The sequence below is a fragment of the Streptomyces sp. NPDC052396 genome, from assembly GCF_044593195.1.
Classification (GTDB): domain Bacteria; phylum Actinomycetota; class Actinomycetes; order Streptomycetales; family Streptomycetaceae; genus Streptomyces.
In genome coordinates this window covers 665980-779973 of sequence record NZ_JBIUAW010000001.1, presented here as the reverse complement: position 1 = coordinate 779973, position 113994 = coordinate 665980, and the positions used below count along the sequence as shown (strand labels likewise).

104 protein-coding genes, 1 tRNA gene, 1 pseudogene and 2 riboswitches (2 of these 108 cut by a window edge) are annotated in these 113994 nt (G+C 71.7%); of the genes and pseudogenes, 38 read left to right on the top strand and 68 right to left on the bottom strand.

The genetic code is table 11. The features are described 5' to 3' along the window. The 3 genes in view from ACIHFE_RS03825 to ACIHFE_RS03815 are tightly spaced (at most 47 nt apart) and all read right to left on the bottom strand, a layout consistent with a single transcriptional unit that may run on beyond the window. Positions 1-587, bottom strand: the 5' end (the start) of a protein-coding gene (locus ACIHFE_RS03825) for a MupA/Atu3671 family FMN-dependent luciferase-like monooxygenase (protein WP_400104404.1). The gene continues 6619 nt to the left of window position 1, outside the view; the window shows 587 of its 7206 coding nt (coding positions 1-587); the start codon lies at positions 585-587; its stop codon lies beyond the left edge, outside the window. A 47-nt stretch (positions 588-634) separates the two neighbouring features. Further along, the gene (locus ACIHFE_RS03820; protein ID WP_400104147.1) at positions 635-4009 is read right to left on the bottom strand and encodes a type I polyketide synthase; all 3375 of its coding nucleotides are present in this window, start codon (positions 4007-4009) and stop codon (positions 635-637) included. Then, entirely contained in the window at positions 4006-5256 is a 1251-nt protein-coding gene (locus ACIHFE_RS03815; RefSeq protein ID WP_400104146.1) for an MFS transporter, read from the bottom strand. Before ACIHFE_RS03815 ends, ACIHFE_RS03820 begins: the two co-directional genes overlap by 4 nt. 231 nt (positions 5257-5487) lie before the next feature. Between ACIHFE_RS03815 and ACIHFE_RS03810 the strand changes: the two genes are divergently transcribed. Continuing rightward, a complete protein-coding gene (locus ACIHFE_RS03810) occupies positions 5488-5703 on the top strand; it encodes a response regulator transcription factor (protein ID WP_400104145.1) in 216 nt (71 codons plus the stop codon). Between the two features lie 140 nt (positions 5704-5843). Here ACIHFE_RS03810 and ACIHFE_RS03805 read toward each other — a convergent pair whose 3' ends face one another. The 4 genes from ACIHFE_RS03805 to ACIHFE_RS03790 all read right to left on the bottom strand — a co-directional run bounded on the left by ACIHFE_RS03805 (position 5844) and on the right by ACIHFE_RS03790 (position 9628). Then, positions 5844-6443 (bottom strand): ABC transporter permease, encoded by a 600-nt coding sequence (locus tag ACIHFE_RS03805; protein ID WP_400104144.1) that lies wholly within the window; start codon positions 6441-6443, stop codon positions 5844-5846. A 17-nt stretch (positions 6444-6460) separates the two neighbouring features. After that, the gene (locus ACIHFE_RS03800; protein WP_400104143.1) at positions 6461-7321 is read right to left on the bottom strand and encodes an ABC transporter permease; all 861 of its coding nucleotides are present in this window, start codon (positions 7319-7321) and stop codon (positions 6461-6463) included. Then, entirely contained in the window at positions 7318-8292 is a 975-nt protein-coding gene (locus tag ACIHFE_RS03795) for an ABC transporter ATP-binding protein (protein ID WP_400104403.1), read from the bottom strand. Before ACIHFE_RS03795 ends, ACIHFE_RS03800 begins: the two co-directional genes overlap by 4 nt. A gap of 85 nt (positions 8293-8377) precedes the next feature. Then, positions 8378-9628 (bottom strand): NYN domain-containing protein, encoded by a 1251-nt coding sequence (locus tag ACIHFE_RS03790; RefSeq protein WP_400104142.1) that lies wholly within the window; start codon positions 9626-9628, stop codon positions 8378-8380. 264 nt (positions 9629-9892) lie between these two features. On the opposite strand from ACIHFE_RS03790, the gene ACIHFE_RS03785 reads away from it, so the two are divergent. Next, positions 9893-10051: a hypothetical protein gene (locus ACIHFE_RS03785; protein ID WP_400104141.1), complete on the top strand. Its 159-nt coding sequence runs from the start codon at positions 9893-9895 to the stop codon at positions 10049-10051. 70 nt (positions 10052-10121) lie between these two features. On the opposite strand, the gene dnaE is transcribed toward ACIHFE_RS03785, so the two are convergent. Next, complete coding sequence (gene dnaE / locus ACIHFE_RS03780; protein WP_400104140.1) at positions 10122-13664, bottom strand: DNA polymerase III subunit alpha; 3543 nt, start codon at positions 13662-13664, stop codon at positions 10122-10124. 189 nt (positions 13665-13853) lie between these two features. On the opposite strand from dnaE, the gene ACIHFE_RS03775 reads away from it, so the two are divergent. From ACIHFE_RS03775 to ACIHFE_RS03760, 4 genes are all read left to right on the top strand, one after another. Continuing rightward, the gene (locus ACIHFE_RS03775) at positions 13854-14483 is read left to right on the top strand and encodes a hypothetical protein (protein WP_400104139.1); all 630 of its coding nucleotides are present in this window, start codon (positions 13854-13856) and stop codon (positions 14481-14483) included. Positions 14484-14520: 37 nt separating this feature from the next. After that, the gene (locus ACIHFE_RS03770) at positions 14521-15351 is read left to right on the top strand and encodes a thioredoxin domain-containing protein (RefSeq protein WP_400104138.1); all 831 of its coding nucleotides are present in this window, start codon (positions 14521-14523) and stop codon (positions 15349-15351) included. A gap of 79 nt (positions 15352-15430) precedes the next feature. Beyond that, positions 15431-16102, top strand: coding sequence for a hypothetical protein (locus ACIHFE_RS03765; protein WP_400104137.1), 672 nt, complete (start codon positions 15431-15433; stop codon positions 16100-16102). A gap of 41 nt (positions 16103-16143) precedes the next feature. After that, a complete protein-coding gene (locus tag ACIHFE_RS03760; RefSeq protein WP_400104136.1) occupies positions 16144-16980 on the top strand; it encodes a thioredoxin domain-containing protein in 837 nt (278 codons plus the stop codon). Between the two features lie 650 nt (positions 16981-17630). Here the strand turns inward: ACIHFE_RS03760 and ACIHFE_RS03755 are convergent. Both ACIHFE_RS03755 and ACIHFE_RS03750 read right to left on the bottom strand, forming a co-directional pair. Further along, positions 17631-18152 (bottom strand): GNAT family N-acetyltransferase, encoded by a 522-nt coding sequence (locus ACIHFE_RS03755; protein ID WP_400104135.1) that lies wholly within the window; start codon positions 18150-18152, stop codon positions 17631-17633. Positions 18153-18251: 99 nt separating this feature from the next. Beyond that, positions 18252-19442 (bottom strand): helix-turn-helix domain-containing protein, encoded by a 1191-nt coding sequence (locus ACIHFE_RS03750; protein WP_400104134.1) that lies wholly within the window; start codon positions 19440-19442, stop codon positions 18252-18254. A 294-nt stretch (positions 19443-19736) separates the two neighbouring features. Here ACIHFE_RS03750 and ACIHFE_RS03745 point away from each other — a divergent pair, with 294 nt between their 5' ends. The 3 genes and pseudogenes from ACIHFE_RS03745 to ACIHFE_RS03735 all read left to right on the top strand — a co-directional run bounded on the left by ACIHFE_RS03745 (position 19737) and on the right by ACIHFE_RS03735 (position 21582). Continuing rightward, on the top strand, positions 19737-19970 hold the full coding sequence (locus tag ACIHFE_RS03745) for a hypothetical protein (protein ID WP_400104133.1): 234 nt from the start codon (positions 19737-19739) through the stop codon (positions 19968-19970). A 212-nt stretch (positions 19971-20182) separates the two neighbouring features. Beyond that, a pseudogene (locus ACIHFE_RS03740) lies at positions 20183-20929 on the top strand (ATP-binding cassette domain-containing protein); the annotation flags it as partial. Beyond that, complete coding sequence (locus ACIHFE_RS03735) at positions 20926-21582, top strand: hypothetical protein (protein ID WP_400104132.1); 657 nt, start codon at positions 20926-20928, stop codon at positions 21580-21582. The pseudogene ACIHFE_RS03740 and the gene ACIHFE_RS03735, both read left to right, overlap by 4 nt. 60 nt (positions 21583-21642) lie before the next feature. Here the strand turns inward: ACIHFE_RS03735 and ACIHFE_RS03730 are convergent, their stop codons facing one another. Then, positions 21643-22041, bottom strand: coding sequence for a VOC family protein (locus ACIHFE_RS03730; protein ID WP_400104131.1), 399 nt, complete (start codon positions 22039-22041; stop codon positions 21643-21645). 116 nt (positions 22042-22157) lie between these two features. On the opposite strand from ACIHFE_RS03730, the gene ACIHFE_RS03725 reads away from it, so the two are divergent. After that, the gene (locus ACIHFE_RS03725) at positions 22158-23147 is read left to right on the top strand and encodes a helix-turn-helix transcriptional regulator (protein WP_400104130.1); all 990 of its coding nucleotides are present in this window, start codon (positions 22158-22160) and stop codon (positions 23145-23147) included. Positions 23148-23369: 222 nt separating this feature from the next. Continuing rightward, positions 23370-25046 (top strand): alkaline phosphatase D family protein, encoded by a 1677-nt coding sequence (locus ACIHFE_RS03720; RefSeq protein WP_400104129.1) that lies wholly within the window; start codon positions 23370-23372, stop codon positions 25044-25046. Here the strand turns inward: ACIHFE_RS03720 and ACIHFE_RS03715 are convergent. Together ACIHFE_RS03715 and ACIHFE_RS03710 are read right to left on the bottom strand one after the other, a co-directional pair. Next, complete coding sequence (locus ACIHFE_RS03715) at positions 25027-26331, bottom strand: MFS transporter (protein WP_400104128.1); 1305 nt, start codon at positions 26329-26331, stop codon at positions 25027-25029. The genes ACIHFE_RS03720 and ACIHFE_RS03715 overlap by 20 nt on opposite strands. 115 nt (positions 26332-26446) lie before the next feature. Next, positions 26447-27028, bottom strand: a complete 582-nt coding sequence (locus ACIHFE_RS03710) for a dienelactone hydrolase family protein (RefSeq protein ID WP_400104127.1) — start codon at positions 27026-27028, stop codon at positions 26447-26449. A 95-nt stretch (positions 27029-27123) separates the two neighbouring features. Here ACIHFE_RS03710 and ACIHFE_RS03705 point away from each other — a divergent pair, with 95 nt between their 5' ends. Continuing rightward, complete coding sequence (locus ACIHFE_RS03705; protein ID WP_400104126.1) at positions 27124-28230, top strand: mechanosensitive ion channel family protein; 1107 nt, start codon at positions 27124-27126, stop codon at positions 28228-28230. 24 nt (positions 28231-28254) lie between these two features. On the opposite strand, the gene ACIHFE_RS03700 is transcribed toward ACIHFE_RS03705, so the two are convergent. The 5 genes from ACIHFE_RS03700 to ACIHFE_RS03680 all read right to left on the bottom strand — a co-directional run bounded on the left by ACIHFE_RS03700 (position 28255) and on the right by ACIHFE_RS03680 (position 32486). Continuing rightward, entirely contained in the window at positions 28255-29847 is a 1593-nt protein-coding gene (locus ACIHFE_RS03700) for a Na+/H+ antiporter (RefSeq protein WP_400104125.1), read from the bottom strand. Positions 29848-29920: 73 nt separating this feature from the next. After that, a complete protein-coding gene (locus tag ACIHFE_RS03695) occupies positions 29921-30388 on the bottom strand; it encodes a GNAT family N-acetyltransferase (RefSeq protein ID WP_400104124.1) in 468 nt (155 codons plus the stop codon). Then, entirely contained in the window at positions 30385-31326 is a 942-nt protein-coding gene (locus ACIHFE_RS03690) for an RluA family pseudouridine synthase (RefSeq protein ID WP_400104123.1), read from the bottom strand. Before ACIHFE_RS03690 ends, ACIHFE_RS03695 begins: the two co-directional genes overlap by 4 nt. A gap of 67 nt (positions 31327-31393) precedes the next feature. Further along, the gene (gene lspA, locus ACIHFE_RS03685) at positions 31394-31963 is read right to left on the bottom strand and encodes a signal peptidase II (RefSeq protein ID WP_400104122.1); all 570 of its coding nucleotides are present in this window, start codon (positions 31961-31963) and stop codon (positions 31394-31396) included. A 91-nt stretch (positions 31964-32054) separates the two neighbouring features. Next, positions 32055-32486: a TraR/DksA family transcriptional regulator gene (locus ACIHFE_RS03680; RefSeq protein WP_400104121.1), complete on the bottom strand. Its 432-nt coding sequence runs from the start codon at positions 32484-32486 to the stop codon at positions 32055-32057. Positions 32487-32742: 256 nt separating this feature from the next. Here ACIHFE_RS03680 and ACIHFE_RS03675 point away from each other — a divergent pair, with 256 nt between their 5' ends. After that, on the top strand, positions 32743-33456 hold the full coding sequence (locus tag ACIHFE_RS03675; protein WP_400104120.1) for a hypothetical protein: 714 nt from the start codon (positions 32743-32745) through the stop codon (positions 33454-33456). Positions 33457-33763: 307 nt separating this feature from the next. Further along, positions 33764-36898, top strand: a complete 3135-nt coding sequence (gene ileS / locus ACIHFE_RS03670) for an isoleucine--tRNA ligase (protein ID WP_400104119.1) — start codon at positions 33764-33766, stop codon at positions 36896-36898. Between the two features lie 73 nt (positions 36899-36971). Here ileS and ACIHFE_RS03665 read toward each other — a convergent pair. The 17 genes from ACIHFE_RS03665 to rsmH form a co-directional block, all read right to left on the bottom strand. Next, positions 36972-37045, bottom strand: a tRNA-OTHER gene (locus ACIHFE_RS03665). Between the two features lie 107 nt (positions 37046-37152). Next, the gene (locus tag ACIHFE_RS03660) at positions 37153-38340 is read right to left on the bottom strand and encodes a DivIVA domain-containing protein (RefSeq protein ID WP_400104118.1); all 1188 of its coding nucleotides are present in this window, start codon (positions 38338-38340) and stop codon (positions 37153-37155) included. Between the two features lie 61 nt (positions 38341-38401). Continuing rightward, a complete protein-coding gene (locus ACIHFE_RS03655; RefSeq protein WP_400104117.1) occupies positions 38402-38686 on the bottom strand; it encodes a YggT family protein in 285 nt (94 codons plus the stop codon). Positions 38687-38771: 85 nt separating this feature from the next. Next, complete coding sequence (locus ACIHFE_RS03650) at positions 38772-39377, bottom strand: cell division protein SepF (RefSeq protein WP_400104116.1); 606 nt, start codon at positions 39375-39377, stop codon at positions 38772-38774. Positions 39378-39496: 119 nt separating this feature from the next. Then, positions 39497-40216, bottom strand: a complete 720-nt coding sequence (locus tag ACIHFE_RS03645; RefSeq protein ID WP_400104115.1) for a YggS family pyridoxal phosphate-dependent enzyme — start codon at positions 40214-40216, stop codon at positions 39497-39499. A 3-nt stretch (positions 40217-40219) separates the two neighbouring features. Continuing rightward, entirely contained in the window at positions 40220-40978 is a 759-nt protein-coding gene (gene pgeF / locus ACIHFE_RS03640; RefSeq protein WP_400104114.1) for a peptidoglycan editing factor PgeF, read from the bottom strand. Between the two features lie 11 nt (positions 40979-40989). Continuing rightward, positions 40990-42222, bottom strand: a complete 1233-nt coding sequence (ftsZ, locus tag ACIHFE_RS03635; protein ID WP_400104113.1) for a cell division protein FtsZ — start codon at positions 42220-42222, stop codon at positions 40990-40992. 240 nt (positions 42223-42462) lie between these two features. Further along, complete coding sequence (locus ACIHFE_RS03630) at positions 42463-43344, bottom strand: cell division protein FtsQ/DivIB (protein WP_400104112.1); 882 nt, start codon at positions 43342-43344, stop codon at positions 42463-42465. A gap of 25 nt (positions 43345-43369) precedes the next feature. Further along, positions 43370-44461: an undecaprenyldiphospho-muramoylpentapeptide beta-N-acetylglucosaminyltransferase gene (gene murG, locus ACIHFE_RS03625; RefSeq protein ID WP_400104111.1), complete on the bottom strand. Its 1092-nt coding sequence runs from the start codon at positions 44459-44461 to the stop codon at positions 43370-43372. A 6-nt stretch (positions 44462-44467) separates the two neighbouring features. Next, a complete protein-coding gene (gene ftsW / locus ACIHFE_RS03620; RefSeq protein ID WP_400104110.1) occupies positions 44468-45835 on the bottom strand; it encodes a putative lipid II flippase FtsW in 1368 nt (455 codons plus the stop codon). 54 nt (positions 45836-45889) lie between these two features. Beyond that, entirely contained in the window at positions 45890-47332 is a 1443-nt protein-coding gene (gene murD, locus ACIHFE_RS03615) for a UDP-N-acetylmuramoyl-L-alanine--D-glutamate ligase (RefSeq protein WP_400104109.1), read from the bottom strand. Continuing rightward, positions 47314-48378: a phospho-N-acetylmuramoyl-pentapeptide-transferase gene (mraY, locus tag ACIHFE_RS03610; protein WP_400104108.1), complete on the bottom strand. Its 1065-nt coding sequence runs from the start codon at positions 48376-48378 to the stop codon at positions 47314-47316. The genes murD and mraY overlap by 19 nt, the downstream gene beginning before the upstream one ends. Then, positions 48375-49784 carry a UDP-N-acetylmuramoyl-tripeptide--D-alanyl-D-alanine ligase gene (gene murF, locus ACIHFE_RS03605; protein WP_400104107.1) on the bottom strand — a complete coding sequence of 470 codons (1410 nt, stop codon included), beginning with the start codon at positions 49782-49784 and terminating at the stop codon, positions 48375-48377. The genes mraY and murF overlap by 4 nt, the downstream gene beginning before the upstream one ends. Positions 49785-49790: 6 nt before the next feature. Further along, positions 49791-51470 (bottom strand): UDP-N-acetylmuramoyl-L-alanyl-D-glutamate--2,6-diaminopimelate ligase, encoded by a 1680-nt coding sequence (locus tag ACIHFE_RS03600; RefSeq protein WP_400104106.1) that lies wholly within the window; start codon positions 51468-51470, stop codon positions 49791-49793. Positions 51471-51493: 23 nt separating this feature from the next. Continuing rightward, positions 51494-53434, bottom strand: coding sequence for a peptidoglycan D,D-transpeptidase FtsI family protein (locus ACIHFE_RS03595; RefSeq protein WP_400104105.1), 1941 nt, complete (start codon positions 53432-53434; stop codon positions 51494-51496). Positions 53435-53438: 4 nt separating this feature from the next. Then, a complete protein-coding gene (locus ACIHFE_RS03590; RefSeq protein WP_400104104.1) occupies positions 53439-53951 on the bottom strand; it encodes a septum formation initiator family protein in 513 nt (170 codons plus the stop codon). After that, positions 53948-54907, bottom strand: a complete 960-nt coding sequence (gene rsmH, locus ACIHFE_RS03585) for a 16S rRNA (cytosine(1402)-N(4))-methyltransferase RsmH (protein WP_400104103.1) — start codon at positions 54905-54907, stop codon at positions 53948-53950. The genes ACIHFE_RS03590 and rsmH overlap by 4 nt, the downstream gene beginning before the upstream one ends. A gap of 387 nt (positions 54908-55294) precedes the next feature. Here rsmH and ACIHFE_RS03580 point away from each other — a divergent pair, with 387 nt between their 5' ends. From ACIHFE_RS03580 to ACIHFE_RS03565, 4 genes are all read left to right on the top strand, one after another. Beyond that, positions 55295-55840 carry a beta-class carbonic anhydrase gene (locus ACIHFE_RS03580; RefSeq protein ID WP_400104102.1) on the top strand — a complete coding sequence of 182 codons (546 nt, stop codon included), beginning with the start codon at positions 55295-55297 and terminating at the stop codon, positions 55838-55840. Positions 55841-55989: 149 nt separating this feature from the next. After that, the gene (locus ACIHFE_RS03575; protein ID WP_400104101.1) at positions 55990-56988 is read left to right on the top strand and encodes an AAA family ATPase; all 999 of its coding nucleotides are present in this window, start codon (positions 55990-55992) and stop codon (positions 56986-56988) included. Further along, positions 56988-58268 (top strand): DUF58 domain-containing protein, encoded by a 1281-nt coding sequence (locus ACIHFE_RS03570; RefSeq protein ID WP_400104100.1) that lies wholly within the window; start codon positions 56988-56990, stop codon positions 58266-58268. Before ACIHFE_RS03575 ends, ACIHFE_RS03570 begins: the two co-directional genes overlap by 1 nt. After that, a complete protein-coding gene (locus tag ACIHFE_RS03565) occupies positions 58265-60607 on the top strand; it encodes a DUF3488 and DUF4129 domain-containing transglutaminase family protein (RefSeq protein WP_400104099.1) in 2343 nt (780 codons plus the stop codon). Before ACIHFE_RS03570 ends, ACIHFE_RS03565 begins: the two co-directional genes overlap by 4 nt. A 111-nt stretch (positions 60608-60718) precedes the next feature. On the opposite strand, the gene ACIHFE_RS03560 is transcribed toward ACIHFE_RS03565, so the two are convergent. Then, positions 60719-61111, bottom strand: coding sequence for a DUF3040 domain-containing protein (locus ACIHFE_RS03560; RefSeq protein WP_400104098.1), 393 nt, complete (start codon positions 61109-61111; stop codon positions 60719-60721). Between the two features lie 234 nt (positions 61112-61345). Further along, complete coding sequence (locus ACIHFE_RS03555; protein WP_400104097.1) at positions 61346-62131, bottom strand: methyltransferase; 786 nt, start codon at positions 62129-62131, stop codon at positions 61346-61348. A 207-nt stretch (positions 62132-62338) separates the two neighbouring features. On the opposite strand from ACIHFE_RS03555, the gene ACIHFE_RS03550 reads away from it, so the two are divergent. From ACIHFE_RS03550 to ACIHFE_RS03530, 5 genes are read left to right on the top strand one after another with little or no spacing between them, the layout of a single operon-like run. Then, positions 62339-63070, top strand: coding sequence for an ATP-binding cassette domain-containing protein (locus ACIHFE_RS03550; protein ID WP_400104096.1), 732 nt, complete (start codon positions 62339-62341; stop codon positions 63068-63070). Continuing rightward, positions 63057-65192, top strand: coding sequence for a YhgE/Pip family protein (locus ACIHFE_RS03545; protein WP_400104095.1), 2136 nt, complete (start codon positions 63057-63059; stop codon positions 65190-65192). Before ACIHFE_RS03550 ends, ACIHFE_RS03545 begins: the two co-directional genes overlap by 14 nt. Positions 65193-65227: 35 nt before the next feature. After that, positions 65228-65836 (top strand): TetR/AcrR family transcriptional regulator, encoded by a 609-nt coding sequence (locus tag ACIHFE_RS03540; protein ID WP_400104094.1) that lies wholly within the window; start codon positions 65228-65230, stop codon positions 65834-65836. 28 nt (positions 65837-65864) lie between these two features. Next, positions 65865-66476, top strand: a complete 612-nt coding sequence (locus ACIHFE_RS03535) for a DUF4126 domain-containing protein (protein WP_400104093.1) — start codon at positions 65865-65867, stop codon at positions 66474-66476. Positions 66477-66486: 10 nt separating this feature from the next. Then, complete coding sequence (locus tag ACIHFE_RS03530; RefSeq protein ID WP_400104092.1) at positions 66487-67980, top strand: phytoene desaturase family protein; 1494 nt, start codon at positions 66487-66489, stop codon at positions 67978-67980. 72 nt (positions 67981-68052) lie between these two features. On the opposite strand, the gene ACIHFE_RS03525 is transcribed toward ACIHFE_RS03530, so the two are convergent. The 5 genes from ACIHFE_RS03525 to ACIHFE_RS03505 all read right to left on the bottom strand — a co-directional run bounded on the left by ACIHFE_RS03525 (position 68053) and on the right by ACIHFE_RS03505 (position 72476). Further along, positions 68053-68982, bottom strand: coding sequence for a hypothetical protein (locus tag ACIHFE_RS03525; RefSeq protein WP_400104091.1), 930 nt, complete (start codon positions 68980-68982; stop codon positions 68053-68055). 39 nt (positions 68983-69021) lie between these two features. Then, positions 69022-69939, bottom strand: a complete 918-nt coding sequence (gene metF / locus ACIHFE_RS03520) for a methylenetetrahydrofolate reductase [NAD(P)H] (RefSeq protein ID WP_400104090.1) — start codon at positions 69937-69939, stop codon at positions 69022-69024. 93 nt (positions 69940-70032) lie between these two features. Further along, positions 70033-70683 (bottom strand): thiamine phosphate synthase, encoded by a 651-nt coding sequence (thiE, locus tag ACIHFE_RS03515; RefSeq protein ID WP_400104089.1) that lies wholly within the window; start codon positions 70681-70683, stop codon positions 70033-70035. Between the two features lie 95 nt (positions 70684-70778). After that, positions 70779-71144: an Rv2175c family DNA-binding protein gene (locus ACIHFE_RS03510; protein WP_400104088.1), complete on the bottom strand. Its 366-nt coding sequence runs from the start codon at positions 71142-71144 to the stop codon at positions 70779-70781. Between the two features lie 102 nt (positions 71145-71246). Then, complete coding sequence (locus ACIHFE_RS03505; RefSeq protein WP_400104087.1) at positions 71247-72476, bottom strand: NAD(P)/FAD-dependent oxidoreductase; 1230 nt, start codon at positions 72474-72476, stop codon at positions 71247-71249. Positions 72477-72619: 143 nt separating this feature from the next. Further along, positions 72620-72731, top strand: a riboswitch (TPP riboswitch). Here ACIHFE_RS03505 and thiO point away from each other — a divergent pair. The 5 genes from thiO to ACIHFE_RS03480 all read left to right on the top strand — a co-directional run bounded on the left by thiO (position 72729) and on the right by ACIHFE_RS03480 (position 78027). Beyond that, on the top strand, positions 72729-73919 hold the full coding sequence (gene thiO, locus ACIHFE_RS03500) for a glycine oxidase ThiO (RefSeq protein ID WP_400104402.1): 1191 nt from the start codon (positions 72729-72731) through the stop codon (positions 73917-73919). Its footprint overlaps the riboswitch before it by 3 nt. Then, a complete protein-coding gene (gene thiS, locus ACIHFE_RS03495; RefSeq protein ID WP_400104086.1) occupies positions 73916-74137 on the top strand; it encodes a sulfur carrier protein ThiS in 222 nt (73 codons plus the stop codon). The genes thiO and thiS overlap by 4 nt, the downstream gene beginning before the upstream one ends. 9 nt (positions 74138-74146) lie before the next feature. Beyond that, positions 74147-74950, top strand: a complete 804-nt coding sequence (locus tag ACIHFE_RS03490) for a thiazole synthase (RefSeq protein WP_400104085.1) — start codon at positions 74147-74149, stop codon at positions 74948-74950. 199 nt (positions 74951-75149) lie between these two features. Beyond that, positions 75150-77129, top strand: a complete 1980-nt coding sequence (gene pknB, locus ACIHFE_RS03485; protein ID WP_400104084.1) for a Stk1 family PASTA domain-containing Ser/Thr kinase — start codon at positions 75150-75152, stop codon at positions 77127-77129. Positions 77130-77145: 16 nt separating this feature from the next. Next, positions 77146-78027 carry a deoxyribonuclease IV gene (locus tag ACIHFE_RS03480; RefSeq protein ID WP_400104401.1) on the top strand — a complete coding sequence of 294 codons (882 nt, stop codon included), beginning with the start codon at positions 77146-77148 and terminating at the stop codon, positions 78025-78027. On the opposite strand, the gene ACIHFE_RS03475 is transcribed toward ACIHFE_RS03480, so the two are convergent. After that, on the bottom strand, positions 78024-78656 hold the full coding sequence (locus tag ACIHFE_RS03475; RefSeq protein WP_400104083.1) for a sulfite oxidase-like oxidoreductase: 633 nt from the start codon (positions 78654-78656) through the stop codon (positions 78024-78026). The two genes, ACIHFE_RS03480 and ACIHFE_RS03475, sit on opposite strands and share 4 nt — an antisense overlap. Positions 78657-78817: 161 nt before the next feature. Between ACIHFE_RS03475 and bfr the strand changes: the two genes are divergently transcribed. Continuing rightward, on the top strand, positions 78818-79306 hold the full coding sequence (gene bfr / locus ACIHFE_RS03470; RefSeq protein WP_400104082.1) for a bacterioferritin: 489 nt from the start codon (positions 78818-78820) through the stop codon (positions 79304-79306). A gap of 22 nt (positions 79307-79328) precedes the next feature. Here bfr and ACIHFE_RS03465 read toward each other — a convergent pair whose 3' ends face one another. Both ACIHFE_RS03465 and ACIHFE_RS03460 read right to left on the bottom strand, forming a co-directional pair. Continuing rightward, positions 79329-79580 (bottom strand): bacterioferritin-associated ferredoxin, encoded by a 252-nt coding sequence (locus tag ACIHFE_RS03465; RefSeq protein WP_400104081.1) that lies wholly within the window; start codon positions 79578-79580, stop codon positions 79329-79331. Positions 79581-79714: 134 nt separating this feature from the next. Next, positions 79715-81064, bottom strand: a complete 1350-nt coding sequence (locus tag ACIHFE_RS03460) for a class II 3-deoxy-7-phosphoheptulonate synthase (RefSeq protein ID WP_400104080.1) — start codon at positions 81062-81064, stop codon at positions 79715-79717. A gap of 69 nt (positions 81065-81133) precedes the next feature. On the opposite strand from ACIHFE_RS03460, the gene ACIHFE_RS03455 reads away from it, so the two are divergent. Further along, positions 81134-81232 (top strand): trp operon leader peptide, encoded by a 99-nt coding sequence (locus tag ACIHFE_RS03455; RefSeq protein ID WP_400104079.1) that lies wholly within the window; start codon positions 81134-81136, stop codon positions 81230-81232. Positions 81233-81329: 97 nt separating this feature from the next. Beyond that, on the top strand, positions 81330-83261 hold the full coding sequence (locus tag ACIHFE_RS03450; RefSeq protein WP_400104078.1) for an anthranilate synthase family protein: 1932 nt from the start codon (positions 81330-81332) through the stop codon (positions 83259-83261). Between the two features lie 100 nt (positions 83262-83361). Here ACIHFE_RS03450 and ACIHFE_RS03445 read toward each other — a convergent pair whose 3' ends face one another. Genes ACIHFE_RS03445 through ACIHFE_RS03430 form a run of 4 tightly spaced genes read right to left on the bottom strand, consistent with a single transcriptional unit; the run spans position 83362 to position 87095 of the window. After that, positions 83362-84393, bottom strand: coding sequence for a 6-phosphofructokinase (locus ACIHFE_RS03445; protein WP_400104077.1), 1032 nt, complete (start codon positions 84391-84393; stop codon positions 83362-83364). Positions 84394-84437: 44 nt separating this feature from the next. Then, positions 84438-85103, bottom strand: coding sequence for a response regulator (locus tag ACIHFE_RS03440; RefSeq protein WP_400104076.1), 666 nt, complete (start codon positions 85101-85103; stop codon positions 84438-84440). A gap of 14 nt (positions 85104-85117) precedes the next feature. After that, positions 85118-86314, bottom strand: coding sequence for a MacS family sensor histidine kinase (macS, locus tag ACIHFE_RS03435; protein ID WP_400104075.1), 1197 nt, complete (start codon positions 86312-86314; stop codon positions 85118-85120). Between the two features lie 22 nt (positions 86315-86336). Continuing rightward, positions 86337-87095 carry a lysophospholipid acyltransferase family protein gene (locus ACIHFE_RS03430; RefSeq protein WP_400104074.1) on the bottom strand — a complete coding sequence of 253 codons (759 nt, stop codon included), beginning with the start codon at positions 87093-87095 and terminating at the stop codon, positions 86337-86339. Between the two features lie 125 nt (positions 87096-87220). Here ACIHFE_RS03430 and ACIHFE_RS03425 point away from each other — a divergent pair, with 125 nt between their 5' ends. Together ACIHFE_RS03425 and ACIHFE_RS03420 are read left to right on the top strand one after the other, a co-directional pair. Continuing rightward, entirely contained in the window at positions 87221-87988 is a 768-nt protein-coding gene (locus tag ACIHFE_RS03425; protein ID WP_400104073.1) for an alpha/beta hydrolase, read from the top strand. Further along, positions 87981-88484 (top strand): hypothetical protein, encoded by a 504-nt coding sequence (locus tag ACIHFE_RS03420; RefSeq protein WP_400104072.1) that lies wholly within the window; start codon positions 87981-87983, stop codon positions 88482-88484. Before ACIHFE_RS03425 ends, ACIHFE_RS03420 begins: the two co-directional genes overlap by 8 nt. 45 nt (positions 88485-88529) lie before the next feature. Here the strand turns inward: ACIHFE_RS03420 and ACIHFE_RS03415 are convergent, their stop codons facing one another. The 6 genes from ACIHFE_RS03415 to ACIHFE_RS03390 form a co-directional block, all read right to left on the bottom strand. Further along, complete coding sequence (locus ACIHFE_RS03415; RefSeq protein ID WP_400104071.1) at positions 88530-89297, bottom strand: endonuclease/exonuclease/phosphatase family protein; 768 nt, start codon at positions 89295-89297, stop codon at positions 88530-88532. 6 nt (positions 89298-89303) lie between these two features. Beyond that, a complete protein-coding gene (locus tag ACIHFE_RS03410) occupies positions 89304-90245 on the bottom strand; it encodes an ROK family glucokinase (protein WP_400104070.1) in 942 nt (313 codons plus the stop codon). 56 nt (positions 90246-90301) lie between these two features. Next, positions 90302-90724 (bottom strand): DUF5304 family protein, encoded by a 423-nt coding sequence (locus ACIHFE_RS03405; RefSeq protein ID WP_400104069.1) that lies wholly within the window; start codon positions 90722-90724, stop codon positions 90302-90304. A gap of 74 nt (positions 90725-90798) precedes the next feature. Beyond that, positions 90799-92016 (bottom strand): ArsA family ATPase, encoded by a 1218-nt coding sequence (locus ACIHFE_RS03400; protein WP_400104068.1) that lies wholly within the window; start codon positions 92014-92016, stop codon positions 90799-90801. Between the two features lie 50 nt (positions 92017-92066). Beyond that, on the bottom strand, positions 92067-92516 hold the full coding sequence (locus ACIHFE_RS03395; RefSeq protein WP_400104067.1) for an SRPBCC family protein: 450 nt from the start codon (positions 92514-92516) through the stop codon (positions 92067-92069). 78 nt (positions 92517-92594) lie between these two features. Continuing rightward, complete coding sequence (locus ACIHFE_RS03390) at positions 92595-93356, bottom strand: metallophosphoesterase (protein ID WP_400104066.1); 762 nt, start codon at positions 93354-93356, stop codon at positions 92595-92597. Positions 93357-93623: 267 nt separating this feature from the next. On the opposite strand from ACIHFE_RS03390, the gene ACIHFE_RS03385 reads away from it, so the two are divergent. Beyond that, on the top strand, positions 93624-95420 hold the full coding sequence (locus ACIHFE_RS03385) for an AMP-dependent synthetase/ligase (RefSeq protein ID WP_400104065.1): 1797 nt from the start codon (positions 93624-93626) through the stop codon (positions 95418-95420). 138 nt (positions 95421-95558) lie between these two features. On the opposite strand, the gene ACIHFE_RS03380 is transcribed toward ACIHFE_RS03385, so the two are convergent. Beyond that, positions 95559-96701, bottom strand: coding sequence for a glycosyltransferase family 4 protein (locus tag ACIHFE_RS03380; RefSeq protein WP_400104064.1), 1143 nt, complete (start codon positions 96699-96701; stop codon positions 95559-95561). 136 nt (positions 96702-96837) lie between these two features. Between ACIHFE_RS03380 and ACIHFE_RS03375 the strand changes: the two genes are divergently transcribed. Then, positions 96838-98088, top strand: coding sequence for a glycosyltransferase 87 family protein (locus ACIHFE_RS03375; RefSeq protein WP_400104063.1), 1251 nt, complete (start codon positions 96838-96840; stop codon positions 98086-98088). 27 nt (positions 98089-98115) lie between these two features. Here ACIHFE_RS03375 and ACIHFE_RS03370 read toward each other — a convergent pair whose 3' ends face one another. From ACIHFE_RS03370 to ACIHFE_RS03350, 5 genes are all read right to left on the bottom strand, one after another. Then, complete coding sequence (locus ACIHFE_RS03370; RefSeq protein WP_400104062.1) at positions 98116-98595, bottom strand: DUF2690 domain-containing protein; 480 nt, start codon at positions 98593-98595, stop codon at positions 98116-98118. 79 nt (positions 98596-98674) lie between these two features. After that, entirely contained in the window at positions 98675-99907 is a 1233-nt protein-coding gene (locus ACIHFE_RS03365) for a hypothetical protein (RefSeq protein WP_400104061.1), read from the bottom strand. A 42-nt stretch (positions 99908-99949) separates the two neighbouring features. Next, a complete protein-coding gene (locus ACIHFE_RS03360; protein ID WP_400104060.1) occupies positions 99950-101008 on the bottom strand; it encodes an NlpC/P60 family protein in 1059 nt (352 codons plus the stop codon). A 265-nt stretch (positions 101009-101273) separates the two neighbouring features. Next, complete coding sequence (locus tag ACIHFE_RS03355) at positions 101274-102317, bottom strand: NlpC/P60 family protein (protein WP_400104059.1); 1044 nt, start codon at positions 102315-102317, stop codon at positions 101274-101276. Between the two features lie 188 nt (positions 102318-102505). Next, complete coding sequence (locus tag ACIHFE_RS03350; RefSeq protein WP_400104058.1) at positions 102506-103891, bottom strand: NYN domain-containing protein; 1386 nt, start codon at positions 103889-103891, stop codon at positions 102506-102508. 126 nt (positions 103892-104017) lie between these two features. Between ACIHFE_RS03350 and ACIHFE_RS03345 the strand changes: the two genes are divergently transcribed. Together ACIHFE_RS03345 and ACIHFE_RS03340 are read left to right on the top strand one after the other, a co-directional pair. Then, positions 104018-104749 carry a rhomboid family intramembrane serine protease gene (locus ACIHFE_RS03345; protein WP_400104057.1) on the top strand — a complete coding sequence of 244 codons (732 nt, stop codon included), beginning with the start codon at positions 104018-104020 and terminating at the stop codon, positions 104747-104749. Further along, positions 104746-105027: an Lrp/AsnC family transcriptional regulator gene (locus tag ACIHFE_RS03340; protein WP_400104056.1), complete on the top strand. Its 282-nt coding sequence runs from the start codon at positions 104746-104748 to the stop codon at positions 105025-105027. Before ACIHFE_RS03345 ends, ACIHFE_RS03340 begins: the two co-directional genes overlap by 4 nt. A 40-nt stretch (positions 105028-105067) precedes the next feature. On the opposite strand, the gene ACIHFE_RS03335 is transcribed toward ACIHFE_RS03340, so the two are convergent. The 6 genes from ACIHFE_RS03335 to ACIHFE_RS03310 form a co-directional block, all read right to left on the bottom strand. Then, on the bottom strand, positions 105068-106336 hold the full coding sequence (locus ACIHFE_RS03335) for an aminotransferase class V-fold PLP-dependent enzyme (RefSeq protein ID WP_400104055.1): 1269 nt from the start codon (positions 106334-106336) through the stop codon (positions 105068-105070). A gap of 127 nt (positions 106337-106463) precedes the next feature. Then, positions 106464-106581: riboswitch (SAM riboswitch) on the bottom strand. Between the two features lie 182 nt (positions 106582-106763). Next, entirely contained in the window at positions 106764-107828 is a 1065-nt protein-coding gene (gene trpD, locus ACIHFE_RS03330) for an anthranilate phosphoribosyltransferase (RefSeq protein WP_400104054.1), read from the bottom strand. Between the two features lie 140 nt (positions 107829-107968). Then, positions 107969-109591 carry a cytochrome bc complex cytochrome b subunit gene (locus ACIHFE_RS03325; RefSeq protein WP_400104053.1) on the bottom strand — a complete coding sequence of 541 codons (1623 nt, stop codon included), beginning with the start codon at positions 109589-109591 and terminating at the stop codon, positions 107969-107971. Beyond that, the gene (locus ACIHFE_RS03320) at positions 109588-110643 is read right to left on the bottom strand and encodes a Rieske 2Fe-2S domain-containing protein (protein ID WP_400104052.1); all 1056 of its coding nucleotides are present in this window, start codon (positions 110641-110643) and stop codon (positions 109588-109590) included. Before ACIHFE_RS03320 ends, ACIHFE_RS03325 begins: the two co-directional genes overlap by 4 nt. Then, positions 110640-111449 (bottom strand): c-type cytochrome, encoded by an 810-nt coding sequence (locus ACIHFE_RS03315; protein ID WP_400104051.1) that lies wholly within the window; start codon positions 111447-111449, stop codon positions 110640-110642. Before ACIHFE_RS03315 ends, ACIHFE_RS03320 begins: the two co-directional genes overlap by 4 nt. A 65-nt stretch (positions 111450-111514) precedes the next feature. Beyond that, positions 111515-112135 (bottom strand): heme-copper oxidase subunit III, encoded by a 621-nt coding sequence (locus ACIHFE_RS03310; protein WP_400104050.1) that lies wholly within the window; start codon positions 112133-112135, stop codon positions 111515-111517. A gap of 250 nt (positions 112136-112385) precedes the next feature. Here ACIHFE_RS03310 and ACIHFE_RS03305 point away from each other — a divergent pair, with 250 nt between their 5' ends. Next, positions 112386-112781, top strand: a complete 396-nt coding sequence (locus tag ACIHFE_RS03305; RefSeq protein ID WP_400104049.1) for a hypothetical protein — start codon at positions 112386-112388, stop codon at positions 112779-112781. Between the two features lie 23 nt (positions 112782-112804). On the opposite strand, the gene ACIHFE_RS03300 is transcribed toward ACIHFE_RS03305, so the two are convergent. Continuing rightward, positions 112805-113994, bottom strand: partial view of an Ig-like domain-containing protein gene (locus ACIHFE_RS03300; protein ID WP_400104048.1) — the 3' portion only. Its footprint extends 55 nt past the window's final position; only the last 1190 of its 1245 coding nucleotides appear in the window; the start codon falls outside the window, past its right edge; the stop codon is at positions 112805-112807.

Below are 113994 nucleotides of genomic sequence, written 5' to 3'. Positions count from 1 at the left end.
TCGCGGCCGGTGGCCGCGCGGGCCAGCCGGATCGCCGCCGAGTTGGCCTCGGTACCGGAGTTGGCGAAGGCCACCCGCTCCAGCCCGGTCAGTTCCGCCAGCAGTTCGGCGGCCTCTCCGGTGGCCTCGGCGCGCGGCCCCAGCTGGATGCCGCGCGAGAGGTGTTCGCGGACCGCCTCGGTGACGAAGTCCGGTTCATGGCCGAAGAGCAGGACGCCGAAGCCCATGGTGATGTCGACATACTCATTGCCGTCGACGTCCTCCAGCCGCGCCCCCTGGGCCCGGCGCCCGGCCAGCGGGTAGAGCATCTCCTTGGTGGCGCTGCGGAATCCGACCACGGCCCGGCTGTCGGCGAGCACCCGGCGGTGGCGCTGGGCGATCCGCTTGGAGGTGGGGGTCTTGGCGGTGTAGCGCCGGATGAGGTCGTCGAGGTGTTCCCGCTGGGTGTGCGGGGAGGCGCCGTCCACCATCCCGGAGGAGCGGGCGACGGTCACCCGGGGGCCGTGCACCTGGGGTGCGGGGGCGGGTGCGGGGGCGGGCGTGCCGGCCTCCAGCTGCCCGGCGATGCGGCGGGCGAGCTCGTTCATGGCCGCCAGGTCCTGCTCCAGGGCCGCCGAGGCGGCGCTCAGGGCGGTCACCGGGTCACCGTGCCATGGAGGCGCTCAGTCGCCGAAGCGGCCTGAAGGGAGAGCAGTTGGGACAGCTGGGACATCATCTGCAGCTGTATCCGGGAGATCTGCCGGAGCTTCTCGGCGAGGTCCGCCAGCTCCTCACGGGTCGCGTACGCGGTCGTGTCCACGGGGTCCGCCGGCGGTCTCGCGGCGGCCGGGGGCTGGGGTGCCACCGGGTGCCCGGTCAGGGGCGGCGGCCCGGGCGCGGCGGGGGCCGCCACCGGTCCGCCGGGCAGCCTCGCCGGTCCGGCCCCGAGCCCCGACGGTGCGCCCAACAGCCCGGCGGGTCCGGTGAGTTGGGCGTCGGGTTCACCAGGCGGCGCCACCGGAACCGGCGACCCGGCGCCGCCATCCGCATCCCCCGGCACTCGGTCGGCGATCAGCTCCGCCAGCTGTCGCGGGGTGCCCGTCTCCTCGAAGAGCTCCCGCATCGAGATCTTCACCCGGTGCCGCTCCTCCAGCTCCCGCAGCACATTGATCATTTGCAGGGAGTCGGCCCCGAGGTCGAAGAAGGACATACCGCCGGTGATCGCCCGTGGGTCATGGCCCAGGTGCCGGGCGGTGGACTCCACGATGCTGTGCAGGATGTGCTCGACGGTCGCCTCGCGTCGTTCCACGACAGTCCCCTCTCTCGCTGGTGTCACGGTTCGCGGGGCCATCGGCCGCGGCCCCGTCCAGTGGTCCTTGTGCTGGAACCGGTAGCCCGGCAGCGCGATCCGCCGGCCGCCGCTGCCCGCCAGCAGCGGCCGCCAGTCGAGGTCCGCTCCCACGCGGTGCAGGGCCGCCGCCGCGGCCCACAGGGCGTCCAGCCCGGTGCCGCGCCGGAGTGACGGCAGGGCGGGCGGCTCCCCCAGGGTTTCGCCCGGGTTTTCGCCCAGGGCCTGGCGGGCCAGGCCGCTGAGGGTGTGATGCGGCCCGATCTCCACCAGGGCCGTCGGACGCCGGGCGCCGACGGCGGCCAGCGCCAGGTCGAAGCGGACCGGCCGGCGGGTGTGCCGGAGCAGATGGCCGGTGTCCGGGATCCAGCCCGGCTCCCGGAGCAGGCCGTCCATGCCGCTGACCAAGGGCAGGACGGCCGGCCGCCAGCTGATCTCATCGAGCACGGTCCGGAATTCGGCCAGCATCGGCTCCATCAGGGCGGTGTGGAAGGCCCGGGTCACCGGCAACGGCCGTGCGGGGATGCCGCGTCGGTCCAGCAGGGCGCGGAGCCGGTCGAGGGCGGCGGGCGGTCCGGCCAGGACCTGGGCCCGGGTTCCATTGGTCACCGCCGGTTCCAGGCCCGGCACCTCCTCGGCCAGCCGGAGCGCGGTCCGCCGGTCGGCCGCCACCGCCACCATGCCGCCGGGGGCGCAGCGCCGCTGCATCAGCCGGCCCCGTTCGGTGGTCAGCCGCAGCCCGTCGGCCAGCGACAGTGCCCCGGCCGCGTACAGGGCGGCGTACTCGCCGACGCTGTGCGCGGTGACCATGTCCGGGGTGAGGCCGGCCTCCCGCCACAGTTCGGTCAGGGCACACTGCAGGGCGTAGAGGGCGGGCTGGGCGAGGTCGGTGTCCCAGCACGGGTCCGCGCCGGGCCCGGGCTCGGTCAGCAGTGCGGGGAGCAGGGTGGTGGTGCCGGTGAGGTCATGGAAGAGGTGGGCGCAGCGGTCCAGTACCTCGCGCACCACCGGGAAGCGCTCATGGAGGGCCCGGGCCATCCCGGGATGGGGCCCGGCCTGGCCGGAGTAGAGGAAGGCGGTCCGGGGCGGTCCGTCCGGGGGCGGGGTCCCGGGTGTCCCGCCGGCGAGCCAGGTGTCCAGGGCCCGGGCGAGCGCGGTGGGGCCGGCGCCCCGGACGGCCAGCCGGTGCCGGCCATGGGTGCGGCCCAGGGCGGCGGTGGTGACCAGGTCGGCGGGGTGGGTGCCGGGCCGCTGCCGTAACCGGTCCCGGAACGCGGTGGCGTTGGCGGTCAGCGCGGCCGGGCTGCTGCCGGAGACCAGCAGGACGTCCGGCGGGGGGAGCGCGGCGGCCCGGGGTGCGGGTTCGGGGGCCTGTTCCAGGACCAGGTGGACATTGGTGCCGCCGACGCCCAGGGAGGTCAGCCCGGCCCGGCGCGGGGTGTCGCCCTCGGGCCAGGGCCGGGCGGCGGTGGGGATGTAGAAGGGGCTGGTGTCCAGCTCCAGCAGGGGGTTGGGGGTGCGGAAGTTGGCCAGTGGCGGGATCACCCCGTGCCGGAGCACCAGCAGGGTCTTGACCAGTCCGGCCAGGCCGGAGGCGGCGTCGAGGTGGCCGATGTTGGCCTTGACGGAGCCCAGGGCGCAGTAGCCGGTCCGGTCGGTGTCCTGGCGGTAGGCGCGGGTGGCGCCGTCGAATTCGATGGGGTCGCCCTTGAGCGTGCCGGTGCCATGGGTCTCCAGGTAGCCGATGCTCTCCGCGCCGGCCCCGGCCCGCCGCAGGGCCTGCCGGATGGCGTGGTGCTGGCCCTGGGCGGTGGGCGCGGTGAACGCCTGTTTGCCGGCGCCGTCGTTGCCGATGCCCCAGCCGAGGATGACGCCATGCACGGTGTCGCCGTCGGCGAGGGCCCTGGTCAGCCGTTTGAGGACCACGGCCACCACGCCGGTGCCGCCCACCGTGCCGTCGGCGCCGGCGTCGAAGGCCCGCAGCCGGCCGGACTTGGAGAGGATCGATCCCTTGACGTACCGGTAGCCCAGCACCTGGGGCACATGGACGGCCGTGGCGCCGGCCAGGGCGAGGTCGCAGTCGCCGGACAGCACGGACTGGGCGGCGAGCTGCACCGCCACCAGCGAGCTGGAGCAGGCGCTCTGCACACCGACGGCCGGTCCGGTCAGGCCCAGCCGGTAGGCCGCCCGGCTGGCCGTGAAGTCGGGGTGGTTGCCGACCATGGCCTGCATCCGGGACAGCCAGTCCTCGCCGGTGCCGGCCGGCAGGACGTTGTTGAGCAGATAGGTGTGCAGGGAGTACAGCTGGTAGCCGGTGCTGGCCCAGACGCCCACCCGGGTGCCGTCGCGCTCGTCCGGGTAGCCGGCGTCCTCCAGTGCGTGCTGGGCGCACTCCAGGAACAACCGGTGCTGGGGGTCGGTGAGCTGGGCCTCGCGGGCGCTCATCCGGAAGTGTTCGGCGTCGAAGCCGGCGATGCCGTCCAGGAGTCCGGAGGCGCCGACGAAGTCGGGGGCGCGGTACTGCTCGGCGGGTATGCCGGCCGCGGCCAGTTCCCCGGGGGTGAAGCGGGTGACGCAGTCCCGGCCGTCCCGGATGACGCGCCAGAACTCCTCCCGGGTGTCCGCGCCGGGGAACCGGAAGGCCAGGCCGATGACGGCGAGTCGCCGGTCGTCGTGGGTCATGCGCCACCGCCCGGGGTGCCGGGCAGCTCACGGCCCATGGCGGCCGCCGGGTCCGGGCCGGGGGCCGGGCCGCGTCGGTACAGCAGGGTGAACAGGGCGATACACAGCACCATGGCCAGGCCATGGAAGCCGGCCACCACGGTCAGCGGGGAGAAGCGTTCCAGCAGTGCGCCGCTGATCAGCATGCCCAGCCCGAAGCCGGCGTTCTCGGTGGAGGCGGCCAGGCCGAACAGCCGGCCGCGCTGCTCATCGGGGGCGGACTGCAGCCGGGAGACATAGACGATCTCGGTGAATCCATCGGCGGCCCCGGCGATCAGGGCGGCGATGACGGCCGGTGCCGTGGGCAGTCCGCTGAACACGGCGATAAAGCCCGCCGACATCACACAGGCCCCCAGCGCGAAGCCCCGCTCCCCGGGGATGCCGTCGGCGCCCTTCTTCGCCGGCCGCCCGATCACCTGCTGGGCGAGGATGTTGCCGATGGCCCAGGTGGCCCAGAACTGGCTGATGAACGTGGCCGGATGGTGGGGGTCCAGGTCGCTGGAGTAGATGGGCAGGGCGACATTGTGCGAGGAGGAGCCCAGGCCGTCCACCGCCCGGACCGCGATCATCGCCGCCGGCAGCGGGGCGGTGCGCAGCAGGACGCGGACGGTCAGCGGTACGGGCGGCGCCTGGTCCGCGGCCTGCGGGGCGGCCGCCCGGGTGCGCAGCGGCAGGACGGACAGAATGCCCGCAGAGATCACAAAGCTGATGGCGTCCAGGACAAAGGCGGCCCGGTAGCCGAGCTGGGCCACCACCACACCGGAGGAGGCGAAGCCGGCGATCATCGCCAGGGCGCGTCCGGTCACCAGCAGGCTGTTGGCGCGGGCGCGCTGCCCGGCGCCGACGATCTCGGGGATGCTGCTGCGCAGCGCCACCTGGGAGAGGGTGGCGCAGCCGCCGCCGGCCACCGCCAGCGCGAAGACCAGCGCCACCCGGGCCGTACCGGGGGCCAGCAGCAGGGCCAGCAGCGCCCCGGCCTGGGTGAGGTCGGCGCCCACCATCAGGCGTTTGCGGTCGTACCGGGAGACCAGCCGGCCGCTCAGCCAGCCCGAGGCCACGCTGGTGGCCAGGCGTACGGCCATATAGAGGCCGGCGGTCAGGGCGCTTCCGGTGGCGTGGTAGACGAAGACGTTCAACGCCACCATGTTCAGGTAACTGCCGTACGCCGAGATCCCGTTGCCCGCGAGGAGCAGACGGAAGTGCCTCATGCGCGTTCCTTCCGGTGTGGGGTCCGGTGCCACGTTGATCACGGACCCTCACCCTTGCCGGGTTCGGAGACGGTTTGGAGTCACGCGCATTGGGGACTTGACAGCCGACTGACCGGCGGGGAAGCGGAGTTGGCAAACGGAATCATTGCCAAACCTTGAAGTCGGCCGAGTTCATGGGTTCAATCCGCAGGAGTCCCTCACGGAGCGGAGAAGACCTTGTCCAGTCTCGGTGTGCGAAGCACCAAGTCCTGCCTGTCCCCCCGTGAGCGTGAAGTGCTGGCGTATATCGGCGCGGGACTCACCTACCACCAGACGGCCAGGAAACTGGGTATCAGCGTCCACACGGTCGGCACCTATTTACGGCGCATACGCACCAAGCACTTCGCCCCCACGCTGGCCGACCTGGTGCGGCTGAGCATCGCCGAGGACGTCCGCCCGTTCCGCTGACGGCGGTCCGCCGTACCCCTCGACAGACCCCGGTCCGCGCGCTACGACCCTTATATGTCCAAGCGAACCCGCAAACGCAAATGGCGCCTGCGCAAGAACCGTGCCAACCACGGCCGCAGGCCGGCGTAAGGGAGCGACCCTCAGGCCGCGGGATCCGTCATGGGATCCGCGAGGAGCTCCTCCGGGTCCCGCGGTCCCCAGAGCGCGGTGAGCAGCAGATGCACCGCCATGGCCGCGACCGGCCAGGCCAGCAGCATGCCCTTGGCGCCCAGCCGCAGCGGCGCGTCGAAGACCACGCCCTTGCCCACCGCCCGGGCGTGCGCCGCCACATCGGAGGTGGGGCCCAGCCACATGCCCAGCCGCCAGGCGAGCAGCGAGGCCAGTACGGAGCCCACCGCCAGTCCGGCCACCAGCGGGATCCCGCCCGTCCGGCGCCACCAGAACACCACCGCGGCGCTCAGCGCGCCGAAGCCCAGGCTCAGCAGGGCGAAGACACCGTCCGCGCCGATGGCCTGCTCCCCCTCGGTGTTCCTGAGGTAGACCGCCTTGCCGTCCGAGATCAGCGGCACCCGGGGTGCCAGCCATACCCACAGCAGCCCCAGCAGCACTCCGGCCACGGTGACCGCCACCGCCACCAGCACGGCGGGGAGCAGTTCGGCGCGCAGCGCGGCCGGCTCCCGGCCGGGACGGACGTCATCGTCGGTGGCGGGAGAGGGCGGCGGGGTCTGCGGTGCGCTCACCCCGCCATCGTGCCATGTCACCGCACCGCCGCCCGACGGTAGGCCCAGGTGGCGAGAGCCAGCGAGAGGACGCCCACGGCCGCGCACACCCCCAGGTCGGCGGTGACCAGCGGCCAGTCGGGGCGGGCGTCGAAGCTGTGGGCCAGGGCCTCCACGCCATAGGTGGAGGGCAGCAGGTCGCGTGCCCAGCCGATCGGCCCCGGCAGATGGGAGGCGGGCAGCACGCCCAGCAGCAGCGCCGCCGACATGCCCAACTGGCCGCCCAGGGTGGCCAGTTCCGGCCGGGGGGCGAGCAGGCCCAGGGCCGCGCCCAGCCCGGACAGCGCCGCTCCCGCCAGCGGAACCACCCCGGCCAGCACCCAGAGGTGGGCCAGCGGCAGTTTGAACAGCACACTGCCGGCCACCGCCGTCACCGCGGCGCCGGGCACGGTGAAGGAGGCGTACGCGCCGGCGGCGCCCAGCACCACCGCGGCCGGCGGCACCGGAAGGGTGGCGTAGTGGTCCAGGCCGCCAGTGGCCCGGAGCTGTCCGAAGTACTGGGCAAGCAGGTTGAGCGCGACAAAGGCGACCACCAGCACACTGGAGCCGGCCACCACGGCGCGGGCGTCCTCGCCGCCGGAGACCACCCCGCGCATCAGGATCATGATGCCGATGGACTGGAAGGTCGCCACGAACAGCAGCGGTATCCGCGCCACCCGGGCCCGGGACAGCTGCGCCCGGTAGACCGCCGAGAGCGCGGGCAGCAGCCGCGCCCCGGGCGCCAGCGGGGCCGGCTCCGGCTCCTCGCCCGCGTCCCGGCGGGCGCCGGGCAGTCTGCCGGCCGTGGCCTGTGCGGTTACGGCGCTACCGGACGCGGCGCTACCGGACAACGTGGTCATCCCTTCACCAGTCCCTTGGCCTGACCGCCGCCGAGCGCCAGATAGACGTCCTCCAGACTCGGGGTGGCCAGGGTGAAGTCGTCCAGTGCGGCGAAGGCGGGCCCGCCGGTCACCGCGGCCACCGCGGCGCGCGCCTCGGCCGGGGCGAGCCGCAGCGACCAGCGCCGTCCCGCCTCCTGGGCGCCGCGCCGCAGGGCGGCCACCGCGGGCACGTCCAGCGGGGGTTCGTCCCGCCAGACCAGCTCCACCCGCACCTCGTCGCCCACCAGGGCCTTGAGTCCGGCCGGGGTGTCACAGGCGATGATCCGGCCCGCGTCCAGCACCGCGACCCGGTCCAGCACCGTCTCGGCCTCGATGACGTTATGGGTGACCAGCAGCACCGTGGTGCCCCGCTCGGCGCGGCGGCGGTCGACGGCGGCCCAGACGGCGCGGCGGGCCACCGGGTCCATGCCGGTGGTGGGCTCGTCCAGGATGAGCAGCGGACGGTCGCCCACCAGGGCGGCCGCGAAGCAGGCCAACCGGCGCTGACCGCCGGAAAGTTTCTTCAGGGGCCGGGCGGCGATCGCGGTCAGCCCGAGCTCCTCCAGTACGGCGTCCCGCTCGGCGCGGGCGGTGCGCAGGTCCAGCCCGCGCAGCCGGCCGGTGGTCTCGGCGGCCAGGGCGACGGTCAGCTCGTCCAGGGCGCTGGACTCCTGGCCGAGGTAGCCGATCAGCCGGGCCGCGCGCTCGGGGTGGCGCACCAGGTCATGGCCGAGCAGGCTGATCCGGCCGGCGTCGGGCCGCAGCAGTCCGGTGAGCTGACGGACCAGGGTGGTCTTGCCGGCCCCGTTGGGGCCCAGCAGGCCGAAGATCTCGCCGCGCCGGATGTCCAGGTCGATCTCGTCGGTGGCGCGCACCGCGGGCGTGCCGGGCGTACCCCGGCGGGCCCTCCCGGCCGGATACTCCTTGACCAGGCCGCGCACGCTGCACATCATCGCGTCCTGCCCCAAGCCCGTACTCACGAGCTATGAGGGTACGCGCCCGCCGCCGCGCGGCTTGCCGTGGGGCCCCCGAAACCTAGTCCCCGGCCGGCGCATGCTCCGCCGCCGTCCGCGCGTCGATCTCCCGCCAGAACCCGGCCCGGATCGCATACCGGTCGTGCTCGTCGATCTGGTCGTCCTTGTGTGCCAGCAGCCCGAACCGGGCCGCGTACCGCAGCAGCTCCCCGTCGATCCGGTGCGGGATCCGCGGATACTCCGTGGACAGATGCTGCAACTGTGCCTGGTCGGTGATCCGCTCCGTCCACCGCCGGGCGAACACCTGCCCGACCTCGAAGGGGTCGCCGCTGACCGTGGTGATGTCCTCCTCCCGGTCCGCCCACCGCTGCTCCGCGCTGGTGAGCTGGGCCAGGGTTGGCAGGGCGGCGATCTCCGGGGACTCGCCCAGACCGTTGCCGGGCCCCCGGTCCACCCAGCCCTTGTCCGAGGACCACCGCAGGGTGGCGTTGGTGGCGGGCACCGGGCCGGGGGCGGCGGGCCGGCCCAGCCCGGCCAGGTCCTTGGGGGTGGGTACGGACCGCGCGCCGGCGCCGTCGGCCCGTTCCCCCGCCAGCGCGGCGGGAACGGCGGGCCGTACCCCGTTGCGCCCGGCGGGCCGGGCCTCGGCGGCGGGCGCGGCGGCCCCGGCGGCGGCCGCGGCCGGCTCCGGCAGCGGCGCGGAGAGGATCGCGGCGATCTCCGGCTCCGGCGCGGGCTGCGGGGCGCAGGCGCCGGTGAGCTCCTTGGCCCGTACCGCGCGGGTGATCCAGGTGCGGTCCAGCACCCGGCGTTCGTCCGCCTCGGCGACCAGGTCCTCGGACTGGTTGTAGTCGCCGTCCGCGGCCTGCACCGCCCACAGGTGCACCGCGACGCCGTGTTCCTTGGCGGACATCAGGCCCGGCAGCAGGTCGCCGTCGCCGGTGACCAGCACCACGTCGGAGCAGGCCCGGTTGCGGGCCAGTTCGGTGAGCTCGGCGTGCATGGCCGCGTCCACGCCCTTCTGGCCCCAGCGGCCGTCGCTGCTGCGGGTCAGCGCGCCCAGCCGCACGGTCACCCGGGGCATCACCCGCAGCCTGCGGTGCTCCGGCTGGGGGACCCGGTCGGGGGCGCCGTCGAACCAGTAGATCCGCAGCAGCGGCTGTCGCGTCTCGTCCTCGGCCCGCTCGCGCAGGCCCTGGATGAGGGTCGCATGGTCGACGGTGATGCGGGACCGGGCCGAGTCCCCGGCCAGCAGGCTCGCGGCGGCGCCCAGCAGATACCCGGCGTCCACCAGGACGACGCAGCGGTCCACGTTCCACCCTCTTTCCCTTGTCGTTCCCTGTACTTCGTCAAGGCGGTCGCCCCGGCACGGCGGTGCCCCGGTTGGGTGTCGGCTTTCCCTGGAGTCTGCCCGACCATGCGGGGGTTATCAGTCCGAACTGGATCATCGGCGTGGCGGATACGGCCTGTGGCCGATAAGTCTCGCTGTCACACAGGGTTATGGACCGAAATGCGTGAAGTATCGGCATGTGCCAGGGTGCTGTGCGGGGGTATCAGAGTGGAGGCAAGCACAGTCATGGCCAAGAACAAGAAGCAGGATCGCAGCCAGCAGAAGTCCGCGCCGCAGAAATCGCAGAAGTCGTCGGCGGAGCACCAGGTCGAGCAGCGGATCACCCAGGCCACCCCCGCGGATGTGGCCCGTAAGGACAAGCAGCGCCGTTTCGGCCACAACTGACCGGCGCTCGGACGCACTTCGGGGGCGCGCCCACGGTCCGTAGGCGCGCCCCCGATGCGGGTACCCGGGCTCAGCCCGCCAGGCAGGACGGTCCGAGCAGCACCTTGAGGTCGCCGAAGAGGGCCGGGTCGGGCGTCACCCGGTGCCGGTCCAGCCGCAGCACGGTGGTCTTGCGGGCACCCTGGAGCTTGATGCGCACCTCGGTGGAGCCCTTGTGGTGGGTGAGCACCTGGCCCAGCTTCTCCACCAGCGGCGGGGTGACCTTGACGGTGGGGATGGTGATGACCACCGGGGCGTTGCTGCCCGCGTTGGACAGGTCGGGGACCATCAGCTCCATGGCGACCAGGCGCGGGATGTCCTCCCGCTTGTCCAGGCGGCCCTTGACGAACACCACGGCGTCCTCCACCAGTTGGGTGGAGACCAGCTGGTAGGTGGCCGGGAAGAACATGCAGTCGATGGAGCCGGCCAGGTCCTCCACGGTGGCGATGGCCCAGGCGTTGCCCTGCTTGGTCATCTTGCGCTGGAGGCCGGAGATGATGCCGCCGATGGTGACGATCGCCCCGTCCGCGTGCTCACCGCCGGTGAGCTGGGAGATGGCCGCGTCCGCCTTGTCGTTGAGGACATGCTCGATGCCGAACAGCGGGTGGTCGGAGACATAGAGGCCGAGCATCTCCCGCTCCTGGGCGAGCAGATAGGACTTCTCCCACTCCACATCGGAGAACTCCACGTCCAGCCCGAAGCCGGGGCCCTCGTCGGCGGTCTCGTCGCCCATGCCGCCGAAGAGGTCGAACTGCCCTTCCGCCTCCTTGCGCTTGACGGCCACCACGTTGTCGATCATCGGCTCGTAGTGCGCGGTGAGGCCCTTGCGGGTGTGCCCCATCTCGTCGAAGGCACCGGCCTTGATCAGCGATTCCACGGTGCGCTTGTTGCACACCACCGCCTCGACCTTGTCCAGGAAGTCGGGGAACGAGGTGTACTTCCCCTTGGACTTGCGGCACCGGATGATCGAATCCACCACGTTGGCACCGACGTTGCGCACCGCGGTCAGGCCGAAGAGGATCACATCATCGCCCTGGGCGGCGAAGTTGGCCTCGGACTCATTGACATTGGGCGGCAGGACCTTGATGCCCATCCGGCGGCATTCATTGAGGTAGGTCGCCGACTTGTCCTTGTCGTCCTTGACCGAGGTGAGCAGCGCGGCCATGTACTCGGCCGGGTGGTTGGCCTTGAGGTAGGCGGTCCAGTAGGAGACCAGGCCGTACGCGGCGGAGTGGGCCTTGTTGAAGGCGTAGCCGGCGAAGGGCACCAGCACATCCCACAGCGCCTGGATGGCCTCGTCCTTGTAGCCGTTCTTCCGGGCGCCCTCCTGGAAGATGGTGAAGTTCTTGGCCAGTTCCTCGGGCTTCTTCTTGCCCATGACGCGGCGGAGGATGTCGGCCTCGCCCAGCGAGTAACCGGCGATGATCTGGGCGGCCTTCTGCACCTGCTCCTGGTAGACGATCAGGCCGTAGGTGACGGCCAGGACCTCTTCCAGCGGCTTCTCCAGATCCGGGTGGATCGGGGTGATCTCCTGCTGCTTGTTCTTGCGCAGGGCGTAGTTGGTGTGCGAGTTCATGCCCATCGGGCCCGGCCGGTAGAGCGCGGACACGGCGGAGATGTCTTCGAAGTTGTCGGGCTTCATCAGCCGCAGCAGCGAGCGCATGGGGCCGCCGTCGAACTGGAACACGCCCAGGGTGTCGCCGCGCTGGAGCAGGTCGAAGGTGGTGGGGTCGTCCAGCGGCAGTTCCAGCAGGTCGATGTCGATGCCCTTGTTGGCCTTCACCATCTTCACGGCGTCATCCATGATGGTGAGGTTGCGCAGGCCCAGGAAGTCCATCTTCAGCAGGCCCAGCGACTCACAACTGGGGTAGTCCCACTGCGTGATGGTCACACCGTCGCTGTGCCGGACCCAGACCGGGACATGGTCGGTGATGGTCTCACTGGACATGATCACGCCGGCCGCGTGCACACCCATCTGCCGCACCAGGCCCTCCACACCGCGCGCGGTGTCGATGACCTTCTTCACATCTGGCTCGTTCTCGTACATCCCACGCACCTCGCCCGCCTCGCTGTAGCGCGGGTGGCTGGGGTCGGTGATGCCGGAGAGCGGGATGCCCTTGCCCAGGACGTCGGCGGGCATGGCCTTGGTGATGCGGTCGCCCATGGCGTAGGGGTAACCCAGCACCCGGGCCGAGTCCTTGATGGCGTTCTTGGCCTTGATGGTGCCGTAGGTGCCGATCATGGCGACCTTGTCGGCGCCGTACTTCTCGGTGACATACCGGATCACCTCACCGCGCCGGCGCTCGTCGAAGTCGATGTCGACATCGGGCATGGAGACGCGCTCGGGGTTGAGGAACCGCTCGAAGATCAGGCCGTGCGGGATCGGGTCGAGGTCGGTGATGCCCATCGCGTAGGCGACGATCGAACCGGCCGCGGAACCACGCCCCGGGCCCACCGCGATGCCGTTCTTCTTGGCCCACATGATGAAGTCGGCCACCACCAGGAAGTAGCCCGGGAACCCCATCTGGATGATGACGTCCATCTCGTACTCGGCCTGCTTCTGCCGGTCCTCGGGGACGCCGCCGGGGAAGCGGCGGGCCATGCCCCGCTTGACCTCCTCCTGGAACCAGGTGACCTCGGTGTAGCCGTCCGGCACATCGAACTTGGGCATCAGGTCGCGCTTCTCGAACCAGCCGGTGGTGTCGACCTGCTCGGCGACCAGCAGGGTGTTGCGGCAGCCCTCCTGCCAGGCGTCGGAGGAGTCGACCGCGTACATCTCGTCCGTCGACTTCAGGTAGTAGCCGGAGCCGTCGAACTTGAAGCGGTCCGGGTCGGAGAGGTTCTTGCCGGTCTGGATGCACAGCAGGGCGTCGTGCGCGCCCGACTCATGGGCGTAGGTGTAGTGCGAGTCATTGGTGACCAGCGGCGGGATGCCCAGCTTCTTGCCGATCTCCAGCAGCCCGTCGCGGACCCGGCGCTCGATCTCGATGCCGTGGTCCATCAGCTCCAGGAAGTAGCGGTCCTTGCCGAAGATCTCCTGGTACTCGGCGGCCGCCTTGTACGCCTCCTCGTACTGGCCCAGGCGAAGCCGGGTCTGCAGCTCGCCGGAGGGGCAGCCGGTGGAGGCGATCAGACCCTCGGACCACTGGGCCAGGGTCTCCTTGTCCATCCGGGGCCACTTGGTCAGCCAGCCCTCGGCGTAGGCGTCCGAGGAGAGCCGGAAGAGGTTGTGCAGGCCGGTCCGGTTGGCCGCCCAGATGGTCTTGTGGGTGTAACCGCCGGAGCCGGAGACATCATCGCGCTTCTGGTGCGGCTGGCCCCACTGGATGCGCCGCTTGTTGCGCCGGGACTCGGGGGCCACATAGGCCTCGATGCCGATGATCGGCGTGACGCCGGCCTTCTTGGCCTGGTGGAAGAAGTCATAGGCGCCGTGCAGGTTGCCATGGTCGGTCATGGCGATATGCGTCATGCCCATCTCATTGCAGGCATTGAACATGTCCTTGAGCCGCGCGGCACCGTCCAGCAGCGAGTACTGGGTGTGAACGTGCAGGTGCGTGAAGGGCGGCTTGCTCACGACGGGAGACCTCCGGCGGCGGACGGGTGACGGCAGGCAATGAAGGTTACCGGCCGCGCCTCAGGGGGCCGGGCCGCACCGACAGCCGCACGCTTCAAGGCGACCATACGAATGCATATTCGAGTAGCGGATGCCCCGGAGCCGCCCTTTAGGCGCGGCTTACCGCAAGCCATGACAGACTCGATTCCTATGGACATATCGGCGGCACGATGGCGCGCCCTGCGCGCGGCGCTGTTCACGGCGCTGTGCGTGCTGCTGTCCACCGCCTGCCAGGTCCTGCTCTCCGGCCGCCCGCTGCCCCTGCCCCCGGTGGCCGCCGCCGGCGCCGGCATCTTCGCCCTGGCCTACGCCCTGGCGGGCCGCGAGCGCGGCTACTGGCGGATAGCCGCCCTGCTCATCCCGCTGGAGCTGGCGGCCGGCGCGGCGCTCAGCACCGGCCAGGACACCTGTTACGACCGGGCGGGCCATCCGCTCCCCGGCGCCCTCACCCTGATCTGCGGCGGCCGGCTGGGCACCCCGCTGGCGCACTCCATGGCCGCCATCCCCTGGCTGCTGCCGGCCGCCCATCTGGCGGTGGCCCTGCTGGCCGCCGCCTGGCTGCGCCGCGGCGAGGCCGCCCTGGCCGGGCTGCTGCGCACCGCGGCCGCCGCGGCCTTCCGCCCGCTGCGGCTGGTGACCTCACCCCTGGCCCCTGACGAGCGGGTGCGCGCCCGGCCCGTCCACCGCTCCCGCACCCCGCTCCCCCGCCCGCTCCTGCTCCACTCCGTCGTACGGCGCGGACCTCCGCCGGCCCCGGCAGCCTCGGCTGCCCTCGGCTGACCGGAAACCCGCCTCAACACGGAGATCAAGAGACACCATGAGCAAGCGCAACAACTGGGACAACAAGCAGTCCGCCCGCGACCGGCTGCGCGCCGAGCGCGAACGCCAGGCCAAGAAGGACAAGACCAGGCGGCAGCTGCTGGTCGGCGGCGGAGTGGTGGCCGTGCTGGCCATCGCGGCCGGCATAGGCGTGGCCGTCAGCCAGCTGGGCGGTGGCGGCGGCAGCGCCCACTGGACCGCGGCCGCGGACAAGACCCTGGTCAAGCCCGCCAACACGGCCGGCGACCAGGGCACCCAGGTGGTCATCGGCGACAAGAACGCCAAGCACACCCTGGAGATCTACCAGGACATGCGCTGCCCGATCTGCTCGGTCTTCGAGCAGAACGTCGGTGACACCATCGGCAAGGACATCAAGGACGGCAAGTTCAAGGTCCAGTACACGATCGGCACCTTCCTGGACAAGGGCTTCGGCGGCACCGGTTCCAAGGCCGCGCTCAGCGCCCTGGGCGCCGCCCTCAATGTCAGCCCGCAGGCGTTCTCCGACTACAACAAGGCGCTCTACGCCAAGGACAACCACCCCGAGGAGACCAAGGACTCCTACTCCAGCACGGACACCCTGCTGAAGGTCGCCGACCAGGTGCCGGCGTTGAAGGACAACGCGCAGTTCCAGAAGAACGTCAAGGACGGCACCTTCGACAAGTGGGCCCTGGAGATGTCCGCCACCTTCGACAAGGCCAAGGACGTCTCCGGCACCCCCACCATCAAGCTGGACGGCAAGAAGATCGAGGTGGACTCCCCCAACGGCAAGGGTGCGCCGATGACCCCGGAACAGTTCAACCAGGCCATCGACCCCCTCCTGAAGTCCTGACCCGGTAGCTCCCCCGTCCCCTCCACGATGCCGAACCGTGACACGACAATTGCGGCGTGTCGTGGCACACTTCCGCATCATGAAGGGGACGGGAGTTCGGTTGCGGGCGCTGCGCGCCACGCTCTTCACCGCGCTCTGCGTCACCCTCTCCGCGGCCTCCCACATCCTGCTCTCCCGGATGCCGCTCCCCCTGACCACGGTGGCGGCGCTCTCCGGCCTCTACTTCTGCATATCCTTCGCCCTCGCCGGCCGTGAGCGCGGCTACTGGCCGATAGCCGCCCTGCTCATCCCGCTGGAACTGGCCGCCGACACCGTCTTCACCACCGGCCAGCAGGCGTGTTACGGCCCCGGCGGCGGCCCGGTCTCCGGCCCCCTGCACTCCCTGGGCATCGACCTGGTCTGCCATGGCGGCCCCGTGGGCACCCCGCTGGCCCGGATGGCCGCCGCCCCGGACAGCCCGGCCCAGATCATCGGCTCCGCCGGCCCCTGGCTGCTGCTGGCCGTCCATATCGCCGTAGGCCTGCTGGCCGCCGGCTGGCTGCGCCGCGGCGAGGTCGCCCTGGCCCGGCTGATGCGAGCGGTCGCCGCCTCCGCCTTCCGCCCCCTGCGGCTGGCCGTCGCCTTGCGCGCCCCGGTACGCCCCGCGAACCCGGGCATCCGCCCAGCCCGCGATACCTTCCGCCTTCGCGCGCTCCCCCTGCTCATCCACTCCGTGGTACGGCGCGGACCTCCGGTGGCTCTTGCCGCCTGAGCGTCCCAACACCCGTATATCCACCCGGAGAAGACATCACCATGAGCACCCGCAACAACTCCCAGAACAAGCAGGCCGCCCGCGAGCGGCTGCGCGCCGAGCGCGAACGCCAGGCCAAGAAGGACAAGACCAGGCGGCAGCTGCTGGTCGCCGGCGGCGTGCTGGTCGTCCTCGCGGTCGCGGGCGGCATCGGCGTGGCGGTCACCCAGATGAACAACGGCGGCGACAGCCACTGGAAGGCCGCGGCCAGCAAGACGCTCGTCAAGCCGGCCAACACCACGGGCGACAACGGTGACGAGATCATCATCGGCGACAAGAACGCCAAGGAGACCCTGACCATCTTCGAGGACCCGCGCTGCCCGGTGTGCTCGGGCTTCGAGCAGAGCGTGGGTCCGCTGGTCCGCCAGGACATGAAGAGCGGCCGCTTCAAGGTCCGTTACATCCTGGCCAACTTCATCGACGACAACCTCCCGGGCACCGGCTCCAAGAACGCGGTCAGCGCCCTCGGTGCCGCGCTCAACGTCAGCCCCGAGGCCTTCCTCGACTACAAGGAAGCCCTCTACTCCAAGAAGAACCACCCCGACGAGCAGGACGACGCCTTCTCCGACGACCAGAAGCTGCTCGACATCGCCCAGCAGGTCCCGGCGCTGAAGGGCAACGCAGGCTTCGAGAAGAACGTCAAGGACCATGTCTACGACCGCTGGGGCCTGGAGATGGGCAAGCTCTTCGGCAAGGACGGCGTCAACGGCACCCCCGCCCTGCTGCACGGCAAAAAGCAACTGACTGTGCCCGGTCCCGACGGCCACCCCGTACCGCCGATGACCCCGGACATCTACAACTCTGTAATGAACAAGGAGTTCGGCCCGCAGAAGAAGTAGCGAATAATGCAACTGGGCGGACAACCCAAGCATAGATTGTCCGCCCAGTTCTGTTACGCAAACTCAGGCGGTCGGCAATTAACGGCTACCTCACGCCCGGCAAGGACCCGAAGAAGAGCAAATTGCCCCGCAGAGGGCATCACCCTCTCCAACGAACCCGCAGATACCTCATCAAGCCACTTCACGCGAGATCATTCGCAAGGGCCACTCTCAAAGAAGTAATCGACACCCTGGTCCTTATTCGACATGCGCCAGAGAGCAACCTTGTGGCCAGCCCTCTGAACCCACTTCTGCCAGGAGTAAATAGTCCCGTCTGAATCCACGAACGACCAGGGTGCGCACCAGTTGTGGCTTACCTCGGCCTTACTGGGGCTAGCACTGGCCGTGGAAGCCGAAGCTATCCCAAGCCCTGCCGCAAGAAGCCCCGCAGTTACTCCACCAGTCACCCAACGACCTACACGATTACGCAATTTCTACCCCTTCCTTTCCCGTCCTCACTCGCCGCCGATTTGCGGCAACCGAAAAGTAGCAACACCCCTGCGATCTGGGCGACCGGTTTCCGGCCAATGTGAACTTTCGATCCAGCCACGCTGCACCCTTTATAGCTAGCCACACAAAATATCAAGGTTGATTTCGGACACCACAGATCCTCAGCCGAGATCGAGCAGCATCACGTCATGGACAACCGCGCCCTCCCAGGGCCGCGCCTCACCAACCTTGCGGTACCCCCAAGCCCGGTAAGCGGCCAACGCCGCCTCGCTGTCCTGACGGACATTGAGCAGCACCCGTTCCGTCCCGGCATCCTGGAGCAGGGATTCATGCAGGCGGCGCGCCACACCCCGCCGGCGCCATGACGCGCGCACGGCGAGTTCCATAAGCCCGAAGGTACGGTGCCCGTCCTCGTGCCTCATCTCCTCGGGCACGGGCGCGAGGAGTTGGTCCCACCAGCCCGTGTTGGCGCCGAGCGGGTAGCCGTATGCCATGCCGATGGGCTCACCCTCGGCGGTGCGGGCCAGAGTGGCCCGGAAGGTGCGTTTGCGGGTCTGGGAGCGGAAGCGCCGGAAGGTGGCCGCGACTTCGTTCTCGGTCTCGTTGTAGGGCGGCTCGGCGAATACTTCGGCGTAGACGAGCCGGATGGCATCCTCGGCTTGCATGGCGGCGTCCCTGTCCATGCGTTCAACCTTGAATGGGCCCTGCTGTGTCATGAAGAGTTCCCCCGGAGAGTCACCACCAACACCCTGCCCGACGCACCGGTCTGCCGAGGTCGCCCATCAGATTTCGTATGGATCTTCATCCATGCCAATGCTGATGCGATGCAGTACATCCCGAAGACCTGAGGGCGCCTTGGTCAATTCCCGCCCCCTACTGGCCACCTTTTCCAGCAAGTTGAGGGTCACCACTGAAGACATCTCAGCGAGAACCGGTAAAAGCTTTCCCGCCTCTTCCTCTGCCTCGCGCCAGGAACTGGCCTCCAGAAGGCAGTCCAGGAGTCGCACGGATGCGACGTTTCCATACCCCACATGCGCCTCCGACCAGAACTCCATCGCACGCACAAGAACGGGAATGGCTTCGCGCCACCGCCCGGTGACATGGAGTGCCCGGCCTTGCTGCCGGTCTATTTCCCTTTCGGTTACCCACCACGCCCAGTAGGGCTCATCATCCGGCCCGCTGTCCTGCAGCAAGGACCGCGCGCGATCGAAAGAGCGAGCCGCCTCGGAGGGTTGTCCCGATGCCGCCAGACCTTGCGCCTCTCTGGCCCGAAACATCGCCTCTACTCTAGGGGTCAGAGCGTGCCGCTCGATAACGGAGCGCGCAATGGCCAACTCCTCCCGCGAGCGCCCGGTCCACCCGGCCAGCATCCCCATGTTCTGAAGCGTGATGAGCTCCACGGACCGGTCACGGGAAAGCTGCGCGAGGAATAGTGCCTCCTGATTGAATCTGCGCGACGCCGTGAACTTCCCTTCATTGAACAACGCCCACCCGGCAATCTCCGCCAACTCGGCCGCTGCCGACTGGACATCGCGCTCACACTTGGCCGTTACACAGGAGCCGTCACCCAGGCGCCGGTGCACGGTCTTGAACGAGCGAGCGGCCATTTCGGCGATCGGAAGGCCGTGCATCTCGTTGTCGAGAGCGACCAGGCGCGCCGACATTCGGCGAATGCCATGCGCGAATTCGTCGCCCCTCGCCACACTCAGACCAGGTGGGCGGTCGCGCTTCGCCAACTCCACGGCCGCACAGGGCACCTTGAGATCGGCGATCGTCACACCCAACGCCTGAGCGATGAAAGGCAGCCACTCCCGTGGTGTGCGCCTGCCCAGTTCATACCGGCTGATCTCCTTGCGGCCGATCGAGTCCGCACTGAGGCCCGCTATACGGCACGTCTCGCGTCCCAGGCGTGCCTGACTCCACCCTCGCTCATCGCGGAGACGTCGGATGTTGGCCCCGATGACACTCCCCATGCCCCCATTCTGGCCGACAGTAGGCCGACGGCGGGCGGACATTGGGCGGCTGGACGGTCAACCCGTGGGACGGAAGGTTGAGCGCCAACAAGCACGTACCCCCGCGACGGGTGAGCGTCCGGGGGCGTGGCCAACGCTAACGAGGAGCGCTGACATGCTCGACCCTATCCGCCGCCGGCTCTGCAAAGCCAGGCCGTCCCGCAGGGCTGCCATCGGGCTCGCCCTGGTCCCTATGGGCACCTCCGTCGTCGGCCACCACGGCATCAACCTGCTCTCCTCCCAAGGAGGGGAACGATGAGCCGCCTTGTCGCCGGGTTCGCACGATGGCGCATCATCACGCACAAGATCCCCGGCAACCCACTTGCCGCCCACGAGCTGGAATGCCTGGGCTGCGCCGAACGCTCCGGCCCCGGCGCCGACTTCAACAGCTGTCGCAGCTGGGCCTTCGAGCACACGGGCCGCAACTCCGGCCATGACACCTACCGCGAGATCGTCCACAGGTACTGGCAAACGCAGCTCATGGAGTGAGGGGCTACCAGCGAAACGGGCCCGCAACTGCGGGCCCTCACGCCGCCATTAGCCCCGCCCCCGTACCGTAACCGCCTGCCCGCGATCTCAGTGGATCCAGGCAGTTCAAAGAAACCGGGGGGGGCGGGATGATGCGCCTTGAAGCCGCCGGCAAGCGCTATGGCAGAGGCGGTTGGGTGCTGCGTGGCGTCAACGCGGAACTCGCCCCCGGCGAAGTCATAGCCTTCACCGGCGGCAACGGCTCCGGCAAGTCGACCCTCCTGCGGATGCTGGCCGGGCTCACCCGCCCCACCAGCGGAACGGTCACCGGCCGCCCGGCAACCATCGGCTATGTACCGGACCGCTTTGCGCCGGTGGAACGCCTCACCGCCACCGCCTACTTGACACATATGGGGCGCATACGGGGGCTGCCCACCCACCTCGCCACCACCCGCGCCGGCGAGCTGCTGGAGCGGCTGGCGCTCGCGGGCGGGGCGGATGCCCCGCTGCGCACCCTGTCCAAGGGGAACGCCCAGAAGGTGGCGCTGGCCCAGGCGCTGCTGGTGCGGCCGGAGTTGCTGGTGCTGGACGAGCCCTGGTCGGGGCTGGACGCCTCGGCGCACCAGGTGCTCGCCGAGATCATCACCGAGGTGGCGGACGCCGGGGGCACCGTGGTGTTCACCGATCACCGGGAGGCGGTCACCCGCGCAAGGGCGTCGCGTGCCTACGCGGTCGGCGGCGGGCGGGTCACGCTCCAAGAGGCCGCGGAACGACGGCCGGTGGCCGAGGTCGTACTGGCCGAGCCCGGCACCGGTGCCCGCGCGCTGGACTGGCGAGCAGTTGAGGGAGTGCTTGCCGTGCGCGCCGAGGATGCGCGCATCACCCTCACCGTGGACGACGTGCACGCCGACGCCCTGCTCCACCTCGCCCTGCGGCACGGCTGGTCCGTGGTGGGTGTGACCCGGGAGACGGACCGTTGATCGCGCTGATTCGCTACACCTTCGCCACCACCCTCCATACCCAGCGCTATCTGCCCCCGGTGTTCCTGTTCCTGGGGCTGCTGGCGGTGCTGACCGTCAGCGGCGGCGGGGCGCTGCCGGCCGCCTACGCCTCGGCCGCCGGGGCGCTGTTCGTCTGCTCGGCCTGGCTGACCACGGCCGTGCTGGGCGTGGACGACCCGGCGCAGCGCGCCATCGTCGTGGTCAGCGCGGGGCGTTCGCTGAGAGTGATGCTCGCCTCGGTGGCCACGGTGCTGCTGGGCTGTCTGGTGCTGATGGCGGTCGGGCTGGTCTTTCCGCTGGCGGTGGGGAGTTACCGCCTCACCCCGGCGGATCTGCTGCTGGGCGTGGCGGCTCAGCTCACCGGTGCGTGCACCGGTATCGCCATCGGGCTGCCCTGCTCGCGCCTGCTCTTCCGGCGGCAGGGGTATGCGCTGCTGACGGCCGTCACGCTGGTGATGGGCACCCTCTTCACCCGGGGCCTGCCGCCGGTGAACCGGCTGCTGGAGCTGATGGCGACATCCAACGACGCCACGAGGCTGCTGGCGCCCGGGGCGGCGATGCTGCTGATCGCCGCCGCGGTGCTGGCGGCGGCGACGGCGGTCACCCATGTGCTGGTGGTGCGGAAACCCTAAGCAATGGGGCGCTGCGGGGAGGGTTTCCCCACCCCTGTTGGCTCCGCACTGTGCGGGGCGTCAGCGTGCGAACTTTTCGATCGCCGCTGGGGTGACGGGGGTGAAGAAGTTGACCAGGTTGCCGTCGGGGTCACGGAACAGCAGCGACCGGTTGCCCCAGGGCATCGTGGTGGGCTCGCTGACGAAGTCGGTGACAAAGCCGGTCAGGTTCCGGTGAACGCGGTCCACGTCATCGACGAGGAACTCGGTGATCACGCTGTGGTTGGCCGCCGGGCGGGCGGAGCCCGGGGCGAACAGCGGGACGGTGCGGGTGCCGGCGATCGCGAGGGTGGCGCCCGTGGTCCTGAGTTCGGCGAAGTCCTCGGTGGCCCATGCCGCCCGCACCCCGGTGGCTCGCTCGTAGAACTCGACGAGGCGCGCTACATCGCCGGTGATGATGCGGATCGAGACAAAGTCCATGGGAATCTCCTTGGCTGTGCTGAAGCTGTGCTGGAGCTGTGCTGGAGGCGTGCACAGCGCAGGCTAGGAGAAATAGCGGACAGAATCGGTCCTGTATTCGCGTTAGGTTGATGCCCATGCCTCGACCCACCGGCCGCGTGCTGACGCTCCTGGAACTGCTGCAGTCGGGCGGCACCCGGACGGTGGCCGAGCTGGCCGACCGGCTCGGCGTCGAAGGGCGCACCGTGCGGCGGTATGTGGACCAGCTGATCGACCTGGACGTGCCCGTGGAATCGGTGCGCGGTCGCTACGGCGGGTACCGGCTCGCCCCCGGCTACCGCCTGCCTCCGCTCATGCTCAGCGATGACGAGGCGCTGGCCGTGCTGCTCGGCCTGGTCGCCGGCCGGCGGGCAGGGCTGACGACCACGGAGCAGACGGCAAGCGAGACGGCCTCGGCGAAGATCCGGCGGGTGCTGCCCAAGCACATCGCCCGCCGGCTCGACACACTCCTGGCAGCTCTCTCCTTCACGGATCAGCCCGGTGATTTCGACACCCCGGACGCCGGGGTCCTGCTCACCGTCGCCGATGCGGTGCGCCACCGCCGGCCGGTCTCCATCCGCTACACCGACCGTGACGGACGGCGCAGTGAACGCACGCTGCACGCGTATGGGGTCGTCGCCCATGCGGGCCGGTGGTACGTCACGGGCCAGGACGCCCGGATCGGCGAGGACCGGACCTTCCGGCTCGATCGCATCGCGGACGCGCGGACCCTGCCCGGCTCCTTCGAAGCGCCCATGGGGCCCGGTCCGGCACAGCGGGTGTTGTCCGGGTTCGCCACGGCCGAGTACCGGCATGCGGTGACCTTGCGGATCCAGGGGACGGTTGAGCAGATCCGCGCCCACCTTCCCGCCGGCATCGCGAGCCTGGCGGAGTACGCGCCCATGGCGGGCGAGGACCGGGCGGCCGAGCGCTGGCTGCGCGTCGAGCTGCGGGCGGAGCGGCTCGACTGGCTGCCTCCGGTACTCGCCGCGCTCGACCGGCCGTTTGTCATCGAGCGCCCCGATGAACTGCGCGACCTCGTCATCGCGCTCGCCGACCGCCTCGCCTCCCACGCCCGTCAAGCCTGACGCGGCGCGGCCCACGACCTGCCCCCACACGGGCCGTGCCGACGTCAACTCCCACGAGGCCGGGCATGCTTCGAAGCGCCGGCCATCGCCCCGTACCGCGCGCCCGTGGTGAGGAGCGGGCCAACTCCGGTCGGGCCGGTCAGGGTTGGGGCTGCCCCTCCCGAAGCCCCGCAACACACAGCAGAACACGGCCGCTTTACCAATCCATTAAGGTGAGCCCCCGTGAACGATCACCCCCGCACCCCCCGCATATCCCGCCGTGCCGCCGTCACCGGCGTCGGCATCGGCGCGGCGGCCACCGCCCTCGCGCTCAGCACCGCCGGCCCCGCCCGGGCCGGCGAGGCCAGGAACGAGGCCCAGAACAACGCCAAGCCCGCCTTCCTGCACGGCGTCGCCTCCGGCGACCCCCTGCCCGACGGCATCCTGCTCTGGACCCGGGTGACCCCGGCGCCCGACGCGGTGCCCGGCTCCGGGCGGGGACCCGCGGTCGAGGTCGGCTGGCAGGTGGCCGAGGACGCCGGCTTCCGGCATGTTGTCGCCCGGGGCGAGGTCACCACCTCGGCCGCCGCCGACCACACCGTCAAGGCGGACGTCCGCGGACTGCGCCCGGCCACCGACTACTTCTTCCGCTTCACGGCGGGCGGCGTCAACTCCCCGGCCGCGCGCACCCGTACCGCGCCCGCCGCCGACGCGGCCGCCGACCGGCTGCGGTTCGGGGTGGTGTCCTGCGCCAACTGGGAGTCGGGGTACTTCTCCGCGTACCGCCATCTCGCCGCCCGTCGCGACCTGGACGCGGTGCTGCACCTGGGCGACTACATCTACGAGTACAAGTCGGGTGAATACCCCGCCGCCAAGTATGTGGTGCGTCCGCACCAGCCCACCCACGAGATCATCACGCTGGCCGACTACCGGACGCGGCACGGGCATTACAAGACCGACCCGGACCTGCAGGCGCTGCACCACGCGCTGCCGGTGATCGCCATCTGGGACGACCATGAGTTCGCCGACAACGCCTGGTCGGGCGGGGCGGTGAACCACACCCCGGGCGCGGAGGGCGAGTGGGCGGCGCGGGTGGCGGCCGCCAAGCAGGCGTACTTCGAGTGGATGCCGGTGCGCCCGTCGGTGGCGGGCACCACCTACCGGCGGCTGCGCTTCGGCCGCCTGGCCGATCTGCACCTGCTGGACCTGCGTTCCTTCCGCAGCGAGCAGGCGAAGAAGGGCAGCGGGGCGGTGGACGGAGCCGAGCGCACCATCATCGGACGCGCCCAACTGGACTGGCTGAAGCAGGGGTTGGCGGCCTCGGACACCACCTGGCGGCTGGTGGGCAACCCGGTGATGATGGCCCCGGTGGCCTTCGGCGCCCTGCCGGCCCATCTGCTGGGGCCGCTGACCAAGCTGCTGGGGGCGCCGGCCGAGGGCATCACCGCCAACACCGACCAGTGGGACGGCTATACACACGACCGGCGGGAGCTGCTGGACCACCTCAGCGGGCACGCCATCGGCAACACGGTGTTCCTGACCGGGGACATCCATATGGCCTGGGCCAATGATGTTCCCCGGCAGGCGGCCACCTACCCGCTGCTGTCCGGGTCGGTGGCCACCGAGTTCGTGGTGACCTCGGTGACGGCGGACAACCTGGACGAGACCCTGCACGTCCGCCCGCACACGGTTTCACTGGCCGCCGAGACGGCCGTCAAGGCGGCCAACCGGCATGTGAAATGGGTGGACATGGACTCGCATGGTTATGGCGTGCTCGATGTCACCGCCGAGCGGGCGCAGATGGACTACTACGTGCTGGCCGACAAGCGGGATGCCGGCTCGGCCTCGTCCTGGGCGCGTTCCTACCGGACGGTCTCGGGCAGCCAGCGGGTGGAGCGGGTCAAGTCGCCGGTGGCGTAGGGGCGTTCTCCGGCGGCGCGGGCGGCGCGGCCGGAGCGGAGGTACGGGGCCGGGGTACGGCGGGCAGCAGCGTATGCATCCGGCGTGTGCTGCGGCGGTGCTGGATCACCGACAGACCCGCCACCGCGGCCCCCAGCACCAGCCAGCCGGCCGGGCCGGCGGTCATCACCACCCCGGTGAGCAGGGGCGGTCCGGCGGACTTCTGGATGGACTGCGACATTCCGGCCGCCCCCAGATAGGCGGCCCGGGCCTCCGGCGGCGCCAGTGAGACCGCCAGCTCCCAGGAGCTCACCGAGCGCATCAGCTCGGCCAGGGTGACCAGCAGGGCGGCGGCGAGCAGCAGGGCCGCCGCCGGCCAAGTCCCGCCCCAGGTGGCCAGGGCCACCGCCGCGCAGCAGGCCGGCAGCAGGGCGCCATAGCGCAGCACCGCCCGGGCGGCCTGGTACGGGCCCTCGGCACGGGCGGAGACCCGCAGTTGGAGAAGGACCACCAGCACGGTGTTGACGATCAGGAAGGCAGGGACCAGGGCGTGCGGCGCCCGGGTGCGGTCCACCAGCCACAGCGGCAGGCCGACATTGAGGATGGAGTCGTCGATGTTCAACGGGATGTCCAGCAGGACGAACAGCAGATAGCCGCGGTCGCGCCAGGGGCCGGCGGAAGGGCCGGCCGGCTGCCGGCCCGGGGCGGCGCCGGGGTCGGCCGGTTCCCGGGTGCGCCACACCAGAGCCGCGGCCAGGACGAAGGACAGGGCGTCGCCCAGGATCAGGGCCTGGTAGGCGTCCCGGGTGCCCACCGCCAGGCCGAGGGCGGCCAGGCCCGCGCCCACCCCATAACCCGCGTTGGCCACGCTGCGGAACAGCGCCTGATAGGTGCCGCGCCGCTCCCCCGCCACCCGGGTGGCGAACAGCATCTCCAGGGTCTTGGCCGCCCGGTCGCCCAGCGAGGTCAGGGCGACCAGCGGCAGCAGGACCTCGAAGCGGGTGCAGGACAGGAGCAGGAGGAGGGCGGCCAGCCGGAGCAGATGACAGCCGATCAGCAGGGCGCGTACCGGGAAGCGGCCGGCCAGCCGCCCGGCCAGCGGGGAGCCGGCTATGCCGGCCACCCCGGCCACACCCAGCAGCACCCCGATCCGCTGGGGGCCCAGATGGGCCACAAAGGTGAGATAGAGGACCGAGGAGGCGGCCCACAGCCCGGTTCCGGTGCGGTCCAGGCCCTGGGCGAACAGCATGATCCGGGCGTCGCGGCCGCCCGGTGGATTGCGCAGCTGTGTCATCAGGCCCGTCATGACCCGCCCCCCGAATGTATCTCGACATCAAGAAACCTGGAGCAGCCTGCCCCGAGATAATCTCGATGTCAAGATACTTGAGGTCAACAGACCTGGCCCCGGCCCGCGCATCCGCCTACAGGGAGTCCAGGAACCCCAGCGCCACCCGCCAGGCGGAGTCCGCCGCCTCCTTGTCGTGGTCCGGCAGCTCGGGATCGGTGAACAGGTGTCCGGCGCCCGGGTAGCGGTAGATCTCCACATCCGCCCCGGCCCGCCCCATCCGCAGATACCAGGCGTTCAGCCAGTCGTGCGGCTCAAAGGGGTCCGGGTCCGCGACATGCAGCTGCACCGGCAGCCCGTCCATCGCGGCGTCCTCCGGAAGGTCGGAGGTGCCATGCAGAAGCAGCAGGCCACGCGCCTTCTCATCGCCCAGCGCCAGGTTCTGCGCAATGGAGCCGCCCAGCGAGAACCCCGCGTAGACCAGCCCCTGTTCGGACAGCGGGGCCACCGCCTTCACCGCGCGGCGCAGCAGTTCCTCCCGGCCGATCTCGTCCTTGATGGCCATGCCGTCCTCGACGGTCTCGGCGGTACGCCCCTCATAGAGATCCGGTACATGCACCTCATGGCCGGCCGCGCGCAGCCGCTCGGCGGCCGCGTGGACGGCCGGCCGCAGGCCGTAGGCCGAATGAAAAAGGACAATCGTGGTAGGGGACGCCACTGGGGTCACTTCCTTAGCTGGATCAGCTGGATCGCGGGCCACCCATCGTGCCAGCTGCCCACTGGTTGCCACTGGTCGGAAGGGGCTGAGGCTCCATGGAGGACATATTGCGCCCCCTGGCGGTGGTCGGCGCGGCGGTGCTGATCACCCTGGTGGCGGGCTGGGCGGCCGACCGCGCGCTGCGGAGGCTGGACGCCCGGCACCCGGAGACCCCCCTGTGGGATCTGCTGCGCCGGGCCCGGCGGCCGCTGCGGGTGGTGCTGTGCGTGGCCATCCTGCGCGGCGGCTATGAGTCCGCGCAGGTCACCCGGGGGCATGAGACGGTCGTCGGCCAGGTGCTGACGCTGCTGCTGATCGGGGCCTGCGCCTGGCTGGCGATCCGGGTGGCCGCCGCCCTGGTGGAGTCCGGGTACGCGCGTTACGCGGCCGGGGTCGCCCGGGATCCGGCCCGGCTGCGCCGGGTGCGCACCCAGGTCACCCTGATCCAGCGGATCGTCACCGCGGCGGTGAGCGTGGTGGCCGTGGCGGCCATGCTGCTGACCTTCCCGGCCATGCGGGCGGCCGGCACCTCGCTGCTGGCCTCGGCGGGGCTGCTGGGCATCGTGGCCGGTATCGCCGCCCAGTCCACGCTGGGCAACCTGTTCGCCGGGCTGCAGATCGCCTTCGGCGACATGGTGCGCATCGGCGACACGGTGGTGGTCGGCGGCGAGTGGGGCACCGTGGAGGAGATCACGCTCACCTATCTGGTGGTGGCCACCTGGGACGAGCGCCGGATCACCATGCCGGTCTCCTACTTCACCGGCCGTCCCTTCGAGAACTGGTCGCGCGGCGACCCCCGGATGACCGGCACCGTCTTCCTCCACCTCGACCACTCGGCGCCCCTGGACCTGATGCGCGAGCACCTGGAGGAGCTGCTGCGCGGCTGCGCGGAGTGGGACGGCCGGGCCTGGAGCCTGGCGGTCACCGACACCACGCCCACCACCATCCAGGTAAGGGCCCTGGTCACGGCCAAGGACGCCTCCGACATCTGGACCCTGCGCTGCCTGGTGCGCGAGCGGATGGTGGAGTGGCTCCGCCGGGAGCACCCCTATGCGCTGCCCCGGGTGCCGGTGGCCGACGCGGCGGTGCGCGACCGGCGGCGCAAGCGGCCGCAGACCCCGCCCGAGGCGGAGGACATCGGGCCGGGCCCCGGCTCGTCCTGAGCGGCCCCGCCGGTCCCCACCGCCTCAGCCGGCCCGCAGGCTGCGGACGTCCAGATGTCGCAGCACCCGGTCCACCACCTCAGGGTCCGCGCCCGGCTCGCTGCGCGCGGCCCGTACCTCGTGCCGGGCCGCGGAGAGCATCTCGGCGAGGATGCGCTGGGACATCCACAGCCGCTCCACCCGCTGGGCGTGTGCCTCACGGCGTTCCTCGTCGACCAGTTCGGGGCTGATGCGGACGCCGAGTTCAAAGGCGCGCCGGTGCAGCAGCTCGGAGAGGTCCTCCGGCAGGTCCACCACCTCCTCGATCTCGATCAGCCGCCGCTTGGCCGCCTTGGTGGCGCGCAGCGCCAGCTCCCGTTCCAGGGCCCGGGCGGCGCCGGTGTCGGACCGTACCCCCAGCCGTTTGACCAGCCAGGGCAGGGTGAGTCCCTGGACGATCAGGGTGGCCAGGATGACGGCGAAGGCGATGAAGAGGATGCGGTCGCGGCCCGGGAAGGGCTTGCCGTCGTTCTTGGTGAGCGGGATGGCCAGGGCCAGCGCCACGGAGACCACCCCGCGCATGCCGGACCACCACATGACGACCGTCTCCTGCCAGCTGACCAGGATCTCCTCGCCGACGTCCCGGCGCCGGTGCAGCTTCCTGGTGAGCCAGGCGGCCGGCAGCAGCCAGCACAGGCGGACGCCCACGACCACCGCGACCACCACGGCCCCGGCGCCCAGCAGTTGCTGCCAGTAGCCCGCGGCGGCGCTGAGGACATGGTGGAGTTCCAGGCCGATCAGGCCGAAGGCGACCCCGGTGACCAGGGTGTCCACCACCTCCCAGAAGGTGTGCCCGGCCAGCCGGCCCATGACGTCATCGGCGTCGGTGGCGTACTCGGAGAGGAACAGCGAGATGGTGAGCACCGCCAGCACCCCGGAACCCTTGAGCTCCTCGGCGACCACATAGGCGACAAAGGGGACCAGCAGGGTGAGGCCGATCTGGAGGGTGGCGTCGCCGAGCACATCCATCAGCTTCTTGGCGACCCAGCCCAGCGCCAGGCCGACCAGCACCGCCACCACGGCGGAGAGCACCAGCTCGCCCGCCGCCTCGGGGGCCGAGAAGGTGCCGCTGACCACGGCGGCCACCGCCACGTGGTAGAGCACGATGGCGGTGACATCGTTGAAGAGCCCCTCGCCCTCCAGGATCGACACCAGGCGGCGCGGCAGTCCGAGTGAACCGGCCACCGCGGTGGCCGCCACCGGGTCCGGCGGTGCGACCAGGGCGCCCAGCGCCACCGCGGCGGCGATCGGCAGCCCGGGGACGACCGCCGGGGCGACGCCGGCCACCGCGGCCGTGGTGACAAAGACCAGGGCCACCGCCAGCAGGAAGATCGGCCGGCGGTTGGCCGCGAACTGCCGCCAGGAGGTGCGCTGCGCGGAGGCGTAGAGCAGTGGCGGAAGCACCATCGGAAGGATCAGTTCCGGCGGGATGTTCACATTCGGCACGAAGGGCAGCACCGCCATCACGATCCCGGCGAGCGTCATCAGCACCGGCGCCGGCAGCCCCAGCCGGTCGCCCACCGGCACCATGATCAGGGAGGCGAGGAGCAGCACAAAGAGCAACGCGAGCTGGTCCACGGCGCCCTCCGGGAGTGATCAGCAGCGGTCAGCGATGCTCAGCAGTGATCACAACCAGCCTGCCATGGAGCGGCTAACCCAGCTCCTTGGTCATCGCCCGATGCGGGATGCCGCTGCCCTCGTCGAACTCCGGACCGTAGGCCGTGTAGCCCAGGCGCTCATAGAAGCCCAGGGCGTGGGTCTGCGCGTCCAGGTGGATCCGGGTCAGGCCCAGCCGGCGGGCCTCGTCCTCCACCGCCCGGACCAGCGCCGCACCCAGCCCGGTGCCCCGCACCGCCCGTACGGTCGCCAGCCGGCCGAGCACCGCGGTGGTCTCGTCCACGCCGTACCCGCGACGGGCGGGCGCGCCGTACAGGAAGCGGACAGTGCCCACCGGCGCGTCATCCGGACCGGTGGCCAGCAGATGGACGGCGTACGCGTCATAGGCGTCCATCTCCTCGGCCTCCGGGATGGACTGCTCGGCGATAAAGACCTCGCGGCGCACCGCATGACAGCCGGACAGTTCCTCCGCCGTCCGGATGCGGTAGCGGCCGCGGCTCACGCGCTCTCCGCGCGGACCTTGTCCAGGGCGTACTGCAGGTCGTCCGGGTAGGCGCTCTCGAACTCCACCCAGCGGCCGTCCGCCGGGTGCTCAAAGCCCAGGCGCACCGCGTGCAGCCACTGGCGGGTCAGCTTGAGCCGCTTGGCCAGGGTGGGGTCGGCGCCATAGGTGAGGTCACCGGCGCAGGGGTGGCGGTGGGCGGACATATGCACCCGGATCTGGTGGGTGCGGCCCGTCTCCAGCTTGATGTCCAGCAGGCTGGCGGCCCGGAACGCCTCGATCAGGTCGTAGTGGGTGACCGAGGGCTTGCCCTCGGCGGTGACCGCCCACTTGTAGTCATGGTTGGGGTGACGGCCGATGGGGGCGTCGATGGTGCCGCTCATCGGGTCCGGGTGGCCCTGCACCAGCGCGTGGTAGCGCTTGTCCACGGTGCGCTCGCGGAACTGGTTCTTCAGCAGGCTGTAGGCCCGCTCGGACTTGGCCACCACCATCAGCCCGGAGGTGCCCACGTCCAGCCGGTGCACAATGCCCTGGCGCTCGGCGGCACCGGAGGTGGAGATGCGGTAGCCGGCGGCGGCCAGACCGCCGATGACGGTGGGACCGGTCCAGCCGGGGCTGGGGTGGGCGGCCACGCCCACCGGCTTGACGACCACCACGATGTCCTCGTCATCGTGGACGATCTCCATGCCCTCGACCGGCTCGGCGACGATCTGCACCGGCGCCGGCGGCGCGGGCATCTCGACCTCCAGCCAGGAGCCGCCGCTCACCCGGTCGGACTTCCCGGCCGCGGCGCCGTCGAGCTGGACCTTGCCCTCGGCGGCCAGCTCGGCCGCCTTGGTACGGGAGAAGCCGAACATTCGGGCGATCGCGGCATCGACGCGCTCACCCTCCAGACCATCGGGGACGGGAAGGGCGCGGATCTCGGGAATGGTGCTCACCCGTCGAGTATGCCGGACGGGTGAGGGAGGGCCGTACGTCAGTCCTTCGTCGGACCTGGTGCAGGCGTCAGTCCTGGTGCAGGGTGCCATCGGGGTCGAGCCCGCGAAAGGAAAGCACCACGATCAGGAATCCTCCGCAGACGATCGCCGAGTCGGCGAGATTGAACACCGCGAAGTGCGGGGTGGCGATGAAGTCCACCACGCCGCCCTCGAAGCCGCCGGGAGAGCGGAACAGCCGGTCCGTGAGGTTGCCCAGCGCACCGCCCAGCAGCAGGCCCAGGGCGATCGCCCACGGGGTGCTGTAGAGCTTGCGGGCGATCCGGGCGATCACCAGGATCACCACGGCCGCGATCACCGTGAAGACGATGGTCATCGCCTCGCCGAAGCCGAAGGCGGCACCCCGGTTGCGGATCACCTGGAACTGCAGCCAGGTGCCGAACACCTGAATGGGGTCGTGGTGCTCCAGCTTGGCCACCACGGCCAGCTTGCTGGTCAGGTCCAGCAGATAGGCGAAGACGGCCACCCCGAGCAGCACCCCGATGCGCCGCTTGCCGCGGCCGGACAACACCGGCCCATCGGTCTTCTCGGGGGTCTCCGGCGCACCGGTGGGCCTTCCGGTCTGCTCCGCCTCTGTCACGTGAGTCCTTCGCGTCTTCCGGCGTCATATACGGCTCGTCACCGGTCAGCCCGGCTGAGGACGAGAGTACGGCACACCCGCGCGCGGGACCTCAGCGACGTTCCTGCCGCTGCTTGCACTCGACACACAGGGTGGCCCGGGGAAACGCCTGCATCCGGGCCTTGCCGACGGGCTTGCCGCAGCTCTCGCAGCGGCCGTATGTCCCGGCGTCGATCCGCGCCAGCGCGTGCTCCGTCTGCACCAGCATCTCGCGGGCGTTGGCGGCCAGCGCCAGTTCGTGCTCCCGGGCGATGTTCTTGGTCCCGGTATCCGCCTGGTCGTCCCCCGCGCCATCGCCCGAGTCCCGCATCAGCCCGCTGACCGCGGCCTCGGACGCCCCGATCTCGGTCCGAAGCCGCCGGGCCTCGTCCATCAGCATGCTGCGCGCCTCGGCCACCTCGGCCGGCGACCAGGGCTCCTCCCCCGGCCGCACCGCCAGCTCCGACGCCGCCCTGGCCTCTTCCACGGTCTTCTTCACAGCCACCGTCCCCACTCCCCTCTGCTCGGCGGCCCCAGCTTCCCCTGCCCTGGCCGTCCCGGTCACCGCCGCCTTTTCGGCCTTCACGGCGCCCGCACTCTTCTTCCCCCGCGCGGGCGATTGCGGCACCTCTTTGATGGTTCCGGTTGCTTCGGCCACCTTGGCGGTCCTGGCGGTCTTGCCGGCGGCCGCCGCTTTCGCTGCCCGCGCGCCTACGGAGCTGCCGGGCCGTCCAGCCGCGTTGGCCGACGCCTCTTCGCCGGTGACCGCCGACTTCGCAGGCTCCGCGCCGCGGGATCGCTTCCGCCCGGCCGGTGTCCCGGTCGCCTTGGTCTTCGCCGTCTTCACAGCCGCAGACGCCTGCTGCCCGGCCCGTCCCACCGCCTTGGCCTGCGCCTCCTTGCCAGGGGCCGCCGTCTTCGCCGCCCTCGCGCCGGCGGAGCTGCCCTTCACCCCCGCCCGCCCGGCCGCCTTGGGTGACGCCTCCTCGCCGGTGACCGCCGCCTTCGTAAGCTCCGCGCCGCGGGCCCGCTTCCGCGCGGCCGGTTCCGCGGCCGGCTTCGCGGCCTTCCCGGCAGCCGCCGTGACCTTCTTCGCCACCGGCTCCTTGGCGGCCGCCTTCTTCGCAACCACCTTCTTCGCCACCGGCGTCTTCGCCACCCGGGTGGCCGCCTTCCCCGCCGCCACGGCTCCGTTCACCGTCCTGGCCCTGCCGCCGGCACCGGCATCCGCACCCGCACCGCCCTTCCTCCCCGCCTTCGCGGACGCGGACGCGGCCCCCACCCCCCGGGATCCCGTCTTCGCGGATGCGACCTTCGTCGAGGACTTCTCCGCCATCGCCGCGATCCCTTCATATTTTACGATCTTGCGTACGAATCGTGCGGGAACGATAAATCGGTACAGGGCACTCGGCAACGGGGCACGCCGGTCGCACCCCTTGTGCCCCGCCCCCGGCCCCGTACCCCCGGGCCGCTAATCCGGTCGTCCACCGGGGACCACGCCCCGTACACTGGCCGGAGCGAAAGGCGTGGAAGGGACCAGTAGCGTCGTACGCAGCCATCAGCGACCCGGGGACGGTGTGAGCCCGGGGGCGTGCCCGATGTGAAGCATCAGCCCGGAGCCGCCGGAAGAACGCCCGCGAGGGTCAGTAGAACCGGCATCGCGACCCCAATGAGGGGGCCGGAGGCGCATGCGCCTGCGGCCAAGGAGGGTGGTACCGCGGGAGTTCGATGGACTCTCGTCCCTCCGACGGACAGCGCACAACGTCCCGCCGGAGGAAGCCCATGACGCAGTACCGCCAGGTACCCGCGCAGGTAGACCTGCCCGCCCTGGAGCACGCCGTGCTCGAGTTCTGGCGCGAGCAGAAGATCTTCGCCCGTACCCTCGAACAGTCCGAGGGCCGCCCCGAGTGGGTCTTCTACGAGGGCCCGCCCACCGCCAACGGCATGCCGGGCGCCCACCACATCGAGGCCCGCGTCTTCAAGGACGTCTTCCCCCGGTTCCGCACCATGCAGGGCTACCACGTCGGCCGCAAGGCCGGCTGGGACTGCCATGGCCTGCCGGTCGAGCTGGCCGTGGAGAAGGAGCTGGGCTTCAACGGCAAGCAGGACATCGAGCGGTACGGCATCGCCGAGTTCAACGCCAAGTGCCGCGAGTCCGTGACCCGGCACACCGATGCCTTCACCGAGCTCACCACCCGCATGGGCTACTGGGTGGACCTGGACGACGCCTACCGGACCATGGACCCCCAGTACGTCCAGTCCGTCTGGTGGTCCCTGAAGGAGATCTTCAACAAGGGCCTGCTGGTCCAGGACCACCGCGTCGCCCCCTGGTGCCCCCGCTGCGGCACCGGCCTGTCCGACCACGAGCTGGCGCAGGGCTATGAGACGGTCGTCGACCCCTCCGTCTATGTCCGCTTCCCGCTGACCTCCGGCCCGCTGGCCGGCGAAGCCGCGCTGCTGGTGTGGACGACCACCCCCTGGACCCTGGTCTCCAACACCGCCGCCGCCGCGCACCCGGACGTCACCTATGTGGTGGCCACCGACGGCAATGAGCGGCTGGTCGTCGCGGAGCCCCTCCTGGAGAAGGCCCTGGGCGAGGGCTGGACCGCAACCGGCCAGACCTTCACCGGCCGCGAGATGGAGCGCTGGACCTACCGCCGCCCGTTCGACCTGGTCGAGCTGGCGGACGCCAACTTCGTCGTCAACGCCGACTATGTGACGACCGAGGACGGCACCGGCATCGTCCACCAGGCCCCCGCCTTCGGTGAGGACGACCTCAGGACCTGCCGCGCCTACGGCCTGCCGGTCATCAACCCGGTCCGCCCGGACGGCACCTTCGAGGAGGAACTCCCGCTGGTCGGCGGCCAGTTCTTCAAGAAGGCCGATGAGGCGCTGACCGCCGACCTGGGCGCCCGCGGCCTGCTCTTCAAGCATGTGGCCTATGAGCACAGCTACCCGCACTGCTGGCGCTGCCACACCGCGCTGCTCTACTACGCCCAGCCCTCCTGGTACATCCGCACCACCGCGGTCAAGGACCGGCTGCTGGCGGAGAACGAGAAGACCAACTGGTTCCCCGAGTCGGTCAAGCACGGCCGCTTCGGTGACTGGCTGAACAACAACATCGACTGGGCGCTGTCCCGCAACCGCTACTGGGGCACCCCGCTGCCCATCTGGCGCTGCGAGGAGGGCCACCTCACCTGCGTCGGCTCGCTGGCCGAGCTCACCGAGCTCACCGGCACCGACCAGTCCGGCCTGGACCCGCACCGCCCGTACATCGACGAGATCACCTTCGCCTGCACCGCCGAGGGCTGCGCGCACACCGCGGTCCGGGTGCCCGAGGTCATCGACGCCTGGTACGACTCCGGCTCCATGCCCTTCGCCCAGTGGGGCTACCCGTACCAGAACAAGGAGCTGTTCGAGAAGCGCTACCCGGCGCAGTTCATCTCCGAGGCCATCGACCAGACCCGTGGCTGGTTCTACACCCTGATGGCCGTCGGCACCCTGGTGTTCGACAAGTCCTCGTACGAGAACGTGGTCTGCCTGGGCCACATCCTGGCCGAGGACGGCCGGAAGATGTCCAAGCACCTGGGCAACATCCTCCAGCCCATCCCGCTGATGGACCAGCACGGCGCCGACGCCGTCCGCTGGTTCATGGCCGCCGGCGGCTCCCCCTGGGCCGCGCGCCGGGTGGGTCACGGCACCATCCAGGAGGTCGTCCGCAAGACCCTGCTGACCTACTGGAACACCGTCGCCTTCCAGGCCCTGTACGCCCGCACCACCGGCTGGGCCCCGTCCGCGGCCGACCCGGCCCCGGCCGGCCGTCCGCTGCTGGACCGCTGGCTGCTCGGCGAGCTCCACACGCTCACCGACCAGGTCACCCAGGCCATGGAGTCCTACGACACCCAGCGCGCCGGCAAGCTGCTGTCCGCCTTTGTGGACGACCTGTCCAACTGGTACGTCCGCCGCTCCCGCCGCCGCTTCTGGCAGGGCGACGCCGCGGCGCTGCGCACCCTGCACGAGGTCATCGAGACCGTCACCCGTCTGATGGCCCCTCTGGTGCCCTTCATCACCGAGCGGGTCTGGCAGGACCTGGTGGTCCCGGTCGACCCCGAGGCCCCGCAGTCGGTCCACCTGGCCACCTGGCCCCAGGCCTACCGGGCACTGATCGACCCGGAGCTGTCCCGGCAGATGGTGCTGGTGCGCCGTCTGGTGGAGCTGGGCCGGGCCACCCGCGCCGAGTCCGGCGTCAAGACCCGCCAGCCGCTGTCCCGGGCCCTGGTCGCGGCGGCCGGCTTCGAGACGCTGGGCGAGGAACTGCGCGCCCAGATCGCCGAGGAGCTCAACGTCTCCTCGCTGGCCTCCCTCTCGGAGGTGGGCGGCTCCCTGGTGGACACCACCGCCAAGGCCAACTTCCGTGCCCTGGGCAAGCGGTTCGGCAAGGGCGTCCAGGCCGTGGCCAAGGCCATCGCCGCCGCGGACGCGGCCGCGCTGTCCGCCGCCCTGCGCGAGGGCACCGCCTCGGTGGCGGTGGACGGCGAGACCATCGCCCTCACCCCGGAAGAGGTCATCATCACCGAAACCCCGCGCGAGGGCTGGTCGGTGGCCTCCGACTCCGGTGCCACCGTCGCCCTGGACCTGGAGATCACCCCGGAGCTGCGCCGCGCCGGCCTGGCCCGCGACGCCATCCGTCTGATCCAGGAGGCCCGCAAGAACAGCGGCCTGGACGTCGCCGACCGGATCGCCCTGCGCTGGGCCTCCACCGACGAGGAGGTCCGCACCGCCCTGGCCGAGCACACCGGGCTCATCGCCGACGAGGTCCTGGCAACGGACTTCGCCACCGGCGAGGCCGATGACTCCTTCGGCGCGCCGTTCGAGGACGAGGGTCTCGGACTGACGTTCCGCCTCCGCAAGGCGTAACGCCACGGCCAACGACGGCGGGGCCGCCCCTCTCTCCGAGGGACGGCCCCGCCGTTTCGTCTGCCCGCGGCGCAGGGGCGGGGCGGAATCGAACCGCCTTCCTCCCACACGTCATAAAGGCGCTCTACCAGCTGAGCTCCACACCCCGGCGCCGCAACCGCAGCGTACTCATCGACGTATCCCACCGACAAAATGGGCCGGGCCCCTGGGATCATCCCAGGGGCCCGGCCCAATTGCTGACGAACCGACAACCGTCAGCTGTCGTCCTCGTCGATCAGGAAACCACGCATCGGCGAAGGCGCCTGCATCGGCTGCGGACCCTGCGGCCGCACCGGTGCCATCGGCTGGGTCATGGCCGGCGACATCTGCTGCTGCCCGCCATAGGACGGGTTGCCCGTCGACTGACCGTGACCACCCATGCTGTGCCCGCTCATTCCGGCACCGGCCGAGGCCATGGACCCGCTCATCGAGGGGGCCGGCGGCAGCGACGGGGCGCTGGAGGCACGCGGCGGGGCCAGCGAGTCGTCCGCCTGGTTCTCCAGCTGACGCAGCTGGCTCTCCAGGTAGGACTTCAGACGGGTGCGGTACTCGCGCTCAAAGCCGCGCAGGTCCTCGACCTTGCGCTCCAGCGTGGCGCGCGCGGACTCCAGCGAGCCCATCGCGACACGGTGCTTCTCCTGCGCGTCCCGCTCCAGGGCGTCCGCCTTGGCACGGGCGTCCCGCTCCAGACCCTCGGCACGGCTGCGCGCCTCGCCGACGATCTTGTTGGCCTCGGAACGGGCCTCCGCGATGGCCTGGTCCGCGGTCTGCTGAGCGAGCGACAGAACGCGAGCCGCGCTGTCGCCACCCGGGCCCTGGCCCGGCTGCGGCAGCTGCGGGCCACCCATCGGACCGCCCTGGCCCATCGGACCACCCTGACCCATGGGACCGCCCTGGCCCATCGGACCACCCTGACCCATGGGGCCACCCTGGCCCATCGGACCACCCTGACCCATCGGCCCGCCGAGCGGGCCGCCCATGGGACCGTTCTGGCCCATGGGGTTCTGTCCCATCGGGCCCGCGCCGTGCGGACCCTGGGGACCGTGGCCGTGTCCGCCCGGCCCGGCCGGCAGCTGCGGGGCACCGCCCGGCAACTGCGGCGGGCCGCCCATCTGCTGCTGGTTCGGCGGCACCGGCTGCGGGCCGGATATGGCGGCGGGCACCGGAGCACCGGGTCGCTGGTCCTGCGGCTCGGGCTTGCGCATTCCCTGCTGCTGGTTCTGCGCGGCGGCCCGCGTGGCGGCAGCCAGCTTGGCGCGCAGGTCCTCGTTCTCCCGCAGCAGCCGGGTCAGCTCGGCCTCGACCTCGTCAAGAAAGGCGTCGACCTCGTCCTCGTCATAGCCTTCTCGGAGACGGACGGTCGTGAACTGCTTGTTCCGCACGTCCTCGGGGCTCAGCGGCATCTCTTCTTCACCTCAACGTAGTCGTCGGCAATCGGCAAGACCGTATCGTTCACAGCCGCGTTCACAGCCGGCTCACGACGGTGATCAGGATGTAGACGATGATCATCAGTACGAAGAAGGACAGGTCGAGCGCCACACCCCCGAGACGCAGCGGCGGAATGAACCGCCGCAGAAGCTTGAGTGGCGGATCGGTGACAGTGTAGGTGGCCTCAAGGATGACCACCATCGCCTTCCCGGGTTGCCATGAGCGGGCGAACTGGAAGACGTAATCCATCACCAATCGGAAGATGAGCACGATCAGAAAGCAGTACAGCGCGATGTAGATCACCTGCTGTGCGATGCCCATCCCGCGCTTCCCTCTCCCCTTGCTCGTTCCCGAACTCCCGGCCAATTCGGCCGTCGCCCAGCCGGTATTGCCCGATAATGCGTCTCTAGCTCTGGTTGAAGAACCCGCCCTCCGCGATACGGGCCTTGTCCTCCGCCGTGACATCGACGTTAGCAGGAGACAGCAGGAACACCTTCTGCGTCACCCGTTCGATGCTGCCGTGCAGACCGAAGACCAACCCCGCGGCGAAGTCCACGAGTCGCTTCGCATCGGTGTCGTCCATCTCCGTCAGATTCATGATCACAGGGGTGCCCTCGCGGAAGTGTTCCCCGATGGTACGGGCCTCGTTGTAGGTCCGGGGGTGCAATGTCGTGATGCGGTAGGGCTCCCGCTCGGACACAACCTTGGGCATGATCACCGGTGCGTTCTTCTCCAGAGAGTGGCGTTCGGGTGTGATGGACGACACGGGGGCGATTCGGGCGGGTCGTCCGTTTTCCGCTGAGAGCGGAGTGGGTTCGCGCTGCGCCGGCGGCTGGGCGACTCGAACCGGTTCATCCGGTTGCGTCTGTTGGGCCTGGTGCTGCTGCTGCCGCCGCCGGTCGGGCTCCGGCTCGGGCTCGAACTCGTCATCGGGGTCGAACCCCCGGCCGTCGTACCCATCGTCCTCCACGAGGCCGAGGTAGACCGCCATCTTGCGCATCGCGCCGGCCATTCTCTGCGTCCTCCGCTCTGTGGTGGATCGGCTCCTCAGCGGCGCTGGATCCACGTGCCATGCCCGCCTTTTGACGGGAATGACCATATTTTGTTGCTGTGGTCCGACTCTTGGCGACGTTACCGGAGCCCGGGTCGGACTCCGAGTACCGCTGTGCCGACACGTACATGTGTCGCACCCGCCGCCACGGCGTCTTCGAGATCCGCGCTCATCCCTGCGGACACCATGTTCGCAGCCGGATGGGCCCCGTGCAGGTCCGTTGCGATTTCCCGCAGCCGCTCGAAGGCGGCCCGGGGACGGCCGGCATACGGACCGGCGAGCGGAGCCACCGTCATCAGTCCCGCCGGACGCAGACCTTCCGCCTCGGCCAGGGCGTCGGCGAGGGCCATCACCCCGTCCGGCGCGACACCGCCCCGCCCGGAGACCTCTCCCGACTCGGCGTCAAGTGCCACCTGGATCAGGCAGTCCAGCTCCCGCCCGGCCCGGACGGCCGCCGCGGAGAGGGCGGTGACCAGCCGGGCCCGGTCAATGGAGTGCACCACATCGGCGTACTTCACCACCGATCGCACCTTGTTTGTCTGCAATTGACCGACAAAGTGCCAGGTGAGTGGCAGATCCTGGCATTCCGCGGCCTTGGGGGCGGCGTCCTGGTCCCGGTTCTCCGCGACATGACGCACCCCCAGCTCCGCCAGGTGTCTGACGTCACTCGCCGGATAGGTCTTGGTGACCACGATCAGGGTCACCTCCGCACGCTTCCGGCCCGCCGCCGCGCAGGCGGCGGCGATACGTTCCTCCACCTGGGCGAGGTTGTGCGCCAACTGAGTTCTGCGGTCCGTCACTGCTCAGCCGTCCAACCAGACATAACTGGCGAGCCGTCCGGTCACGCGCTCGCGCCGATAGGAGAAGTGGTCCGCCGACTCCAGCGTGCAAACCGCCGGCCGGCGGGCGCCGGTGACACCCGATCGGCCGAGCTGGGCGAGCACTCCGGCCGCCACGTCCACCGCCGGGGTGCCCTGCCGGGTGGTGGCCCATGCCTCGGGCACCGCCTCGGCCACCTCGGCACGCATCCGCTCGGGCACCTCGTAACAGCCACCGCAGACCGAGGGTCCAAGGTGGACGGTCATCCGCTCCGGCCGGGCGCCCAGCGCGGTCATCGCCTCCACCACCGCCGGGACCACCCCGGCGACCAGCCCGGGCCGTCCGGCGTGCGCCGCCCCGGTCACTCCGGCGACCGGATCGGCGAGCAGCACCGGGGTGCAGTCGGCAGTCAGCACCGCCAGCGCCAGTCCCCGGCGGGCCGTCACCACCGCGTCCACCGCCGGGATCTCCCCGCTCCGCCACGGTCCGTCCACCACGGCGACGTCCCGGCCGTGCACCTGGTTCATCCAGACGACCGCCGCCGGGTCGAGACCCAGCGCGCGGGCCGCCCGCTCCCGGTTGGCACCGACCGCCGCCGGGTCGTCGCCGACCGCGCCGCCCAGGTTGAGCTCCGCATACGGAGCGGCGCTCACTCCGCCCCACCTGTCGGTGAAGGCGAAGTGCGCGCCGCTCGCGTGTGCCACGTATGGCTGAGGCTGCACTGTGTGCTGATGGCCTATCAAGGTGTGTGCCGCTACTTCAGGAAGTCGGGAACGTCCAGTTCCTCGGCGGTCGAGTCCTGGTACGGCCGGGCCGGCGGGACCTGGGGCGAGGACATCGGCGGCGGGGGGACCTCGGCGACCGGCGCCGGGTCGGCCGGCACCGGCTCCTCGGTGCGCGGGGTCACGCTGCCCAGGCCGCCGAAAGACGGGCGGACCGGCTCGGCCGGGGCCGGGCGGCTCGCCGGGGTGGCCGGGGTGCTCTCCTCACGGCCGCCGTAGGACGAGCCGAGGACCTTGTCGCGGTTCTTGGCCGGCGGCTGGCCGCCGTCGAAGCCGGCCGCGATCACGGTGACCCGGACCTCGTCGCCCAGTGCGTCGTCGATGACCGCACCGAAGATGATGTTGGCCTCGGGGTGGGCCGCCTCGCTCACCAGCTGGGCCGCCTCGTTGATCTCGAACAGACCGAGGTCGGATCCGCCGGAGATGGAGAGCAGCACACCGCGGGCGCCGTCGATGGAGGCTTCCAGCAGCGGCGAGGAGATGGCCATCTCGGCCGCGGCCACCGCGCGGTCGTCGCCGCGCGCCGAGCCGATACCCATCAGCGCCGAACCCGCCTCCGACATCACCGACTTGACGTCGGCGAAGTCCAGGTTGATCAGACCGGGGGTGGTGATCAGGTCGGTGATGCCCTGGACACCGGAGAGCAGCACCTGGTCCGCGGACTTGAACGCGTCCAGCACGCTGACCTGCCGGTCCGAGATGGACAGCAGCCGGTCGTTGGGGATGACGATCAGGGTGTCGACCTCATCGCGCAGCCCCGCGATGCCGTCCTCCGCCTGGTTCGCCCGGCGGCGGCCCTCGAAGGTGAACGGGCGGGTGACCACACCGATGGTCAGGGCGCCCAGGGAACGGGCGATGTTGGCGACCACGGGCGCGCCGCCGGTGCCGGTGCCGCCGCCCTCGCCCGCGGTGACGAAGACCATGTCGGCCCCCTTGAGGACCTCCTCGATCTCCTCGCGGTGGTCCTCGGCGGCCTTGCGGCCGACCTCGGGGTTGGCGCCGGCGCCGAGGCCACGGGTGAGCTCACGGCCGACATCGAGCTTCACATCGGCGTCGCTCATCAGCAGGGCCTGTGCATCGGTGTTGATCGCGATGAACTCGACGCCCTTGAGACCGACCTCGATCATCCGGTTGATGGCGTTGACGCCACCGCCGCCGATGCCGACGACCTTGATGACTGCGAGGTAGTTCTGCGGTGCTGCCACGTCGAAGGCCTCTCGCCTCGAGTTACGTATGCCTGGGGGACGGTTCCCAATGCCAACCCGAACCCTAACGTTGAAGTTTAGGGTTACTCGTGTCACTGTTCCCTGGGTTCTCGGGACAGGACACTAAGTCGACAAGTGGTGCGTGTTCAACGAACACGCCGAACCTCCCGTTTTTCTTTTCACCCTATGTGATCACCCATAGGCGTAGCCAACCAGGGTGCTGGCAGAGCCGACCGGTCGTCAACTCCCCGACGCCGCCGGGGCACTCGGAGCGCTGACATTGAAGTGCTTCGCACCAGGCGCCGCCTTCATCAGTGCAGTGAGCGTACGGGCCTTCGCGTCACCCCGCTCACCGCTCCCCCACACGACGGTCCGACCGCCCGTCAGTTCCACGGTGATGGAGTCGTACGAGCGTACGCGAACGGCGACGGTGTCCTGGCGCACCGGAGCGGGCAGGTCGTTGGCGACCCGGACGCCTTCGCGCTCCAGGCGGTGGGCGCCGAAGCGGCGGGTGCTGGCGGCGGCGGGCGAGTCCTCGGAGGTCTCCAGGGTCAGCCTGGGCACCCGCTCGGGCGCCCGGATGACTGTGGCGAACCGCACGCCCATACCGTCGATTTCGATAAATTTCCCGTCCTTTTCGAGGACGGCTTTCGGCTGGCGTTCGGTCACTTTGAGACTGATGGTGTGCGGCCAGGAGCGGTCGGCGTCCACCGAGGCCACCCGGGGCAGCCGGGCGCGCAGCCGGTCCTCGATGGCGCCGGTGTCCACCGAGACCAGGGGGTCGCCGAGGGGAACCGCGGCCGCCTCGCGGACCTCGGCGGGCGTCAGCACGGTGGTTCCGGTGACCTCCACACGAGTGGCCCGCAGCAGGCTGGACCCGTACAGCACCCAGGTGACCCCGGCGCCCAGCAGGACGGCGGCGGCACCCCACAGGAGCAGCCGCCGGCCGCGGGTGAGCCGGCGGTGGAGGGCGGAGAGGCGCTTGCCGACGCCCGGTCCGCCGGCCGGCTTCCGGGGGCCCTTGGCGGCCTTGGACGGCCGGGAGGGGCCGGGTGCCGACGATTTCGGCTTCGGTTTACGGCTCTTGTCGCCACCGCGCCGGGCGGTCGTCGGTCCGGCCACGCTCCCAGCCTCCTGCCTGCGGCGCTCAGCCCCTGCGCGCCGCGATCGCCTCGTACACCATGCCGACCAGCAGCTCGTCGGCGTCGCGGCGGCCGAACTCGGCGGCCGCGCGGGACATTTCGTACAGCTTGTGCGGGTCGGCGAGCACCGGAAGCACCTGATTCTGCACCCAGGCGGGACTCAGCTCGGCATCGTCGACCAGCAGGCCGCCACCGGCCTTGACCACCGGCTGGGCGTTGAGCCGCTGTTCGCCGTTGCCGATGGGCAGCGGGACATAGGCGGCGGGCAGCCCGACGGCGGACAGTTCGGCGACGGTCATCGCGCCGGCGCGGCAGAGCATCATGTCCGCCGCGGCATAGGCGAGATCCATCCGGTCCACATACGATACCGGGATGTATGGCGGCATTCCGGGCATGTTGTCGACCGGCGGCAGTTCATTCTTGGGGCCCACCGCGTGCAGGATCTGGACGCCCGAGCGCTGGAGCACCGGGGCGACGGTCTGGACGACCTCGTTCAGCCGGCGGGCGCCCTGCGAGCCGCCGGAGACCAGCAGCGTGGGCAGGTTGGGGTCCAGCCCGAAGGCCGCCCGCGCCTCGAAGCGCAGGGCCGCCCGGTCCAGGGTGGCGATGGAGCGGCGCAGCGGGATGCCGACATAGCGGGCGTTGCGCAGCTTGCTGTCCGGGGTGGACACGGCCACCGCCGAGGCATAGCGCGAGCCGATCTTGTTGGCCAGGCCGGGGCGGGCATTGGCCTCGTGGACGACGATCGGCACGCCGAGCCGCTTGGCGGCCAGATAGCCGGGCAGGGCGACATAGCCGCCGAAGCCGACCACACAGTCCGCCTTGGTGCGCTCCAGGATCTGCTCGGCCGCCTTGATGGTGCCGCGCAGCCGCCCGGGCACGGTGATCAGCTCCGGGGTGGGCTTGCGCGGCAGCGGGACGGCGGGGATCAGCCCCAGCTCATAGCCCCGCTCGGGCACGAGCCGGGTCTCCAGGCCCCGTTCCGTGCCGAGCGCTGTGATCCCCACGGTCGGGTCCTGCCTGCGCAGGGCGTCCGCGAGGGCGAGCGCGGGCTCGATGTGGCCGGCGGTCCCCCCGCCGGCGAGTACGACATGCACCGAAATTCACCGCTCTCCGGACGGCCGCTTCTTGACGCGCCGTCTCATCGTCTTCCATCTCACCCCAGGCTGCCGCATGGCCAGCGCCGCCCGTGCACCGGGTTCGTCGCGCGCGAAGGCGATCAGCAGCCCGATGGCGAACATGGCAGGCAGCAGGGCGGACCCTCCGTAGGAGAACAGCGGGAGCGGCACTCCGGCGATCGGCAGCAGGCCGAGCACCGCACCAATGTTGACCACGGCCTGGGCCGTGATCCAGGTGGTCACCGCTCCCGCGGCGTATCTCACGAAGGGTTCCTCCGTGCGTCCGGCCACGCGGATACCCGCATAGCCTAGAGCCGCGAACAGGGCGAGCACCGACAGCGTCCCTGCCAGCCCCAGTTCCTCGCCGGTGATGGCGAAGATGAAGTCGGTGTGAGGCTCGGGCAGTTCGCCCCATTTCTCCACACTGGCACCGAGGCCGGCGCCGAACCAGCCACCGTTGGCCAGCGCGTAGATGCCGTGCACGGCCTGCCAGCACTGATCGTTGGGGCCGGGGTCGGTGGCGCCGATGCAGGCCAGCCGGGACATCCGGTTGGCGCTGGTCTTGATGAACAGGGCGGCCAGCGCCACGGTGACACCGAACACCCCGGAGAACAGCCGGGTGGGCGCGCCCGCCACCCACAGCAGCCCCAGCAGCACCGCGGTGAGGACCACCGTGGTGCCCATGTCGCCGCCCAGCATGATCAGGCCGAGCAGGACAAAGGCCACCGGGACCAGCGGGACCAGCAGGTGCTTCCACTGGTTGAGCAGATTCTTGGCCTGTTTGCGGGCCAGCAGGTCGGATCCCCACAGCACCAGCGCCAGCTTGGCGAACTCGCTGGGCTGGGCCTGGAAGGGCCCGCCCAGCGAGATCCAGTTGGTGTTGCCGTTGATGGTCTCGCCGATGCCCGGCACCTGGACCAGCACCAGCAGGAAGGCCGAGCCGGCCAGCAGCGGGTAGGCCAGCGCGCGCAGGATGCGCACCGGCGTACGGGCGGCCACCAGCAGCAGTACGGTGCCGATGGCGGCCGCCAGCAGCTGTTTGCGGAAGAAGTAGGTGGGGGCCAGGCCGCTCTGCAGGGCCTTGATCTGGGAGGCCGAGTAGACCATCACCAGGCCCAGCACGGTGATCAGCAGGGAGCCGCCGAGCAGCAGGTAGTAGGCGGTCAGCGGCCGGTCCCAGGCCCGTTTGGCGCGCCGTACCAGGGTCTGCAGCCCGCCCCACACGGTGCCCCGGCCGGGCGGCCGGGCGCCGGCGCCGCCGCGCGGGCGGGGGGCACGGACGGGACGGGCGCCGGCCGGGGTGCCGCGCCGGGCGACCCCGGAGTGGATCCCGGCACTGTGATGGGCCTGCATGGTCCCCTCCGCTGATCTCCCGCGCCGCACTCCCGCGGCGCGGGGACCGTGCGGCTACTGCTGAGCGCCGCGGCCGGAGGGCAGTTCCCGGACCGCTTGGGCGAAGGCCTCGCCGCGCTCTCCGTAATTGGTGAACATGTCCATCGAGGCACACGCCGGAGCCATGAGGACGGTGTCTCCCGGTCCGGCGAGCCGTGCCGCCTCCTGGACGGCCGCGGCCATCGCCCCAGTGTCGGTCCGGTCGAGGTCGACCACCGGCACATCGGGGGCGTGTCGCGCCAGCGCCTCCCTGATCAGCGCCCGGTCGGCGCCGATCAGCACGGCACCGCGCAGCCGCTTGGCGGACCTGGCCACCAGTTCGTCGAAGGTGGCGCCCTTGGCCAGTCCGCCGGCGATCCAGACGATGGACTCATAGGCGGCCAGCGAGGCCTCGGCGGCGTGGGTGTTGGTGGCCTTGGAGTCGTCGACGTAGGCCACGCCGTCCACGTCGGCGACATGGGCGATGCGGTGGGCGTCGGGGCGGAAGGCGCGCAGTCCGTCGCGGACCGCCCGCGGCTCCACGCCGAAGGCGCGGGCCAGGGCGGCGGCGGCCAGGGCGTTGGCGATGTTGTGCGGTGCCGCCGGGCTGATGTCGGAGACCTCGGCCAGCTCCTGGGCGTTGCGCTGCCGGTCCGCCACAAAGGCCCGGTCGACCAGGATGCCGTCCACCACGCCGAGTTCGGAGAGTCCGGGCGGGCCCAGGGTGAAGCCGATGGCCCGGCAGCCCTCCTCCACGTCGGCGCGCTCGACCAGGCGCTCGGTGGCCGGGTCGGTGGCGTTGTAGACGCAGGCCACCTGGTTGCCCTCGTAGATCCGGCCCTTGTCGGCGGCGTAGGCCCGCATCGAGCCGTGCCAGTCCAGGTGGTCGGGGGCCAGGTTGAGCACGGCGGCCGAGTGGGCGCGCAGTGAGGGCGCCCAGTGCAGCTGGTAGCTGGAGAGCTCCACGGCCAGCACGTCGTAGGGCTCCTGGGAGAGCACCACATCGATGATCGGGGTGCCGATGTTGCCGACGGCGGCGGTGCGCAGGCCGGCGGCCTCCAGGATGGCGGCCAGCATCTGCACGGTGGTGGTCTTGCCGTTGGTGCCGGTGACGGCCAGCCAGGGCGGGGCGCCCTCGCCGCGCAGCCGCCAGGCGATCTCCACATCGCCCACCACGTCCACGCCCGCCTCGGCGGCGGCCGCGAACAGCGGGCTGTCCGGGCGCCAGCCGGGCGAGGTGACGATCAGCTGGGTGCCCTCGGGCAGGGTTTCGGCGTCGGCGAGGCGGACGGTGATGCCCTCCGCCTCCAGCCGGGCGGCCCGCTCGCGCAGGGCCGGGCTGTCGCCGCCGTCCACCACGGTGACGCGCGCGCCGAGGCCGGCCAGGGCGCGGGCGGCGCTGACGCCGCTCACGCCGAGACCGGCGACGGTGATCTGCTGGTCGGCGAAGTCGCTGAGGGTCATTTGATGGCCAGCCATCCGGCGTAGAAGATTCCCAGGCCGACGGCCACGCACAGGCCCTGGATGATCCAGAACCGGACCACCACAAGGACCTCGCTCCACCCCTTGAGTTCGAAGTGGTGCTGGAGCGGGGCCATCCGGAAGACCCGCTTACGGGTCAGGCGGAAGGAGCCGACCTGGATGACCACGGACATGGTGATCAGTACGAACAGGCCGCCGAGCAGGGCCAGCAGCAGCTCGGTGCGGGAGCAGATCGCCAGGCCCGCCAGCGCGCCGCCCAGGGCGAGCGAGCCGGTGTCACCCATGAAGATCTTGGCGGGTGAGGTGTTCCACCACAGGAAGCCGAAGCAGGAGCCCATCAGGGCGGATGCCACCACGGCCAGGTCGAGTGGGTCACGTACCTCGTAGCAGCCGGCACCGGCGGTCACCGAGTTGCCGCACCACTGGCCGTGCTGCCAGGTGCCGATGAAGACATAGGCGCCGAAGACCATCACCGAGGCACCGGTGGCCAGGCCGTCCAGGCCGTCGGTGAGGTTCACGCCGTTGGACATGGCCAGGATCATGAACAGCGCCCAGACCACGAAGATCACCGGGCCGACCGACCAGCCGAAGTCCTGGGTGAAGGAGAGCCTGGTGGAGGCCGGGGTCTGGCCGCGGGTGTCGGCGAACTGCAGGGCCAGCACCGCGAAGGCGATGCCGACGATCAGCTGTCCGGCCATCTTGGCCTTGGCCCGCAGGCCCAGGCTCCGCTGCTTGACGATCTTGATGTAGTCGTCCAGGAAGCCGACCAGGCCCATGCCCGCCGTCAGGAACAGCACCAGCAGACCCGAGGTGGTGGGCGCCTTACTGGTGATCACCTTGGTGACGGCATAGGCGATCAGGGTGGCCAGGATGAAGGCGATGCCGCCCATGGTGGGCGTGCCCTTCTTGCTGCCATGGGTACGCGGGCCGTCGTCGCGGATGAACTGGCCGTAGCCCTTGCGGGCCAGGAACTTGATCAACAGCGGGGTGCCGATCAGGGTCAGGAACAGACCGATCACACCCGCGAAGAGGATCTGGTTCATCGACCGGTGACCTCGCCCTCGCCCGCGAGCAGTTGCTCCGCGACCCTCTCCAGGCCGACCGACCTGGACGCCTTCACCAGTACGACGTCTCCCGGGCGCAGCTCGCTGCGCAACAGGTCGACCGCCGCCTGCGCGTCGGACACGTGCACCGACTCCTCACCCCACGAACCCTCGTTATAGGCGCCCATGCGCAGCCAGGCCGCTTCCCTGTCCCCGACTGCCACGAGCTTGCTGACGTTGAGCCGGACGGCGAGCCGTCCGACCGCGTCGTGCTCGGCGAGTGACTCCTCGCCCAGCTCGGCCATCTTGCCGAGCACCGCCCACGTCCGCCGCCCGCTGCCCATGGCGGCCAGCGCACGCAGTGCGGCTCGCATGGATTCGGGATTGGCGTTGTAGGCGTCGTTGACGATCGTCACGCCGTCCGGACGCTCGGTGACCTCCATCCGCCAGCGCGAGAGCTGCCCCGCCCCGGAGAGCGTGGCGGCGATCTCGTCGGCGGGCATGCCCAGCTCATGGGCGACGGCGGCCGCGGCGAGCGCGTTCGACACGTGGTGCTCACCGTACAGCCGCATGGTCACTTCCCCGCACCCGGTGGGTGTGTGGAGCGTGAAGGAAGGCTGTCCAGTGGCGGTAAGACGCACGTTTTCGGCCCGGATGTCGGCATCGGGGGCCTCGCCGAACAGCACGATACGGGCCTTGGTGCGCGTGCTCATGGCCCGGACCAGCGGGTCGTCCGCGTTGAGCAGGGCCACCCCGCCCTCGGCGGCCGCCGGCAGCGCTTCCACCAGCTCGCCCTTGGCCACCGCGATCTGCTCCCGACCGCCGAACTCGCCGAGGTGAGCGGTGCCCACATTGAGCACCAGGCCGATCCGCGGCGGGGTGAGCTCGGTGAGGTAGCGGATGTGGCCGATTCCCCGGGCGCCCATCTCCAGCACCAGGTAGCGGGTGTCCTCGGTGGCGCGCAGCGCGGTCAGCGGCAGGCCGATCTCGTTGTTGAGGTTGCCGGCCGGGCAGACGGTGGGGCCCAGGGCGCCCAGCAGCTGGCCGATCAGGTCCTTGGTGCTGGTCTTGCCCACCGAGCCGGTGAGCGCCACCGCGGTGCTGCCGGCCCGCTCCGTCACGGCGCGGGCCAGGGCGCCCAGCGCCCGTTCCACATCGTCCACCACGATGGCGGGGACGCCGACGGGGCGGGCGGCCAGCACCGCCGCCGCACCCGCCTCGACGGCGCGCCGCGCGTAGTCGTGTCCGTCGACATGCTCGCCGGCGAAGGCGGCGAACAGGCTGCCGGGCTCCACCTGGCGGGAGTCGATCACCACCGGGCCGGTGACGGTGCGGTCCGGGTCCGGTATGTCGTACTGCCGCCCGCCGGTGATCCCGGCGATCTCGGCCAGTGAGAGTGCGATCACGTCAGATCATCCCTGGTCGTTCGAGTGCGGGGCGGCCGTGCGGCGGTGCTCGATGGCCTCGCGCAGGACCTGGCGGTCGTCGAAGGGCCGGACCACTCCGGCGATCTCCTGGCCCTGCTCATGGCCCTTGCCCAGGACCACCACGGTGTCGCCGGGTTCGGCGCGGTCCACGGCGGCCGCGATGGCGGCGGCGCGGTCCTCCAGCAGCAGGACGGTGCCGCGCTGGTCGGCGGGCACCTCGGCGGCGCCCGCGAGCATGGTGGCGAGGATCGCCAGCGGGTCCTCGGAGCGGGGGTTGTCGCTGGTCAGCACGGCGGTGTCGGCGAGCCGGGCCAGGGCGGCGCCCATCGGGGCGCGCTTGGTCCGGTCACGGTCGCCGCCGCAGCCGAGCACGGCGTGCAGCCGGCCGGTGGTGACCTTGCGCAGGGCGCGGAGAACCGATTCGACGGCGTCCGTCTTGTGGGCGTAGTCCACCGTCGCCAGGTACGGCTGGCCGGCGTCCACCCGCTCCAGCCGGCCGGGCACCCCGGGCACCGCGGCCACGCCGTCGGCGGCGGTCTGCGGCTCGATCCCGGCGGCGGTCAGCGCGACCACCGCGGCCAGCGCGTTGGCCACGTTGAACGGGCCGGGCAGCGGCGCCTTGGCGCGGACCGTACGGCCCTCCGGGCCCAGGATGGTGAAGCGGGAGTCGACCGGGCCGGTCTCCACGTCCACGGCCCGCCAGTCGGCGTCCTCGCGGCCCTCCGCGGAGAAGGTGATCACCGGGACCTCGGACTCGCCCTCCGCCAGCCGGCGCCCATAGGCGTCGTCCAGGTTGACCACGCCCAGCCGGCTGCGCTCCTTGGTGAACAGCTCGGCCTTGGCCTGGAAGTAGTCCTCCATGCCGGAGTGGAACTCCATGTGCTCCGGGCTGAGGTTGTTGAAGACCGCCACGTCGAAGACACAGCCGTCCACCCGGCCCAGCCGCAGCGCGTGGCTGGAGACCTCCATGGCGACCGAGCGCACCCCGCGCTCGCGCATCACCGCGAACAGGGCCTGCAGGTCGGTGGCCTCGGGGGTGGTGCGCTCGGACTTCAGCCGCTCGTCCCCTATCCGGGACTCCACGGTGCCGATCAGGCCGGTGGTGCCCAGGGAGCGCAGCCCGCCCTCGATGAGGTAGGCGGTGGTGGTCTTGCCCGAGGTGCCGGTGATGCCGACGCGCAGCAGGTCGTGGCCCGGCTCGCCGTAGATGGCGGCGGCCAGCGAGCCCATCCGGCCGCGCGGGTCGGGCACGGTGAGCACCGGCAGCCCGGTGGCGGCGGCGCGCTCGGCGCCGGCCGGGTCGGTGAGCACGGCCACCGCTCCCAGGCCGGCCGCCTGGGCGGCGAACCCGGCGCCGTGGAAGCGGGCGCCCGGCAGGGCCGCGTAGAGGTCGCCGGGGCGGACCGCGCGGGAGTCATGGGTGATGCCGGTGACGGCGACGGCCGCCCCCTTGGGGGCGGTGATGCCCAGCTGACCGGCCAGCTCCGTCAGCGGTACGGGGCTCACCCGGGTGGGACGCGGCGCTCCGGGGCTCGGCGCGGGCGGGTTGGTTTGGGACTGATCAGCGTGGGGCACGGCGGTGAGCGTACCGGGCGCACCCGCCCCGTCGCGAAGCGAGGGGCGCGCCGGGCCGTGGTTCCCGGGGTCGGGAGTGCCGTGCGTCACAGTCGTCTGCCCGGTCGTGGCGCTCAGTCGTAGCTCACCGGCAGCCGGGGGGGCCGGCCGCCGGTGGGCGGCACCTGGAGGGTCTTCAGCGCGAACTCCATGACCTGCCGGTACACCGGGCCGCAGATCTGGCCGCCGAAGTAGCTGCCGCTGGTGGGGTTCTGGATGGCGCAGTAGACCGTGAGCCGGGGCTGGTCGGCGGGGGCGAAGCCGGCGAAGGAGGCGGTGTAGCCGTGGTAGCGGCCGGTGCGCGGATCCACCCGGTTGGCCGTGCCGGTCTTGCCCGCGACCCGGTAGCCGGGGATCGCCGCCTTGACGCCGGTGCCCTCCCGGTCGTCGACCACCGACTCCAGCATGGCGGTGAGCTCCTTGGCGGTCTTCTCGCTGATCACCCGGGTGCGGGGCGCCGCCGTGGCGGGCTCGAAGCGGCCGTCCGGGCCCTTGCTGCCGCGCACCAGACTGGGCTGGACCCGTTCCCCGCCGTTGGCGATGGTGCTGTAGACCGAGGCGGCCTGTACCGCGTTGAGGGAGAGGCCCTGCCCGAAGGGCACGGTGTACGGCTGGGTGGCGCTCCACTTGGCGGGCGGCACCAGGATGCCGGGGGTCTCGCCGGGGAAGCCCAGGCCGGTGGGTCTGCCCAGGCCGAACTTGCGCAGATACGAGTAGAGGACGTCGTTGGCCTGCTCCCGGGTCTTGCCCAGCTGTTCGCTGGCCAGGATGGTGCCCAGGTTGCTGGACTTGGCGAGCACCCCGTTGAGGGTGAGGTGCCAGGTGGGGTGGTCGATGTCGTCGGCGAAGGAGTGCTCGGCGCGCACCAGCCGGTTGGGCACCTCCACATGGGTGTCCGGGGTGGCCACGCCCTCCTCCAGGACGGCCGCCATGGTCATCACCTTGCTGGTGCTGCCCGGCTCGTAGGCGTCCATCAGCGCGGGGTTGCCCATGGCCGAACGGTCCGCGTGGGCAAGGTCGTTGGGGTTGTAGCCGGGGGCGTTGGCCATGGCCAGGATCTCGCCGGTGCGGGTGTCCTGGACGACCACATAGCCGCGGTCCGCCTGGGACTTGCGCACCTGCTCGGCGATGGCGTTCTGGGCGGCCCACTGGATGTCCCGGTCGATGGTGAGCTCCACATCGGAGCCGGGCACCGCCGCCTGTTCCTTGACGTCCCCGGTGGGCACCTGGCGGCCGCCGGACTGGGCGTAGACCCGCTTGCCGTTCTTGCCCGCCAGTGCCTTGTTCAGCTGGCCCTCCAGGCCGCCGCCGCCCTGGCCGTCGGCGTTGACGAAGCCCAGCAGCCCGGCCGCCAGGTCGCCATTGGGGTAGACCCGCTTGCTGTGCGGCTCCCGGCCGATGCCGGACAGCAGGTGCAGGCCGCTCTTCCGGGGCGCCTTGGCGGCGGCCTTCTTCTTCAGCTCCTTGATCTGGTTCCACACCTGCGGGCTCTGCTGGCGGGCCAGCACCACATAGCGGGACTTGGGGTTGGCGGTGAGCTTCTGCTCCAGGCCGTCGGCGCTCTCCCGCAGCACCGGGGCGAGCAGCTCGGCCACCTCGCGGGGGCCGCCCTGGGTCTTGAGCCGCTCGGGGGTGAGCAGCCCGGGGTCGGCGGTGATGTCGTAGGCGTCCACGGTGGTGGCCAGGTCCACCCCGTCGCGGTCGGTGATGTTGCCGCGTTCTGCGGCCAGGGTGACCGGGATATAGCGGTTGAGGTTGGCCCGGGCGGCGTAGGAGCCGGCGTCCAGGGCCTGCACCTGGAGCAGCCGCACGGTGAACGCCAGCATGGCCAGGGTCAGCCCGGCGCCGATCAGCCGCAGCCGGGGCTTGGGGCTGCCCAGCCGCAGCGGCCGGCCGCCGGTGCGCTGGCGGGGCGGCTGGGGGGTGCGGGAGGACGGGCGCGCCGGGCGCGCGGGACGCGCCGCAGGGCGCGCGGGGCCGGGTACTGGGCGGCGGGGCTGCCTGGGCGCCGTCACGACCTCACCTGCCTGTCGGTCCGGGGAGCGCGGTGGGCGGCGGCGCGCTGGGCACCGCCTTGGGCTGCTGCGGTACGGGGGCGGCCGGGGCCGGTGCGACGGGGGCCGGGGACGGCGGTGGCGGCGGGGCGGGCACGGTGAAGGCGGTGTTGTCCGCCTCGGTGGCGTCGCCGGAGGCGGCCGGGGCGGGCTGTCCGGTGACCGTGCCGTCCGGGTTGAGGAAGGCGGGCGGGCCGCCGGGCACCAGGCCCATCTCGCGGGCCCGGCGCTCCAGCGCGTCCGGCGCGGCCAGCTGGTCGACCTCCTGCTGGAGCGCCTGCTGCTCGTCGGTCAGCTCGGTGGTCTTGCGCTGCAGCCGGCTGAGCTCGAAGGAGCCCTGGTTGAGGGAGGAATTGAGCAGCAACAGCGAGATCAGTCCGGAGCCCAGCAGCAGCACCGTCAGCAGTACGAAGGGCGTGCGCCGGGTGCCGAGCGGACCCAGCGGCAGCAGCCGCCCCAGCCGGCCGCCGCGGATCACGGAACGTCCTCGCGGATGCGCTCGGCGCCGCGCAGCCGGGCCGGGGCGGCGCGCCGGTTCTCGGCGATCTCCTCCTCGGTGGGCAGTTCGGCGCCCCGGGTGAGCAGTTTCAGCCGCGGCTGGTAGCGCTCGGGCACCACCGGGAGTCCCGGCGGGGCGGTGCTGGTGGCGCCGGCCGCGAAGACCTGCTTGACGATGCGGTCCTCCAGCGACTGGTACGACAGCACCGCGACCCGTCCGCCCACCGCCAGCGCGGCCACCGCGGCCGGGATGGCCTGCTCCACGCTGGCCAGTTCGGCGTTGACCTCGATGCGCAGGGCCTGGAAGGTGCGCTTGGCCGGGTTGCCGCCGGTGCGCTTGGCGGCCTGCGGCAGCGCCTCGCGGATCAGCTCCACCAGCCGGGCGCTGTTGCTGAACGGCTCCTTCGCGCGCTCCCGGACGATGGCCGACACGATCCGCTTGGCCTGCTTCTCCTCGCCGTAGGCGCGCAGGATGCGCACCAGTTCACCGGGCGGGTAGGTGTTGAGCACCTCGGCCGCGCTGATCCCGGTGGTCTGGTCCATGCGCATGTCCAGCGGGGCGTCCTGGGCGTAGGCGAAGCCGCGGTCGGCCTCGTCCAGCTGCATGGAGGAGACGCCCAGGTCGAACAGGATGCCCTGGACCTTCTTGATGCCCAGCCGGTCCAGCACCTCGGGGAGCTCGTGGTAGACGGCGCGCACCAGTGTCGCGCGCTCCCCGTAGGGGGCCAGGCGCTCCCCGGCCAGGGCGAGCGCGGTGGGGTCCCGGTCCAGGGCGATCAGCCGGGCCTCGGGGAAGGCCCTGAGCAGGGCCTCGCTGTGGCCTCCGGCGCCCAGCGTGCAGTCGACGACCACCGCCCCTGGCTCGGTGAGCGCGGGAGCGAGCATGTCCAGACAGCGCTGGAGCATGACGGGGACGTGTCGCGCGTTGCTGGTCATGCGCCCTTCTGACGTCACGGGGCGCGGCGGGTACGTACCGCCGGGTCCCCACCCGCTCGAAGGGGAACGGACCGTCCGGCACCGGAGTGCGGGGCCGTACGAGCCGGGAGCGGGAGGAGGCCGAGGGGTGCGTACGCGTCGCGCGCGTGCGGTTTTTTCCGGTTCCGAGGGGAGCGTCGGGCCTCCCACTTCGCGCCACTTTAGTGCACTCGTCCCCTCGGTCAACCAACCGGCCAGCGCGTCCCGCGACCGGGCCGAAACCTGTGCGTTCACCCGGATGGCGGCACACCGCCGGGCTGTGGGTTAGCTCACAAGGGGCGACATTGGCGGACTTTTTGCCCGGGCCTGGAAAGACCGGCGGGCCATTGGCCGATTACCTTCGTTGGCATGCCGATACCCGCGCCTCAGCCCTCACACGACAAGGACCACACGGACCCCACGGTCACCGACCGCCTGGTCAAGGCCAACGCGGAGTACGCCGCCGCGTTCACCGACCCGGGCATGGACGCCCGTCCGGTCCTCAAGGTGGCGGTCGTCGCCTGCATGGACGCCCGTCTGGACCTGCATGCCGCGCTGGGCCTCGAGCTCGGCGACTGCCACACCATCCGCAACGCGGGCGGGGTCGTCACCGACGACATCATCCGCTCGCTCACCATCAGCCAGCGTGCCCTGGGCACCCGCTCCGTGGTGCTCATCCACCACACCGGCTGCGGTCTGCTCAGCCTCACCGAGGACTTCCGGCACGAGATCGAAGCCGAGGTGGGCCAGCGTCCGTCCTGGGCGGTGGAGGCCTTCAAGGACCTCGACCAGGATGTGCGCCAGTCCATGCAGCGGGTGCGCACCTCGCCGTTCCTGCCGCACCGCGACGATGTGCGCGGCTTCGTCTTCGATGTGCACACCGGCCTGCTGCGGGAGATCGATCCGCGGCACTGATTGTCCTCAGGCGGTGTCATGACACCGCCGGTACGGCCAGAATGCGTAAGCGACGGCCCTGCTCCCCGGGGGCGGGGCCGTCGCTTGCTTCGGGGTGGGCCGGTCCGTACCCAGGACCCGGGCCCGCATGACGGGCCGAGGAGGGCCGGGTGACGACCTATGACGAGCCAGCGGTTCCGAGCGATCTGACCGCCACCGCCGAGCGGGTGCGGGCGGCGGTGGAGACCGTGATCGAGGGCAAGCCGGAGGTCGTGCGGCTCACCCTGACCGTGCTGCTGGCCGAGGGGCACCTGCTGATCGAGGACGTGCCCGGGGTGGGCAAGACCATGCTCGCCAAGGCGCTGGCCCGTTCGCTGGACTGCTCGGTGCGGCGCATCCAGTTCACCCCCGACCTGCTGCCCTCGGACATCACCGGGGTGAGCGTCTTCGACCAGCAGCGGCGGGACTTCGAGTTCAAGCCGGGCGCCGTCTTCGCCCAGTTCGTCATCGGCGACGAGATCAACCGGGCCTCACCCAAGACCCAGTCGGCGCTGCTGGAGTCGATGGAGGAGCGCCAGGTCACCGTGGACGGGCGGACCTATGAACTGCCCAGCCCGTTCATGGTGGTGGCCACCCAGAACCCGGTGGAGATGGAGGGCACCTATCCACTGCCGGAGGCACAGCGCGACCGCTTTATGGCCCGGGTCTCCATCGGCTACCCCGGCCCGGAGGCCGAGCTGCGGATGCTGGACACCCACGGTGCCCGGTCCCCGCTGGACGACCTGCGGCCGGTGGCGCACGCCCATGAGATCGTCAAGCTGGTGGAGGCGGTGCGCACGGTGCATGTGGCCGAGCCGGTGCGGCGCTACGCGGTGGACCTGGTGGCCGCCACCCGGCAGCACCCGGAGCTGAGACTGGGCGCCTCGCCGCGGGCCACGCTGCATCTGCTGCGGGCGGCCCGGGCCACGGCGGCGCTGGCCGGCCGGGACTTCGCGCTGCCGGACGATGTGCAGTCGCTGGCGGTGGCGGTGCTGGCGCACCGGCTGCTGCCCACCGCCCAGGCCCAGTTGAGCCGGCGCGGCCCGGAACAGGTGGTGCTGGACATCCTGCGGCACACCCCGGTGCCCGATCCCTACGGCCGGCCCTCCGCCGCCCCGCGGCGGCCGTGATGCCGGCCGAGGAGGAGGGCAGCCTGCGCGCGGCGCTGGCCGGGCTGACCACCCGGGGCCGCTCCTTCCTGGCGGCCGGCCTGGCCGCCACCGGCTGCTCCTATGTGCTGGGTCAGTCCGACCTGCTGCGGGTGGGGCTGCTGCTGGCCGTGCTGCCGCTGGTGTGTGTGGTGGTGCTGCACCGCACCCGGCACCGGGTGGCCGGCGACCGGGCGCTCTCCCCGGCCCGGGTGCCCGCCTCCGCCGAGGCCCTGGTGACGCTGCGGGTGGAGAACGTCTCCCGGCTGCCCACCGGCCTGCTGCTGCTCCAGGACCGGGTGCCCTATGTCCTGGGGCCGCGCCCGCGCTTTGTACTGGACCGGGTGGAGCCGGGCGGGCGGCGCGAGGTCTGCTACCGGGTCCTGTCCGACCTGCGGGGCCGCTATCCGCTGGGCCCGCTGCAGTTACGGCTCACCGACCCCTTCGGGATGTGCGAGCTGACCCGGGCCTTCAGCGCCCGGGATGTGCTGACCGTGGTGCCCCGGGTGGAGCCGCTGCCGGCGCTGCGGCTGGCCGGTGAGGCGGCGGGCTACGGGGACGGCCGGCACCGCTCGCTCGCCCTGGCCGGCGAGGACGATGTGATTCCGCGCGGCTACCGGCACGGCGACGACCTGCGCCGGGTGCACTGGCGATCCACCGCCCGCTACGGCGAGTTGATGGTGCGCCGTGAGGAACAGCCGCGCCGGGCCCAGGCCACGGTGCTGCTGGACACCCGGGGCGGCGCCTACCAGGGGGCGGGCCCGGCCTCGGCCTTCGAGTGGGCGGTGTCGGGGGCCGCCTCCGCCGCGCTGCACCTGCTGCACCGGGGCTTCGCGGTCCGGCTGCTGACCGACACCGGCAGTTCGGTGCCGGCCACCGCCTCCGGGGACGAACCCTCCGACGCCGGCGGGCTGTTGCTGGATGTGCTGGCGGAGATCGACCACTCCCCCGGCAGCTGTCTGACGGCTGCGCGGGAGGCGCTGCGCGGCGGCAACGAGGGGCTGCTGGTGGCCTTCTTCGGTGAACTGGACGAGCGGCAGGCGCAGTTGGCCGCCGGGATGCGGCGGCCGGGCGGCACCGCGCTGGCCTTTGTCCTGGACCCCGGCCGCTGGACCGGCCTGCGCTCCCCGCACGGCGAGCGGCCGGTGCGGCTGCTGCGCGAGGCGGGCTGGACGGCGCTGCCGGTGGCGCCGGGCGACTCGCTGGCCGGCCTGTGGCAGCGGGCCGGCACCCCGGCCGGCACGGCGCGGAGCGGGTCATGAGCGGCAGCGCGCGGCTGACGGTGTGCGCCACGGTGGCCACGCTGGCCGCCGCCTGTTCGCTGCTGCCACTGGTCAACCGGAGCGTCTGGATCGCCCAGGCCGCCTTTCTGCTGGTCTTCCAGGCGGCGGTGGGCGCGCTGGCCCGGCGGGTGCCGCTGCCCCGGGTGCTGACCGTCGGGGTGCAGGCGCTGGTCACCCTGCTGATGCTCACCGTGGCCTTCGCCCGGGAGCAGGCCCTGGGCGGGGTGCTGCCGGGGCCGGAGGCCCTGCGGACCTTCGCCGATCTGCTGCGCCAGGGCGCGGACGACGTGGGGCGGTACGCCATCCCGGCCCCGGCCGGCGCGGGGATAAGGCTGATGCTGATCGGCGGGGTGCTGGCGGTGGGCCTGGCGGTGGACGCGCTGGCGGTCACCTTCCGCAGCGCCGCGCCGGCCGGGCTGCCGCTGCTGGCGCTGTACTCGATCGGGGCCGGGCTGGCCCGGGGCGGCGCCGGCTGGCTGTGGTTCCTGGCCGCGGCGGCCGGCTATCTGCTGTTGCTGCTGGCCGAGGGGCGGGACCGGCTGGCGCGCTGGGGCCGGGTGTTCCCCGGCGGCGTGCGCGCCGGTTCGCCGGGCTTCGACCCGGTGGGCGCGGGCCCGGCCCTGGCACCGGTGCGCACCGGCCGCCGGATCGGGGCGCTGGCGCTGGGCATCGCGCTGGCCATACCGGCCGTGCTGCCCACCATCGACGGCGGCCTGCTGCGGCCGCAGGGCCGGGGGGACGGCCCGGGCGGGGACGCCGGCGGCACCATCTCGGCGGTCAATCCGCTGGTCTCCCTGCAGAACAGCCTCAACCAGCCGGAGAACCGGGAGGTCCTGCGCTACCGCACCACCACCGCCGACACCCAGGACCTCTATCTGCGGATCGTGGCGCTGGACCACTTCGACGGCTCCTCCTGGCGCGCCTCCGAGCGGCAGGTCACCGATGTGCCGGGGCGGCTGCCGCCACCGGCCGGGCTGGCCCCCGGGGTGCGCACCGACCCGGTGAACACCTCGCTGGTGGCAGCCGCCACCTATGGGCAGAACTACCTGCCCATGCCCTATCCGGCGGACCGGATCAAGGTGGGCGGGCAGTGGCGCTACGAACCGGAGGGCCGGGCGCTGGTCGGCGACCGGGGCCAGACCACCCGGGGGCTGCGCTACCAGGTCACCAGCCTGCTGGTGCAGCCCACCGCCGCCCAGCTGGCGGCCGCGCCGGCGCCCGAGGAGCGGATCCTGCGCGAGTACACCCGGGTGCCCGCCACCCTGCCCGCGGAGGTGGAGCGGGTGGCGCGCCGGGTGACGGCGGGCGCCGCCAACCCCTACCAGCAGGCGGTGAAGCTGCAGGACTGGTTCTCCGTGGGCGGCGGCTTCCACTACGACACCGAGGTGGCGTCCGGCAGCGGGGACAACGCGATCGTCCGGTTCCTCCGGGACAAGCGGGGGTTCTGCGTCCACTTCTCTTTCACCATGGCCGCCATGGCACGCACCCTGGGCATCCCGGCCCGGGTGGCGGTGGGCTTCACCCCGGGCGCGCCGCAGTCCGACGGGTCGGTGTCGGTCGGCTCCAAGGACGCGCACGCCTGGCCGGAGCTGTACTTCGAGGGGATCGGCTGGACCCGGTTCGAGCCCACGCCCAGCCGGGGCTCCCAGCCGGACTACACCATCGCCCAGAGCCCCTCGGGCACCACTCCCGACCTGCCCAGCCCGCCACCGGGCCGCGCCACCCGGCCCTCGGCGGCGCCGCAGACCGGCGAGTCCTGCCCGCCCCGGGTGCGGCGGGAGGACGGCTGCCCGCAGCCCCTGGCCCAGCCCGGCGCCGGGGACTCCGGGGGCGGGCTGTCAACGGGCGCCACGGCGGGGCTGGCGGCGGCCGGGCTGGCCGCGGTGCTGCTGATCCTGCCGCCGCTGCTGCGGCACCGGGTACGCGTCCGCCGGCTGGCCCCGGCCGGGGGCGCCCTGGCCGCCTGGCGGGAGCTGACCGACTCGGCCTGGGACTATGGCATCGCGCCCGACGGCTCGCACACACCCCGGCAGGCGGTGGCCCGCATCATCCGCCTCGGCGGGCTGTCCGGCCCGGCGGCCGGTGCGGCGGGCCGGGTGGCCACCGCCGTGGAACGGACCCTGTACGCCCCGCGCCCCACGCCGGCCGGCGCGCTGGCCGAGGAGGTCCACCGGGTACGTGCGGGCCTGCGCGCCTCGGCACCCCGGGGCACCCACCTGCGGGCGGTGCTGGCCCCGCGCTCGCTCAAGCGGCTGGCCACCCGCGCCCGTCAGGGGCGCGGGGAACTGCGCGACCAGCCACAAACAACCCGCACCTGAAGCACAACCCGGCCACCAACGACGCCGCCGGCGCAGCGCCCTTGCACAACAGAGGGCCAGGGCGCCCAACCGCACCCTGGCCCTCAGAACCCAAACGCCATGACCTACCGCTCAGTGGCCCTGCTCATCGCGGCGGCGCTGCCACCGCTGCTCGATCCGGTCCATCATCGACCGGCGGGGACGTCCTTGCCGCCGGGGGCCGCCGCCCAGAGGACCGGCCGCTCCACGCGCCGCGCCTCCCTTGCGCCACCCCGTCACCACCAGCACCGCGCACCCCAGCATGACCAGGAAGCCGACCACGCTGATCCAGATCCACTGGGCGACCATTCCGGCCATCAGCAGCGCGATACCCACCAGAAAGCCCGCGATCGCCTGGTAGACCCGTCGCCGGGTGTACGTGCGCAGGCCGCTGCCCTCGAGCGCTGTCGCGAACTTGGGATCTTCGGCGTACAGCGCTCGCTCCATCTGCTCGAGCATGCGCTGCTCGTGCTCCGAGAGCGGCACGGAGTCCTCCTACTCGTCGGTCGCGGGGGGCGACCGGGTGCGACCCTTTCAGGATAGGCAGGGATTCGCCCCCGTGAAACCCGCCCCTCTGCGCCAATTCACCCACCGGCCCCGGCTGGCGGCCGATGATGTCGGGACGTACATTCCCGCCCCGCCGACCCGTCATGCCGGACGGTGTTCTCCCGATCATACGGGGCGAACGGCCTGATCGGTGGGGTGTGGCCGGGGCCGCCCTCAGCCGCGCTGGGCCAGCACATGCAGCTGGGTGGCCACCGCGTGGAAGGCGGGCAGCGTGGCCGCCTCCTCCTCCAGCCGGAACAGCGCCTCCAGGGCTCCGGGCTCGGCGTCCACCAGCACTCCCGGCACCAGGTCGGCGAAGACCCGCACCCCGTGCACCGCGCCGACCGCCAGCCCGGCGCCCTCGGCCAGTTCGGTCAGCTGGGCGGCGGTGAAGCGGCGGGGCACCGGGTCGCCGGCACCCCAGTGGCCGGCCGGGTCGGTCAGCGCCTGGCGGGCCTCGGTGAAGTGCCCGGCCAGCGCCCGGGCCAGCACCGCGCCGCCCAGGCCCGCCGCGAGCAGGCTGAGGACGCCGCCGGGGCGCAGCGCGTCCACCGCGTTGCGCACACCGGCGGCCGGGTCCTCCAGGTACTCCAGCACCCCATGGCAGAGCACCGCGTCATAGGCGCCGCACTCCACCACGTCGAACAGGCCCTGGGTGTCGCCCTGCACCCCGCGCACCAGGTCCGCGACGCCCGCCTCGGCGGCCCGGCGCTCCAGCGCGAACAGGGCGTTGGGGCTGGGGTCCACCACGGTCACCCGGTGGCCGAGCCGGGCCACCTCGACCGCGAACTTGCCGCTGCCGCCACCCGCGTCCAGGACCTCCAGCACACCGTCCCGGCCGGCGACCTCGGCCCGGCGGTCCAGGGCGTATTTGAGGACCTCCCAGACCACGGCGGTACGCAGGGACGCGCGGGGGCGCGCTGGGGTCTCCCCGCCCTGGGCGGGGGAAGGCTCGGTCACGGCGGATGGCTCCTCGGCGCGGCGGCGATCGGATGGACGTCGAGGGACGTCGATCACACCCTAATGGGCCGGGCCCGGGCGCCCGTAACGCCAGGCCAGACCGGTCCGCGCGGGCGGACCGGGGCCCGGTTGACGGCGACCGCACCTCCTGCGTCATACTTTTTTAGACTGACTAGTCAGTTCAAGATCGTCACCAGGGAGGTCACCGTGGACCGCACCCCACCCGGGGCCGCCGTCAGAGCACAGGGATTCGGCGTCAAGGGCCCGCGCGGCTGGGCGTTCGAGGAGGTGGACGTCGACGCCCCGCCCGGCTCGCTGATCGCCGTCGAGGGGCCGTCCGGCTCCGGCCGCACCTGTCTGCTGCTCGCCCTGACCGGACGTATGCGTCCCGGCGCGGGATCCGCCGAGATCGGCGGGCTGGCGCTGCCCAAGCGGATGGCGGGGGTGCGGCAGTTCTCCGCACTGGCCCATGTACCGGGCGTGGCCGAGCTGGAGCCGGCCCTGACCGTGGCCGAGCACCTGCGGGAACGGGTGCTGCTGCAGCGCCGGTTCAGCGGTTCGCCGCGTGAACTGCTGCGGCCGCGCTCCGAGCGGCGGGCGGCCGCACGGGCCCGGATCGACGCGGCACTGGCCGCCGCCGGGCTGGAACCGGCCACGCTGCCCAAGGACGAGCGCACGGCCGCCCGGGACCTGGAACGGCTGGAGGCGCTGCGGCTCTCGCTGGCCCTGGCCCTGATCGGCGCACCGCGGCTGATCGCGGTGGACGATCTGGACCTCAAGCTGTCCGACGCCGAACGGGCGGAAGCCTGGGCGCTGTTGAGGTCACTGGCCGACGCCGGAACGACCGTACTGGCCGTGTGCAGTGAGGCCCCCGGGGACGCGGTGACGGTCCGCACCGGGCAGATCAAGAAGGAGGCGGCCCTCAATGCGCTCGCCTAGGCTGGCCGTTCTCGAACTGCGCAAGTTCGGCCGGGGCAAGCTGCCCCGGGCCGCGCTGATCGCGCTGCTGCTGCTTCCGCTGCTCTACGGCGGGCTGTACCTGTGGTCGTTCTGGGACCCGTACAGCCGGCTGGACAAGGTGCCGGTGGCGCTGGTCAACGACGACCGCGGGGCCACCGTGGACGGCAAAAAGCTCACCGCGGGCGACTCCATCGCCGAGGGGCTGCACGACAGCAAGACCTTCCAGTGGCACGAGACCAGCGCCGCCGAGGCCAAGCAGGGCCTGGAGAAGGGGCGTTACTACCTCTCGCTGACCATACCCGCCGACTTCAGCCGGCGGGTGGCGTCCAGCTCGGGCAAGACCCCGCAGACCGGTGCGCTCCAGGTGCACACCAACGACGCCAACAACTACATCGTGGGGTCGATCTCGCGCACCGTGTTCGCCGAGGTCCGGGCGAGCGCCTCCCGCAAGGCGTCCCGCGGCTTCTACGACAAGATCTTCGTCTCGTTCTCCGACCTGCACGACAAGACCAAGCAGGCCGCCGACGGCGCGGACCGGCTGGGCGACGGCATCGACAAGGCGAAGAAGGGCACCGGGGACCTCAAGAACGGCCTGGACACCGCCAAGGACGGCACCGGCAGGCTCTCGGACGGCGTGGACAAACTCCACGACGGCGCGGGCACCTTGGACTCCAGGACCCGGCAACTGGCCGACGGCGCACAGCAGGTGGCGGACGGCACCCAGAAACTGGCGGACCAGGTGAACGCGGCGGCGGACTCCAAGGAGGGTGTCTACGCCAAGCAGCACACGGCCGAGATAGGCCGGATCGCCGGCAAGGTGGCCACCGAGGCGCAGACCCTCCGCGGAAACCTGCAGAACCTGCCCTCGGCGGAGACCACACAGAAGCTCGCAACGGGTACCGCCACGGCATCGGCGGACCTGTCGGCGGCGTACTCGGCCCTGTGCGAGAAGGCGGCCAAGGCGGAGTCGTTCTGCCCGACGCTCAGCAAGGCCGTCTTCGCGGCGCAGCAGTCGGCGCTGGGTGCCCAGGACCTCAACACCCTGGTGCAGAACAAGAACGGCGAGCTGGGCAGCCTTCCGGAACAGCTGGACATCATCCAGTCCTCGGCCCAGAAGCTGGCCGACTCCGCACCCACCCTCGCCGACGACATCAACAACGCCGTGCGTGACGCCAACGCTCTCAACGACGGCGCCCAGAAGGTCGCCGCCGGCGCGAGCAGGATCCATGACGGTGCGGGGCAGCTGAACTCCGGGCTGGGCACCGCCTCGGACAAGATGTCCGCCCTGGACACCGGCATCGGCAAGCTGCAGAACGGCGCGGACACCCTGCAGGGCGGCATGTTCAAGCTCTCCGACGGTTCGTCCAAGCTCTCCGGCGGGCTGCACGACGGGGTCGGCAAGATCCCGGACTATGGCAAGCAGGACCGTGACGCCCGTACCGAGGTGATGGCCGACCCGGTGAAGCTGGCCTCACAGGCGCTGCACAAGGCGCCCAACTACGGCACCGGGTTCGCGCCTTACTTCCTGCCGCTGTCGCTCTGGGTGGGCGCCATGGTCGCCTATATGCTCATTCAGCCGCTCAACCGGCGCGCGCTGGCAGCCGGCGCCTCGGCCTGGCGGACCGCGCTGGCGGGCTGGCTGCCGGTGGTCGCGGTGGGGCTGGGACAGGTGCTGGCGCTGCTGGCGGTGCTGCACTGGGCGGTCGGGCTGGAGATGGAGCACGCCGCGGGCACCGTCGGCTTCCTGGCCCTGGCCTCGCTCTGCTTCGCCGCCATGGTGCAGTGGCTCAACGCCCGCTTCGGGCCGGCCGGACGGATCCTGGTGCTGGCGCTGCTGATGCTCCAGCTGACCTCGGCGGGCGGCACCTATCCGGTGCAGACCAGCCCCGGCTTCTTCAACGCCCTGCACCCCTTCCTGCCGATGAGCTATGTGGTGCAGGGGCTGCGCCACCTGATCTCGGGCGGCGACCTGGGCAGCGTCTGGCAGGCGTGTGCGGTGCTGGCCGCCTTCACCGCCGGTTCGCTGGCGCTCACCGCCTGGGCGGCGCGCGGCAAGCAGGTGTGGCGGGTGGACAAGCTGCACCCTGAGCTGAGCCTGTGACCGGGCATGGCCGGCGGGCGGGGAGAATCACCCCCATGGACAGCAGCGGTACACGCCGTCAGAACACACGACGGAAGCTCTTCGAGGCAGCGGTCACCCTGATCGCGGAACAGGGGTTCTCCTCCACCACGGTGGACGAGATCGCCGAACGGGCAGGGGTGGCCAAGGGCACGGTCTACTACAACTTCGCCAGCAAGACCGTACTCTTCGAGGAGTTGCTCAGGGACGGCATCGAGCTGCTGACCGTCTCCTTGCAGCAGGCGTCCGAGGAGACGGCCGCCCGTGGCGGCACCCGGGTGGACGCGCTGGACGCGATGATCCGGGCGGGGCTGGAGTTCATCGCCCGCTATCCCTCGCTGACCCAGCTGTATGTGGCCGAGCTGTGGCGCACCAACCGGGCCTGGCAGTCGACCCTGATGCAGGTGCGGCAGAAGGCGATCGCGGTGATCGAGTCGGTGCTGCGGGAGGCGGTGGACCGGGGCGAGCTGAGCACCGAGATCGATATTCCGCTGACCGCCTCGGCGCTGTTCGGCATGGTGCTGGTGGCCGCGCTGGACTGGCAGTCCTTCCAGCCGGAGCGGTCCATCGACGAGGTGCATGCCGCGCTGTCGCGCCTGTTGCAGGGCAGAGTGAGCGGGAGCTGAGGCCGGGCCCGCCCGCTACGATCACCCGGTGTCAGTCCTTCCTCTTGTCTTCACCAGCGGCTGGGCCAGCGGCATCAACGCCTATGCGGTGGTGCTGCTGCTCGGCCTGCTGGGCCGTTTCGGCGTCACCGACCAGGTCCCCCACGCCCTCCAGCGCCCGGATGTGCTGATAGCCGCCGGGGTGCTCTTCCTCTGCGAGGTCGTGGCGGACAAGATCCCCTATGTGGACTCCGTCTGGGACGCGGTGCACCTGGTGATCCGTCCCATCGCCGGCGGAGTGGTCGCCGCCCTGCTGGCCGGGGACCACGGCTCGCTGTCCCACTTGGCCGCCGGGGCAGTGGGCGGCATCACCGCACTGCTGAGCCACCTGGTGAAGGCGGGCACCCGGATGGCCGTGAACACCTCCCCGGAGCCGGCCAGCAATATCGTGCTCAGCCTGGTGGAGGATCTGGCGGTGGCGGCCCTGGTGGTCTTCGCCCTGTTCCACCCGGTGGCGGCGGCGGTCATCGCGGGCACCCTGCTGGGCCTGGGCATCGCCCTGGTGGTCTTCCTGTGGAAGCGGGTGCGCGCCTTCCTCGCCCGGCGGCGGCAGCGGCGCCGGGCCCCGGCTCCCGAAGGCGCGGTCGGCACCCCCCGTTAGAGTCGGCGGCATGACACGGATTGTGGTGATCGGCGCCGGAATGGGCGCCATGGCGACGGCCGCGCGACTGGCCGTCGCGGGCCACCGGGTGGCGGTGTACGAGCGCTCGACGGTGCCCGGCGGCGGCGTCGGCCGCCTGGCCAGGGACGGCTTCACCTTTGACACCGGCCCCGGCCTGCTCCATCTGCCCGCTGTCTACCGCGATTTGTTCATCAAGACCGGCAAGGAGTCGCTGGAGCAGAGCCTCGGCCTGCACCAGGTCGACCCGGCCGCGAGCCACCGCTTCGCGGACGGCACCTCGGTCAACCTGCCCAACGCCTCCCGGGCCGGGGTGGTCCAGGCACTGGACGCGGCGCTGACCCCCGGAGCAGGCGAGCGCTGGAGCGATCTGGTCAACCGGGCCCGGGACGCCTGGGACGCCACCCGGCGCCCACTGCTGGAGGAGCCACTGCCGGCCGATCCGGACCGGCGTGCCGCGCTTGGGCACGACCCCTATCCGGCCCTGCGCCGGCGCGGGCTGTTCCGCCGCTCCACGCCGGCCACGCTGGAGGCCGTCGCCCGGCGGGAATTGGCCGATCCCCGGCTGATCGCCCTGCTGGAGAGCCATGCCCTGGCCCACGGTCTCGATCCGCGCCGGGCACCCGCCGGCGCCGCCGTACTGCCGTATATGGAGCAGACTTTCGGCAGCTGGTACGCCCAGGGCGGCATCCGGGCCCTGGCCGAGGCCCTGTACGCCCGCTGCCTGGCCCGGAAGGCGGAGTTCCACTTCGGTGCCGAGGTGACCGGCCTGCTGGAGAAGGACGGCCGGGCCGCCGGGGTGCGGCTGGCCGATGGCACGGTGGCCGAGGCGGACGCGGTGGTCGCGGGCGTGGATCCGGCGGCGCTGCCGGCGCTGTCCGGGTTCGCGCAACGGGACGTGCCGCGCAGCCGGTTCAGTGTCTTCCTGGCCCTGCGCGGGGCCCGCCCGGCGGACACCCCACACCGCACCGTGATCCACACCCCCGACCGGGAGGCGGAGCTGGCGGCGGTCTTCGGCCCGGCGCCGCACGCCGGCCACCGGCCGACGGTGATCGCGCTGCGCCCGGACGACCCGTCCACCCGGCCCGATGCGGACCATGAGGCGCTGACGCTCACCGCCACCGTCGCCCCGCAGGGGGAGGTGGACTGGGCGGACGGTCCCACCCGCGAGGGCTTCGCGGACCGCATGGTCCAGGCGGCGGAGGTGGCTGTCCCCGGCCTGGCCGGGCGGGTGCTGTGGCGTGCGGTGCGCACCCCGCTGGAGGTGGAGGCCGCAACGGGCGCTCGGGGCGGCGGCGTTCCGGCTCCGGCCCTGGCGGGCGCCGACGGCGCCTTCCTCCACCCCGCCAACTCGGGCCGCCTGCCCGGCCTTTACCTGGCCGGCGGCTTCGCCCACCCCGGCGGCGGGCTGGCCCACGCGGGGATGTCGGGTGCGCTGGTGGCGGGCCTGATCGTGGAGGGTGCGGCCTTCCGCGGCTCGCAGTGACAGGGGGCGCCCCGTAAGGGGCGCGGGGAACTGCGCGATCAGCCACCGACGGCCCGCGCCCGAAGCACGACCCTAGTAGCGGTAGTGCTGCTGCTCGTCGTAACCGGGCCCCGGCTGCTGGGGATAAGGCGGCTGCTGGGGCGGCGCCGCCGCGTCCGTGTCCCGCTGCTGGGGCACCCAGACTCCACCGGGCGGGGTGTCCATGTCGTAGTGCTGCGGGGCGTAGACGTCGCCGGAATAGCCCGTCGTGCCGTACTGCTGGTGCGTGCCGTACTGCTGCTGGGGCTGCTGCGACTGCTGGGGCTGCGCATAGGCGTCGTAAGTCTCGTAGCCCTGCTGGCGGTTGCCGATATAGGGGTCGGAGTACGCGGCGTACTGCCCCTGCGCATAGTCGAATTGACCGTTCTGGCCGGTGTACTCGGCATTCTGCGGCATGCCCTGGAAGGCGTCATAGCCGCCGAAGACACTGGTCTCCTCCACCGCCGCGTACTCGGCGGTGGGCTGCTCCGGCACCCCGGTGAGACCGGACGGCACCCCCGGCACCCCGGCCGGCTGCTCCGGCGCGCCGTCCGCGGCCTGCTCCCCGGCGAGAGCCGCGGGGGCCGCCGGGGCCGCGGGGGCCGGGCTGTCGGTGGTGGCGCCGCGCTCCGCCCGGCCCCGCCGCCGTCCGGACCGTCCGCCCGACCGGCCGGCGGACCTGCCGCCGGCCCGGCCCTCGCCCGCGCCGCCCTCGTTCCCGGCGGCAGCGGGCCGGCGGAGCGCCCAGCCCGCGGCGAAGCCGCGCCGGAAGGAGAGCGTCACAAAGACCTGGCCGGCCGCGAAGCCGACCGCCCCGACCACGATCACCGGCACCGAGGCGGCCATCACACCGGCCACCACACCGAGGAAGCCCCCGAAGGCCAGCAGCCGCCAGCGCAGCCGGGCCTTGTACTGCAGCAGCACCTCGCTGAGCAGCCAGAGCGCGACGATGCCGAACGCGATGTAGAGGACCGTCCAGCCCATTAGCGCCCCTCTCGTTCGGCCGCCGTTCCCGGCCGGCCGTCAGGACCGCTGGTGCAGTCCCAGGTTCTCGTAGATTTCCAAGGTTGCCGTGGAGTGGTTCAGGGTAATGAAATGCAGCCCGGGAATCTCCTCGGCCATCAACCGTGCACACAGTTCGGTCGCGTACTCGATCCCGACCGAGCGTACAGCCGCCGGATCGTCCTGTACCGCCCGGATCCGCTCTGCCAGCCCCGAGGGGAAGGCGGCGTTGCTCAGCTGTGCGAATCGCTCGATCTGCTTCACATTGGTGACCGGCATGATTTCCGGAATGATCGGGGTGTCACACCCCGCCGCCGCGACCCGGTCACGCAGCCGCAGATAGTCCTCCGCGTGGAAGAACATCTGGGTGATCGCGAAGTCCGCGCCGGCCCGGCACTTGGCCACGAAGTGGCGGACGTCGGTCTCCCAGTCCGTGGAGCGCGGATGCATCTCCGGGAAGGCGGCCACGCCCACGCAGAAGTCCCCCGACTCCTTGATCAGGCGCACCAGTTCGGCGGCGTAGTGCAGGCCCCGGGGGTGTCGCACCCACTCGCCCAGCGGGTCGCCGGGCGGGTCCCCGCGCAGCGCGAGCATATTGCGGATGCCCACATCGGCGTACTGGCCGATGATGTTGCGCAGGTCGGCCACCGAGTGGTTGACCGCGGTCAGATGGGCCACCGGCGTAAGGGTGGTGTCGGTGGCGATGCGCTCCGTCGCCCGTACCGTGCCCTCGCGGGAGGAGCCGCCGGCGCCATAGGTCACGGAGACAAAGGTGGGGCCGACCGCCTCGATCCGCCGGATGGCGTTCCACAGGGTGCGTTCACCCCGTTCGGTCTTGGGGGCGGCGAACTCGAAGGAGTAGGAACGCTCGCCGGAAGCCAGCAGCTCACGAATAGTGCGCGCACGGTCAGTCCTGGTGGACGCGGTACCAAGGGCCATACCCGCCAAGTTAACCAGCGGTCCGGCGGCACCCCAACCCGTATCAGTGAAATGCCCTTTTTCACCGGGCGGTTCCCCACCCGGCCTCGAAGGTCAGTCGAGTTCCCGGACCCGCTTGGCCAGCCGGGCGGCCGCCGCGCCGGGGTCATCGGCCTCGGTGATGGCGCGCACCACCACGATCCGCCGGGCTCCGGCCTGGAGCACCTGGTCGAGATTGCCCTCGTCGATGCCGCCGATGGCGAACCAGGGACGGTCCGGGTTCCGGGACGCGGCGTGGCGCACCAGGGAGAGGCCGGGGGCGTACCGGCCGGGCTTGGTGGGGGTGGGCCAGCAGGGGCCGGTGCAGAAGTAGTCCACGCCCGGCTCGGCCAGGGCGGCGTCCACCTCCGCCTCGGCGTGGGTGGAGCGGCCTATCAGCACCTCCTCGCCCAGGATGGCGCGGGCCGCGGGCACCGGAAGGTCACCCTGGCCCAGGTGCAGCACCTGGGAACGGGCCGCATGCGCCACATCGGCGCGGTCGTTGACCGCCAGCAGCCTGCCATGGCGGCGGGCCGCCTCGGCGAACACGGCCAGCTGCTCCAGTTCCTCCCCGGCCTCCATGCCCTTGTCGCGGAGCTGGACGATGTCCACCCCGGCGGCCAGCACCGCGTCCAGGAACTCGGGCAGGTCGCCCTGACGCTTGCGGGCGTCGGTGCACAGATACAGCCGGGCGTCGGCGAGTCGCTCGCGCGCGGTCATGGACATCGGGTGGGACTCCCCCCGGTCGGCGGTGTACGGGCCCGGCCTTCCGGCCCGTACACCGCGCTGATCTCAGTTGCGGTACGGCGTTGCGGTGCGGCTCAGACGGCGAGCGCCTGGGCGCGGCGCTTCACCTCCGTGCCACGATTCTCGCGCAGCGCCTGCGCCGGGGTTCCGGGCAGGGTCTCATCAGCGGTGAAGAGCCACTCCAGCATCTCCTCATCGGTGAAGCCATCGTCCTTGAGAAGTGTCAGGGTCCCCGCGAGGCCCTTGACGACCTTGCCGTCCTTGATGAACTCGGCAGGCACTTGAAGCACATTGTTCTCGCCACGGCGCACGGCAATCAGCTGGCTCTCCTTCACCAGCTGGCGCACGCGCGTCACCTCGACATCCAGCATCTCCGCGATATCGGGGAGAGTGAGCCAGGCGGGAACAAGCCCTTCGATCTTTGCGTCAATCTCGGTCACGGGACAAGCCTGCCATCCGCCGCTGACAGCCGGTAGCCGGGTTGACCCGGGCGAGGCGCGGGGCACTCGCGCGGCCGCCGCGACCGGGGGCGCCCGGGACCGTCACCCGAGCACCGCGGCCTTCAGCGGCACCGAGGCGTCCGCGGCCCTGGACCGGTCCAGGGCGGCGCCCTGCTCGATCAGCTTGCGGCCCTGTGCCAGGTCACGCGGCCGGCCCACCGCCAGCAGCGCCACCAGCGCCCCCGACTTCAGCCAGCACACCGTCCAGGCGGCGCTGTCCGGGTCGCCGCGCCAGATCATCTCGTCGGCGGCCGCATGGTGCCCCGCGTACTGCACAAACCGGCCGAACTGCTCGGACCAGAAGTAGGGCACCGGGTCATAGACCGGCCCCTCCTCCGGGCCGAGCACAATGTTGGCGGCCACCGTGCGCGGCCCCTGCAGGGCGTTGTCCCAGTGGTGCACCAGCAGCCGCTCGCCATAGCGGGCGGAGGGGAAGGAGGCGCAGTCGCCGACCGCGTAGACATCCGGCAACGAGGTGCGCAGCCGCTCGTCGGCGCACACCGAGCGGTCCCCGGCCAGCTCGATGCCGGAGCCGGCCAGCCAGTCGGTGGCCGGGCGGGCGCCGATGCCCACCACCACCGCGTCCGCCTCGATCCGGCGGCCGTCGGCCAGCAGCACCGCGCCCTCCTGGACCGCCGCCACCTTGGCGCCGGTGAGCAGCCGCGCCCCGCTGTGCGCGTACCAGTCGGTCATATGGGCGGCGACCTCGGCGGGCACCGCGCCGGCCAGCACCCGGTCGGCGGCCTCCACCACGGTCACCTCACAGCCCGCCTCCCGGGCGGCGGTGGCGAACTCGGCGCCGATCCAGCCCGCGCCGACCGCCACCACGCTGCGCTGGGCGGCCAGCAGCGGCCGCAGCCGTTCCGCGTCGTCCACGGTGCGCAGCAGATGGACGCCGGGCACGCCCTCGCTGCCGGGCAGCTGGAGCGGCACCGCGCCGGTGGCGATGACCAGCACGTCATAGGGCACGCTGCCGCGCACCGTGTCCACCTGGTGCTCCTCGGCGCGCAGCGCGGTGACCTCCCGGTCGAGCTGCACCTCGATGCCCAGCGCCGTGAAGTCCACCTCGAAGGCGGAACCCTCCGCCTTGCCCAGCAGCACGGTCTTGGACAGCGGCGGCCGGTCGTACGGGGGGTGCGGCTCCGCGCCCAGCAGGGTGATCTCGCCGGTCCAGCCCTGTTCCCGCAGGGCCAGGGCGGTCTGCACGCCGGCCATGCCGGCGCCCACGATCACAACGCGCCCGCCACCGGTGGTGTTCGTCTGCTCACTCACCCGATCACCATAGGGCGACCGCCGAGGGCTTACCGAGCACCCGGTCGGGAGACCTCCGACACAACCCCCCCGCCGTATGCGCCCGTCCGCCGGGCCCCGCCGCCTTCCGGTGCTCTCCCGGCCCGTACTAGGGTGACCGCTGCACACGCACTCGCGGGAGCCCGGCGCACCGGGCTGAGAGGGAGGCTGGACGGCCTCCGACCGTACGAACCTGATCCGGGTCATGCCGGCGAAGGGAGGGGCTGGATGCCCATGCACGCGTCTCAACGGCCAAAGACCGGTGGCCCACCGGGGACCTGGGACGTCCTGGTGATCGGTGGCGGACTGATCGGGCTGGTCACCGCCTGGCGGGCGGCCCGGCGCGGGCTGCGCACCGCGCTCGCCGACCCCTCGCCGGGCGGTGGCGCCACCCGGGTGGCGGCCGGCATGCTCGCCCCGGTCACCGAACTGCACTACGGGGAGCAGGCGCTGCTCGCCCTCAACCTGGCCTCGGCGCGCCGCTATCCGGCGTTCACCGCCGAGTTGGAGGAGGCCAGCGGCCAGGACACCGGCTACCGGGCCTGCGGCACGCTGGCCGTGGCGCTGGACGCCGACGACCGGGCGTATCTGCGCGAACTGCACCAGCTCCAGTTGCGCTGCGGCCTGGACGCGCAGTGGCTGACCGGCCGTGAGTGCCGCCGGCTGGAGCCGATGCTGGCGCCCGGCGTACAGGGCGGCCTGCGGGTGGACGGCGACCACCAGACCGACCCCCGGCGGCTGGCCCTGGCCCTGCTGACGGCCTGTGAGCGGGCCGGGGTGGACATCCTGCGGCAGCGGGCGGTGGGCCTGCTGACCGCCGGGGACCGCGCCACCGGCGCCCTGCTCGAAGACGGCTCCCGGGTGACCGCCGGGCAGACGGTGCTGGCGGCGGGCAGCCACAGCGAGCGGCTGGCCGGGGTGCCGGCGGAGGTGCTGCCGCCGGTACGGCCGGTCAAGGGGCAGCTGCTGCGGCTGCGGGTGCCCGGCCCGTACCGCCCGTTCCTCTCCCGCACGGTACGGGCGGTGGTGCGCGGCGTGCCGGTCTACCTGGTGCCCCGGGAGAACGGCGAGCTGGTGGTGGGCGCCACCACCGAGGAGCTGGGCTTCGACACCACGGTCACCGCGGGCGGGGTCTACCAGCTGCTGCGCGACGCCCATGAACTGGTGCCCGGCATCACCGAGTTGCCGCTGGTGGAAACCTGCGCCGGGCTGCGTCCCGGCTCCCCCGACAACGGCCCGCTGCTCGGCCCCACCGCGCTGCCCGGCCTCCACCTGGCCACCGGCCACTACCGCAATGGCGTGCTGCTCACCCCGCTGACCGGGGAGGTGCTCGCCGACGTGCTGACCGGCGGCCGGGTGCCGGACGAGGCCCTGCCCTTCTCCCCCACCCGCTTCACCCCCGCACTCCAGGAGCAGTCCGCATGACCGCCACGACCGCCACCGTCCGGGTCTCCGTCAACGGTGAACAGCGCCTGGTCCCCGGCGGGACCACCCTCGACGGCCTGGTGGCCACGCTCACCGACGCCCGGGGCGGCGTCGCCGCCGCCGTCAACGAGACCGTCGTACCGCGCACCCGGTGGACGGCCACCACGCTGGACGACGGCGACCGGATCGAAGTTCTCACCGCGGTGCAGGGAGGCTGATCAGTTCCCATGGCAGACGATCTGCTCACCATCGCCGACACCGTCTTCACCTCCCGCCTGATCATGGGCACCGGCGGTGCGCCCAGCCTGGATGTGCTGGAACGGGCGCTGCTGGCCTCGGGCACCGAGCTGACCACGGTCGCCATGCGGCGGCTGGACCCCTCGGTGCGCGGCTCGGTGCTGTCCGTCCTGGAACGGCACGGGGTACGGGTGCTGCCCAACACCGCGGGCTGCTTCACCGCGGGCGAGGCGGTGCTGACCGCCCGGCTGGCGCGTGAGGCGCTGGGCACGGACTGGGTGAAGCTGGAGGTGATCGCCGACGAGCGCACCCTGCTGCCGGACCCCATCGAGCTGCTGGACGCGGCCGAGATCCTGGTGGACGACGGCTTCACGGTGCTGCCCTACACCAATGACGACCCGGTGCTGGCCCGCCGGCTGGAGGACCTCGGCTGCGCCGCGATCATGCCGCTGGGCTCGCCCATCGGCTCCGGCCTGGGCATCCGCAACCCGCACAACTTCCAGCTGATCACCGAGCGGGCCGGTGTCCCGGTGATCCTGGACGCGGGCGCGGGCACCGCCTCGGACGCGGCGCTGGCCATGGAGCTGGGCTGCTCGGCGGTGATGCTGGCCTCGGCGGTGACCCGGGCGCAGGAGCCGGTGCTGATGGCGGAGGCGATGCGGCACGCGGTGGAGGCGGGGCGGCTGGCGTACCGCGCGGGTCGCATCCCCCGCCGCCACTTCGCCGAGGCGTCCTCCCCGACGGCGGGCCGCGCCACCCTGGACCCCGAACGCCCGGCGTTCACGGTGGCGTAGGGGGCGCCCCCGTAAGGGGCGCGGGGCGGCTGTGTCATGCGGCTCCGCCGCGTGGGCGCGACCAGCCACGCACGGCCCGCACCGGAAAACGCACCTGCCGTGGCACGGCGCGTTTCGTCGCCGGGTACCGAAACGACTGAGCCCGTACGGACGCACGCACCGGCGGTGCGCAACCCACGGCCTCGTAGACTCGTGGACCGTGGACACGACCCTCCCGGACCCCCTCGTCGACCAGTTGCTCGACGGCCGCTACCGCATCGAGGCACGCATCGCCGCGGGCGGCATGGCCACGGTCTACCGGGCCCTGGACACCCGCCTGGACCGGGTGCTCGCCCTGAAGGTGATGCACCCCAACCTGGCGGGGGACGAGGCCTTCACCGAGCGTTTCATCCGGGAGGCCAAGTCGGCGGCCCGGCTGGACCACCCCAATGTGGTGAGCGTCTTCGACCAGGGCACCGACGACGGCTACGTCTATCTGGCCATGGAGTATGTGGCCGGCTGCACCCTGCGGGATGTGCTGCGCGAGCGCGGCGCCCTGCAGCCGCGTGCCGCGCTGGACATCATGGAGCCGGTACTGGCCGCCCTGGGCGCCGCCCACCGGGCGGAGCTGGTGCACCGGGACATAAAGCCGGAGAACGTGCTGATCGGCGACGACGGCCGGGTCAAGGTCGCGGACTTCGGGCTGGTGCGCGCGGTGGGCACCAACACCACCACCGACACCGGCTCCGTGCTGGGCACCCTCTCCTACCTCGCGCCGGAGCAGATCGAGCACGGTGTGGTGGACACCCGCACCGATGTTTACGCCTGCGGCGTGGTGCTCTACGAGATGCTCACCGGCCTCAAGCCGCACTCCGGGGCCAGCCCCGCCCAGGTCCTCTACCAGCACCTCAACCAGGATGTCCCGCCGCCGTCCGACGAGGCCCCGGGCCTGGCCCCGGAGCTGGACGATGTGGTGACGGTCAGCACCGCCCGCGACCCCCGGCTGCGGCCGGACGACGCGGTGGGCATGCTGGGGCTGATCCGGGAGGCCCGTTCGGCGCTGACCGAGGAGCAGCTGGACGCCCGCCCGCCGCGCGCGCTCGCCGCGCACGCGGGCGCCGAGGACCGCACCACCGTGCTGCCCCGGCCGGCCGTCTCCCCGTCGCAGCTGACCCCCCGGAACCCGCTGCCGCAGCAGGACGACGCCGACCACACGGCCCGCTTCGACCAGCCGCCCGTCCCCCCGCAGGCCGCCCCGTCCGCGCCGGCCGGTCCGGTCTGGCAGCGCCGGCTGCCCGGGCCGCTGCGCCGGGTGCGGCGGCGCACCGCGCTGCTGGTGGCGGCCGCCGTGCTGGCGGTGCTGGCCGGCACCGGCGTCTGGTACATCAGCTCCGGCCAGTTCACCTCGGTGCCCGCGGTGCTGGACATGACCGAGCAGAAGGCGGAGCAGGAGCTGGACCGGGCCGGTCTGCGGGCGGACACCCGGCAGGACTTCAGCGACACCATCGAGCGCGGCCATGTGATGGCCACCGATCCCAAGCCCGGTGAGCGGATCCGCAACACCGGCCGGGTGACGCTGACCATCTCCCGGGGCCCCCGGCGGACCGAGGTGCCCAATGTGACGGGCATGCGGCTGGCCGAGGCCCGGCAGCGGATCGAGCACGCGGGGCTGACGGTCGGCGAGATCCGCCAGCAGTTCAGCGGGGAGACCCCGCAGGGTTCGGTGCTGTCCACCGATCCCCGGCCGGGCACCGAGCGCCGCCCCGACTCACCGGTCAGCCTGGTGGTCAGCAAGGGCGAGGCGCTGGATGTGCCGGATATCACCGGCCTGTCGGTGGACGACGCCACCAGCGCGCTGCGCGAGCTGGGCCTGCAGGTCAAGATCGCCGACACCCAGGTCTACTCGCCCCGCAACAAGGGCGACATCGCCGACCAGTCCCCGGCCAAGGGCACCAAGGCGGCCAAGGGCGACACCATCACGGTGACCGTCTCCAAGGGCAAGGAGATGCTCACGGTGCCGGATGTCACCGGCAAGAGCGAGGCGGACGCCCGGCGGATGCTCACCGAGGCCGGGTTCGAGGTGAAGGTGGACAAGCCCTTCTTCTTCCCCAAGGACTCGGTGGACGCCCAGTCGGTACGCGGCGGGGACAAGGCGGCCCGGGGCGACACCATCACCATCAAGATGAAGAGCGGGTTCTGACGTCAGCGTGAACGCGATACGCAATCCGGTCGGCGGCCATATCCCGGTGGCCGGCGGCCTGGCCCGGACCGGTCTGCCGTACGCCCGGCGGATGGGCGCCGAGGCGGTGCAGGTGTTTGTGGCCAACCCGCGCGGCTGGGCCACTCCGGCCGGCAGCCCGGCCCAGGACGAGGAGTTCCGCGCGGGCTGTGCCGAGGCGGGGCTGCCGGTGTACGTCCATGCGCCCTACCTGATCAACTTTGGCTCGCACACCGTGGAGACGGCCGAGCGGTCCGTGCTCTCGCTGCGGCACTCGCTGCGCCGGGGGCGGGAGATCGGGGCGCGCGGGGTGGTGGTGCACACCGGCTCGGCCACCGGCGGGCGGGCGCGCGACACCGCGCTGGCACAGGTGCGGGAGCGGCTGCTGCCGCTGCTGGACGAGCTGACGCACCCCGCGGACCCCCGGCTGCTGCTGGAGCCGACGGCCGGTCAGGGCGCCTCGCTGTGCTCCTGGATCGCCGACCTGGGCCCGTACTTCGAAGCGCTGGACCACCATCCGAAGCTGGGCGTCTGCCTGGACACCTGCCACCTCTTCGCGGCCGGGCACGACCTGGCCGGGCCCGGCGGGATGAAGCAGGCGCTGGACGAGCTGGTGGCGGTGGTGGGACCGGGCCGGCTGGGCCTGATCCACGCCAATGACTCCAAGGATGTGGTGGGCGCGCACAAGGACCGGCATGCCAACATCGGCGCCGGGTGCATCGGCGCGGAGCCCTTCGCCGGGCTGTTCCGCCATCCGGAGACGGCCGGGGTGCCGCTGACCATCGAGACGCCGGGCGGCCCGGAGGGGCATGCGGCGGACGTGGCACGGCTGAAGGAGCTGCGGGACGAGACCGTCCAGCGGGGGTGCGGTCCCCGCTAAAGCTCTGGGCCCTCGCCCGGCAGTTCCTGGTAGGAGTAGCGCTGCTCCTGCCAGGGGTCACCGATGTTGTGGTAGCCCCGCTCCTCCCAGAAGCCGCGCCGGTCGGCGGTCATGTACTCCACGCCGCGCACCCACTTGGGGCCCTTCCAGGCGTACAGGTGCGGCACCGCCAGCCGCACCGGGAAGCCGTGCTCGGCGGTGAGCAGCTCGCCGTCCTTGTGGGTGGCGAAGATGCTCCGCTCATCGGTGAAGTCGGCCAGCCGCAGATTGGCGCTGTAGCCGTACTCGGCCCACACCATCACATGGGTGGCCTCGGGCGCGGGCGGCGCCAGCGCCACAATGGTCCGGGCCAGCACCCCGCCCCACTCCACGCCGAGCACGCTGTACTTGGTGACACAGTGCAGGTCGGCCGTCACGGTGGCGTAGGGCAGCGCGGTGAACTCCTCATGCGTCCAGCACCGCTTGTCCCCGTCGGCGGTGGCGCCGAAGACGCGGAACTCCCAGCGTTCCGGGCGGAACTTCGGCACCGGGCCGTAGTGCGTCACCGGCCAGCCGCGCTGGAATCGCTGCCCCGGAGGTAGCTGGAGATGCTCCTCTTTGCGGCTTTCCGCGCTATTCGGCTGACCCATGACTCAATGGTGTCAGACCGTCAGGGGTGCTGGTGACCACGGGGTAACCGGGCACCCTTATCCGGACAAGTCACGGTAAGTGTGTACTTACTGGAAGGTTTCCTGGCCTGGTGCGAGGATGCGCGCAATCCGTACGCCCTCCCCAGGAAGGAACCGCTGCGATGCAGGGCGACCCAGAGATTGTCGAGTTCCTCAATGAACAGCTGACCGGCGAGCTCACCGCCATCAACCAGTACTTCCTGCACGCCAAGCTGCAGGAGCACCACGGCTGGACCAAGATCGCGGAGCACACCCGTGCCGAGTCGTTCGACGAGATGAAGCACGCCGAGGTGCTCACCGACCGCATCATCTTCCTGGAGGGGCTGCCCAACTACCAGCGGCTCTTCCATGTCCGTATCGGCCAGTCCATCACCGAGATGTTCCAGGCCGACCGCCAGGTGGAGGTCGAGGCCATCGACCGGCTGCGGCGGGGTGTGGAGGTGATGCGGGCCAAGGGCGACATCACCTCGGCCAATATCTTCGAGTCGATCCTGGCCGACGAGGAGGACCACATCGACTACCTCGACACCCAACTGGAGCTGATCGAGAAGCTGGGTGAGCCGCTGTATCTGGCCCAGTTCATCGACCAGTCCAACGGCGATTCCCACTGAGGGACGCCGGGGGCGGACGGCCTCAGGCCGCGAGCTCCCCGCCCAGCGCGGCCGGCAGCGTCGGCTGGGACGACACCTCGGCACCCAGCACCACGGCCGGCTCCCGGCGCGGGCAGGCTCCCCGGCCCAGGATCGACTGGATACGGCGCACACAGCTGCCGCAGTCGGTACCGGCCTTGCAGGCCGAAGCGATCTTGCGAGGGGTACAGGCTCCGTTCTCCGCGTGCTCACGCACCTGCCGCTCCGTAATGCCGAAGCATGAGCAGACGTACACGCGGTCACCGCCTCGCCTCAGAGAGATCAACTAGAAAGGTAACCCTTACCTTACCCGCTCTGGCCGAAGTGCCACAACGCCCTGGGGCGCGGATCACAGGTTCCGCGCCCCAGGGCGTGTGCGGCCGGGTTCCCCTACTGGTCCCGGTACATCTCCGCGACCAGGAACGCCAGGTCCAGCGACTGGCTGCGGTTGAGCCGCGGGTCGCAGGCGGTCTCATAGCGCTGGTGCAGATCGTCGACGAAGATCTCGTCGCCGCCGCCCACGCACTCGGTGACATCGTCGCCGGTCAGCTCGACATGGATGCCGCCCGGGTGGGTGCCCAGGCTCTTGTGCACCTCGAAGAAGCCCTTGACCTCGTCCAGGACATCGTCGAAGCGCCGGGTCTTGTGCCCGGAGGCCGCCTCGAAGGTGTTGCCGTGCATGGGGTCGCACACCCAGGCCACCTGGGCACCGGAGGCGGTGACCTTCTCCACCAGCTCCGGCAGCCGGTCGCGGATCTTCTCCGCGCCCATCCGGGTGATGAAGGTCAGCCGGCCCGGCTCACGCTCCGGGTCCAGGCGCTCGATCAGGGTGAGCGCCTCCTCCGGAGTGGTGGTCGGCCCCAGCTTGACCCCGAGGGGGTTGCGGATCCGGGCGGCGAACTCGATGTGCGCGCCGTCCAGCTGCCGGGTGCGCTCCCCGATCCACACCATGTGGCCCGAGACGTCATAGAGGTCACCGGTGCGCGAGTCCACCCGGGTCAGCGCCGACTCATAGTCCAGGATCAGCGCCTCGTGGGAGGCGTAGAACTCCACCGTCTTGAACTCCTCCGGGTCCACCCCGCAGGCGTTCATAAAGTTCATCGCCCGGTCGATCTCCCGGGCCAGGGCCTCATAGCGCTGGCCGGACGGCGAGGACCGTACGAAGTCCTGGTTCCAGGCGTGCACCTGGCGCAGGTCGGCGTAGCCGCCGGTGGTGAAGGCGCGCACCAGGTTCAGCGTGGAGGCCGAGGCCTGGTACATCCGCTTCAGCCGCTGCGGGTCCGGGGTACGGGCCTCGGGGGTGAAGGCGAAGCCGTTGACCGAGTCGCCGCGGTAGGTCGGCAGGGTCACGCCGTCCCGGGTCTCGGTCGGCTTGGAGCGCGGCTTGCTGTACTGGCCGGCGATCCGGCCCACCTTGACCACCGGCACCGAACCGGCGTAGGTCAGCACCGCGCCCATCTGGAGCAGGGTCTTGAGCTTGTTGCGGATCTGGTCCGCGCCCACGGCGTCGAAGGCCTCGGCGCAGTCACCGCCCTGGAGCAGGAACGCCTCGCCACGGGCCACCGCTGCCAGGCGCTCACGCAGCTGGTCGCACTCGCCGGCGAAGACGAGGGGCGGATAGGACTCGAGCTCGGCGATCACATCGCGCAGAGCCTCTTGGTCCGGCCATTCAGGCTGCTGCGCCGCGGGCAGAGAGCGCCAGGTGTTGCCACCGGCGTGGAGTTCAGCGTTCACGGTCACGACCTCAACACTACGGGGTCACCCCCCTCGCCCAGCGGCCCGCCCGCACTATGAGACGACCCTTCCGGAATGCGGAGACGGCGGCCCCGGTCGTCGGGTAGGGTGCGCCTCATGCACGCGCCGATGAACCAGAACTGGTGGTGGACCGCTTACCCGGCGGCCCACTGATCGCGCGTACTCCGATCCACGCACAGGCCGCCCGAGGGGCGGCCTTCGGTGTTCCTGGACCCGGCCGTTCCTCTCCTCCCACAGGAAGGAACGTCATATGCCCACCGACATCCCCGCCCTGTTCGCCCGGCTGACCACCGGTGACCGCCCCTTCGCGCTGCTGCGCCGCCGTCCCCCGGGCCACCCGGAGGACCTGGTCGAGCTGCTGCTGGGACCGGTGACCGAGGTGGCACGGCTCGCCGACATCCCGCTGCCCGAGGGCCCGCCCGCCGGCGGCCCGGCGCTGGACGCGCTGGCGCTGGTGCCGTTCCGGCAGATCCGCGAGCGCGGCTTCGAGGTCCGCGACGACGGGACCCCGCTGCTGGTGCTGCGGGCCGAGGAGTGCCACGCCCTGCCGCTGGACGCGGTGCTGGCCGCGCTGCCCCGGCACGCGGTCCGGGTCGCGCCCGGCGCGGGCTTCACCATGGCCGACGACGCCTACGCGGCCATGGTGGAACGGGTGGTGCGCGAGGAGATCGGCACCGGCGAGGGCGCCAACTTTGTGATCCGGCGGGACTTCGAGGGCGAGATCCCCGGCTTCTCCGCCGCCGACGCGCTGGCCCTGTTCCGGCGGCTGCTGGCCGGGGAACGGGGCGCCTACTGGACCCACCTGGTGCACACCGGGGACCGGACGCTGCTGGGCGCCAGCCCCGAGGTGCATGTCCGGATGTCCGGCGGGACGGTCGTGATGAACCCGATCAGCGGGACGTACCGCTATCCGGCCTCGGGCCCCACCACCGAGGGGCTGCTGGACTTCCTGCACGACCGCAAGGAGATCGAGGAGCTGTCCATGGTGGTGGACGAGGAGCTCAAGATGATGTGCACCGTCGGGGACCGGGGCGGGGTGGTGGTCGGCCCCCGGCTGCGGGAGATGGCGCACCTTGCCCACACCGAGTACGAGCTGCGCGGGCGCTCCTCGCTGGATGTGCGGGAGGTGCTGCGGGAGACCATGTTCGCGGCGACGGTCACCGGTTCGCCGGTGCAGAACGCCTGCCGGGTCATCGCCCGCCATGAGCCGGCGGGGCGCGGCTACTACGCGGGGGCGCTGGCCCTGTTCGGACGGGACGCGGGCGGCACCCGGACCCTGGACTCGCCGATCCTGATCCGCACCGCGGATGTCTCCCGCGAGGGGCGGCTGCGGGTGTCGGTCGGGGCGACCCTGGTGCGCGGCTCCGACCCCCGGGGCGAGGTGGCGGAGACCCGGGCGAAGGCGGCCGGCGTCCTGGCGGCCATCGAGGGCCGCCCGGCCCCGGCGCCGTCCACGGCCCGGCTCGCGGACGATCCACGGGTACGCGAGGCGCTGGACGCCCGGCGGGCCGGTCTCTCGCCGTTCTGGGTGCGGATGCAGGCCCCCGGCGAGGGTGCCTCGCTGAGCGGCCACGCCCTGGTCATCGACGCCGAGGACACCTTCACCGCGATGCTCGCCCATCTGCTGCGGGTCTCCGGGTTGTCGGTGAGCGTGCTGCGGTACGACGCGCCGGGGGTCCGGGAGGCCGCCCTGGCGCACCGGGGCCCGGTGGTGCTGGGGCCCGGCCCCGGGAACCCCTCGGACGCCTCAGATCCCAGGATGCGGATGCTGCGCGGGCTGGCGGGGGAGTTGCTGCGCGGGCATGCGTACGGGCTGCTGGGCGTCTGCCTCGGGCATGAACTCCTGGCGGCCGAGCTGGGTTTGGACATCGTGCGGAAGGATGTCCCCTTCCAGGGGGCGCAGGAGCGGATCGACTTCTTCGGGCGTCCGGAGACGGTGGGGTTCTACAACACGTTCACTGCGCGGTGCGGCGCGGAATTCGTCGTGCCGGGTGTCGAGTTGAGCCGGGACCCGGCGACGGGTGAGGTGCATGCGCTGCGCGGGCCGGGGTTCGCGGGGGTCCAGTTCCACCCGGAGTCGGTACTGACGTTGAACGGGGTTCAGGTGGTGTGCGATCTGCTGGCCGCCGCGGGGGTGGACCCCACCCACGCACCACCCGTCACCCCCAACCGGATCGGTTGAGGTTACCGGTGGGTGGACGACGCCCCGAAGGGGCGTGCCCACCCACCGGCGGTCAGGGTCAGGGCGTGCTCACCCCACCCGCGTGCCCACCCGCCAACGGTCAGCCGAAGAAGACCTTGACCTCCTCATACCGCGACACCGGCACCGTCTTCAACCGCTCCGTGGCGGCAGCCAACGGCACCCGCACCACATCGGTGCCGCGCAAGGCCACCATCACCCCGAACTCCCCGTCCCGCACCGCGGAAACCGCGTGCAGCCCAAACCGGGTGGCCAGCCACCGGTCGAACGCGCTGGGTGTACCGCCGCGCTGGACATGCCCCAGCACGGTGGTACGGGCCTCCTTGCCCGTCCGCCGCTCGATCTCCTTGGCCAGCCACTCCCCCACCCCGGACAGCCGGACATGTCCGAAGGAGTCCCGCGCGGCGGCGTCCTTGAGCACCAGTTCGCCATCGCGCGGCATCGCCCCCTCCGCCACCACCACGATCGGCGCGTAGCTGGCCCGGAACCGGGACTTCACCCACCCGCAGACCTCATCCACATCGAAGCGCTGCTCGGGGATGAGGATCACATTCGCCCCGCCCGCCAGTCCGGAGTGCAGGGCGATCCAGCCGGCGTGGCGCCCCATGACCTCCACCACCAGCACCCGCATATGAGATTCGGCCGTGGTGTGCAGCCGGTCGATCGCCTCGGTGGCGATGCCGACCGCGGTGTCGAAGCCAAAGGTGTAGTCCGTGGCGGACAGGTCGTTGTCGATGGTCTTGGGGACCCCGACGCACCGCACCCCGTGTTCCCGCCACAGCCGGGCCGCCACCCCCAGGGTGTCCTCGCCGCCGATCACGATCAGCGCGTCCACCCCCTCGCCGGCCAGGTTGTCCAGGATCCGGCGGACCCCGTCGGGCTCCTTGAAAGGGTTGGTCCGCGAGGACCCCAGCATGGTGCCGCCGCGCGGCAGGATCCCCCGCACCGCGCGAATGTCGAGACGTACCGTCGTCCCCCGCAACGGCCCGCGCCAGCCGTCGCGAAAGCCGGTGAACTCGTAGCCGTACTCCTGGACGCCCTTGCGGACGACTGCCCGGATGACCGCGTTGAGGCCGGGGCAGTCACCGCCCCCGGTCAAGACTCCGATCCGCATGACACCTTCCCTCCCTGTCGGGGACGACGCCCCGGCGGGAAGCCTCAGGCGTCGTCGAGCCCTCGCTCTATCGCGTAGCGCACCAGCTCCACGCGGTTGTGCAACTGAAGCTTTCCCAAGGTGTTCTGCACATGGTTCTGCACCGTGCGGTGGGAGATGACAAGCCGCTCGGCGATCTGCTTGTAGGTGAGCCCCTTGGCCACCAGCCGGAGCACCTCGGTCTCGCGCCCGGTGAGGCGGGGCGTGTCCTCCCGCCCGGCGGCGCGCGGCGCGGGCTCGGCGGCCAGCCGGCGGTATTCGCCCAGCACCAGCCCGGCCAGGCCGGGGGTGAACACCGGGTCCCCGGCGGCCGTGCCGCGCACCGCCGCCAACAGCTCCTCGGTACTGGCCGACTTGACCAGATAGCCGGTCGCCCCGGACTTCACCGCATCCAGGACATCCTGGTGCTCCCCGCTCGCGGACAGCACCAGCACCCGCAACTCCGGCCGTTCGGCGACCAGTTGCCGGCAGACCGCAACGCCGGGCAGGCCGGGCAGGTTGAGGTCCAGCACCAGGACGTCCGGCCGGGCGGCCCGGGCGCGGCGCACCGCCTGGGGCCCGTCGCCCGCCGTGGCCACCACCGCCAGCCCGGCCTCGGCCAGGTCGCGGGCCACGGCGTCGCGCCACATCGGGTGGTCGTCGACCACCATGACCTTCAGCGGTTCACTCATCCGTCGCTCCCCCGTCATGGGACCCTTCGCGGGACTCTCAACTCGACTTCCGTGCCCTGTCCCGGCACCGACACCAGCTCCGCGCCGCCGCCCAGTTCCCGCAGCCGGCCCCGGATGGACAGCGCCACTCCCATCCGCCCCTCCTGTTCGGCGGCCGCCAGCCGGCCCTCGGGGATGCCCGGCCCGTCGTCCCGGACCGTGACGATCACCTGGTCCGGCTCGTCCTCCAGCAGAATCCATGCCTGGGCGCCCTCGCCCGCATGGCGTTCGACGTTGTCCAGGGCGGCTCCGACGGCGGCCGCCAGTTCGGTCGCCGCCGCCGCGTCCAGCAGGACGGGTGTGCCGGGTGTGGCCAGCGAGACGGCGGCCCCGGCATAGGGACCGAGCAGCGCCCGTAGATCGCAAGGACCTTCGGCGGCCACCGGCTCCGCCTCCGCGAGACCGGCACCGGGACCGGCACCGGGACGCGGACGCCCGGGCGGCAGCCCGCCCCCCGCGACCAGGGTGCGCAGCGCGACCTCCTGCTCCCCCGCCATCCGCCCCAGCTCGGCCGCCTCGCCGCCGAGCGCGGTGCCCCGGCGCTGCACCATGGCCAGCACCTGGAGCACATTGTCATGGATGTCGCGGGCCAGCCGCTCCCGCTCCCGGGTGGCCGCCTCGATCCGCAGCGCCTGGGCGAGGGTGCGTTCGCTGATCCGCGTCACCTCGACGACATAGCCGATGGCGATGGAGGCGACCCACACCAGCAGCAGGTCGCGGACGGGCAGTTCCGCGCGCTCGGCGACATTGGCGGCGACCACCAGCGTGGCGGCGGCGGCCGCCCAGCGCCAGCCGCCCTTGAGCGCACAGCCCAGCGCCGCCCCCGAGGTCCAGACCGCCGGCAGGGTGTGGCAGCCGTCCGCGATCCGGGCCGGGGTGTCCAGCACCCCGGTGAGCAGGATCCCGGCCAGCGCCAGGGCCAGGTCGGTCAGCGGGAAGAGCCACCGGCAGCGTTCGGCGGAGGTGAAGCGGTTCCAGGTCAGCAGCGTCCACAGGGCGACTACGCCCAGATAGAGCGCGGCGCCCAGCGGGTGTGCGTAGCGGTGGTAGTCGGGGACGAACAGGACCAGGGCATAGCCCAGGGCCAGCAGCCGGTAGCCGGTGAGCGCCCGCCAGAGCGGCAGCTCCACCGACATCCGGGCACGGACGGGCCGCCCCTCCCGCTCCGCCATTCCCCCCGGTCCCCCGACCCTGTTACTTCCGGCGTCCGCGCTTGGCCGGACTCTCGTCCCCGGCCGCCTCCTTCTCCTCCTGCGCCTTCTTCTTCGCCTCCTCGGCGATCTGGCGCTTGGCGGCGGTGGCGTAGATGTCCACGTACTCCTGGCCGGAGAGCTTCATGATCTCGTACATGACCTCATCGGTCACCGAGCGCAGGATGAAGCGGTCGCCGTCCATGCCGTGGTAGCGGCTGAAGTCCAGCGGCTTGCCGATCCGGATGCCGGGGCGCATCAGCTTGGGCACCACCTTGCCCGGCGGCTGGATCTTCTCGGTGTCAATCATCGCGACCGGGATCACCGGGGCCCCGCTGGCCAGCGCCACCCGGGCCAGTCCGCCCGGCTTGCCTCGGTAGAGACGGCCGTCCGGGGAGCGGGTGCCCTCCGGGTAGATGCCGAACAGCTCACCGCGCTCCAGCACCTCGATGCCGCTCTTGATGGCCGCCTCGCCGGCGCCACGGGCGCCCGAGCGGTCCACCGGGAGCTGGCCGACGCCCTTGAAGAAGGCGGCCGTCAGCTTTCCCTTGACACCCGGAGAGGTGAAGTACTCCTGCTTGGCGATAAAGGTCACCTTGCGGTTCAGGACCGCTGGGAGGAAGAAGGAGTCCGAGAAGGACAGGTGGTTGCTCGCCAGGATCGCCGGACCCTCGGCGGGAATGTTCTCCAAGCCCTCCACCCACGGCCTGAAGGCAAGCTTCAGTGACCCGCCGATGGACAGCTTCATAGCGCCGTAGAACAACCGAGAACCTCCTGTGTGTGACGAGGAGACCTTAACCTGCCTACCCCCCGTGCGGCGCTCCGCGTAGGCTGAGGGCAGACCCGTCGGGTTTTCCCGTTGTCCCGTTTTCTTGATCGGAGATCCCGGTGCCGCTCCTCCCCGGAGCCGAGCCGTTCCGCCATGACGGCGGAGAGGTCGGCGTCCTTGTGTGCCACGGCTTCACCGGTTCCCCCCAGTCCGTCCGCCCCTGGGCGGAGCACCTCGCGGAGCGCGGGCTGACCGTCTCCCTCCCGCTGCTGCCCGGCCATGGCACCCGCTGGCAGGACATGCAGATCACCGGCTGGCAGGACTGGTACGCCGAGGTGGACCGGGCGCTGTGGTCGCTGCGGGAGCGGTGCTCCCAGGTCTTCCTGTGCGGCCTGTCGATGGGCGGCGCGCTGGCCCTGCGGCTGGCGGCCAAGCACCAGGAGGCCGTCTCCGGCGTGGTGGTGGTCAACCCCGCCAACCGGGTGCACGGCCTGGGCGCCCGGGCGCTGCCGGTGCTGCGGCACCTGGTCCCGTCCACCAAGGGCATCGCCAGCGACATCGCCAAGGAGGGTGCCGAGGAGGTGGGTTACCACCGGGTGCCGCTGCACGCCGCGCACTCCTTCCGGCGCTTCCTGCAGCTGGTGGACGGTGAACTGCCCCAGGTGACCCAGCCGTTGCTGCTGATGCACAGCCCCGAGGACCATGTGGTGCCGCCCGCCGACTCGGCGCGCATCCTGGCCCGGGTGTCCTCCCGGGACCTCACCGAGCGTCTGCTGGAACGCAGTTACCACGTGGCCACGCTGGACCACGACGCCCCGGCTGTCTTCGAGGAGTCCTACGCCTTCATCGGCCGCCTCACCCGGCAGGGGACGGCGGCCCGTGGCTGAGCGCGACGCCGACCGCGACCGGGACCGGGAGCCGCTGGACGAGGACGCGGCCTGGGCCCAGCTGGTCGCCTCCTACGGCGAACAGCCCGACCCGGAGAAGGGCCGCTGGCCCGCGACCGGCGAGGACGAGCCGGAGCCGGAGCCCGCACCACGGCCCGCCCGCCCCGGCAGCTTTATCGTCTACGCCCCCGGCGTCGGCCCCCGGGACTGGGAGACCCCCGAGACCCCCGAGACCTCCGAAGAGGACGAGGGCCACTTCATCCCGCCCGAGCCCCCGCCCGCCCCGAGCGGCGACGTCACCTCCCGCTTCGCCTGGCTCGCCGTCCTGGGCGGCCCGCTGTTGCTGCTGGTGATGGTCCTGCTCCAGCAGGAGCTGACCTGGTGGATGGTGACGGTGGGCGTGGGCGGCTTCCTGGGCGGCTTCGCGACGCTGGTCGTCCGGATGAAGGACGGGGACGAGGACGAGGACGACCCGGGCCGGGGTGCGGTGGTCTGACCGCCGCGGGCCGTCCATGGCCGGTCGCGGCGGCTCCCCGCGCCCCTAACGGGGCGCTGCCACCCGCAATGCCGCCAGCACCGGCAAGTGGTCGGTCGCGGCCCGCACATCCCTTTCAGCGACCCCGGGCAATCCCATGGGGACCCCGCATCCCAGCACCTCGACCCCCGCGGTCGTGAACACCGCATCGATCCGTTGAGAGGGATCCCCCAGCCGAGTGGTGTGCTCACGCCCCCACGGGCGGACCGCCCAGCCGTCCTGCAGGGCACGGGCCAGCAGCCCGAAAGTCCGGCCTTCCGGCCGGTCGTTGAGGTCACCGGCCAGCACCGCGTGCGGCACCCCGAGGGAGGCCAGCTTGTCCAGGGCCAGCCGCCCCTGGACATAACGCTCGGCCGGGTCGATGCTCAAGTGGCAGCTGATCACGCCCAGTTCCGCGCCACCGAAACGCAACACGGCCACGGCCAGCCCCCGTTGGTGCAGCCCCGGGGTACGCGGCAGCAGCACATCCTCGGTGCGCAGCACCCGCGCCCGCAGCGAGGACAGGATCATCGGCCCGGAGGACGGGGCGCCCCCCGTGACGTACACCAGCTCCGACAGCCGGGCCAGCCGGGCCGCCGCCTTGCGCCAGCGGAAGAAGCGGGGCGCCTCCTGGACGCAGACGACATCGGGGGCACAGGCCCGGATCACCCGGGCCAGCGCCCCCACGTCATCCCGCATGGAGCGGACGTTGTAGCTGAGCACCCGGATGACCGCGGAGCCGTCCGGCTCCGTGCGCGAGGCCGGAAGGTCCGTCAGAACATCCGCGGTGCTCACCGGCGGTCAGCCCTGCCGCGCCAGGTCCGCCGCGCCCACCAGGCCCGCCTTGCCGCCGAGTTGGGCGGCCAGCACCTGGGCGTGCGGCCGCCACTGGCTGCCCACCAGCCAGCGGCGGAAGGACTTGCGGATCGGGTCCAGCACCAGGTCGCCCTCGTCGGAGACACCGCCGCCGATGATGAAGGCGGAGGGGTCGAACAGCGAGGCCAGGTCGGCCAGGCCGGCGCCCGCCCAGCGGGCCAGCTCCCGGAAGGAGTCGATGGCCACCGGGTCACCCTGGCGGGCGGCGTCGCTGATGTGCTTGCCCTCGATGCCCTCGGGGGTGCCGTCGCCCAGGCCCAGCAGGACGCCGGCGTTCTCCGGGGTGGCCTGGGCGCGCTGCTTGGCGTAGCGGACCAGGGCGCGGCCGGAGGCGTACTGCTCCCAGCAGCCCTGGCTGCCGCAGCCGCACAGCAGGCCGTCCGGGACCACCCGGATGTGGCCGAACTCGGCGGCCACGCCGAAGCGTCCGCGGCGCAGCTTGTTGCCGATGATGATGCCGCCGCCCAGGCCGGTGCCCAGGGTGATGCAGATGACATCGTCATGGCCCTGGCCGGCGCCGAAGCGGTACTCGCCCCAGGCGGCGGCGTTGGCGTCGTTCTCGACCACGACGGGCAGGCCGACGCGCTGCTCGACCTTGTCCTTGAGCGCCTCGTGCCGCCAGTTGATGTTCGGCGCGAACAGCACGGTGGCGCGCTTGTCGTCGACATAGCCCGCGGCGCCGATGCCGACGGCCTCGACCTCGAAGCCCTCGCTGACGGTGCGCACCGCGTCCGCGATGGCGTCGATGACCCCCTCCGGGGTGTCCGGGGTCGGCACCTTGCACGTCGCGAGGATCGAGCCCTCTTCGTCGACCACGCCGGCCGCGATCTTCGTGCCGCCGATGTCGACGCCGATGGTGAGTCCCATGTGTCCCTCAGTTGTTTCGCTCGAACCCCGCCAGGGCCAACCGTACCGGAGGCTTCTCAGTCGAGGTCGATGTGTTCGGTTCCGGTGCCCTGGGCGCCCGGGGCGTCCCCGGCGGCGGGCCCTTCCCCGGTGGCGCCCCGGGTCCAGCGCCGCTCCTGGCCGTGCACCACGGCCCGGTAGGCGGCGAGCAGTTCACCGCCGGCGGCGGCCAGGTGGTCGAAGACATCCGGGTTGCGTTCGATGACCGGCTCCACCACGGCCTTGGCCCGGGCGGCCAGCTGCTGCACGGCGTCCGCGCCGGCCTGCGGGAGGCCCAGCTCGGAGACCTTGCCGGCGACCGCGTCCACCAGCTTGCGCAGTTCCTCGGCGGCGCTGCCGGGCTCCTGCTGCCGGGCACGGGCACGTTCGGCCGCGAGGTCCTCGGCGCAGGCCCGCTCCCAGGCGTCGGGATCGGGGTCGGGCGAGGGAACGTCACTCATGGCGGACTCCTGGACGGGGACTTGTCCTTGACGTTACCCGAAGGGGGTAGCGCTGTTCACCGGGTCCGCGGGGTTCACCGGCTCCGCGGCCACAGGCCGGGGTCGGGTACGAAGCGTACGCACAGCGCACCGTCCCGCAGCCCGGCTCCGGCGACCGAGCAGCGGCGCAGGGCGGAGGGCAGGGGCAGTATCCGGCGGAACTGGCCGACGGCGACGATCAGTTCGTCGCCGCGCCGGACCAGGCCCAGCCCGTCGCGGTCGGCGCCGGGCAGCGGCAGCTTCCAGATGAGCATGCCGTCGGCGTCCAGGCGGTCCTCCACGGTCCATGGCCGCTCCGGCTCCGCCGGCGGCTCCAGGTGGGCGGGCAGCAGTTCGGCCAGGTCCGCCGGGCCGCGCGGGGCGCGGCCCAGGTGGGGCACGGGGGTGGTGGGGATGGGGTGGCACTCCTCGCGCAGCGCCTTGACGGCGGTGGTCTGCTCGGTGGCCAGGGCGGCCAGCCAGGGGTCGGCCGAGTCCTGGGCGTGCGGCGGCAGCAGCCGGTTGAGGAGCAGGGTATCGATGCGGCAGCCGTGCAGGGCCAGTCCGGCGCGGGTGGTGCGCAGCGCGTCCACGGCCGCCGGGCCGGGCTCGGCGACCAGACGCACGGTGGTGGTCTCCGCCTCGATCACCTGCTGGACGGCGGCCAGTTCGGCGTCCCAGCGCTCGGCGGTCTCATAGAGCCGCTGGGCGGGCGCGGGCAGTCCGGCCAGCTGGGCGAGCATCGGGCGCAGGGCGCGGGCGGCCTGCCGCTCGGGCGGCAGCAGGCGGCGCAGATAGCGGCGCAGCTGCTCGGGCAGGGCGAGCAGGCGTATCGCCTCGCGGTCCGGTGGCAGGTCCATCACCAGCAGGTCCCAGTGCGGCCGAGCGGTGGCGGTGCGCAGGGCGGTGAGCAGGGCCAGGGGTTCGGCGCCGGGGAGTTCGGTGAGCTCCTCGGGGTCCAGCGGGGCGGCGCCGAGCAGGTCGAACAGGGAGGTGCCGCGGTCCTGCAGCTCGCGGGCGCGGGCGGCGAAGTGCTCGCCCACCGCGATCCGGGCCGCCCACAGGCCGGGCGCGGCCTCCACCGGCGGGCTCCAGGGGTCGTCCATGGCCGGGCCGGCGGGCAGCTCGGTGCCCAGCACCGCTTCGGGGGCCGGGCCCCGGTCGCCGGTGAGCAGCAGGACCCGGCGCCCTGCCCGGGCGGCGGCCAGTGCGGTGGCCGCCGCGACGGTGGTACGGCCCGCGCCGCCGGGACCGGTGACGAGGACCGTACGCACTTCAGGAGCCTTCCGGGTCGGGCGGTGTCGGCCGGGTCAGCCGGTATGGATCAGGAGGCGGTCAGGGACTCGACGCGGGCCTTGAGCCCGGACAGCGCCCGGTCGATGATGACCTTCTCCGCCTTGCGCTTGATCATGCCCAGCATGGGAATCTTGACGTCCACGGTGAGCTGGTAGGTGACCTCGGTCTGCGCGCCGCCGGCCAGCGGCTTGAGGGTGTAGGAACCGTCCAGCTGGCGCAGCATCTGGGACTTCACCAGGGACCAGGAGACCTCGTGGTCCGAGGGCCAGGTGTAGCCCAGCGTGTGGTCGTCCTTGATCGCTCCGGCGTCCAGCACCAGGCGCACCTTGGCGGCCCGGCCCTGCTCGTCCTTCTCCAGGACCTCGGCCTGCTTGACCTCCCCGGTCCACTCCGCGTAGTGGTCGAAGTCGGCGATCACCGCCATGACCTCGGCGGGGGTCGCCTCGATCGTGATGCTCGAGCTGGTGTGTTCCGCCATCTCCGTGGCTCCTCCGTACCGGTCCCGCCGCCTGTGTTCCGCTGTGTCCTGCCGCTGAAGGCTACCTCGCGGCGCGCCTCACCACTCCAGGGCCCAGGGAGTACCGGTCGAGGCGAAGTGGCCGACATTGACGCACTCGGTCGCGCCGATGCGCATCCGCCGGGCCAGCGGCTGGTGGACATGGCCGAACAGGGCGTACCTGGGGCGGGTGGCGTGGATGGCCGCCAGCAGGGCCTCACTGCCCCGCTCGAAGCGGCGGGCGACGGTGTCGTAACAGAGCTCGGGCACATCCGGCGGGATGTGCGAGCAGAGCACATCGACCTCGCCCAGCGCGGCCAGCTTGGCCGCGTAGGTCTCGTCGTCGATCTCGAAGGGGGTGCGCATCGGCGACTTCAGGCCACCGCCGACAAAGCCGAAGACCAGGCCGCCGATCTCCGCCCGCTCGCCGTCCAGCACCGTGGTGCCGGGGCGGGCGAACTCGGGCCAGAGGTGGGGGATGTCCACATTGCCGTAGGTGGCGTAGGTGGGGGTGGGGAAGGCGGCGAACAGCTCGGCGTACTGCTTGCGCACCGCCTGCTCCACGGCGGTGTCCCGGTCGATGCCCTGCCACAGGCCGCGGGCCAGCTCCCGGGCCTCGGCGAAGCGGCGGGCGGTGCGCAGTTCGACGATGCGGTCGGCGTTGGCGACCCCGAACAGCTCGGGGAAGATCCCGCGCGAGTGGTCGGCGTAGTCCAGGAAGAGCACCAGATCGCCCAGGCACACCAGGGCGTCCGCCCCCTCGCCGGCCCGGGCGAGGTCCTCGGCGTTGCCGTGCACATCGCTGACCACATGAACTCGCATGACCGGCACCCTAGGCGCTTGTCCGGACCTTCGGAAGGGCTGCGACCTGCGGTTACTTCCGGGTCACCAAGCGGAGAGGCTAGGGTTCGGGCAGTGGTCCCGGCTCGTGTGACGCGCAGAACATCTGGGCGTGACCCCTATTCGAAATCCATACTGGTGGGTAACGTCCGGGCCGTCCAATTCACCCCCGGCCTGATCATGGACCGCAGCCGACGCAGCGCCCCTCGACGACGCGGCGGCGCCGGCGCCCGACGAGGAGCAGCAGTCTTGCGCGAGTTCAGCCTTCCGGCTCTCTACGAGGTTCCGGCCGACGGCAACCTGACGGATCTCATCCGCCGGAACGCCTCGCTCCACCCGGATGTCGCCGTGATAGGGCGCAAGGTGGACGGCCGCTGGGAGGACGTCACCGCGGTGCAGTTCCTGGCCGAGGTCCGGGCGGCGGCCAAGGGACTGATGGCCTCGGGCGTCCAGCCGGGCGACCGGGTCGGCCTGCTGTCGCGCACCCGCTATGAGTGGGCGCTGCTGGACTTCGCCATCTGGAGCGCGGGCGGGGTGACCGTGCCGGTGTACGAGACCAGCTCCCCGGAGCAGATCCAGTGGATCCTCGGCGACTCCGGCGCGGTGGCCTGCCTGGTGGAGACCGGCACGCACCAGGAGGCGGTGGAGTCGGTACGCGACCGGCTGCCGGATCTCAAGCACCTGTGGCAGATCGACGACGGCGCCGTGGAGCAGCTGCGCACCGCGGGTGCGGAGCTGACCGACGAGGCGGTGGACAAGCGCAGCTCGCTGGCCGACGCCGACTCACCGGCCACCATCGTCTACACCTCCGGCACCACCGGCCGCCCCAAGGGCTGTCTGCTCACCCACCGCAACTTCTTCGCGGAGTGCGGCAACGCGGTGGAGCGGCTCAAGCCGCTGTTTGTCACCGGTGACTCCTCGGTGCTGCTCTTCCTGCCGGCCGCCCATGTCTTCGGACGGCTGGTGGAGGTGGGCGCGCTGCTGGCCCCCATCAAGCTGGGCATGGTCAGCGACATCAAGAACCTCACCGACGACCTGGCCGGCTTCCGTCCCACCCTGATGCTGGGTGTGCCCCGGGTCTTCGAGAAGGTCTACAACGGGGCGCGGGCCAAGGCCCAGGCGGACGGCAAGGGCAAGATCTTCGACAAGGCGGCGGAGACCGCCATCGCCTACAGCCGGGCGCTGGACACCGCGGAAGGCCCGTCCTTCGGTCTCAGGATCAAGCACAAGGTCTTCGACCGGCTGGTCTACGGCAAGCTGCGCGACGTACTGGGCGGCCGGGCCACCCACGCCATCTCCGGCGGCGCGCCGCTGGGCGAGCGGCTGGGCCACTTCTACCGGGGCATCGGCTTCACGGTGCTGGAGGGCTACGGGCTGACCGAGTCCTGCGCCGCGACCGCCTTCAACCCGGCCGACCGCCCCAAGATCGGCACCGTGGGGCAGCCGCTGCCCGGTTCGGTGATCCGCATCGCGGACGACGGGGAGGTGCTGCTGCACGGCGAGCACCTGTTCCCCCGCTACTGGAACAATGAGACGGCCACCGCCGAGGCGCTCTCCGAGGGCTGGTTCCACACCGGCGACCTGGGCACCCTCGACGAGGAGGGCTTCCTCACCATCACCGGGCGCAAGAAGGAGATCCTGGTCACCGCGGGCGGCAAGAACGTCGCCCCGGCGGTGATCGAGGACCGCATCCGGGCGCATGCGCTGATCGCCGAGTGCATGGTGGTCGGGGACGGGCGTCCCTTTGTGGGCGCGCTGGTCACCATCGACGAGGACTTCCTGCCGCGCTGGCTGAAGTCCCATGGCAAGCCGGAGGGGTTGACGGCGGCCGACCTGGTGGACGACGCCGAGCTGCTGGCCGACGTCCAGAAGGCGGTGGACGACGGCAACGCGGCGGTCTCCCAGGCGGAGTCGGTGCGCAAGTTCCGTATCCTGCCGACCCAGTTCACGGAGGCCTCCGGCCATGTCACGCCCTCGCTCAAGCTGAAGCGCAATGTTGTGGCGAAGGACTTCGCGAACGAGATCGAGGCGATCTACCAGCGCTGACCGGGGACTTGCCCCGTCAGGGGCGCGGGCGCGCCCCGTAAGGGGCGCGGGGAACTGCGCGACCAGCCACGGACGACCCGTAGCAAACCCACGAACCCCCGGTACGCACGGCGCCCCTTACGGGGCACGGCCAAGGAACTACAGCAGCTCGCGCAGCCGCTCCGCCAGCAGGTCCCAGCGCCAGGACCGTTCCACCCACTCGCGCCCGTGCTCGCCCATCCGGCGCCGCAGCTCGGGATCCAGCAGCAGGGTCACGATCCGGTCGGCGCACTCGGCCGACGAGCCGCCGCGCACTACATAGCCGGTCTCCCCCTCCAGCACCGCGTCCGGCGCCCCGCCCGAGTCCCCGGCCACCACCGGCAGCCCGGTGGCCGACGCCTCCAGGTAGACGATGCCCAGGCCCTCGACGTCCAGCCCGCCCCGGCGGGTCCGGCACGGCATGGCGAAGACATCGCCCGCGCCGTAGTGCGCGGGCAGCTCCTCCCAGGGCACGGCGCCGGTGAACCGGACCGCCCCGGCGACGCCCGACTCGGCGGCCAGCCGCCGCAGTTCCTTCTCGTACGGCCCGCCGCCGACTATCAGCAGCACCGCCTCCGGCACCGCGGCCAGCACCGCCGGCATCGCCCGGATCAGTGTGTCCTGGCCCTTGCGCGGCACCAGCCGGGAGACGCACACCACCACCGGCCGGTCCGCGAGTCCCAGCCGGGCGCGGATCGCGGCGCCGCCGGAGCCGGGGTGGAAGGTCTTCTCGTCCACACCGGGCGGGAGTTGGACCATGCGGCCCGCCGCCTCACCCGTCAGAGCGGTCGCGATCCGGGACCGGGTGTACTCCCCCAGATGGGTGAGGGTGTCGGTGCCCTCGCCGATGCGCCGCAGCAACTGCCGGGCGGCGGGCAGCTGGGCCCAGCCCGCCTCATGGCCATGGGTGGTCGCCACCAGCCGCTGGGCCCCGGCCCGGCGCAGCGCCGGGGCCATCAGCCCCAGCGGCGCGGCCGCCCCGAACCACACCGAGCCACAGCCGTGCCGGCGCAGCAGCGCCACCGCCTGGCGGGTCACCCGGGGCGTGGGCAGCAGCATCGTGGTCCGGTCGCGGATCACGGTGAAGGGCTGTTCGGCGTCGAACCGCTCGGTGGCCTCCCGCCCCTCGCGGCCGCGCTTCCAGGTGGAGGCATAGACAACGACCTTTTCCGGGTCCAGGCGCAGCGCCATGTTGTGCAGGAAGGCCTGGATGCCTCCGGGGCGCGGCGGGAAGTCGTTGGTGACGATCAGGGTCTTGTACATCGCCGCCGACAGTACCCGCTCGCCCCGGACGGTGCGGGCGCCACGTCGCGCATGTGCCGCGCGCGGGCCGGCCGGCCAGGCATCATGCCTTCCAGTGACGGCGTGGATACGGCGAGTACAGGCTGGTGAGATCTCGATGATGGCGAGCTCCAGGATGGGCTCTCGGCTGTGGCTGCCGATCGCGGTGTGGGCCCTTGGCAGGGCCTTTCTGCTGCTGTGCGTGTTCCGGGTGCTGGTCATGCCGGGTTCCGATGTCTCGGTCGACATCAAGGTGATCTACCAGGGCTGGTACGGGGTGCTGAGCACCGGCGTCTTCCCCTTCGACGACGTGACCTGGCAGTACCCGCCGGCCGCCGCGCTGGCGGTGCTGGCCCCGGGGATGCTGCCGTTCCTGGACTACGCCCCGGCCTTCTTCCTGGTGTGCTTCGCCGCGGACGCGGCCGTTTTCGGGATGCTGCTCTACGCGGTGCGCGATCCCCGGCGCTGTGTGAACGGGGTGTGGGTGTGGGTGGCCGGAGTGCCGCTGCTGGGTCCGATCGTCTACGCCCGCTATGACGTGATGGTCACCGCGGTGGCCGTGGCCGGCCTGCTGGCCCTGGGCCGCCGGGCCCGCCTGTCCGGGGCGCTGGCCGGATTCGGGGCGCTCCTGAAGATCTGGCCGGTGCTGCTGCTGGTGGGCGTGGAGCGCGGGCCGCGCACCCGCTCGGCCTGGACCTCGGCCCTGACCACCGCGGTGGCGCTGGCCATGCTGTTCGCGGCGGCCATGCCGGGGGCGCTGGCCTTCCTGACCTTCCAGCGGGACCGGGGCACCGAGGTGGAGTCCCTGGGGTCGCTGGTCTTCCATCTGGGGCGGCACTTCGGCTGGCACGGCCGGGCGCGGCTGCACTACGGGTCGGTGGAGTTCCTGGGGCGCCATGTGCACGCGGTGAGCGCGCTGGCCCTGCTGCTGAGCCTGGTGGCCTTCGGCTGGCTGGTGCTCTGGCGGATGCGGGCGCGCCGCTTCACTCCGTGCACGCCGTCGGACGCCGCCTTCACGGCGGTGCTGCTGTTCACCACCACCAGCCGGGTGATCAGCCCGCAGTATGTGATCTGGCTGATCGGCCTGGGTGCGGTGTGCGTGACCATGCGCAACAGCCGCCAGCGCCTGCCGGCCCTGCTGATGCTGCTGGCCGCGCCGCTGACCCAGCTGGAGTTCCCCATCTGGTTCCACCATGTGGTGGCCAGCGACAAGCTGGGCGTGGCCATCCTGACCCTGCGGAACGCGCTGCTGGTGGCGGCGACGGTGGTCTCCTGCGCCCGGCTCTGGCGCGAGACGGTCACCGAGGCCCAGCGCACGGACGAACCGGAGCCTCCGGCGGAGCGGGCGTCGGCGCTGGTCACCCCGTAACCGGGCGCAGTTCGCCGGTGGCGGAGGTCAGTAGGGCTCGGTGCCGCCGGCCGCCATGCCGCCGCTGTTGTCGCTGACCGTGCCGTAGGCACGCATGGTGTAGCCCTTGTCGTACAGCATGGGGGTGTAGCAGGAGTACGCGTTGAGCGAGGAGTTCCAGTTCAGGAGGGTGTTGGAGAAGCAGCTCTCCACCCGGTGGTCGTCCTGGTCGCGCTGGACGTGCAGGGTGCCGTGGTCGTTCACATAGTCCAGGATGCGTCCCCAGCCGGTGTGGCACTTATTGCTGTAGCGGAGCTGGATCTTGCCGACCAGCACATTGCCGGACGAGTAGAGATTGGTCTCCCGCACCGTGGTCGCGTCCGCGGCACACCCGGTCACCTGCGCGTCCGTACCGTCGTAGACATTGGCCGCGTAGGCCGTCCCGCCGCCCAGCAGCACGCCGGTGACGGACAGGGCGGCGGCCGAGGCGGCTATCGCCAACCCGCGCTTGATGGTGGCTGTGCTCATGTTTGATCCCTTTCGCTGCTTTCAGGCATCGATCAAGATCAAATCTAACCGGCGTCCGGTACATGCCAAAATCGGCCGTTCAGCGAAGGGCGGCCCGCACATAGTCGCGCCACCTCGCCGTGAACTCCCCCTCGTTGATGCCCAGTACATCCCGCATCGCCGCAGCGGAACCCCCTGCCCGATAGAAGGCGACCAACTTCGCTTCCCCCCACCGCTCCGCGATCATCCGGCACGCAAGCCATCCCCCCTCATAGGCCCGCGCCAGCGTCCCCGCTTCCCCGGTGAACCCGAAATCGCCATTGGCGGGCAGCCGTTCCGGCACCGCGCCCGAAGCCACCGCCCGGGCCAGTTCCGGCGCGAGCTCCCGGGCCGAACGACCCGTTCCCCGGTACGCCGTCCAGTCCGCGAACCCCTCCGAGAGCCACAGCGGTGTGGCCCCGGAGGTCCGCTCGCGGGTCGCCACATGAGCCGTCTCATGGGTGAGCACCACCTGCCGCCCGAAGTCCGACAGCCCCCCGTACGCCTCCGGGTTGACCACCACCCGGTCCGCCGGTGCCGCCCCGGCGCCCCCGGCCTCCCCGCTGGTGACCGCCGCGATCCCCCGGTAGTTGGCGGCCGGCGACCCGAGCAGTTCTCCCATCCGGTCCAGCGAGGCGGGCATCTCCACCACCACCCGGCCCGGCCAGTCCCGGGTCTTCCAGGCGTCGGCCACCCGGGGCACCGCCCGGTCCGCCAGCCGGGCCAGGGCGCGCAGCCGGGTGTCGTCCTGGCCCACGCCCAGCACCAGGCTGTGCTCGCCGCGCACCACCGCGACCGGGCCCTGGTCCCACAACTGCCGGGCGCCCTGGGCGGTGTCCTGCCCGGCCAGGTACCAGTGCCCGTCCCGGCGCACCGCGGTCAGCCGTAGGGCGGCGGCGACCGGAGCGGTGTCATAGCCGGTCAGCCGGTAGCGCAGCTCGGCCTCGACGGCCACCCGGTGGCCGTCCCCCGGCAGCGGGGCGAAGCCGCCCACCCGCTTGAGCCGGTAGTCCCAGGAGGACAGCGGCACCCGCGCCAGGTTGGCGAACACCCGGCCCTGCTCGGCCCGGTACTCGCCGGCCCGGGGATCCACCGCCGCCAGATAGCCGCGCTCGTCCCGACCGCGTACCGCCGCCGCCCATCCGTCGAGCAGCCGCCCTACCGCGGTCCGGTCACCGCCCGTGTCCCCGCCGGAGCCGGCGGAGCCGCCGGCCCCGCAGCCCGTCGCGGCGAGCAGCACAAGCAGCGCCGCCACCAGGCGGCCGCACCGCGTCCGGCCATTCACGCCCCGCATCGTACGAGGCGGGCGTACGAGGCGGACGGACGGCCCGGCCGGTCAGGGCCGGGTGACCGAGGAGATCGGCATCATGTCCGCCCGGTCGTAGCGCACCCGCGCCCCGGGGTAGGGCGCGTGCACCACCTGCCCATTGCCCACGTACATGCCCACATGGCTGGCGTCATCCCGGTAGATGACCAGGTCGCCGGGCCGGGCCTCGGCCAGCGACACATGGCGTCCGGCGTTGCGCTGCGCCTGTGAGGTGCGCGGCAGGCCCACGCCCGCCCGGCCGTAGGCCCACTGCATCAGCCCGGAGCAGTCGAAGGCGCCGGGCCCGGTGGCACCCCAGGAGTACGGGGAGCCGACGGCGGAGCGGGCGGCCCGCACGGCGGCGGCGCCGCGTGCCGAGGCGGCCAGGGAGGCGAGGCCGGTCAGGCCGGAGCGGCCCGGCAGCGCCAGGTCCGGCCGGGAAGAGGAGCCGGAGCGGGAGGCCCGCCCGTACTCCTCCCGCTCCGGCTGGGGCAGCGAGTTCAGCAGCCGCTGGGCGGCGGCCAGCTTGCGCTCCACTTCACGCTTGTGCCGCTGTACGGCCCGCCGGTTGTCCTCCAGCTCCTCCAGCGAGCGGGCGGCCTCCGCGCGTTCCTGGCGCAGGGAGCGCTGGGCGTCCTGGAGCCGGCGGAGTTCCCCGGCCTGCCGGCCGCTGACCCGGTCCAGGGCGGCGGCCCGGTCCAGGTAGCCGTCCGGGTCGGAGGAGAGCAGCAGCTCGATGGCCGGGTCCACGGCCCCGGACCGGTACTGGGCGGCGGCGAACATGCCGAGGGCGTTGCGCATCCGGTTGACCTTCTCCTGGCCGCGGGCGACCCGGTCGGCGGCCTCCTCGACCTTCCGCCGCAGGGTTCCGGCGCGCTCGTCGGCGGCGTTGAACTTCTCGGTGGCCCGCTCCGCCTCCTCGTAGAGCCGGTCGATCCGGGCCCGGACCGCGCCGGCCGGGTCGCCGGGGGCGGCGCCCGCCGGTCCCGCCGTGAGGGCTGCCGCCGCGGTGGCCATGGCGGCGGACAGAACAGTGACCCGGACGGTCCGGTGGAGACCGGACTGCGCGGGCCGGCGATGGAACGCCACGGGCTGCCGCACTCCTTCCTGCTGGTGCGGCGCCCTGCCGCCCGGACGGGCGGACCAGGCCGGGGCCGCGCGCGCCAGACAGTAGCGGTGCGCTCACACCGGGTTCAAAGACCGTCCCACCGGGGTCACCCGGAGAAAGCCCGGCGCCCCGCCGACAGACGCAGGTCATCGGCGGGGCGTGAGGTCAGAAAGGTGTCCCGGGATTCGCCCGATCGGGCGGGCGTGGCACGGCTCGACGCGGGCCGGGCGGGACGGGAGGAGGCGGTCAGCCCACCCGGACGCCGAACTGGAACGGCATATTGCCCATGGACTCATAGCGCACCACGGCCCCGGTGTGCGGGGCGTGCAGCACCATGCCATTGCCCGCGTAGAGGCCGACATGGTGCAGGTCCCCGAAGAACAGCACCAGGTCGCCGGGTTGCAGCTGGCTCGGGTCGCCGATACGGGTGCCGTAGTTGGCCTGCTCCTCGGAGGTGCGCGGGATGTCGACGCCGGCCTGGGCATACGCCCAGGAGGTCAGCCCGGAGCAGTCGAAGGAGCCGGGGCCGGTGGCGCCGTACACATAGGGGGTGCCGAGCTTGGACTGGGCGGCGGCCAGCGCCGCGGCGGCCCGGCCCGAGCTGGGAGCCTGCTTGCCCAGGTCCGGCTTGCTCTGGCCGTCGGAGCCATTGGAGCCGTTCTTGCCGCTCTCCTGCCGCTCGACGTCAGCGCGGTCCTGGGCGTCCAGGGAGTTGAGCAGGTCACGTGCGTCCGAGAGCTTGCCCTGGACCTCGGTCTTCTGGTCGGCCAGCGCCTTGCGGGTGGAGTCCAGGTCGGCCAGCTTGCCGGTGGCCTCTTCCCGCTGCTGCTTGAGCTGGCGCTGCTTGGCGGCTATGAGCTTGAGCGTCTCGGCCTGCTTGCCGGTGACCTGGTCCAGGGTGGACACCCGGTCCAGATAGCTGTCCGGGTCGGAGGAGAGCAGCAGCTGCAGCGAGGGGTCCACCGAGCCGGAGCGGTACTGAGCGGTGGCCACCGAACCCAGGCTGTCCCGCAGCTTGTTGAGCTCGTCCTGGCCACGGGCGACCTGGTCCTGGATCTCGCCGACCTGCTTCTCCAGCTTGGCCTGCTTCTCCTTGGCGCCGTTGTACTTCTCGGTCGCCTGCTCGGCCTCGTCATAGAGCTTGTCGACCTTGGCCTTGACCTCGGTCTTGGAGGGCTTGGGGTCGGCGTGCGCGGCCTGCGAGGAAAGGGCGACGGCCGCGGCGGCGGTCGCGGTGAGCACGGTCACCCGAGTACGGCCCGGCTGCTTGGGACGACGGTGGGACGCCACGGAGTCGCGCTCCTTCACTCTCAAAGAACGGCACCCGCACGGCATTCCGAATGGATGACCACCGCGTGCGGGTTCGAGGCCCGACCTTAGTAAGCCCTCAGTGATCGGTTCAAATCCCCTTACTAAAAAACCGACTCAGGAGCCCATCCTTTACCAAGCGGCAACGGTCAGTAGCGGCCAGTCGACGCTCAGGTACGGGCAAGTCGCTTGAGCAGCAAGGCCGATGCCACCGGCCGCGCCCCCGCCTTGGCCACTCCGTCCGCCACCTCACGGTCGGTGGAGACCACCACCACCGGACGGCCCGGCGGCTCCGCGCGCACCAGTTGACGGATCAGCTCGTCCGCGGTCACCCCCGGCTTGCTGAACAGCACCCGTACCCCGCGCGGCGGCGCCAGCAGCACCGGCGCCGCCAGCTCGGCTCCGTCGAAGACACAGGTGACCTCGGCGCCGCTCTGCGCGGCCAGCATCGCCAGCCCGCCCAGCAGCCGCAGCCGCTGCTTGTCCAGCGGCATGGTGGGATAGCCGGTCTTGGTCACGTTGTAGCCGTCCACCACCAGATGAGCCTGGGGCAGCGCCAACAGCTGGTCCAGCAGCGCCGGATCGGTCTCCGACAGCGCCCGGGCCGCGATGTCCTTGGGTGTCATCCGCCCCGGCTCCACCGCCTCCACCAGATCCGCCGGATGCACCGAGGCGGGCGGCAGGGCCAGTTCCCGGCGCAGGCCCTGGGCCGCGTCCAGCACCGTGTCCAGCAGCAGCCGCAGCCGCATGTCCTCCACGCTGCGCCCCTCGCGCACCGCCCGCCGGCTCGCCTCCAGGGCCGACTCGGCCTCCGCCAGCCGCGCCTTGACCCGCCGGGTCTCCCCCAGCGCCGCCGCCAGCTCCGCGGATGTCTCCGAGCGCAGCGACTCCAGCTCCGCCTGCGTCCTGCGCAGCGCCGCCTCGCCGCGCCGCACATCGCTGAGCGCACCGCGCAGCTTGCGCTGGGCCGCCTCCGACTCCCGCCGCGCCGCCTCCAGTTCACCCCGGAAGCGCTCGGCCTCGCCCCGCGCCTGGGCCTGCGCCTCGGCCAACTCCTCGCGCAGCCTGCGCAACTCGCGCTGCGCCTCCTCACCGGCCCGCTCGGCGCTGGCCCGCTGCGCCTCCTCACCGGCGGCGGTCACCAGCTTCACCCAGCCCGGCGGGCGCAGGACGAAGGCCATGGCCGCCACGTCCTCCGGGTCGGCCGCGGCCGGCGGCGTACCGGCGTCCAGCGCCTCGGCCAGCTCGGAGCCCATCTCATGCAGCCGGGCCGAGATCCGCTGCCGGAAGGCGGTGTCGCCCTCCACCGCGGCGGCCATGGCATTGCCCGCGAACTTGGCCCGGCGGCTGGGGGTGAAGCGGGCGTACTGCCGCAGCGAGGAGGGCAGTTCGGCCACGGTCAGTCCGCCGAAGGCCTCGGCGACCAGGGTGATGACCCGCCGCCGGATGCCCTCGGGCAGCGGGCGTTCCAGCGCCTCGGCGACACCGTCGGCGTCACCGGCCGCCGCGGAAGGATCCGGCGCGCCGGTCCCACCCGTCGGCTGGGAAACGCTCATGGTGTTCGTCCGTCCTGTTCATCGGCTACGGGGTGCTGTCCGTAACCCTACGGCCTGCTGTCCCCGCGGCGGGGCGCCTCCCGGACCACCCGGCGAGGCTCTCCGCCCGGCTTGCCCGGGTACGCCATGATCTGCCCCATGATCGCAAAAGCGGGCCGGACGGGCCGGGCCGGGACCCCCTGGGTCACCTACGCCCTGCTCGGCACCTGCTGCGTGGTCTTCCTGCTCGGCCCGGCCTCCGGCTTCACCCCCGGCCATGGCACCGGGACCGGGCTGCTCGCCGCGCGGACCGCCTGCTTCGCACGCTGGGGCGTGGTGCCGGAGCGGCTGTGGCACGGCCCGGCCATCGCCTGGTTCACCCCGCTGACCGCCCTGTTCGTCCATGGCAACTGGCTGCACCTGCTGGGCAATATGCTCTTCCTCCATGTCTTCGGCGCGATGACCGAGCAGCGCCTGGGCCGTGCCGCCTTCGCCCTGGGCTACCTGATCACCGGCTATCTGGCCCTGCTGGGCTACGCGGCCGCGCACGCCGGCTCCGGGCAGCCGCTGATCGGCGCCTCCGGCGCCATCTCCGGCGTACTGGGCGCGTTCCTCCGTCTCTTTCCCCGGGCCAGGGTGACCAGCCTCTTCCCCTTCCTGTTCTTTGTGCCGCTGCGCTTTCCCGCCTGGGTGGTGCTGCCGTTCTGGTTCGCGCTCCAGTGGACCGGCGCGGGCGGCTCCACGGACCGGCCCCAGGTGGCCTATCTGGCCCATGTGATCGGCTTCTCGCTGGGCTTCGGGCTCGCCTGGGGGTGCGGTGCGCCTGCGGTTAGAGTGAGGGACGCAGTCCGGTCCACCGAAGGAGACAACGCGCCATGATCACTTCGATCGTGCTCATCAAGACCGACGCGGACCGGATCCCCGAAATCGCCGAGCGGATCGCCGCCATCGAGGGCGTCAGCGAGGTCTACTCGGTGACCGGTGCGTACGACCTGATCGCCATGGTGCGGGTGGCCCGGCATGACGATCTGGCGGACGTCATCCCGGGCCGGATCAGCAAGGTGGAGGGGGTCGCCTCCACCGAGACCCATATCGCCTTCCGTACGTACTCGCAGCACGATCTGGAGGCGGCGTTCGCCATCGGGCTGGAGAGTTAGGGCGCCCCGGAAGGGGCGCGGGGCGTCCGCGTCATGCGGCTCAGCCCGCCAACTCCCGTACCGCCCGCAGGAACCGCTCCACATGCTCGTCCGGCGTCCCGGCGCCCAGGCTGACGCGCACCGCGTTGAGCGACCCCCCGCACTCCTCCGGGTCACGGCCCAGCAGCACCCGCACCAGCGGGTGGGCGCAGAACAGGCCGTCCCGCACCCCGATGCCATAGCCGTCGGACAGCGCCGCCGCGAAGCGGGCGCTGTCCCAGCCCGCCACCACAAAGGAGATCACCCCCACCCGGGGCGCGGCATCGCCGAACAGGGAGAGCACCCTGACCCGGGGCAGCCCGGCCAGTTCCGCCCGGACCCGGGCCACCAGTGCCTGCTCGCGCTCCACCAGGGCGTCGAAGCCGGCCTCGGTGAGCGCCTTGCAGGCCGCCGCGATGGCATGGGCGCCGATCACATTGGGCGAGCCCGCCTCATGCCGGGCGGCACCCTGCTGCCACTCCACCCGCACCCCGCCCCGCTCGTCCCGCACCACCCGGCGGCTGGCGCCGCCACCGGCCAGATAGGGCTCGGCCTCCCCCAGCCAGTCGGCCCGCCCGGCCAGCACCCCGGCACCGAAGGGGGCATAGAGCTTGTGCCCGGAGAAGGCCACCCAGTCCACGTCCAACTCCCCGATGTGCACCGGGTGGTGGGGGGCCAGCTGGGCCGCGTCCAGCACGATCCGCGCCCCGTGCGCATGGGCCGCGGCGGCCAACTCCCGTACCGGCCACAGCTCTCCGGTCACATTGGAGGCGCCGGTGACACAGACCAAGGCGGGCCCGTGGGGTTCGCGGGCGGCCAGTGCCCGTTCCAGGACGTCCACCGCCTCCCGCGGGCCGCGCGGCGCCGGCAGCCAGCTGACCTCGATGTCATCCCGCCGCCCCCAGGGCAGCAGCGCGGCATGGTGCTCGGTCTCGAAGACGAACACCCGGGTGCGCCAAGGCAGCGCGGCGGCAAGGAGGTTGAGCGAGTCGGTGGTGGAGCGGGTGAACACCAGCTGGTCGTCCGGGCGGCAGCCGAGGAACTCCGCCACCGTGCGGCGGCTGTTCTCGAACAGCTCGGTGGACAACCGGGAGAGGTAGCCCGCGCCCCGGTGCACACTGCCGTAGTACGGGGCGTAGGCGGCGACCTCGTCCCACACCCGCTGCAGGACCGGCGCGCTGGCCGCGTAGTCCAGCGCCGCGTAGGTCACCTCGCTCCCGTCGGCCAGCGGCACCCGGACATCCCGGCCGAGCACGGGCAGTGGAGCGGAGACAGTGGCGGAAATGGGCATGGCGAACTCCCGTAAGAGGCAAGCGAAGAGAAAGCGTGAAGGGTGCGCGGAAGAGGGGCTCGAAGAGCCCTAGCGCATTCGCTGGTTCACGGAAGGTCTCCCTCGACGACCAGGATCCCTGGCGAGGGATCCGCGCTTGCCGCAGACCTCGCTGCCTGCGGCCCGGTCATCACCCGGGGCACCCCGCCACGGACGGAGGGTTGCCGGACAGCGGGCCGGGGCCTGTATCGCTGTCACTCGTGACCTTGCGGGGAGTATGCCACAGGCTTCGCGGGGGGCGCCAAGGGTCTGTCCATATGCCGGGCACCCGGCGGGCCATCACCGCGCCGGGTGCCTCGGTCGCACGTCAACTGCGGGCCGTCCGTAGCTGGTCGCGCTCACGCGGCGGAGCCGCATCATGCGGCCGCCCCGCGCCCCTGACGGGGCGCTACCCGTTGCTGGCCGCCACCCAGCGCTCCAGCACGCCCCGCGCCGCACCGGAGTCAAGGGAGTGCGCGGCCAGCTCCATACCCGCCGCGATCTGCGCCGCCAGCGGCGCGTCCGTGGGCGCCAACGCCACCAGCGCGGCCGCCGAGTTGAGCAGTACCGCGTCCCGTACCGGCCCCGGTTCCCCGGCCAGCAGCCGGCGGGCCACATCCGCGTTGTACGAGGCATCGGCGCCCCGCAGCGCCTCCACCGGCACCAGCTCGATGCCCACCTCGCGCGGGTCGAAGGCCTCCTCGCGGACCCGGCCGTCGCGGACCATCCACACCCGGGAGGTGGCGGTGGTGGTCAGCTCGTCCAGCCCGTCGTCGCCCCGGAACACCAGCGCGGAGGAGCCCCGTTCGGCCAGCACCCCGGCCAGGATCGGCGCCATCCGGGCGTCCGCCACCCCGGTCGCCTGGGCCTTCACCCGGGCCGGGTTGGTCAGCGGGCCCAGCACATTGAAGGTGGTGCGCACCCCCAACTCCCGCCGGGCCGCGGCCACATGGCGCAGTGCCGGGTGGAAGTTCACCGCGAAGCAGAAGGTGATCCCGGCCTCCCGGGCCACCTCGGCCACCCGGCCCGGGCTCAGGTCCAGATTGACGCCCAGCTTCTCCAGGACGTCCGAGGCCCCGCTGGCCGAGGAGGCCGCCCGGCTGCCGTGCTTGACCACCTTGGCACCGGTGCCGGCCACCACGATGGCGGACATGGTGGAGATATTGACGGTCTTGGCGCCGTCGCCGCCGGTGCCCACGATGTCCACGCTGGGGCCGGGCACCTCGATCAGCCGGGCGTGCCGGTACATCGCCCGGACCAGCCCGGTGATCTCGGCCACCGTCTCGCCCTTGGCCCGCAGCGCCATGGCGAAACCGGCGATCTGCGCGTCGGTGGCCTCGCCCCGCATGATCCGGTCCATCGCCCAGGCGGTGCTGTCCGCGTCCAGGTCCACCCGGTTGAGCAGGGCCTCCAGTACGCCGGGCCAGGAGAGGGCCACCGCGCTGTCGCCGCCTGCCGGGGTCGCAACGTTCATGGTCCACACTCCTGGGTTCCTGGCACTCGCCCTCGGTGCCGTGCTGTGCCGTCCAGCCTATCCAGGCCCGGGAACGGCGAAGAGCCCCGTCCGGTTCATGGACGGGGCTCTTGCCGTGGCGATCAGCGATCAGCGGCCGGTCAGTGGTGGCCGTGGCCGCTGGTGATCTCCTGGTACTCCTCCGCGGTGGCCTTGGGGATCTGCGTCCCCTCGCCGTAGAAGCCCCGGGACAGCTTGACCCGCAGCTTCTGGCCGGCACCGGCCTTGCGGGCGACGCCGTTCTCGTCCACCTCGGGCTCCAGCTCGAGCGGCTTGGGCTGCTCGTGCGAGGTGAGGGTGTGCAGCTGCTCCTGGCTGAGCGGCTCGTGCACCTCGATGAACTCACCGTGCGGCAGGCGCTTGATGATGCCGGTCTCACGACCGTGCAGCACCTTGTCGCGGTCACGCCGCTGCAGACCCATGCAGATCCGCTTGGTGGCGATGAAGACCAGCACCGGCACCACGAAGAACGCGATCCGGACGAACCAGGTGATCGAGTTGATCGACAGGTGGAAGTGGGTGGCCCACAGGTCGTTGCCACCACCGATCAGCAGCACAAAGTACTCGGCGATCCAGGCGGCGCCGAACGCGGTGCGGGTCGGGGCGTTGCGCGGGCGGTCCAGCAGGTGGTGCTCCCGCTTGTCGCCGGTCACCCAGGACTCGATGAACGGGTAGACGCCGATGGCGACCAGCACCAGCGGGAAGATCACGACCGGGATGAGCACACCCAGGACCAGGGTGTGGCCCGCGACATTGATCTCCCAGCCCGGCATCACTCGGACCAGACCCTCGGCGAAGCCCATGTACCAGTCGGGCTGGGCACCGGTGGACACATGGTCCGGGCGGTACGGGCCGAAGTCCCAGATCGGGTTGATGGTGGCCAGTGCCGCGACGGCCGCGATCACACCGAAGACCAGGAAGAAGAAGCCTCCGGCCTTGGCCATGTAGACCGGCAGCAGCGGCATGCCGACCACGTTCTTCTCGGTCCGGCCGGGGCCGGGGAACTGCGTGTGCTTGTGGTAGATGACCAGGATCAGGTGGGCCACCACAAGGCCGAGCATGATGCCCGGCAGCAGCAGGATGTGGATCGAGTAGAACCGCGGCACGATGTCCGCGCCGGGGAACTCCCCGCCGAAGAGGAACATCGAGATGTATGTGCCGACCACCGGCACGGACAGGATGGCGCCCTCGGTGAAGCGGACACCGGTGCCGGAGAGCAGGTCGTCCGGGAGCGAGTAACCGGTGAAGCCGGTGAACACGCCCAGGACGAACAGCAGGAAGCCGAACAGCCAGTTGATCTCACGCGGCTTGCGGAAGGCGCCGGTGAAGAAGACGCGCATCATGTGCACGAACATGCCGGCCAGGAAGACCAGCGCGGCCCAGTGGTGGATCTGGCGGATCAGCAGACCACCGCGCACATCGAAGCTGATGTGCATGGTGGAGTTGAACGCCTCGGACACCCGCACGCCCTGCAGGGGCACATAGGAGCCGTGGTAGACGACCTCTTCCATGCTGGGGTGGAAGAACAGCGTCAGATACACACCCGTGAGGATGATGATCAGGAAGCTGTAGAGGCAGACCTCACCCAGCATAAAGGACCAGTGGTCCGGGAAGATCTTGCGCATATTGGCCTTGGCCAGGCTGTAGATGCCCAGTCGGCCGTCCGCCCAGTCGGCCACCCGCTCGCCGGCGGGCGCCTTGCGGCGCTGCTCTGTAGTACTCATCCGCGCTCCCAGAAGGCAGGACCGACGGGCTCCGGGAAGTCGCCCATCGCCTCGAGGTAGCCCTTGTCGTTGACCTTGATCTGCAACTGCGGAAGGGCGTGACCGGCCGGGCCGAAGATCACGCGTCCGCCGTCGGAGAGGTCGAAGGTGGACTGGTGACACGGGCACAGCACATGGTGCGTCTGCTGCTCGTAGAGGCTGATCGGGCAGCCCACGTGGGTGCAGATCTTGGAGAAGGCGACGATGCCGTCGACCGACCAGTCCAGCTCACGCTTGTCCTTGATGTTCTCCGGACGGAGCCGGACGATCATCAGGGCGGCCTTGGCGATCTCCTGCTGGAAGTCGTGGTCCTCCTCCGACATGCCCTCGGGCATGGCGAAGGTCAGCGAACCGACCTGGACATCCTCCGGACGCAGCGGCTGCAGGGTGTTCTGGTTGATCAGCATCTTGCCCGCGGACCACTTGGTCTTGCGGAGCTTGGTGCCCGGCTTGGGGCCGAGACCGCCCAGCAGGAACACGCCGGAGAGCGGGAACATGGCCAGCGCACCGAACATGGTGTTGCGGATCAGCTTGCGGCGGCCCAGCGCCGACTCCCGGGCACCGTCCGCGAAGTCGGCCAGAACCTTGGCCTTGACCTCGGGGGACGCCTCGATCGGGTGACGCTCGTCGGCGACCTCCTCATCGGACATCAGGGTGCGCGCCCAGTGGACGGCGCCCGCGCCGATGCAGAACAGCGCGATGCCCAGGGCCAGGCCCAGGCTGAAGTTCAGCGCGCTGATGTGGCCGATCGGGAACACATAGATGTTCTTGTCGACCGGGATCGCCAGGTAGGCGACGATAAAGCCGACCGTGGCCAGCATGGACAGGGAGAACAGGAACGCGACCACGCGCTCGGAGCGCTTGGCGGCCCGTTCGTCGATGTCCTGGATGCGGTGCTCGTGCGGCGGCAGGCCGGGGTCGGCGAAGGGGTCCTCGCCGGTGGCCACGGCACCTTCGTGCGCGGTGCCCTGCGTACTGGGCAGGGACTCTTCTGGAATGTCTTGGCTACTCATGACTTCTTGGCCTTTGCGGTCCGGGCGGCGACCCAGATGGCGACGGCGACCAGGGCACCCAGGCCGAAGACCCACGCGAACAGACCCTCGCTGACCGGGCCGAGGCCGCCCAGCTCGAGACCGCCCGGGTTCTCCGACTTCTTGGTGTCGACCGCGTCGAGGTACGCGATGATGTCCTTCTTGTTCTTCTCCGACATGGTCGTGTCGGGGAAGGAGGGCATGTTCTGCGGGCCGGTCTGCATGGCCTCGTAGATGTGCTTGGGGTCGACGTCCTCAAGGCTCGGCGCGAACTTGCCGTTCGAGAGGGCGCCACCCTTGCCGGTGGCGTTGTGGCACTGGGCGCAGTTGGTACGGAAGAGCTCCCCGCCCTTGGCGATGTCCGCACCGTTGGGGCTGTACTGGTCCTTGGTCGGAACCGCGGGGCCCGCGCCCAGGGAGGCGATGTACGCGGCGAGCTGGTCGATCTCGCCCTGCGAGTAGATCTTCCTCTTGCGCGGCACCTGGGCGCCGGGCTGCTGCGCCGGCATACGGCCGGTGCCGACCTGGAAGTCAACGGCCGCCGAGCCCACACCCACCAGGCTCGGGCCGTCGGAGGTGCCCTGACCGCCGGTGCCGTGGCAGCTGGCACAACCCACCGAGTAGAGCTTCTTGCCCTCCTCGATGGCGAGGGACTGGGCGGAATCATCGGCCTTGGCCGTGTCCGCCGGCGCGAACGCGGCGTACAGCCCCCCGGTTACCGCCAGCGCGAAGAGTAGGACGACGACCGCCGCCAGCGGATGGCGTCGTCGTGCGGAGAGCTTTTTCACGGATTACCCCGGTGTCAGGATCTTCTGCGTCGATGCGGGTCTGGTTGGTCCGGTGACGGGACCGATTACTTGATCAAGTAGATCGTGGCGAAGAGGCCGATCCAGACCACGTCGACGAAGTGCCAGTAGTAGGACACGACGATGGCCGCCGTCGCCTGGTGGTGCGTAAACCTCTTGGCCGCGTACGTCCTGCCCAGGACCAGCAGGAAGGCGATGAGGCCGCCGGTCACATGCAGTCCGTGGAAGCCGGTCGTCAGATAGAACGCCGAGCCGTACGGGTCGGAGGAGAGCGAGAGCCCGTCCTTCTTGACCAGGTCGGTGTACTCGAAGATCTGGCCACCGATGAAGATGGCGCCCATCACGAAGGTGATCGCGAACCAGGTGCGCAGCTTCTTCACGTCACCGCGCTCGGCGGCGAAAACGCCGAGCTGGCAGGTGAGCGAGGAGAGCACCAGGATCGTGGTGTTCGTCGCCGAGAACGGAACGTTCAGCGACGACGCCATGTCCTTCCAGTGGTCGGCGCCGGTCACCGAACGAAGGGTGAAGTACATCGCGAAGAGGGCCGCGAAGAACATCAGCTCGGAACTCAGCCAGATGATGGTTCCGACGCTGGTGAGGTTCGGTCGGTTGACCGACGGGTGCGCGTGCCCGGTATCTACTGCTGTTGCTGTCGCCACGACCGACATTATGTCGGTCGCTTATCTCGCGCTCACTCCGGGGGGTGCCGTTCGGTGTGTCAAGAGCGTATGCCCTGCTCGTACGGCGGACCCCACCAGTCATACGGCGGTCCCCCAAAGGGGGGAAGGACGGTCGGCGAGGGGGGCGGTGACGGGCCGTCGGGCCTTTTCCATGGCTTCCGCACTCTCCTCCGCCGGGGTTTTCCTCCAGTAGCATCCGCGCCAGCGTCCCGCCCTTGCCGACACGCCTGGAGGAACGATGCAGCCGACCGCCACGGTCCTGGTCTACAGCGACGACTCGAGCACCCGCGAGCAGGTGCGGCTGGCCGCCGGGCGGCGTCCGGCGCCGGACCTGCCGGAGCTGGAGTACGTGGAGTGCGCCACGCTGCCCGCGGTGCTCCGGACCCTTCAGGAGCGCCGGATCGACGTCTGTGTGCTGGACGGTGAGACCGCGCCGGCCGGTGGCATGGGGGTGTGCCGGCAGCTCAAGGACGAGGTCTTCCGCTGCCCGCCGGTGGTGGTGCTGATCGGCCGCCCGCAGGACGCCTGGCTGGCCACCTGGAGCCGGGCGGAGGCGGCGGTGACCCACCCGGTGGACCCGGTGGCGCTGGCGGAGGCCCTGGGCGGGCTGCTGCGCCGGCAACTGGCGGCGTAACGACCACACGTTCGGCGGAGCGTTCAGATGCCGGGGCGCAGCCGGGCGGTGTCCACCGGGGACGATCCCTCTCGCTTGCCGGCCGCCAGCGCGCTGCCCTCGCGCCACCGTCTCCAGGACATGTTCCAGTCGCCGAAGCCGTTGTCGAAGGGCGTCATGGTGGCGCCGGCACTGTTGATCACGCGGACCACATCACCGACCCGCACATTGTCGAAGAACCACTTGGCGTTCTCGGTGGACATCCCGGTGCAGCCGTGGCTGACGTTGTCGGCGCCCTGCGAGCCCTCGGACCAGGGCGCGGCATGGACGTACTCACCGCTCCAGGTGACCCGGGTGGCCCAGTAGACCGGCAGGTCGTAGGAGTCCTCGCTGCCCTCGGCGATGCCGATGGTGGCTCCGCGCATCCGTACGAAGGATTCCTGGCCGAGGACCACCTTGACCCCGTTGCGGGTGGCGTAGCCGGGCTTGCCGGTGGTGACCGGGATGGAGCGGATCTCCTCGCCGTTCCTGAGCACCGACATGTAGTGGCCGGCGGCGTCGGTGATGGCCTCCACCCGGTCCCCGGTGGTCAGCCGGAGCGGCTTGGCCGGGCCGCCGTAGAGCCCGCCGCCGATCCTTATGCCCTCCAGGGCGGCGTGCACATCGATGACGGCGTGCGCGGGCCAGAACTCCCGCGGCCGGTAGTGCAGCATCCGGTTGCTGACCCAGTACCAGGCACCCTCCACGGCGGGCTGGGACTCCACCCTGAGGGCGTGCTCGATGACAGCCCGCGAGGCGGGGTCCTGGATGGGGGTGCTCAGTTCGGCGGTGACGGGCTGTCCGACGCCGTAGGTGCCGTTCCTGGGGCCGAAGGTGACGGTCAGCAGCCTGGTTGCCGGGCCGGTGTCGAAACCGACCGTACGGCGCCCCTGAGCCCCGTCCTCGTCCTCGGTGCTCACCCGCACCGTGTAGTGGGCGCCGGCCGCCAGCGCGGCGGTGCTGTGCCAGCGCGAGCCGTCCGCCGCCAGCTCGCCCGCCAGGTAGCGCCCGGCGGCGTCGGTGGCGGTGACATCGGTGATCCGGTCGTCGCCGTTGGCGGTGACCTCCAGCGGCTTGCTCGGGTCGGCCTTGCCGCCCTCCTGGTCGTCGGTCAGCGAGACCTGGTCGGTGGCGTCATAGGGCTGGTCGGCGAGCGGGTTGGCGGAGCCGCACCCGGTCGCCGTCAACGCCAGGC

Coding starts and splice junctions, on each gene's coding strand:
- ACIHFE_RS03445 (WP_400104077.1), bottom strand. CDS start 84,393: ATGCGGATCGGAGTCTTGACCGGGGGCGGTGACTGCCCCGGCCTCAAC.
- ACIHFE_RS03525 (WP_400104091.1), bottom strand. CDS start 68,982: ATGGGCTGGACGGTCCTCTACATCGCGTTCGGCATCGTCGCGCTCTGG.
- ACIHFE_RS03410 (WP_400104070.1), bottom strand. CDS start 90,245: ATGGGACTCACCATCGGCGTCGACATCGGCGGCACGAAGATCGCGGCC.
- ACIHFE_RS03305 (WP_400104049.1), top strand. CDS start 112,386: ATGCAGCCGACCGCCACGGTCCTGGTCTACAGCGACGACTCGAGCACC.
- ACIHFE_RS03370 (WP_400104062.1), bottom strand. CDS start 98,595: ATGAGCACAGCCACCATCAAGCGCGGGTTGGCGATAGCCGCCTCGGCC.
- ACIHFE_RS03365 (WP_400104061.1), bottom strand. CDS start 99,907: ATGCGGGGCGTGAATGGCCGGACGCGGTGCGGCCGCCTGGTGGCGGCG.
- ACIHFE_RS03660 (WP_400104118.1), bottom strand. CDS start 38,340: ATGCCGCTGAGCCCCGAGGACGTGCGGAACAAGCAGTTCACGACCGTC.
- metF (WP_400104090.1), bottom strand. CDS start 69,939: ATGGCCCTTGGTACCGCGTCCACCAGGACTGACCGTGCGCGCACTATT.
- rsmH (WP_400104103.1), bottom strand. CDS start 54,907: ATGACCAGCAACGCGCGACACGTCCCCGTCATGCTCCAGCGCTGTCTG.
- ACIHFE_RS03335 (WP_400104055.1), bottom strand. CDS start 106,336: ATGCCCATTTCCGCCACTGTCTCCGCTCCACTGCCCGTGCTCGGCCGG.
- ACIHFE_RS03350 (WP_400104058.1), bottom strand. CDS start 103,891: ATGAGCGTTTCCCAGCCGACGGGTGGGACCGGCGCGCCGGATCCTTCC.
- ACIHFE_RS03340 (WP_400104056.1), top strand. CDS start 104,746: ATGATCACTTCGATCGTGCTCATCAAGACCGACGCGGACCGGATCCCC.
- thiE (WP_400104089.1), bottom strand. CDS start 70,683: ATGTCCATGACCGCGCGCGAGCGACTCGCCGACGCCCGGCTGTATCTG.
- ACIHFE_RS03765 (WP_400104137.1), top strand. CDS start 15,431: ATGAAGGGGACGGGAGTTCGGTTGCGGGCGCTGCGCGCCACGCTCTTC.
- ACIHFE_RS03450 (WP_400104078.1), top strand. CDS start 81,330: ATGCCCACCGACATCCCCGCCCTGTTCGCCCGGCTGACCACCGGTGAC.
- ACIHFE_RS03730 (WP_400104131.1), bottom strand. CDS start 22,041: ATGGACTTTGTCTCGATCCGCATCATCACCGGCGATGTAGCGCGCCTC.
- ACIHFE_RS03770 (WP_400104138.1), top strand. CDS start 14,521: ATGAGCAAGCGCAACAACTGGGACAACAAGCAGTCCGCCCGCGACCGG.
- murD (WP_400104109.1), bottom strand. CDS start 47,332: ATGGCTGGCCATCAAATGACCCTCAGCGACTTCGCCGACCAGCAGATC.
- ACIHFE_RS03725 (WP_400104130.1), top strand. CDS start 22,158: ATGCCTCGACCCACCGGCCGCGTGCTGACGCTCCTGGAACTGCTGCAG.
- ACIHFE_RS03530 (WP_400104092.1), top strand. CDS start 66,487: ATGACACGGATTGTGGTGATCGGCGCCGGAATGGGCGCCATGGCGACG.
- ACIHFE_RS03325 (WP_400104053.1), bottom strand. CDS start 109,591: ATGAGTACTACAGAGCAGCGCCGCAAGGCGCCCGCCGGCGAGCGGGTG.
- ACIHFE_RS03650 (WP_400104116.1), bottom strand. CDS start 39,377: ATGGCCGGCGCGATGCGCAAGATGGCGGTCTACCTCGGCCTCGTGGAG.
- ACIHFE_RS03455 (WP_400104079.1), top strand. CDS start 81,134: ATGCGGAGACGGCGGCCCCGGTCGTCGGGTAGGGTGCGCCTCATGCAC.
- ACIHFE_RS03380 (WP_400104064.1), bottom strand. CDS start 96,701: ATGTACAAGACCCTGATCGTCACCAACGACTTCCCGCCGCGCCCCGGA.
- ACIHFE_RS03320 (WP_400104052.1), bottom strand. CDS start 110,643: ATGAGTAGCCAAGACATTCCAGAAGAGTCCCTGCCCAGTACGCAGGGC.
- bfr (WP_400104082.1), top strand. CDS start 78,818: ATGCAGGGCGACCCAGAGATTGTCGAGTTCCTCAATGAACAGCTGACC.
- ACIHFE_RS03375 (WP_400104063.1), top strand. CDS start 96,838: ATGATGGCGAGCTCCAGGATGGGCTCTCGGCTGTGGCTGCCGATCGCG.
- ileS (WP_400104119.1), top strand. CDS start 33,764: ATGACGCAGTACCGCCAGGTACCCGCGCAGGTAGACCTGCCCGCCCTG.
- ACIHFE_RS03755 (WP_400104135.1), bottom strand. CDS start 18,152: ATGGACAGGGACGCCGCCATGCAAGCCGAGGATGCCATCCGGCTCGTC.
- thiS (WP_400104086.1), top strand. CDS start 73,916: ATGACCGCCACGACCGCCACCGTCCGGGTCTCCGTCAACGGTGAACAG.
- ACIHFE_RS03405 (WP_400104069.1), bottom strand. CDS start 90,724: ATGAGTGACGTTCCCTCGCCCGACCCCGATCCCGACGCCTGGGAGCGG.
- ACIHFE_RS03800 (WP_400104143.1), bottom strand. CDS start 7,321: ATGACCACGTTGTCCGGTAGCGCCGCGTCCGGTAGCGCCGTAACCGCA.
- ACIHFE_RS03750 (WP_400104134.1), bottom strand. CDS start 19,442: ATGGGGAGTGTCATCGGGGCCAACATCCGACGTCTCCGCGATGAGCGA.
- ftsW (WP_400104110.1), bottom strand. CDS start 45,835: ATGCAGGCCCATCACAGTGCCGGGATCCACTCCGGGGTCGCCCGGCGC.
- ACIHFE_RS03795 (WP_400104403.1), bottom strand. CDS start 8,292: ATGTGCAGCGTGCGCGGCCTGGTCAAGGAGTATCCGGCCGGGAGGGCC.
- ACIHFE_RS03570 (WP_400104100.1), top strand. CDS start 56,988: ATGCCGGCCGAGGAGGAGGGCAGCCTGCGCGCGGCGCTGGCCGGGCTG.
- ACIHFE_RS03580 (WP_400104102.1), top strand. CDS start 55,295: ATGCCGATACCCGCGCCTCAGCCCTCACACGACAAGGACCACACGGAC.
- ACIHFE_RS03395 (WP_400104067.1), bottom strand. CDS start 92,516: ATGGCGGAACACACCAGCTCGAGCATCACGATCGAGGCGACCCCCGCC.
- ACIHFE_RS03715 (WP_400104128.1), bottom strand. CDS start 26,331: ATGACGGGCCTGATGACACAGCTGCGCAATCCACCGGGCGGCCGCGAC.
- thiO (WP_400104402.1), top strand. CDS start 72,729: ATGCACGCGTCTCAACGGCCAAAGACCGGTGGCCCACCGGGGACCTGG.
- ACIHFE_RS03785 (WP_400104141.1), top strand. CDS start 9,893: ATGGCCAAGAACAAGAAGCAGGATCGCAGCCAGCAGAAGTCCGCGCCG.
- ACIHFE_RS03815 (WP_400104146.1), bottom strand. CDS start 5,256: ATGAGGCACTTCCGTCTGCTCCTCGCGGGCAACGGGATCTCGGCGTAC.
- ACIHFE_RS03390 (WP_400104066.1), bottom strand. CDS start 93,356: ATGCGAGTTCATGTGGTCAGCGATGTGCACGGCAACGCCGAGGACCTC.
- ACIHFE_RS03820 (WP_400104147.1), bottom strand. CDS start 4,009: ATGACCCACGACGACCGGCGACTCGCCGTCATCGGCCTGGCCTTCCGG.
- mraY (WP_400104108.1), bottom strand. CDS start 48,378: ATGAACCAGATCCTCTTCGCGGGTGTGATCGGTCTGTTCCTGACCCTG.
- ACIHFE_RS03345 (WP_400104057.1), top strand. CDS start 104,018: ATGATCTGCCCCATGATCGCAAAAGCGGGCCGGACGGGCCGGGCCGGG.
- ACIHFE_RS03565 (WP_400104099.1), top strand. CDS start 58,265: ATGAGCGGCAGCGCGCGGCTGACGGTGTGCGCCACGGTGGCCACGCTG.
- trpD (WP_400104054.1), bottom strand. CDS start 107,828: ATGAACGTTGCGACCCCGGCAGGCGGCGACAGCGCGGTGGCCCTCTCC.
- ACIHFE_RS03490 (WP_400104085.1), top strand. CDS start 74,147: ATGGCAGACGATCTGCTCACCATCGCCGACACCGTCTTCACCTCCCGC.
- ACIHFE_RS03310 (WP_400104050.1), bottom strand. CDS start 112,135: ATGTCGGTCGTGGCGACAGCAACAGCAGTAGATACCGGGCACGCGCAC.
- ACIHFE_RS03705 (WP_400104126.1), top strand. CDS start 27,124: ATGGAGGACATATTGCGCCCCCTGGCGGTGGTCGGCGCGGCGGTGCTG.
- ACIHFE_RS03775 (WP_400104139.1), top strand. CDS start 13,854: ATGGACATATCGGCGGCACGATGGCGCGCCCTGCGCGCGGCGCTGTTC.
- macS (WP_400104075.1), bottom strand. CDS start 86,314: ATGGCGGAGCGGGAGGGGCGGCCCGTCCGTGCCCGGATGTCGGTGGAG.
- ACIHFE_RS03540 (WP_400104094.1), top strand. CDS start 65,228: ATGGACAGCAGCGGTACACGCCGTCAGAACACACGACGGAAGCTCTTC.
- ACIHFE_RS03760 (WP_400104136.1), top strand. CDS start 16,144: ATGAGCACCCGCAACAACTCCCAGAACAAGCAGGCCGCCCGCGAGCGG.
- ACIHFE_RS03440 (WP_400104076.1), bottom strand. CDS start 85,103: ATGAGTGAACCGCTGAAGGTCATGGTGGTCGACGACCACCCGATGTGG.
- ACIHFE_RS03745 (WP_400104133.1), top strand. CDS start 19,737: ATGAGCCGCCTTGTCGCCGGGTTCGCACGATGGCGCATCATCACGCAC.
- ACIHFE_RS03475 (WP_400104083.1), bottom strand. CDS start 78,656: ATGGGTCAGCCGAATAGCGCGGAAAGCCGCAAAGAGGAGCATCTCCAG.
- ACIHFE_RS03655 (WP_400104117.1), bottom strand. CDS start 38,686: ATGGGCATCGCACAGCAGGTGATCTACATCGCGCTGTACTGCTTTCTG.
- ACIHFE_RS03545 (WP_400104095.1), top strand. CDS start 63,057: ATGCGCTCGCCTAGGCTGGCCGTTCTCGAACTGCGCAAGTTCGGCCGG.